Source organism: Paraconexibacter sp., assembly GCF_059438195.1.
This window is the reverse complement of record NZ_JBLKKY010000002.1, coordinates 1-112,301: the sequence shown is the minus strand read 5'-3', so window position 1 is coordinate 112,301 and position 112,301 is coordinate 1. Positions and strand designations below refer to the sequence as shown.

General features: G+C 74.4%; 107 protein-coding genes and 1 pseudogene (1 of these 108 running past the window's edge). 39 read left to right on the top strand and 69 right to left on the bottom strand.

Features of this window, described 5'->3' with window-relative positions; all coding sequences use genetic code 11:
* Both ACME2J_RS01270 and ACME2J_RS01265 read right to left on the bottom strand, forming a co-directional pair.
* Nucleotides 1-970, bottom strand: the 5' portion of a protein-coding gene (locus ACME2J_RS01270; protein WP_495543044.1) for an NAD(P)H-dependent glycerol-3-phosphate dehydrogenase. Its footprint begins 161 nt before the window's first position; the window shows 970 of its 1,131 coding nt (coding positions 1-970); its start codon is at nt 968-970; its stop codon lies off the left edge, out of view.
* 18 nt (nt 971-988) lie between these two features.
* Entirely contained in the window at nt 989-2,002 is a 1,014-nt protein-coding gene (locus tag ACME2J_RS01265) for a glycerate kinase (RefSeq protein WP_495543043.1), read from the bottom strand.
* Between the two features lie 119 nt (nt 2,003-2,121).
* Between ACME2J_RS01265 and ACME2J_RS01260 the strand changes: the two genes are divergently transcribed.
* Nucleotides 2,122-3,006 (top strand): PDDEXK family nuclease, encoded by an 885-nt coding sequence (locus tag ACME2J_RS01260; protein WP_495543042.1) that lies wholly within the window; start codon nt 2,122-2,124, stop codon nt 3,004-3,006.
* A gap of 45 nt (nt 3,007-3,051) precedes the next feature.
* On the opposite strand, the gene ACME2J_RS01255 is transcribed toward ACME2J_RS01260, so the two are convergent.
* The 4 genes from ACME2J_RS01255 to ACME2J_RS01240 all read right to left on the bottom strand — a co-directional run bounded on the left by ACME2J_RS01255 (nt 3,052) and on the right by ACME2J_RS01240 (nt 7,722).
* Nucleotides 3,052-4,623 (bottom strand): MFS transporter, encoded by a 1,572-nt coding sequence (locus ACME2J_RS01255; protein ID WP_495543083.1) that lies wholly within the window; start codon nt 4,621-4,623, stop codon nt 3,052-3,054.
* 103 nt (nt 4,624-4,726) lie between these two features.
* A complete protein-coding gene (locus tag ACME2J_RS01250) occupies nt 4,727-5,731 on the bottom strand; it encodes an ATP-dependent DNA ligase (RefSeq protein WP_495543041.1) in 1,005 nt (334 codons plus the stop codon).
* Between the two features lie 51 nt (nt 5,732-5,782).
* Nucleotides 5,783-6,283: a PaaI family thioesterase gene (locus ACME2J_RS01245; protein WP_495543040.1), complete on the bottom strand. Its 501-nt coding sequence runs from the start codon at nt 6,281-6,283 to the stop codon at nt 5,783-5,785.
* Entirely contained in the window at nt 6,283-7,722 is a 1,440-nt protein-coding gene (locus ACME2J_RS01240) for an MFS transporter (protein WP_495543039.1), read from the bottom strand. Before ACME2J_RS01240 ends, ACME2J_RS01245 begins: the two co-directional genes overlap by 1 nt.
* A gap of 67 nt (nt 7,723-7,789) precedes the next feature.
* Here ACME2J_RS01240 and ACME2J_RS01235 point away from each other — a divergent pair, with 67 nt between their 5' ends.
* Both ACME2J_RS01235 and ACME2J_RS01230 read left to right on the top strand, forming a co-directional pair.
* Nucleotides 7,790-8,275: a winged helix-turn-helix transcriptional regulator gene (locus ACME2J_RS01235; protein WP_495543038.1), complete on the top strand. Its 486-nt coding sequence runs from the start codon at nt 7,790-7,792 to the stop codon at nt 8,273-8,275.
* A gap of 71 nt (nt 8,276-8,346) precedes the next feature.
* Nucleotides 8,347-10,110: a S1 family serine peptidase gene (locus ACME2J_RS01230; RefSeq protein WP_495543037.1), complete on the top strand. Its 1,764-nt coding sequence runs from the start codon at nt 8,347-8,349 to the stop codon at nt 10,108-10,110.
* Between the two features lie 39 nt (nt 10,111-10,149).
* On the opposite strand, the gene ACME2J_RS01225 is transcribed toward ACME2J_RS01230, so the two are convergent.
* From ACME2J_RS01225 to ACME2J_RS01210, 4 genes are all read right to left on the bottom strand, one after another.
* The gene (locus ACME2J_RS01225; protein ID WP_495543036.1) at nt 10,150-10,947 is read right to left on the bottom strand and encodes an SDR family NAD(P)-dependent oxidoreductase; all 798 of its coding nucleotides are present in this window, start codon (nt 10,945-10,947) and stop codon (nt 10,150-10,152) included.
* A gap of 9 nt (nt 10,948-10,956) precedes the next feature.
* Complete coding sequence (locus tag ACME2J_RS01220; protein WP_495543035.1) at nt 10,957-13,032, bottom strand: glycosyltransferase; 2,076 nt, start codon at nt 13,030-13,032, stop codon at nt 10,957-10,959.
* Entirely contained in the window at nt 13,029-15,161 is a 2,133-nt protein-coding gene (locus ACME2J_RS01215) for a glycosyltransferase family 2 protein (RefSeq protein ID WP_495543034.1), read from the bottom strand. Before ACME2J_RS01215 ends, ACME2J_RS01220 begins: the two co-directional genes overlap by 4 nt.
* Nucleotides 15,162-15,227: 66 nt before the next feature.
* Entirely contained in the window at nt 15,228-15,989 is a 762-nt protein-coding gene (locus ACME2J_RS01210; protein WP_495543033.1) for a hypothetical protein, read from the bottom strand.
* 122 nt (nt 15,990-16,111) lie between these two features.
* On the opposite strand from ACME2J_RS01210, the gene ACME2J_RS01205 reads away from it, so the two are divergent.
* Nucleotides 16,112-16,399 carry a hypothetical protein gene (locus tag ACME2J_RS01205; RefSeq protein WP_495543032.1) on the top strand — a complete coding sequence of 96 codons (288 nt, stop codon included), beginning with the start codon at nt 16,112-16,114 and terminating at the stop codon, nt 16,397-16,399.
* Between the two features lie 6 nt (nt 16,400-16,405).
* Here the strand turns inward: ACME2J_RS01205 and ACME2J_RS01200 are convergent, their stop codons facing one another.
* From ACME2J_RS01200 to ACME2J_RS01185, 4 genes are all read right to left on the bottom strand, one after another.
* On the bottom strand, nt 16,406-16,900 hold the full coding sequence (locus tag ACME2J_RS01200) for a DUF2269 family protein (protein ID WP_495543031.1): 495 nt from the start codon (nt 16,898-16,900) through the stop codon (nt 16,406-16,408).
* 55 nt (nt 16,901-16,955) lie between these two features.
* Nucleotides 16,956-18,200 carry an MFS transporter gene (locus ACME2J_RS01195; protein ID WP_495543030.1) on the bottom strand — a complete coding sequence of 415 codons (1,245 nt, stop codon included), beginning with the start codon at nt 18,198-18,200 and terminating at the stop codon, nt 16,956-16,958.
* A 4-nt stretch (nt 18,201-18,204) separates the two neighbouring features.
* The gene (locus tag ACME2J_RS01190) at nt 18,205-19,833 is read right to left on the bottom strand and encodes an acyl-CoA mutase large subunit family protein (protein ID WP_495543029.1); all 1,629 of its coding nucleotides are present in this window, start codon (nt 19,831-19,833) and stop codon (nt 18,205-18,207) included.
* Nucleotides 19,834-19,940: 107 nt separating this feature from the next.
* Nucleotides 19,941-20,579, bottom strand: a complete 639-nt coding sequence (locus ACME2J_RS01185; RefSeq protein ID WP_495543028.1) for a class I SAM-dependent methyltransferase — start codon at nt 20,577-20,579, stop codon at nt 19,941-19,943.
* Nucleotides 20,580-20,616: 37 nt separating this feature from the next.
* On the opposite strand from ACME2J_RS01185, the gene ACME2J_RS01180 reads away from it, so the two are divergent.
* Complete coding sequence (locus ACME2J_RS01180) at nt 20,617-21,279, top strand: molybdenum cofactor biosynthesis protein (protein ID WP_495543027.1); 663 nt, start codon at nt 20,617-20,619, stop codon at nt 21,277-21,279.
* Here the strand turns inward: ACME2J_RS01180 and ACME2J_RS01175 are convergent.
* Complete coding sequence (locus tag ACME2J_RS01175; RefSeq protein WP_495543026.1) at nt 21,179-21,826, bottom strand: GNAT family N-acetyltransferase; 648 nt, start codon at nt 21,824-21,826, stop codon at nt 21,179-21,181. The two genes, ACME2J_RS01180 and ACME2J_RS01175, sit on opposite strands and share 101 nt — an antisense overlap.
* Nucleotides 21,827-21,858: 32 nt before the next feature.
* A complete protein-coding gene (locus ACME2J_RS01170) occupies nt 21,859-22,398 on the bottom strand; it encodes a ferritin (protein WP_495543025.1) in 540 nt (179 codons plus the stop codon).
* A 95-nt stretch (nt 22,399-22,493) separates the two neighbouring features.
* On the opposite strand from ACME2J_RS01170, the gene ACME2J_RS01165 reads away from it, so the two are divergent.
* From ACME2J_RS01165 to ACME2J_RS01150, 4 genes are all read left to right on the top strand, one after another.
* Nucleotides 22,494-22,697: a hypothetical protein gene (locus ACME2J_RS01165; protein WP_495543024.1), complete on the top strand. Its 204-nt coding sequence runs from the start codon at nt 22,494-22,496 to the stop codon at nt 22,695-22,697.
* Nucleotides 22,698-22,723: 26 nt separating this feature from the next.
* Complete coding sequence (locus tag ACME2J_RS01160) at nt 22,724-23,671, top strand: UDP-glucuronic acid decarboxylase family protein (RefSeq protein ID WP_495543023.1); 948 nt, start codon at nt 22,724-22,726, stop codon at nt 23,669-23,671.
* A gap of 75 nt (nt 23,672-23,746) precedes the next feature.
* Entirely contained in the window at nt 23,747-25,279 is a 1,533-nt protein-coding gene (locus ACME2J_RS01155; protein ID WP_495543022.1) for a sugar transferase, read from the top strand.
* Nucleotides 25,280-25,292: 13 nt separating this feature from the next.
* Nucleotides 25,293-26,348, top strand: coding sequence for an endo-1,4-beta-xylanase (locus ACME2J_RS01150; protein ID WP_495543021.1), 1,056 nt, complete (start codon nt 25,293-25,295; stop codon nt 26,346-26,348).
* Here the strand turns inward: ACME2J_RS01150 and rpiA are convergent.
* Nucleotides 26,338-27,033, bottom strand: a complete 696-nt coding sequence (rpiA, locus tag ACME2J_RS01145; RefSeq protein ID WP_495543020.1) for a ribose 5-phosphate isomerase A — start codon at nt 27,031-27,033, stop codon at nt 26,338-26,340. The genes ACME2J_RS01150 and rpiA overlap by 11 nt on opposite strands.
* Here rpiA and ACME2J_RS01140 point away from each other — a divergent pair.
* From ACME2J_RS01140 to ACME2J_RS01125, 4 genes are read left to right on the top strand one after another with little or no spacing between them, the layout of a single operon-like run.
* A complete protein-coding gene (locus ACME2J_RS01140) occupies nt 27,032-27,808 on the top strand; it encodes an ABC transporter permease (RefSeq protein ID WP_495543019.1) in 777 nt (258 codons plus the stop codon). The genes rpiA and ACME2J_RS01140 overlap by 2 nt on opposite strands.
* Nucleotides 27,805-28,593: an ABC transporter ATP-binding protein gene (locus ACME2J_RS01135; RefSeq protein WP_495543018.1), complete on the top strand. Its 789-nt coding sequence runs from the start codon at nt 27,805-27,807 to the stop codon at nt 28,591-28,593. The genes ACME2J_RS01140 and ACME2J_RS01135 overlap by 4 nt, the downstream gene beginning before the upstream one ends.
* On the top strand, nt 28,590-28,970 hold the full coding sequence (locus ACME2J_RS01130) for a hypothetical protein (RefSeq protein WP_495543017.1): 381 nt from the start codon (nt 28,590-28,592) through the stop codon (nt 28,968-28,970). Before ACME2J_RS01135 ends, ACME2J_RS01130 begins: the two co-directional genes overlap by 4 nt.
* On the top strand, nt 28,967-30,046 hold the full coding sequence (locus tag ACME2J_RS01125) for a glycosyltransferase (RefSeq protein ID WP_495543016.1): 1,080 nt from the start codon (nt 28,967-28,969) through the stop codon (nt 30,044-30,046). Before ACME2J_RS01130 ends, ACME2J_RS01125 begins: the two co-directional genes overlap by 4 nt.
* Here the strand turns inward: ACME2J_RS01125 and ACME2J_RS01120 are convergent.
* A complete protein-coding gene (locus ACME2J_RS01120) occupies nt 30,030-30,254 on the bottom strand; it encodes a hypothetical protein (protein WP_495543015.1) in 225 nt (74 codons plus the stop codon). The genes ACME2J_RS01125 and ACME2J_RS01120 overlap by 17 nt on opposite strands.
* 24 nt (nt 30,255-30,278) lie before the next feature.
* On the opposite strand from ACME2J_RS01120, the gene ACME2J_RS01115 reads away from it, so the two are divergent.
* Complete coding sequence (locus ACME2J_RS01115) at nt 30,279-31,292, top strand: N-acetylglucosamine kinase (RefSeq protein ID WP_495543014.1); 1,014 nt, start codon at nt 30,279-30,281, stop codon at nt 31,290-31,292.
* Nucleotides 31,293-31,347: 55 nt separating this feature from the next.
* Here ACME2J_RS01115 and ACME2J_RS01110 read toward each other — a convergent pair whose 3' ends face one another.
* From ACME2J_RS01110 to ACME2J_RS01095, 4 genes are read right to left on the bottom strand one after another with little or no spacing between them, the layout of a single operon-like run.
* On the bottom strand, nt 31,348-31,770 hold the full coding sequence (locus ACME2J_RS01110) for a VOC family protein (RefSeq protein WP_495543013.1): 423 nt from the start codon (nt 31,768-31,770) through the stop codon (nt 31,348-31,350).
* 50 nt (nt 31,771-31,820) lie between these two features.
* Entirely contained in the window at nt 31,821-32,630 is an 810-nt protein-coding gene (locus ACME2J_RS01105) for a carbohydrate kinase family protein (protein ID WP_495543012.1), read from the bottom strand.
* 4 nt (nt 32,631-32,634) lie between these two features.
* On the bottom strand, nt 32,635-34,671 hold the full coding sequence (locus ACME2J_RS01100; protein ID WP_495543011.1) for a hypothetical protein: 2,037 nt from the start codon (nt 34,669-34,671) through the stop codon (nt 32,635-32,637).
* Nucleotides 34,587-35,414 (bottom strand): WecB/TagA/CpsF family glycosyltransferase, encoded by an 828-nt coding sequence (locus ACME2J_RS01095; protein ID WP_495543010.1) that lies wholly within the window; start codon nt 35,412-35,414, stop codon nt 34,587-34,589. Before ACME2J_RS01095 ends, ACME2J_RS01100 begins: the two co-directional genes overlap by 85 nt.
* Before the next feature lie 133 nt (nt 35,415-35,547).
* Between ACME2J_RS01095 and ACME2J_RS01090 the strand changes: the two genes are divergently transcribed.
* Together ACME2J_RS01090 and ACME2J_RS01085 are read left to right on the top strand one after the other, a co-directional pair.
* On the top strand, nt 35,548-36,585 hold the full coding sequence (locus ACME2J_RS01090) for a glycosyltransferase family 4 protein (RefSeq protein ID WP_495543009.1): 1,038 nt from the start codon (nt 35,548-35,550) through the stop codon (nt 36,583-36,585).
* The gene (locus ACME2J_RS01085; RefSeq protein ID WP_495543008.1) at nt 36,582-37,541 is read left to right on the top strand and encodes a glycosyltransferase family 2 protein; all 960 of its coding nucleotides are present in this window, start codon (nt 36,582-36,584) and stop codon (nt 37,539-37,541) included. The genes ACME2J_RS01090 and ACME2J_RS01085 overlap by 4 nt, the downstream gene beginning before the upstream one ends.
* Nucleotides 37,542-37,545: 4 nt before the next feature.
* Here the strand turns inward: ACME2J_RS01085 and ACME2J_RS01080 are convergent, their stop codons facing one another.
* A complete protein-coding gene (locus ACME2J_RS01080; protein WP_495543007.1) occupies nt 37,546-38,415 on the bottom strand; it encodes a glycosyltransferase family 4 protein in 870 nt (289 codons plus the stop codon).
* Nucleotides 38,416-38,477: 62 nt separating this feature from the next.
* A complete protein-coding gene (locus ACME2J_RS01075; RefSeq protein WP_495543006.1) occupies nt 38,478-39,545 on the bottom strand; it encodes a glycosyltransferase family 4 protein in 1,068 nt (355 codons plus the stop codon).
* Nucleotides 39,546-39,626: 81 nt separating this feature from the next.
* On the opposite strand from ACME2J_RS01075, the gene ACME2J_RS01070 reads away from it, so the two are divergent.
* From ACME2J_RS01070 to ACME2J_RS01060, 3 genes are read left to right on the top strand one after another with little or no spacing between them, the layout of a single operon-like run.
* On the top strand, nt 39,627-40,244 hold the full coding sequence (locus ACME2J_RS01070; RefSeq protein WP_495543005.1) for a class I SAM-dependent methyltransferase: 618 nt from the start codon (nt 39,627-39,629) through the stop codon (nt 40,242-40,244).
* A 10-nt stretch (nt 40,245-40,254) separates the two neighbouring features.
* Entirely contained in the window at nt 40,255-41,301 is a 1,047-nt protein-coding gene (locus ACME2J_RS01065; RefSeq protein WP_495543004.1) for a glycosyltransferase family 4 protein, read from the top strand.
* The gene (locus ACME2J_RS01060; RefSeq protein WP_495543003.1) at nt 41,298-42,494 is read left to right on the top strand and encodes a glycosyltransferase; all 1,197 of its coding nucleotides are present in this window, start codon (nt 41,298-41,300) and stop codon (nt 42,492-42,494) included. Before ACME2J_RS01065 ends, ACME2J_RS01060 begins: the two co-directional genes overlap by 4 nt.
* Nucleotides 42,495-42,786: 292 nt before the next feature.
* Here the strand turns inward: ACME2J_RS01060 and ACME2J_RS01055 are convergent, their stop codons facing one another.
* From ACME2J_RS01055 to ACME2J_RS01030, 6 genes are all read right to left on the bottom strand, one after another.
* On the bottom strand, nt 42,787-44,445 hold the full coding sequence (locus tag ACME2J_RS01055; protein ID WP_495543002.1) for a hypothetical protein: 1,659 nt from the start codon (nt 44,443-44,445) through the stop codon (nt 42,787-42,789).
* The gene (locus ACME2J_RS01050; protein ID WP_495543001.1) at nt 44,442-46,649 is read right to left on the bottom strand and encodes an O-antigen ligase family protein; all 2,208 of its coding nucleotides are present in this window, start codon (nt 46,647-46,649) and stop codon (nt 44,442-44,444) included. The genes ACME2J_RS01055 and ACME2J_RS01050 overlap by 4 nt, the downstream gene beginning before the upstream one ends.
* On the bottom strand, nt 46,627-47,229 hold the full coding sequence (locus ACME2J_RS01045; protein ID WP_495543000.1) for a hypothetical protein: 603 nt from the start codon (nt 47,227-47,229) through the stop codon (nt 46,627-46,629). Before ACME2J_RS01045 ends, ACME2J_RS01050 begins: the two co-directional genes overlap by 23 nt.
* A gap of 89 nt (nt 47,230-47,318) precedes the next feature.
* Complete coding sequence (locus tag ACME2J_RS01040) at nt 47,319-48,392, bottom strand: glycosyltransferase family 4 protein (protein ID WP_495542999.1); 1,074 nt, start codon at nt 48,390-48,392, stop codon at nt 47,319-47,321.
* Nucleotides 48,389-49,588 (bottom strand): glycosyltransferase, encoded by a 1,200-nt coding sequence (locus ACME2J_RS01035; RefSeq protein WP_495542998.1) that lies wholly within the window; start codon nt 49,586-49,588, stop codon nt 48,389-48,391. Before ACME2J_RS01035 ends, ACME2J_RS01040 begins: the two co-directional genes overlap by 4 nt.
* Nucleotides 49,585-51,306, bottom strand: coding sequence for a glycosyltransferase family 2 protein (locus ACME2J_RS01030; protein WP_495542997.1), 1,722 nt, complete (start codon nt 51,304-51,306; stop codon nt 49,585-49,587). The genes ACME2J_RS01035 and ACME2J_RS01030 overlap by 4 nt, the downstream gene beginning before the upstream one ends.
* A 66-nt stretch (nt 51,307-51,372) precedes the next feature.
* Here ACME2J_RS01030 and ACME2J_RS01025 point away from each other — a divergent pair, with 66 nt between their 5' ends.
* Complete coding sequence (locus tag ACME2J_RS01025; protein ID WP_495542996.1) at nt 51,373-52,530, top strand: glycosyltransferase family 4 protein; 1,158 nt, start codon at nt 51,373-51,375, stop codon at nt 52,528-52,530.
* A 183-nt stretch (nt 52,531-52,713) separates the two neighbouring features.
* Entirely contained in the window at nt 52,714-53,697 is a 984-nt protein-coding gene (gene galE / locus ACME2J_RS01020; protein ID WP_495542995.1) for a UDP-glucose 4-epimerase GalE, read from the top strand.
* Between the two features lie 5 nt (nt 53,698-53,702).
* Here galE and ACME2J_RS01015 read toward each other — a convergent pair whose 3' ends face one another.
* From ACME2J_RS01015 to ACME2J_RS01000, 4 genes are all read right to left on the bottom strand, one after another.
* Nucleotides 53,703-54,647 carry a hypothetical protein gene (locus ACME2J_RS01015; RefSeq protein WP_495542994.1) on the bottom strand — a complete coding sequence of 315 codons (945 nt, stop codon included), beginning with the start codon at nt 54,645-54,647 and terminating at the stop codon, nt 53,703-53,705.
* Between the two features lie 214 nt (nt 54,648-54,861).
* On the bottom strand, nt 54,862-55,836 hold the full coding sequence (locus ACME2J_RS01010) for an NAD-dependent epimerase/dehydratase family protein (protein WP_495542993.1): 975 nt from the start codon (nt 55,834-55,836) through the stop codon (nt 54,862-54,864).
* A 20-nt stretch (nt 55,837-55,856) separates the two neighbouring features.
* Nucleotides 55,857-57,116: a nucleotide sugar dehydrogenase gene (locus ACME2J_RS01005; RefSeq protein ID WP_495542992.1), complete on the bottom strand. Its 1,260-nt coding sequence runs from the start codon at nt 57,114-57,116 to the stop codon at nt 55,857-55,859.
* A 26-nt stretch (nt 57,117-57,142) separates the two neighbouring features.
* Nucleotides 57,143-58,000, bottom strand: coding sequence for a WecB/TagA/CpsF family glycosyltransferase (locus ACME2J_RS01000; RefSeq protein WP_495542991.1), 858 nt, complete (start codon nt 57,998-58,000; stop codon nt 57,143-57,145).
* A gap of 191 nt (nt 58,001-58,191) precedes the next feature.
* Between ACME2J_RS01000 and ACME2J_RS00995 the strand changes: the two genes are divergently transcribed.
* Nucleotides 58,192-59,160, top strand: coding sequence for a GDP-mannose 4,6-dehydratase (locus tag ACME2J_RS00995; protein ID WP_495542990.1), 969 nt, complete (start codon nt 58,192-58,194; stop codon nt 59,158-59,160).
* A 57-nt stretch (nt 59,161-59,217) separates the two neighbouring features.
* Here the strand turns inward: ACME2J_RS00995 and ACME2J_RS00990 are convergent, their stop codons facing one another.
* The 3 genes from ACME2J_RS00990 to gmd all read right to left on the bottom strand — a co-directional run bounded on the left by ACME2J_RS00990 (nt 59,218) and on the right by gmd (nt 62,389).
* A complete protein-coding gene (locus ACME2J_RS00990; RefSeq protein WP_495542989.1) occupies nt 59,218-60,249 on the bottom strand; it encodes a hypothetical protein in 1,032 nt (343 codons plus the stop codon).
* Nucleotides 60,250-60,405: 156 nt separating this feature from the next.
* Nucleotides 60,406-61,332 carry a hypothetical protein gene (locus tag ACME2J_RS00985; protein ID WP_495542988.1) on the bottom strand — a complete coding sequence of 309 codons (927 nt, stop codon included), beginning with the start codon at nt 61,330-61,332 and terminating at the stop codon, nt 60,406-60,408.
* 88 nt (nt 61,333-61,420) lie between these two features.
* Nucleotides 61,421-62,389, bottom strand: a complete 969-nt coding sequence (gene gmd / locus ACME2J_RS00980; RefSeq protein ID WP_495542987.1) for a GDP-mannose 4,6-dehydratase — start codon at nt 62,387-62,389, stop codon at nt 61,421-61,423.
* Between the two features lie 148 nt (nt 62,390-62,537).
* Between gmd and ACME2J_RS00975 the strand changes: the two genes are divergently transcribed.
* Both ACME2J_RS00975 and ACME2J_RS00970 read left to right on the top strand, forming a co-directional pair.
* On the top strand, nt 62,538-63,302 hold the full coding sequence (locus ACME2J_RS00975; RefSeq protein ID WP_495542986.1) for a glycosyltransferase family 2 protein: 765 nt from the start codon (nt 62,538-62,540) through the stop codon (nt 63,300-63,302).
* Nucleotides 63,303-63,305: 3 nt separating this feature from the next.
* The gene (locus ACME2J_RS00970; protein WP_495542985.1) at nt 63,306-63,749 is read left to right on the top strand and encodes a DUF2304 domain-containing protein; all 444 of its coding nucleotides are present in this window, start codon (nt 63,306-63,308) and stop codon (nt 63,747-63,749) included.
* Nucleotides 63,750-63,805: 56 nt separating this feature from the next.
* Here ACME2J_RS00970 and ACME2J_RS00965 read toward each other — a convergent pair whose 3' ends face one another.
* From ACME2J_RS00965 to ACME2J_RS00955, 3 genes are read right to left on the bottom strand one after another with little or no spacing between them, the layout of a single operon-like run.
* Nucleotides 63,806-64,594: a hypothetical protein gene (locus ACME2J_RS00965; protein ID WP_495542984.1), complete on the bottom strand. Its 789-nt coding sequence runs from the start codon at nt 64,592-64,594 to the stop codon at nt 63,806-63,808.
* Nucleotides 64,587-67,586 (bottom strand): DUF2142 domain-containing protein, encoded by a 3,000-nt coding sequence (locus ACME2J_RS00960; RefSeq protein ID WP_495542983.1) that lies wholly within the window; start codon nt 67,584-67,586, stop codon nt 64,587-64,589. Before ACME2J_RS00960 ends, ACME2J_RS00965 begins: the two co-directional genes overlap by 8 nt.
* Nucleotides 67,583-68,551, bottom strand: a complete 969-nt coding sequence (locus tag ACME2J_RS00955; RefSeq protein WP_495542982.1) for a glycosyltransferase family 4 protein — start codon at nt 68,549-68,551, stop codon at nt 67,583-67,585. Before ACME2J_RS00955 ends, ACME2J_RS00960 begins: the two co-directional genes overlap by 4 nt.
* A gap of 61 nt (nt 68,552-68,612) precedes the next feature.
* Between ACME2J_RS00955 and ACME2J_RS00950 the strand changes: the two genes are divergently transcribed.
* Both ACME2J_RS00950 and ACME2J_RS00945 read left to right on the top strand, forming a co-directional pair.
* The gene (locus tag ACME2J_RS00950; RefSeq protein WP_495542981.1) at nt 68,613-69,353 is read left to right on the top strand and encodes a class I SAM-dependent methyltransferase; all 741 of its coding nucleotides are present in this window, start codon (nt 68,613-68,615) and stop codon (nt 69,351-69,353) included.
* A 347-nt stretch (nt 69,354-69,700) separates the two neighbouring features.
* Nucleotides 69,701-69,856: pseudogene (locus ACME2J_RS00945) on the top strand (DapH/DapD/GlmU-related protein); the annotation flags it as partial.
* 168 nt (nt 69,857-70,024) lie between these two features.
* On the opposite strand, the gene ACME2J_RS00940 reads toward ACME2J_RS00945, so the two are convergent.
* Both ACME2J_RS00940 and ACME2J_RS00935 read right to left on the bottom strand, forming a co-directional pair.
* Nucleotides 70,025-71,242, bottom strand: coding sequence for a glycosyltransferase family 4 protein (locus ACME2J_RS00940; protein WP_495542980.1), 1,218 nt, complete (start codon nt 71,240-71,242; stop codon nt 70,025-70,027).
* Nucleotides 71,239-72,240 carry a glycosyltransferase family 2 protein gene (locus ACME2J_RS00935; protein ID WP_495542979.1) on the bottom strand — a complete coding sequence of 334 codons (1,002 nt, stop codon included), beginning with the start codon at nt 72,238-72,240 and terminating at the stop codon, nt 71,239-71,241. The genes ACME2J_RS00940 and ACME2J_RS00935 overlap by 4 nt, the downstream gene beginning before the upstream one ends.
* A gap of 81 nt (nt 72,241-72,321) precedes the next feature.
* On the opposite strand from ACME2J_RS00935, the gene ACME2J_RS00930 reads away from it, so the two are divergent.
* Together ACME2J_RS00930 and ACME2J_RS00925 are read left to right on the top strand one after the other, a co-directional pair.
* Nucleotides 72,322-73,071, top strand: coding sequence for an FkbM family methyltransferase (locus ACME2J_RS00930; protein ID WP_495542978.1), 750 nt, complete (start codon nt 72,322-72,324; stop codon nt 73,069-73,071).
* A gap of 15 nt (nt 73,072-73,086) precedes the next feature.
* The gene (locus tag ACME2J_RS00925; protein ID WP_495542977.1) at nt 73,087-74,238 is read left to right on the top strand and encodes a glycosyltransferase family 4 protein; all 1,152 of its coding nucleotides are present in this window, start codon (nt 73,087-73,089) and stop codon (nt 74,236-74,238) included.
* A gap of 11 nt (nt 74,239-74,249) precedes the next feature.
* On the opposite strand, the gene ACME2J_RS00920 is transcribed toward ACME2J_RS00925, so the two are convergent.
* From ACME2J_RS00920 to ACME2J_RS00895, 6 genes are all read right to left on the bottom strand, one after another.
* On the bottom strand, nt 74,250-76,184 hold the full coding sequence (locus ACME2J_RS00920) for a hypothetical protein (RefSeq protein ID WP_495542976.1): 1,935 nt from the start codon (nt 76,182-76,184) through the stop codon (nt 74,250-74,252).
* A complete protein-coding gene (locus ACME2J_RS00915; RefSeq protein ID WP_495542975.1) occupies nt 76,181-77,482 on the bottom strand; it encodes a S8 family serine peptidase in 1,302 nt (433 codons plus the stop codon). The genes ACME2J_RS00920 and ACME2J_RS00915 overlap by 4 nt, the downstream gene beginning before the upstream one ends.
* The gene (locus tag ACME2J_RS00910; protein WP_495542974.1) at nt 77,483-79,504 is read right to left on the bottom strand and encodes a hypothetical protein; all 2,022 of its coding nucleotides are present in this window, start codon (nt 79,502-79,504) and stop codon (nt 77,483-77,485) included.
* A 176-nt stretch (nt 79,505-79,680) separates the two neighbouring features.
* Complete coding sequence (locus ACME2J_RS00905; RefSeq protein WP_495542973.1) at nt 79,681-81,003, bottom strand: sigma-70 RNA polymerase sigma factor region 4 domain-containing protein; 1,323 nt, start codon at nt 81,001-81,003, stop codon at nt 79,681-79,683.
* A 279-nt stretch (nt 81,004-81,282) separates the two neighbouring features.
* A complete protein-coding gene (locus ACME2J_RS00900) occupies nt 81,283-82,461 on the bottom strand; it encodes a glycosyltransferase family 4 protein (RefSeq protein ID WP_495542972.1) in 1,179 nt (392 codons plus the stop codon).
* Nucleotides 82,458-83,129 carry a class I SAM-dependent methyltransferase gene (locus ACME2J_RS00895; RefSeq protein ID WP_495542971.1) on the bottom strand — a complete coding sequence of 224 codons (672 nt, stop codon included), beginning with the start codon at nt 83,127-83,129 and terminating at the stop codon, nt 82,458-82,460. Before ACME2J_RS00895 ends, ACME2J_RS00900 begins: the two co-directional genes overlap by 4 nt.
* Nucleotides 83,130-83,181: 52 nt before the next feature.
* Here ACME2J_RS00895 and ACME2J_RS00890 point away from each other — a divergent pair, with 52 nt between their 5' ends.
* On the top strand, nt 83,182-83,457 hold the full coding sequence (locus ACME2J_RS00890) for a type II toxin-antitoxin system Phd/YefM family antitoxin (protein ID WP_495542970.1): 276 nt from the start codon (nt 83,182-83,184) through the stop codon (nt 83,455-83,457).
* Nucleotides 83,454-83,864, top strand: coding sequence for a type II toxin-antitoxin system VapC family toxin (locus ACME2J_RS00885; protein ID WP_495542969.1), 411 nt, complete (start codon nt 83,454-83,456; stop codon nt 83,862-83,864). Before ACME2J_RS00890 ends, ACME2J_RS00885 begins: the two co-directional genes overlap by 4 nt.
* Here ACME2J_RS00885 and ACME2J_RS00880 read toward each other — a convergent pair.
* The 6 genes from ACME2J_RS00880 to ACME2J_RS00855 are packed head-to-tail and all read right to left on the bottom strand — an operon-like array spanning nt 83,850 to nt 87,615.
* On the bottom strand, nt 83,850-84,245 hold the full coding sequence (locus ACME2J_RS00880) for a PIN domain-containing protein (RefSeq protein ID WP_495542968.1): 396 nt from the start codon (nt 84,243-84,245) through the stop codon (nt 83,850-83,852). The genes ACME2J_RS00885 and ACME2J_RS00880 overlap by 15 nt on opposite strands.
* Nucleotides 84,242-84,541 carry a hypothetical protein gene (locus ACME2J_RS00875; protein WP_495542967.1) on the bottom strand — a complete coding sequence of 100 codons (300 nt, stop codon included), beginning with the start codon at nt 84,539-84,541 and terminating at the stop codon, nt 84,242-84,244. The genes ACME2J_RS00880 and ACME2J_RS00875 overlap by 4 nt, the downstream gene beginning before the upstream one ends.
* 26 nt (nt 84,542-84,567) lie before the next feature.
* Entirely contained in the window at nt 84,568-86,769 is a 2,202-nt protein-coding gene (locus tag ACME2J_RS00870; protein ID WP_495542966.1) for a rhamnosyltransferase WsaF family glycosyltransferase, read from the bottom strand.
* Complete coding sequence (locus ACME2J_RS00865) at nt 86,769-87,047, bottom strand: hypothetical protein (RefSeq protein ID WP_495542965.1); 279 nt, start codon at nt 87,045-87,047, stop codon at nt 86,769-86,771. Before ACME2J_RS00865 ends, ACME2J_RS00870 begins: the two co-directional genes overlap by 1 nt.
* Nucleotides 87,048-87,064: 17 nt before the next feature.
* Complete coding sequence (locus tag ACME2J_RS00860) at nt 87,065-87,370, bottom strand: type II toxin-antitoxin system PemK/MazF family toxin (RefSeq protein WP_495542964.1); 306 nt, start codon at nt 87,368-87,370, stop codon at nt 87,065-87,067.
* Nucleotides 87,367-87,615, bottom strand: a complete 249-nt coding sequence (locus ACME2J_RS00855) for a ribbon-helix-helix domain-containing protein (RefSeq protein WP_495542963.1) — start codon at nt 87,613-87,615, stop codon at nt 87,367-87,369. The genes ACME2J_RS00860 and ACME2J_RS00855 overlap by 4 nt, the downstream gene beginning before the upstream one ends.
* A 74-nt stretch (nt 87,616-87,689) precedes the next feature.
* On the opposite strand from ACME2J_RS00855, the gene rfbC reads away from it, so the two are divergent.
* Nucleotides 87,690-88,256 carry a dTDP-4-dehydrorhamnose 3,5-epimerase gene (gene rfbC, locus ACME2J_RS00850; RefSeq protein WP_495542962.1) on the top strand — a complete coding sequence of 189 codons (567 nt, stop codon included), beginning with the start codon at nt 87,690-87,692 and terminating at the stop codon, nt 88,254-88,256.
* 8 nt (nt 88,257-88,264) lie between these two features.
* Here the strand turns inward: rfbC and ACME2J_RS00845 are convergent, their stop codons facing one another.
* Both ACME2J_RS00845 and ACME2J_RS00840 read right to left on the bottom strand, forming a co-directional pair.
* A complete protein-coding gene (locus ACME2J_RS00845; protein ID WP_495542961.1) occupies nt 88,265-89,125 on the bottom strand; it encodes an ABC transporter permease in 861 nt (286 codons plus the stop codon).
* Nucleotides 89,125-90,375, bottom strand: coding sequence for an ABC transporter ATP-binding protein (locus ACME2J_RS00840; protein WP_495542960.1), 1,251 nt, complete (start codon nt 90,373-90,375; stop codon nt 89,125-89,127). Before ACME2J_RS00840 ends, ACME2J_RS00845 begins: the two co-directional genes overlap by 1 nt.
* 66 nt (nt 90,376-90,441) lie before the next feature.
* Here ACME2J_RS00840 and ACME2J_RS00835 point away from each other — a divergent pair, with 66 nt between their 5' ends.
* Genes ACME2J_RS00835 through ACME2J_RS00820 form a run of 4 tightly spaced genes read left to right on the top strand, consistent with a single transcriptional unit; the run spans nt 90,442 to nt 97,250 of the window.
* Complete coding sequence (locus ACME2J_RS00835; protein WP_495542959.1) at nt 90,442-91,536, top strand: class I SAM-dependent methyltransferase; 1,095 nt, start codon at nt 90,442-90,444, stop codon at nt 91,534-91,536.
* Nucleotides 91,533-93,899 (top strand): glycosyltransferase, encoded by a 2,367-nt coding sequence (locus ACME2J_RS00830; protein ID WP_495542958.1) that lies wholly within the window; start codon nt 91,533-91,535, stop codon nt 93,897-93,899. Before ACME2J_RS00835 ends, ACME2J_RS00830 begins: the two co-directional genes overlap by 4 nt.
* A 16-nt stretch (nt 93,900-93,915) precedes the next feature.
* Nucleotides 93,916-96,096 carry a glycosyltransferase family 2 protein gene (locus ACME2J_RS00825; protein ID WP_495542957.1) on the top strand — a complete coding sequence of 727 codons (2,181 nt, stop codon included), beginning with the start codon at nt 93,916-93,918 and terminating at the stop codon, nt 96,094-96,096.
* Nucleotides 96,093-97,250, top strand: coding sequence for a glycosyltransferase family 4 protein (locus ACME2J_RS00820; RefSeq protein WP_495542956.1), 1,158 nt, complete (start codon nt 96,093-96,095; stop codon nt 97,248-97,250). Before ACME2J_RS00825 ends, ACME2J_RS00820 begins: the two co-directional genes overlap by 4 nt.
* A 2-nt stretch (nt 97,251-97,252) precedes the next feature.
* Here the strand turns inward: ACME2J_RS00820 and ACME2J_RS00815 are convergent, their stop codons facing one another.
* The 12 genes from ACME2J_RS00815 to ACME2J_RS00760 are packed head-to-tail and all read right to left on the bottom strand — an operon-like array spanning nt 97,253 to nt 108,503.
* On the bottom strand, nt 97,253-97,660 hold the full coding sequence (locus tag ACME2J_RS00815) for a hypothetical protein (protein ID WP_495542955.1): 408 nt from the start codon (nt 97,658-97,660) through the stop codon (nt 97,253-97,255).
* Nucleotides 97,657-99,432, bottom strand: coding sequence for a hypothetical protein (locus ACME2J_RS00810; RefSeq protein ID WP_495542954.1), 1,776 nt, complete (start codon nt 99,430-99,432; stop codon nt 97,657-97,659). Before ACME2J_RS00810 ends, ACME2J_RS00815 begins: the two co-directional genes overlap by 4 nt.
* Nucleotides 99,422-101,179: a hypothetical protein gene (locus ACME2J_RS00805; protein WP_495542953.1), complete on the bottom strand. Its 1,758-nt coding sequence runs from the start codon at nt 101,177-101,179 to the stop codon at nt 99,422-99,424. The genes ACME2J_RS00810 and ACME2J_RS00805 overlap by 11 nt, the downstream gene beginning before the upstream one ends.
* Entirely contained in the window at nt 101,152-101,778 is a 627-nt protein-coding gene (locus tag ACME2J_RS00800) for a class I SAM-dependent methyltransferase (protein WP_495542952.1), read from the bottom strand. The genes ACME2J_RS00805 and ACME2J_RS00800 overlap by 28 nt, the downstream gene beginning before the upstream one ends.
* The gene (rffA, locus tag ACME2J_RS00795) at nt 101,771-102,934 is read right to left on the bottom strand and encodes a dTDP-4-amino-4,6-dideoxygalactose transaminase (RefSeq protein ID WP_495542951.1); all 1,164 of its coding nucleotides are present in this window, start codon (nt 102,932-102,934) and stop codon (nt 101,771-101,773) included. The genes ACME2J_RS00800 and rffA overlap by 8 nt, the downstream gene beginning before the upstream one ends.
* Nucleotides 102,934-103,305: a DMT family transporter gene (locus tag ACME2J_RS00790; protein ID WP_495542950.1), complete on the bottom strand. Its 372-nt coding sequence runs from the start codon at nt 103,303-103,305 to the stop codon at nt 102,934-102,936. The genes rffA and ACME2J_RS00790 overlap by 1 nt, the downstream gene beginning before the upstream one ends.
* A complete protein-coding gene (locus tag ACME2J_RS00785; protein ID WP_495542949.1) occupies nt 103,302-104,216 on the bottom strand; it encodes a glycoside hydrolase family protein in 915 nt (304 codons plus the stop codon). The genes ACME2J_RS00790 and ACME2J_RS00785 overlap by 4 nt, the downstream gene beginning before the upstream one ends.
* A 10-nt stretch (nt 104,217-104,226) precedes the next feature.
* Nucleotides 104,227-104,886 carry an acetyltransferase gene (locus ACME2J_RS00780; RefSeq protein WP_495542948.1) on the bottom strand — a complete coding sequence of 220 codons (660 nt, stop codon included), beginning with the start codon at nt 104,884-104,886 and terminating at the stop codon, nt 104,227-104,229.
* Entirely contained in the window at nt 104,883-105,548 is a 666-nt protein-coding gene (locus ACME2J_RS00775; RefSeq protein WP_495542947.1) for a methyltransferase, read from the bottom strand. Before ACME2J_RS00775 ends, ACME2J_RS00780 begins: the two co-directional genes overlap by 4 nt.
* Nucleotides 105,545-106,249, bottom strand: a complete 705-nt coding sequence (locus tag ACME2J_RS00770) for a WbqC family protein (protein ID WP_495542946.1) — start codon at nt 106,247-106,249, stop codon at nt 105,545-105,547. The genes ACME2J_RS00775 and ACME2J_RS00770 overlap by 4 nt, the downstream gene beginning before the upstream one ends.
* Nucleotides 106,246-107,304, bottom strand: coding sequence for a glycosyltransferase family 2 protein (locus ACME2J_RS00765; RefSeq protein ID WP_495542945.1), 1,059 nt, complete (start codon nt 107,302-107,304; stop codon nt 106,246-106,248). Before ACME2J_RS00765 ends, ACME2J_RS00770 begins: the two co-directional genes overlap by 4 nt.
* A complete protein-coding gene (locus tag ACME2J_RS00760) occupies nt 107,301-108,503 on the bottom strand; it encodes a CapA family protein (protein ID WP_495542944.1) in 1,203 nt (400 codons plus the stop codon). Before ACME2J_RS00760 ends, ACME2J_RS00765 begins: the two co-directional genes overlap by 4 nt.
* Nucleotides 108,504-108,537: 34 nt before the next feature.
* Between ACME2J_RS00760 and ACME2J_RS00755 the strand changes: the two genes are divergently transcribed.
* From ACME2J_RS00755 to ACME2J_RS00740, 4 genes are read left to right on the top strand one after another with little or no spacing between them, the layout of a single operon-like run.
* Nucleotides 108,538-109,938 (top strand): MFS transporter, encoded by a 1,401-nt coding sequence (locus tag ACME2J_RS00755; RefSeq protein ID WP_495542943.1) that lies wholly within the window; start codon nt 108,538-108,540, stop codon nt 109,936-109,938.
* Between the two features lie 29 nt (nt 109,939-109,967).
* The gene (locus tag ACME2J_RS00750; RefSeq protein ID WP_495542942.1) at nt 109,968-110,210 is read left to right on the top strand and encodes a type II toxin-antitoxin system Phd/YefM family antitoxin; all 243 of its coding nucleotides are present in this window, start codon (nt 109,968-109,970) and stop codon (nt 110,208-110,210) included.
* A complete protein-coding gene (locus ACME2J_RS00745) occupies nt 110,207-110,590 on the top strand; it encodes a PIN domain-containing protein (protein ID WP_495542941.1) in 384 nt (127 codons plus the stop codon). Before ACME2J_RS00750 ends, ACME2J_RS00745 begins: the two co-directional genes overlap by 4 nt.
* A 41-nt stretch (nt 110,591-110,631) precedes the next feature.
* Nucleotides 110,632-111,654, top strand: a complete 1,023-nt coding sequence (locus tag ACME2J_RS00740) for a COX15/CtaA family protein (RefSeq protein ID WP_495542940.1) — start codon at nt 110,632-110,634, stop codon at nt 111,652-111,654.
* A 319-nt stretch (nt 111,655-111,973) separates the two neighbouring features.
* Here ACME2J_RS00740 and ACME2J_RS00735 read toward each other — a convergent pair whose 3' ends face one another.
* Nucleotides 111,974-112,147, bottom strand: coding sequence for a hypothetical protein (locus tag ACME2J_RS00735; protein WP_495542939.1), 174 nt, complete (start codon nt 112,145-112,147; stop codon nt 111,974-111,976).
* Nucleotides 112,148-112,301: the final 154 nt, after the last annotated feature.

Sequence of the window (112,301 nt, the reverse complement as noted above, 5' to 3'; positions counted from 1 at the left end):
CGGCGATGAGGTCGGAGAGCCCGCGGGTGACGGGCGCCTCGACGCCCGCGCGCTCGAGCGCGTGCGCGAGCAGCGGCACGGACTCCAGCGACTCGACGGCCTGCCCGATCCGGGCCGGGATCTCGGCGGTCGGGACGCCCTCGCCGAGCAGCTCGCCGGCGCGGCGGTTGCGCGACTGCGGCGCGAGCGCGGTCGCGACGAGGTCACCCGTCCCGGCGAGGCCGATCATCGACTCGGGGCGGGCGCCGTGCGCCTCGGCGAACCGCCAGACCTCGGCGAAGATGTGCCCGGCCGCGGCGCCGGCGGCGTTGAGGCCCTGACGCTCGGTCGCGCCGGCGGCGAGCGCTGCGGCGTTCTTCGCCGCCCCCGCGAGCTCGACCCCGATCGGGTCGTTCGACTGCTCGCAGACGACGCCGGCGCGCATGAACGTCTCGCTCAGGGTGCGCGCGAGCTCCTCGTCGGTCGCCGCCGCGACGAGGCCGGCGCCCTCGGAGACCATCTCGCGGGCGTGGGCCGGGCCTCCGATGCACGCGACGCGGCTCGCGCCGAAGGTGCGGGCGAGCAGCGCCGTCGGCGGGGTCCCGTCCGGGGGCACGAGGCCCTTCGCGAGCGAGACGATCGACGCTCGCGGCGAGAGGCCGGCGGCGCTCAGCCCGGCGATGACGGCGTCGAGCCCGCGGGACGGGACGCCGAGGAACACGAGCTCCGCGCGGGAGAGCCCGTCGCCGACGTGGCCGATGCGCAGCTCGCGCGGCAGCTCGACCCCCGGGAGGTAGACGGTGTTCTCGCGGTCCTCGTTGAGGCGGCGGGCCTGGTCCTCGGTGCGGGCCTGGAGCGTCGTGCGGAAGCCGCCGCGCGCGAGGAGGACGGCGACGGCCGTTCCGAAGGAGCCCGCGCCGATGACGACGGCGCGTCGGCCGAGCGGTGCGGGGATGATCGCGGGGAGCTGAGGGCGGGGGCGGTCGGCCACGGGGCTCGGCGAGGGTACTCAGAGGTGCGCGGCGATGGCGGCTCCCGCCGCCTCGATCTCCGCGAGCGACGAGGCCTCGACCACCGCCTGGAGATCGAGGACCCGGACGTCGAAGGCGCTGATCGCACGCTCCCCGACGACCGCGTGGCAGGGGACGCCGGCCTGGCGGGCGCGGTAGGCGAGCTCGCCGGAGGCCTTCCCCTCGAGCGTCGTCGCGTCGAGCCGGCCCTCGCCGACGACGACGGCGCGCGCGGCGCGCATCCGCGCATCGGTGCCGAGCGCGTCGAGGACGAAGGAGGCGCCCGGCTCGACCCGGGCGCCGAGCGCCGCGTGGAGCCCGCCGGCGAGCCCGCCGGCGGCGCCGCCCCCGCGGACCGGGCGCGGATCGGCGGGCAGCGTCTGCGCGAAGCCGTCGAGCCGCGACTCGAGCCGGGCGACGGTCTCGGCGTCGGCGCCCTTCTGCGGCCCGAAGACGCGGGCGGCGCGGTCGTAGGTGGTGCGCACGTCGGCGAGGACGACGAGCGCCGCGCCGCGCAGCCCTCCGTGCTCCTCGATCGCGGCGATCGCGCCGGCGCCGCCGTCGGTCGTCGCCGAGCCGCCCGCGCAGAGGAGGACGACCTCGGCGCCGGCCTCGACGGCGGCGGCGACGAGGTCCCCCGTCCCGGCGCTCGAGGCCGCCCACGCGGTCTCGGGCCCGCGCTCGTGCGGCGCGATCCGCGACCAGCCGCTCGCCGCGGCGACCTCGACGATCGCGGTCCCTCCGTCCTCGACGAGCGCGAACGCCGCGTCGACCTCGCGGCCGAGCGGGTCGCGGGCGCGCGCGCCGACGGTCTCTCCGCCGAGCGCGAGCAGCAGCGTCGCCATCGTCCCCTCCCCGCCGTCGGCGATCGGGCAGAGGTCGGGAGGCGGCCCGACGCCGGCGGACTCCAGCCCGCGCCCGATCGCGGCGGCGACCTCCGCGGCGGAGTGCGTCCCCTTGAAGCTGTCGGGCGCGACGAGGACGGGCCGGTCCCACGGGTCGGCGGCAGGCACGGCCACGCAGGATGCCGACTTCACCGCCGAACCGGATTCCTGCGGCGTCATAGCACCACAGAAATCCGGTTCGGCCCTCAGGGGGGGAGAACAATCCGCCCGCCGGCCTCCTTGTGGGCATGAACGCAGCCGAACGACTCGCGGAGCAGCAGGAGGGGCTCGTCGCCCACTGGCAGCTCGTCGCGCTGGGATGGACACGGGACGCGATCACGTGGTGGGCGCGCGACCTGCGGCGACCCTTCGACGGGGTCTACCTCACCGGACGAGGACCGCTGACCCAGCGCCAGCGATGGCGCGCTGCGACGCTCACGGCGCCTCGAACCGTCCTCGCGTTCGCGAGTGCCGCAGCGGCGCACGAGCTGCGCGTCGATCCGAGGCATGCCGTCACGGTCGTGCGGCCAGGCGTGGACGGGCCCGAGCAGTTCGGCGAGCTGCACGTCTCCTACTCGAAGACGCTCGTGGGCAACGTCGTCGACGTCGACGGTCTCCCCGTGACGAGCGTCGAGCGCACGATCATCGACCTCTGGCCTCACCTGTGGTCACCGCAGGCGCGCGAGCGGATGGCCCGAGAGGCGCTCCGTCTCGAGAAGACGACCGCGAACACTCTCCTGCTCGTCGCCGGTCGCCATCGAGGGCGTCGGGGCGTCGCTTCGCTGAAGGACTTCGTGCGGCGCTTCTCGGACCTTCCCTTCGCGGACTGCAAGTCGGACGCAGAGGCCTACGCGCTCACGGTGCTCGAGGACGCAGGCGTCCCGAGGCCGAGGGTGAACGAGTACTTCGCGGAAGAGGAGGCGGACCTCTGCTGGCCCGACCTCATGCGCATCATCGAGCTGGACGGACCGCAGTACCACCGTCTGACCGACGAGGACATCCGCAAGACACGCGCGTGGGAGGCGGCCGGCTTTCGGGTCGACCGCCTCCCGACCCCGACGCTCTACCTCGACCCGAGTTCCTTGCTCCGCCTCGCCCCCGACGGCTCGAACCGGATTCCTGCGGCGTCATAGCACCGCAGGAATCCGGTTCGGCCGCCCCCCGGGGGGGGGCCCGGCTCACCCCGACGCCGGGGGGCGCGGTGGGGCGCGGGGGGTCGCGCGGCGGCGGGGGCCCGGCTTCACCGCCGGGAGGCGCTCGCGGAGGACGACGGCCATCGGGGCCGTCATCACCGAGATCGGCATCTCGCCCGTCTGGTCGGGGAGCGGCGTGCCGAGCCCGACGACCGCGACGAGCGCCGAGCCGAGGAGGAGGCTGCCCGCGACGAGCATGACGACCTGGAAGCTGCTCTCGGACGCCGTCTCGACGCGCGCGATCTGGGTCGTCGAGAAGCCCTCGCGCTCCAGGCGGACCGGCGCGGCGAAGACCCGGTCGCCCACCTCGCTGCGCGCCTCGGCGCTCACCCGCTCGCGCGCGAGCGCGTCGTCGAAGGCGACGGAGGACACGAGCCCGAGCCCCGCGATGGCGACGATCGCCGCGAGCCGCGAGATCGACGAGTTCACGCCCGTCGCGATCGCCGCCCGCCGCAGCTCGACGGTGTCGACCACGGCCGCCATGAGCGGGCCCGCCGCCGCCCCGATGCCGAGCCCGGCGGCCGCGGCAAGGACGATGATCGCCGCCACCGACGCCTCCGTGAGCCCGAGGAGGAGGAGCGCGGCGCCGCCCACGGAGCAGCCGGTCGTCACCGCGACGCGCGGGCCGCCGAAGCGCGTGAGCCAGGCGCCGAAGGGCGCCCCGACGACGAGCGCCGCCGCGAACGGCAGCATCGCGAGCCCCGCCTCGATGGGGCTGAGCCGCTCCGCCTGCTGGAGGTAGACCGCGACGAAGTAGAGCGCGGCGAAGAGCCCCCCGTAGACCGTCGCGGTGAGGAGGTTCGCGACCCGGAACATCTTGTGGGTGAACATGATCCGCGGGATGAGCGGCTCGTCCGCCGTCATCTCCCGCACCGCGAAGCCCGCGAACCCGACGAGCGCCGCGACGGCGGGCACGAGGACGGCGGCGTCCCCGAGGCCCGCCGTGCGTCCCTGGCCGAGCGCGAGGCCGGTGCCCGTCACGGCGAGGACGAGGAACGCCGCCCCGGGCCACTCGGGGGAGTGCGCGCTCTCGTCCCGCGACTCGGGTACGCCCCACCGCGCGAGGACGAGCGCGCCGGCGGTGAGGGTCGCGCTCACCCAGAAGATCCAGCGCCACCCCGGCCCCCCGGCGAGGAGGCCGCCGAAGACGGGGCCCGCCGCGCTCGCCGCGCCGATGCACGCCGTCCACAGCGCGATGATCCGCTGACGCTCCTTGCGGCCCCGCGCGGCCGCCGCGAGCATCGCGAGGGATGCCGGCAGGACGAGGCCGACGGCGGCGCCCTGGATCGCCCGGCCGGTGATGAGCACCCCGGCGTCCTGCGCGACGGCGCAGACGAGCGAGCCGACCACGAACACCCCGCCGCCGAGCACGAACGCGAACCGCCGGCCGATCCGGTCGGCGATCGCGCCGCCCGCCGGGAGCACCGCGATGGGGGCGAGGAGGTAGGCCTGGACCACCCACCCCTGGGCGTCGGGGAGGAGGCGCAGCTCCCGCTGGATCGACGGCAGCGCGACCGTGATGACGGTCCCGTCGAAGAGGACGAGCGCCGAGCCGATCGTCGCGGCGAAGAGCGCGGGCCAGATGTGGCGGGCGAGGACGATCTCGCCGATCGTCCCACATCACGTGTCGCGCGAAACCTCCGCGGCGCGCGCAGGCGTCTCACGCCTCGAGCTGGTCGACGAGGCACTCGCCCGGTGACTTGTCGTCGCGCCAGCGCTGCACCTTCGTCCCGTGCCGGATGCGCCCGTCGGAGGCGTGGTCGTAGGTCACCTCGACGACGAGCTCCGGGCGCAGTGCGATCCACTCGAGCTCCTCGTCCGGCCGCCACCGCGACGGGTCGCCCATCCCGCGGTCGCCCGTCTCGTACGGCGCGAGCCGCTCGACGAGCGCGCGCTTCTCCTTCGCGCTGAAGCCCGACGAGTGGCCGACGACCCGCAGCGTCCCGTCCGGCTCGTAGAGGCCGAGGATGATCGAGCCGACGGTGCCCTCGGCCTTCCCCGGGCGCCAGCCGACGACGACCGCGTCGAGGGTCCGGACGCGCTTGATCTTCGCCATCCCGTCGCGCTTGCCGGGGAGGTACGGCGCCCCCGTCGCCTTCGCGATGACCCCCTCGGCCTCGTGCAGCCAGCGCTCCGCGTCGGCCGCCGCCCGCGCCACCGGCGTGAGCGAGAAGGGGTGCCCGTCGCGGGCCGGGTCGTGCTGGTCCACCCACGCCTCGAGCCGCGCCCGCCGCTCGGCGTACGGCGACTCGAGCAGGACCTCGTCGCCGTCGCAGAGGAGGTCGAAGGCGACGAAGCGCGCCGGCGTCTCGACCGCCAGCCGCGCGACCCGCGATGCCGCGGGGTGGATCCGCTGGGAGAGGGCGTCGAAGGTGAGGCCGCCCTCCACCTCCGCGCTGTCGACGACGAGCTCCCCGTCGAGGACGGCCCGCAGTCCCTCAGGGAACGTCACCTCGGGGAAGTAGCGGTGCAGCGGCTTGCCGCCCCGCGACTGGATGTAGGCCTCGACCGCGTCGTCGCCCTCCCCGGCGCCGCCGAGGAAGACGATCGCGCGGAAGCCGTCCCACTTCGGCTCGTACCACCAGCCCTCCGCCTCGTCCGGCAGCGTCTTGCGCGGGCGGGCGAGCTGCGGCGGCAGCGGCGGCTGGAGTGGGAGGGTCGGCATCGCACGCCGACCCTACCCACGTCAGCCCGCGCTCTCGCGTGCTCGCCGCCGTCAGGGCGACGGGGGTCGCAGGAGGAGGCAGGTCGTCGTCGCGTGGGCGAGGAGCCTCCCGTCCGCCGCCGAGGTGAGCTTCCCCTCCGCCGTGGCGACCGTCCGCCCCGCATGGAGGACGGTCCCCTCCGCGAGCAGCTCCCCCGCGTCGGCCGGGATCCCGCGCACGTAGTTGATCTTCAGCTCGAGCGTCGTGTAGCCGACCCCGGCCGGGAGCGTCGTGTGGACCGCGCACCCGACGCACGAGTCGAGCATCGTCGCGATCATCCCGCCGTGCACGGCGCCGAGCGGGTTGAGCATCCACCCGGCCGTGTCGGCGGCGAAGACGATCCGCCCCTCCTCGACGAGCGGCAGCGAGAAGTCGAGGAGCGCGCCGATCGGCGGCCGCGGCAGCTCGCCGGCGGCGATGCCCCGCCAGATCTCGAGCCCGCTCATCCGCAGGCCCGCGGTGATCGTCTCGGTCGGGTCCTCCCAGGTGAAGGCGTGCGAGCCGGCGCCCATCATGCGACCACCTCCGCCGCCGCGGGAGAGATGCTGCCGGTCGTCGCGGGACGCGCCGCAGCGGCGGGGGCCGCGAGGGGCCCGACCGCGTGGAGCGCCGCGGCCGAGGCGAGGGCAGCCCCGAGCATGAGCGCCCACACCCCGTCGAAGGCGCCCGGCCCGTCCGGCGTCCCGAGAAGCGGGACGAGGAGGGCGACGCCGAGCGCCGTCCCGAGCTGACGCCCCATCGTGAGGAGCGCCGCCCCGGTCGCGAACCGCGTCGGGGGCAGCGAGGCGGCGGCGGCCGAGGTGAGCGCCGGGTTGACGAGTCCGACGCCGAGGCCGCCGACGATCATGCCCGGGAGGAAGCCGCCGGCGTACGAGGCGCCCTCGCCGAGCCCGACGAGCCACCAGGCCGCGCCCGCCGCGAAGAGGAGCGCTCCGGCCGCGCCCGCGGCGTGCGGACCGATGCGTGCGCCGAGTCGCGCCCCGGGCACGCTCGCGAGCGCCGCGACGACGGGGCCGGGCGCGAGCATGAGCCCGGCGTCGAGGACGTCCTCGCCGCGCACGGCGGTGAGGTAGAGCACCGCGCCGAGCAGCATCGCCGCGAAGGCGACGAAGAAGAGCGCCGCGGCGGCGACCGCGAGCCGGAACGAGCGCACCCCGACGAGCGCGGGCTCGAGGATCGGAGCGGGATGGCGGCGGGAGCGGTCCGCGACGACCACGAGCAGCAGCGCGCCGGCGGCGGCGAGGCCGAGCGTCCGCGCCCCCGTCCACCCCCAGTCCTCGGCGCTCACGATCGCGGCGACCACCGCGCCGGTGCCGAGCGCGAGCGCGACGGCACCGAGGACGTCGGGGCGCCGCGTCTCGGGGTCGCGGACCTCGCGCAGGATGCGCCGCGCGGCGACGAGCGCGACGAGTCCGACGGGCACGTTGACGAGGAAGACCCACTGCCATCCGAGGCCGACGAGGAGACCGCCGACCGGCGGGCCGGCCGCGGCGGCCACCCCGCCCGACGCCGCCCAGACGCCGATGGCGACGGGCCGCTGCTCCGCGGGGAACTCGGGGAGGAGGAGTCCCAGGGAGGTCGGCACGAGGAGCGCGGCCCCGGCCGCCTGGAGGACGCGCGCGGCGACGAGCGCCTCGACCGAGGTCGCGAGGGCGCAGAGGGCGCTCGCGAGGGTGAAGACCGCGAGGCCGAGGAGGAAGCCGCGGCGGCGGCCGACGGCGTCCGCCCACCGGCCTGCCGGGACGAGCAGGGCGGCGAACACGATCGCGTAGGCGCTGAGCACCCACGAGAGCCCGGAGAGGCTCGCGCCGCCGAGATCCTCCCGGATGTCCGGGAAGGCGACGTTGACGATGAAGAGGTCGAGACTCGAGACGAAGATCCCGACGCAGACGACGACGAGGACCTGCCATCGGCGGTCGACGCGTCCTGAGGCGAGGCTTGTGAGTTTCATGATGAAACGCACTCTACGTCAGTCAGTTGCGTGATGCAACCAACTCGCGCTACCCTGGGTGGCAGAGATGCTGCGCAGCGACTACGAGGGACAGACCTGCTCGATCGCCCGGACCCTGGAGATCGTCGGCGAGCGGTGGACGATGCTCGTCCTCCGCGACGTCTTCCTCGGGCTCCGCCGCTTCGACGAGATCCAGTCCGACCTCGGCATCGCCCGCAACACGCTGAGCTCGCGCCTCGACAAGCTCGTCGCCGCCGGCATCCTCGAGCGCCGCCGGTACCAGGAGCGTCCGCCGCGGGACGAGTACCTCCTCACCGAGAAGGGCGTCGACCTGTGGCCGGTCGTCGTCTCGCTCATGCAGTGGGGTGACCGCTACGCGCCGACGGACGCCGGCCCACCCGTCGTCCTGCGCCATCGCGACTGCGGAGGCGAGCTCACCGGCCACCGCACGTGCGCGACGTGCGGCGAGCCGCTCGGCCCGCGCGACGCCGTCGCCGAGGTCGGCCCCGGAGCCGCCCCCGACCATCCGCTGCGCCGCCGCGCACGCGCCTGAGGGCGTCCCGGAGCCGCGGCTGCGCGCCCTGTCGGCGCGCGAGCACCGGCGGTTTGACTAGGGTCTTCCCGATGCGAGCTGTCTCAGGGAGGGCTGCGCGCGCGATCTTCGTCGCGCTCGCGAGCGCCGTCACGACCGCTGCCGCTGCGCCGGCGGCGATCGCGGAGACCGCGTCTCCGCGCATCATCGGGGGGGTGCCGACGAGTGCCGCGACCGTCCCGTGGCAGGTCGCTCTGCTCTCGGCCGGCATCGGGCCGGACCGCACCCGGGCCTTCTGCGGCGGCGCGATCATCGACACGACGCGCGTCGCGACCGCCGCCCACTGCACCTACGACGGCGACGGGCCGCTCGAGCCCTCCGAGATCGAGGTCCTCGTCGGCGCGACGAACCTCGGCAACGGCACGACCGTCGCCGACGACGGCACCGAGATCGCCGTGACGCAGATCACGCGCGATCCGCGCAACACGGCCGCGGCGCCCTTCTCGCACGACTACGCCGTCCTCACGCTCGCGACCCCGCTCGCGTTCAACGACGAGATCAAGCCGATCGAGCTCGCGACGCCGGAGGAGGCGTCGCTCTGGGACGGCGACGGCGGGGACATCGCCGTCGTGAGCGGCTGGGGCAGCACGACGCCGCAGGACGGCGCGCCACTGCTCCCGATCCTCACGCCGCCCCCGAGCTTCCCCACGGAGCTGCGCGCGGTCTCCGTCGACGTCTACACGGACGCGACGTGCGCCGCCGTCTACGGCGCGATCGACACGAGCGAGACGATCTGCGCCGGCGCGCCCGAGGGCAACCGCGACGCCTGCCAGGGCGACTCCGGCGGTCCGCTCGCCGCGGTCTCCGACGGCGTCCCGATCCTCATCGGGCTCGTGAGCTTCGGCGCCGGCTGCGGTGACCCGCGGTTCCCCGGCGCGTACGCCGAGGTCGCCCCGCAGCGCGGCTTCTTCAAGCCGGACGCCGGCGCCGTGCTCCGCAACTTCATCCCGCCGGTGCTCGGTCTCGACGCCGCCCGCAACCGCATCGGCTGCGTCCCCGGCGGCTGGACGAGCGCCCCGGCGTTCCGCTACCGCTTCACGCGCAGCGACGGCGTGACGCTGCAGGACTCGCAGAGCGCGACCTACAAGCTGAACGCCGCGGACGCGGAGAAGTCCATCACCTGCACGGTCACCGCGGTGAACGCCGCGGGGGCGAAGAACCGCACGACGGCGGCGCTGAAGATCCCGTCGTCGGCGATCGCCGAGCTCGTCGCCAAGAACCCGGCGAAGCTCCGCGTGCGCCGCAACCGCATCGACGACGGCCGGCTCGACATGCTCGTCGAGATCACGAAGCGCGCGGCCGGCGACACGCTCTCCTTCGAGCTCGAGGCCGGTGGCGAGCGCTTCCGCTTCACGGCGAAGGTGCCCGCCGACGGCGTCCTCAAGATCGACCGCAAGCTGCCGTCGAAGATGCGCGACCAGACGAGCGGGATCGTCGAGATCGACTACGCCGGCAACACGAGGGTGCGTCCCGACGACGTCCGCCTCCGCGCCGCTCGCGTGAAGGCGAACCTCGAGCGTCGCACGGCCCGGCTGCGGGGCGGCCGGCTCGAGGTCGGCGGGACGATCAGCGACGACGCCCGCGGCATCGTGCGCATCCGCTACGGCTACGACGACGCCGACGGCGCGGTGAAGTTCATCAACTACCGCGCGCGGATCCGGGACGGCCGCTGGTCGATCGACGAGCGGCTCACGGGCGCGGCCGCCGAGGGCGGCCAGCTCTCGATCCAGTTCACGGGCTACCTGCCCGAGCGGATGCGCGGCGAGCAGACCGCGAAGCAGGTCGGCGGAGGCTGAGAGAGCCTCGTGGAGAGCCCCTCACCGTGAGGGGCTCTCTCAGTCCCTGCGCGGCGCGGCGCTCGCGCCGCGCAGGCGACGGAGCATCGTGTCGGCGAGCCGGGGCGACACGCCGTTCGCGACGCGCAGGAGGCGCACGATCGGCGGGTGGGACAGGTCGCGGGCGTCGCTCTCGACCGCCGCGACGATCTTCTCCGCCATCTCGGTGGCCGGGGCGGCGTCGGGGCCGCCGCGGTACCAGTCCGGCATGCGGTCCTTCTCGTGGTCGTGCAGCGACGTCGCGATCTCGCCGGGGTAGACGGTCGTGAGCGAGACGCCGGTGCCCGCCAGCTCGTGACGCAGGGCCTCGGCGAACATGCGCTGCGCCGCCTTCGTCGCGCCGTAGACGGCCGCCTGCGGGAACGAGCGCAGGCCGGCCCCCGAGCTGACGACGACGATGTGCCCGCCCCCGGCGCCGAGGAGGTGCGGGAGGCCGTGGTGCACGAGGTGGAGCGTCCCGTACCAGTTGATGTCGGTCATGCGCCGCATCTCGTCGAGGGACTGGTCCCGGAAGGGGCCGTAGTGCGTGACGCCGGCGTTCGCGACGAGGAGGTCGATCCCGCCGGCGCGGTCGACGAACGCCTCGACCGCGTTCCGCACGCTCTCCGCGTCGGCGACGTCGCACGGCAGCGGGACGTGGTCGCCGGGCAGCGACGTCGCGAGCGCGTCGAGCTCGTCCGCCGAGCGGGCGGCGAGGCCCACGGTGGCGCCGCGTCCGGCGAGCGTCGTCGCGAGCTCGCGGCCGATGCCGCGCGAGGCGCCGGTGATGAGCGCCCTCGTCCCCTCTGAGATCTCCATGGGCGAACGCTAGTCGTCCGGCTGGCGGAGCGGGGCCACGTGGAGCGGGGTGCGACCGCGGCGACCGGCCCGCTCGACGATCCCGAGGGCGCGCAGGCAGTACAGCGTGCGCTGGGCGAGCGTCCGGTCGCAGCGCAGCAGCTCGGCGACGTCGCGGGTGCTGAACGGGTCGCTCGGCAGCGCGGGCAGCGCCCGCAGCACGTCGCGCGGGCTCTCCAGCACGACGCGGTCCAGGATCGCGACGAGGCGGCGCTCCCCTGCCTCACGGGTACGCCGGCGGGCGTTCGCCGGTCGCGGCGGGCGAGGCGTGCGCACCTCGGGACCGAGGAGGTGGTCGCCGCGGAGAGCGTCGGCGGTGACGAGCAGGACGTGGTGGGCGGCCCCCGGCGCAGGACGCCGTCGCGGCGCCGGCGGCCGGCCCCGCCCGCGGACGAGCGGGTCCGCCCAGCCGACCCACGCGTGCGAGGCGTCGTCGGCCTCCGTCGCGAGGACGATCTCGGCCGCCCCGGAGAGCTCCACCTCGACCGCGACCCAGCCGTCCGGCTCGTCCCGGCGCCCGTCGAGGACGCGGTCGGCGAGCCACGTGACCTCGCCCCCCGCGACCGCCGTCGTCCCGACCCGGAAGGTGACCGGACCGCCGATGCGTCCGAGCACGGCGTTCGTCACGCCGGCCGCCGTCTCGAGCCGCCCGTCGCTCGCCCACGCGGGAAGCCTGAACCGCACGGCGCTCGGAGGGTGCTGGAAGAGCCCGGCGCGGCTGTCGGCGCCGACGTGCAGCTGGCGGGGCTCGACGTGCTGCGGCCCCGGCGCGTCGATCGCCGCGGAGCCGAGGAGGTCGACGAGGTGGAGGGTCGCCGTCATGCGACCGCCTCCTCCCAGATCGCGCGGGGTCGCGGCGTACGTCTCCTCGGCCGTCGGCTGCGCTCGGCCCGGGCCCCGGCGGCGCTCCGCGGCCACCGCCGCGAACGCCCGACCCCAGCCCGCGACGTCCTCGGGGTCGATGGTGAAGCCGTCGACCCCGTCGCGGACCTGCTCGGAGAGGCTCCCGATCCGGCTCACGAGGACCGGGAGGCCGATGTGGAGCGCCTCCTTCACGACGAGCGGGTCGTTCTCGTACCAGCGCGCCGGGAGGACGAGCGCGTCGGCGTCGGCGTAGACCTCACCGAGTCGGGCCCGCGGCACGGGGTCCGCGATCCGGATCCGCGGGTCGGCAGCGGCAGCGGCGCGCAGGTTCGCGACGTAGTCGGCGTCGGCCCCCGGGGCACCGACGAGGACGAGCTCCGCGTCGATGTCGGGGCGGGCCCGCAGCGCCGCGACGGCGATGTCCTGGCCCTTGTGCGGGACGAGGTGCGCGACGCACACCAGGCGCGCGCGCGACCCGGGGCGCGGCGCGACGTCGAGCCCGTCCGTCTCGATGCCGTGGGGGAGGACGCGCATCCGCGCCGGGTCGTGACCGTGGGCGAGGTGGACGTCCCGCTGGAAGCGGGAGAGCGCGACGACGCTCGTCGCTGCGTCGAGCGCCCGGCGCAGCCGGGCGGGCCGGGCGGCGAGGACGGCGCGGGCGGCCCGCGTCGGCGCGACGCCGTGGAGGTCGGCGACGCACTCCAGGCACGCGTCGGGGTCCGTCGGCCCGGCGCACGTCGCGCCGTCGGGGCGCAGGAGCGTGTGACGCGGGCAGAGGAACCAGAAGTCCGTGAGCGTGACGACGGACGGGATGCCGAGCGTCTGGCAGGACTCGATCGCCGAGGCGCCGAGGCGGAGGCCGTGCGTGACGTGCACGAGATCGGGCGGGTCCTCCGCGAGGAGACGGGCGACGCGCGCCCCCGTCTCGGGGTCGTCGTGCTCCCAGCCGACGACGCTCGGCGCGGCCGAGAGGTTCCGCGAGATCCGGCGGACGCGGACGCCCTCGACCTGCTCGTCGCTCGTCGTCCACGACGCGGGATCCGCCGACGGATCCTCCCGACCGGCGATGACGACGACGTCGTCCCCGTCGCGCAGCGCGCGTCGCGCGAGGCCCGCGGTGTAGAGCTCGGTCCCCCCGACCTCGTGCGGACCGTATTGGTGGACGAGGAACGCGATCCTCATCGTCCGGCCCCTCCGACGAGCCGACGCCGGAGGTCCTGCAACGCGCGCGCGAGCCGCCACGCCCGCGTGCCGGCGAGCTCGTCGAGCCGCTGCTCGGCCGCGACGGCGCGGTCACCGGCGGCGAGCGCCTCCCGGCGCAGCGCGTCGGCCCGATCCCGCTCCGCGTCGCGCTCCCCCCACCGGGCGTGCATCGCCTGCTGCGCGAGCGCTTCGCCCACGCCGGCGAGCTCGCGGTCGTGACGCAGCCCCTCGGCGGCCGCGCGGAGCCGCTCGAGCTCGCTCTCGAGCCACTCGACCCTCGCCGCGGCGGTGCGCGCCGCCGGGCCCGCTGCGTGTCGTCGCCTGGCCGCCGGCGAGGCGGGCGACCACGGCGACTCTCGGGAGAAGAGCGACGGCGCCTCGCCGCGGGACGGGCACGGGGGATCGATCTCGCGCAGCGGGTCGAGCGCTGGGTGCGCGACCGGCTCGCCGGTCTCGAGGAACGGGCCCCAGCGCTGCATGAAGCGCTCGCGGTCGCCCGGCCCGGGGCTCGACCCGCGCGTCGCTCCCTCGTGGTGGACGAGGCGCGCCTCCGGCGTCGAGACGGTGCGCACACCGTGCTCGGCGAGCCGCATCGCGACGTCGACGTCGCTGAACTCGAGGACGAGCGCCGGGTCGTAGCCGCCGACGGCCGTGAACGACTCGCTGCGCACGAGCGTGCAGGCGCCCGTGACCGCGGGCGGGTTGGTCGCCGTCCTGGACGCGCCGCCGGGGAGCGCGTCGGCCGGCCAGGCGCACCCGAGGTTGTCGATGCGGATGGGATGCGTGACGACCCCGGTGTGCTGGAGGAGCCCGCCGGGGTAGGTGAGATGTGCGCCGACGAGGCCGACGCCGGGCCGGTGCAGCCACGCCCGCATCCGCTCGAGCCACGCGTCGTCGGTGGCGACGACGTCGTCGTTGAGGAAGAGGAGCTCGCTGCCGCGGGCCGCCCGGGCACCCGCGTTGCAGGCGGCCGAGTAGTTGAACGGCCTGTCCTGCGGGACGCGGACGACGGGCGCGGCGAGGCGGTCGAGCGCCGCGGCGACGTCCGCCGGGGGGTCGCCGTCGGCCACGAGGACGATCTCGAGCGGCGTGTGCGCGGCGGCGGGCGCGAGGCTCTCGAGGCAGTCGGCGACGTGCTCGTCCGCGAAGCGGGTGCAGATGACGACGCTCACGCACCGCTCGACCCCGGGCGCGTCGGGCGCCGTCGCGAGCGGAGCCCCGCGGTCGGCGGCCGGCGCGGTCCGGATGAAGAGGGACCGGGGCACGTGGACGACGCGAGCGCGGCGCACGTCGAGTCCGAGGAGGAGCTCGCGGAGGTCCGCCGGCCCCTCCTCCGCGGCGAGCGCGGCGGCGGCCGCGTCCCGACCGACGAGCGCGAGGGGACCCGCGTAGGGCGTCTGGAGGAGGAGGTCGGGCGACCACGTCGGCTTGAGGCGCACGGGGGCGTCGCCCGGCGCGGGGTCGGCGAGCTCGTCGTCCCCGTAGACGACGTCCGGGTGGGCGTGGTCGACGACGGCGCGACGCAGCCGGCGCGTCGCGCCGGGGGCGAGGACGCCGGTCTCCTCGACGAGGAGCGCGTACGGGAGCCGCGACCGGACGAGAGCCCGGAGCGCATCGGGCAGCCGGGCCTCGGAGCCGGGGGGCGGCCGCCATCTCTCGTCGCCGTCCCGGAGGCCCGCACGCAGCGCGACGTCGGTCGCCGGGTCCCGAGCGGCCGGGCCGATCGGTGCGATGAGGAGCGGGACATCGGCGGGCGGGGCGCACTCGTCGGGGAGCCCGGGGTCGGCGCACGCCCGCAGCGGCGCGTACACGGCGGCCGGGTCGACGACGACGGTGCGGGACTCGCGGGCGACCTCCGTCCCGGCGACGCGAGCGCGGACCGTGAGGACGTGCTCGCCCGGCGTCCAGGTCGTCAGGTCGACGATCGCGGCGATCTGATGGGTCCATGGGGCCACCGCGGGGCCGGTGAGCCGCCGGACGAGCGCTCGGGCGACGGCGTGGCCGTCGGCGAGGACGTCGATCTCCGGAGTCGCCTCGGCGGTGATGAGCGCGCGCACGGCGAGGACACGGGCGGCGTGCTCACGGTCCTCCGTCCACAGGTGGAGCACCGCGCCACTCTATCCCGAGCCCGCGGCGCGGAGGCGGCGCGGGCTCCGTCGCCGCCCCGCCGTCGATCAGCTCCGCGAGAAGGGGCGGTGGTGCGCGGCGCCGAGGTCGTCGAGGACCGCGGCGAGGATCTCCTCGGCGCGCTCGCCGGTGAGCGGCTCTCGCGCGGTCGTCTCGGCCGCCTCGGCCTCCTCGGCGGCGGGCTCGGAGGGGGTCTCGGCCTCCGAGGGCGTCACGGCGACGCCCGCGGGCTCCAGCTCCTCGGGCACCTCGACGGCGGCGGGCTCCTCGGCGGCGATGGGCTCCTCGGCCGGCCGGGGCGCGGGCTCCGGCTCGCCCTCGACGGCCTCCTCGACGACCGGCGCGACGTCGGCGGGCTTCGGGCGCCGGCCGAACAGCCGGGCGAAGAAGCCCGGGCGCGAGCGCGGCGGCTCGGGGGCCGGGGCGGCACGGGGCGCGGGCTCGGGCGTGGGCTCCGGCTTCGCCGGCTCCTGCGCCTCGGGCTCGTCCCACGGCGCCGCCTCGGCCTCCGGTGCGGCCGCCTCGTCCTCCGCCGCCGGCGCCTCGGGCTCCGCCTCGCCGGCCGGCTCCTCGACGTCGACGGTCGCCGCGGCCGGCTCGGCCGGCTGCGTCGGCGTCGCCGTGAGCGTCACCTTCGTCCCCCACCCGCTCGACTCGATCTCGACCGTGCCGCATGCGCGGTCGCCCTCCCAGGCGACGGTCGTCTCGGGGTCCGTCCGGGTGATGCGGATCTCGCCGAACTCACCGAGATGGCGGGCGAGGGCGGTGACGTCGCTCAGCTCGGCCCACAGCTCGGGCGGGCTCTTCACGAGTGTTCGGCGAACGGTGGCATCGGGCATCGCGACAAGAAGTTCCACCGACCTGCTGAACTTCCTCCCGGTTGCGGTCTTTTACGGATCCTGGTCCGGGACTTGCGCGTATGAGCATTCACATGCGAAGGACGATCGGCATCGCTCTCGCCGTCTGCGCGGCGGTCGCTGCGACTCTCGCCTCGGGGTCGTACGTCATCGGCTGCGTCGTGCTCGGCACCGCGGTCGAGGTCGGCGTCATCTGGGCGGCGTTCCGCGAGCCGGTCGCCGAGGGGGCCCGGCGCGACGACGACGAGGACGAGGGCGGCGGCGGCTGGCGCATGCCCGACCATCCGCCGGACCCGTGGCCGCCGATGTCGCCGGCCGCGAGGGACGCCTCCCACGGGGAGCGCGTCCTCACGCCGGCGTAGGGCCTCTCAGGTGTAGCCGCCCGGCTTCGCGACCATGAGGAAGACCGCGAGGGCGACGAGCGCGGCGGCGACGAGCCCGACCGTCCGCACGCGCGCGTACAGCGACTCGTACTCGGCGCTGAACTCCACCGTCGAGCCCGCGGCCGTCGCGATGTCCTTCTGGGCGAGCTCGGCGAGCCGGCGCTCCTGCGGCGAGAAGAAGGCGCCGCCGAGCCCGAAGAGGACGATGAGGATCGCCATCGGGCCGCTCACCCACGAGCGGTCCCACAGCTCGGCGTCGGTCGCGAGGTAGATGCCGGCGACGAGCACGACGACCATCCCCGGGGTGATCACCTTCTTGCCGATCTCGTCCTGGGCGAGATGGAGGGCCGCCATCGCATGGGGCTGGCGGCGCTTCACGAACTCGATGAGGACCGGGTAGACGAAGGTGATGCCGAACGCGACGACGACGCCGAGGACGTGCACGGCGACGACGACGTCGTAGAACCGGATCGCGAGCATGGGCGGGAAGCCTAGAGCGCAGCGGGCCCGGGCGGAACATCCTCCGCCGAGGGGCTCAGGCGGCGGCGCCCTCGACCACGGGCTCCGCGGGCGCGCGTCGGCGCTCGGCGAGGAGCACCGGCAGAAGCGCGAGGGCGAGCAGGCCGCCGGCGAGCGAGAGCGCGGCGTAGCTCGCGGAGGCGACGACGACGCCGCTCGCCATCCCTCCCCCCGCGCCGGAGAGAGCGACCCCGAGGTCGACCGTCCCCTGGGTCCGGGCACGCCGGGCGAGCGGGACGGCGTCGGTGACGAGCGCGGTGCCGCCGAGCAGCGCGAAGTTCCAGCCGAGGCCGAGGAGCGCGAGGGCGACGGTGAGGAGCGCCATCGACTCGGGCGGCGCCGACGCGGCGAGGATGCCGGCGAGGACCAGCGTCATGCCCCCTGCGGCGATGACCGGCCGGCGGCCGAGGCGGTCGAGGAGCTGCCCGGTGAGCGGCGAGGGGAGGAACATCGCGGCGATGTGGATCGAGATGACGATCCCCGCGTCGCCGATGCTGTGCCCGTGGTCGCGCATGTGGACGGGCGTCATCGTCATCACCGCGACCATGACGAGCTGGGCGAGGATCATCGCGGCCGCCGCGAGGCGCACCGTCGCGTCGGGGCCGGCCGGCGGCTCCGGCGCGCGGTCCCCGGCCTCGGCCCCTGGGGCGTCGAGCTCGCGGGCGACGAGAAGGGGGTCCGGCCGCAGGAGGACGACGACGGTGAGCGCGGCGAGCGCGTAGGCCGCGGACGCGAGCATGAAGGGGCCGGCGAGCTCGCGGACGCCGACGGCCTCGGCGATCGACCCCGTCGGCTCGACGAGGTTCGGCCCGACGACGGCCCCGAGCGTCGTCGCGACGAGGACCGTGCTCACGGCTCTCCCGCGCCGGTCGGGCGGGGCGAGGTCCGCTCCCGCGTACCGCGCCTGGAGGTTCGTCGCGATCCCGGAGCCGTAGAGGAAGAGCGACGGGAAGAGGAGCGCGACCGAGTCCACGGCGGCGGCGAGGACGACCCCCGCCCCGCCGAGCGCGCCGACCGCGTAGCCGGCCGCGAGCCCCGGTCGCCGCCCCGCGCGCTCGGACAGGCGACCGACGCCGATCGCCGCCCCGGCCGAGCCGAGCGTGAAGAGCGCGGCGGGAAGGCCGGCCGACCCCGTCGAGCCGATCATGTCCTCGGCGAGGAGGGCGCCGACCGTCACCCCCGCCGCGAGTCCCGCGCCGGCGAGGACCTGCGAGGCGAGGAGGACCCGCATCGTCCTCCGATGCAGGGCCTCTGTCGTCATCGGCTCAGAACGTCGGCGTGTACTTGCCGAAGACGTCCTGCATCGCGCCGCACACCTCGCCCATCGAGGCTCGGTCGCGCAGCGCGTTCTTGATGTGCGGCAGCAGGTTGTCGGTGCCGCGGGCCGCCTCGCGGAGCTGCTCGAGGCGCTGCTCGACGGCCTGCTGGTCGCGGTTCGCCTTGAACTCCTTGAGCCGGTCGACCTGCGCCTTCTCGGAGGCCGGGTCGACGCGGAGGAGGTCCGGCACCTCGAGCTCCTCCTCGACGAAGCGGTTGACGCCGACGACGACGTCCTGCTCGAGGCGGTAGCGCTCCTGGTAGCCCCAGGCGGACTCGTCGATCTCGCCGGTGATGAACTCGATCGCGTTCACCGACCCCCCGAGCTCGTCGACCTTGTGGATGAGGTCGTAGGCGCGGGTCTCGATCTCGGCCGTGAGCGCCTCGACGAAGTAGCTGCCGGCGAACGGGTCGACGGTGTCGGTGGCCCCGGACTCGTGGCCGATGATCTGCTGGGTGCGCAGAGCGGTCTTCGCAGCCGTCTCCGACGGGAGCGCGAGCGCCTCGTCGAAGCCGTTGGTGTGAAGCGACTGCGTGCCGCCGCACACCGCGGCGAAGCCCTGGAGCGCGACGCGGACGATGTTGTTCACCGGCTGCTGCGCGGTGAGGGTGACGCCACCGGTCTGCGTGTGGAACCGCAGCATCATCGACTTCGGGTTCTCGGCGCCGAAGCGCTCCTTCATGATCGTCGCCCACATCCGCCGGGCGGCGCGGAACTTCGCGACCTCCTGGAAGACGTTGTTGTGGCCGTTGAAGAAGAAGGCGAGACGCGGGGCGAAGTCGTCGACCTTGAGCCCGGCGTCGACGGCGGCCTGCACGTAGGCGATGCCGCTGCAGAGCGTGAACGCGACCTCCTGGACGGCCGAGCAGCCCTTCTCGCGGAAGTGGTAGCCCGAGATGGACACCGTGTTCCACTTCGGGATGTTGTCCTTGCAGTAGGCGAACAGGTCCGTCGTGAGCCGCATCGTCGGCTTCGGCGGGTAGATGTAGTTGCCGCGGGCGATGTACTCCTTGAGCACGTCGTTCTGCGTCGTCCCGCGGAGCTTCTCGCTCGGGACGCCCTGCTCCTCGCCGACGAGCTCGTAGAGGCAGAGGAGGACCGAGGCCGGCGCGTTGATCGTCATCGAGGTCGAGACCTCGTCGAGCGGGATCTGGTCGAACGCGAGGCGCATGTCGTCGATCGTGTCGATGGCGACGCCGGTGCGCCCGACCTCGCCGAGGCAGCGCGGGTTGTCGGAGTCGAGGCCGAGCTGGGTCGGCAGGTCGAAGGCCATCGAGAGGCCGGTGCCGCCGCGCGAGAGGAGGTAGCGGTAGCGCTCGTTGGACTCCTTCGCGCTCGCGTACCCCGCGTACTGGCGCATCGTCCAGAGCTGCTTGCGGTACATCTCCTTGTGCACGCCGCGCGTGTACGGGTACGAGCCGGGCTCGCCGAGGCGCTCCTCGAGGTCCGCGGGGATGTCGTCCGCCGTGTAGAGCGGCTCGATCTCGATGCCCGAATCGGTGAAGTGCCGCGGGTCGTCCTTGCCGACGATCGGGGCGACGGTCAGCCGGTCTTCGCGCTCAGGAGATGTGGCCATGCGGACAGCCTACGCGCGAGCGCGCGAGAGCGACGTGCCAGCCCCGGTGCGGGTCCCCGACGCGGTGAGTGTGGATCTGCCCGGCCGACAGCCGGGCAGATCCACACTCACGCCCCGGGGGCGGTGCGGCGGGCGACGAGCGTCGTGTGGAACGGCGTGCGGTGCTCCTCCGTCACCCGCAGGCCGACCGCTCCGACCATCGCGCGCAGGGCGCTCGGCGTGATCGCCCAGTACCAGTTGACGTAGCCGCGGGCGGGGTCGAACGGCTCGGTGTGGGTCGGGTGGATCCCGGGGGCGGGTGCGAAGACGCAGACGTTGCGCCGGCCGAGGCGCTCGGGGATCGTCTCGCTCGCGAGGAGGAGCGTCTCGCCGGTCACCGAGGCGAGCCGCTCGAGCGTGAGGAGCGGGTGCGGGGCGTGGTAGAGGACGCCGCTGCACCACACGACGTCGTGCGTGCCCAGCCCGGCGAGCGCGACCTCGTCGTGGAGGTCGCCCTGGACGAAGCGGACCTTCGAGTCGCGGCGTGCGTGCTCGGCCTGGTACTCGGCCGTCTCGCCCATGACGTCCATGCCGCTCACCTCGCGGGCGCCCGCCTCCTCGGCGGCGAAGGCGATCGCGCCGTCGACCGACCACATGCAGCCGATGTCGGCGAACGAGCGCCCGCGGGCGTGGCGCTCGACGAGCTCCTCGCGGGGCGGGGTCGCGCGCGAGAGCCGGGCGCGCAGGCGGGCGGGGACGAGCGGCATCGCCGGGAGGGTACGGACCCGCGGTAGCCTCGGTCCCGTGCACGTGACGGTGAAGCTCTACGCGGGCCTGCGCGAGGCGGCCGGCACCGACGAGATCGACCTCGAGCTGCCCGAGGGCGCGCGTGTGCGCGACGCCCTCGCGGCGATCGACCACCTCGCTCCGCCCGGGATGTGCCTCGTGCTCGCGGTGAACCGCCGGTACGCCGCGGAGGAGGAGTCCCTCTCACCCGGCGACGAGCTCGCGGTCGTCCCGCCGGTGAGCGGCGGCGCCGACGCCGTCCACGTCGCGGTGCGCGAGGAGCCGCTGTCGCTCGACGCGATCGCCGCGCGGGTCGCCGATCCGCGCGCCGGCGCCGTCGTCACGTTCGACGGCCGCACGCGCGACGTCCCGTTCCTCGACTACGAGGGCTACGTCGAGATGGCCCAGGACGTGCTGCGCGAGATCGCCCAGGAGGCCGTGGACCGGCACGGTCTCTGCGCGGCCGCGGTCGAGCATCGCGTCGGCAGGGTCGCGCTCGGCGAGCCGTCCGTGCTCGTCGCGGCGAGCGCGCCGCACCGCCCGGAGGCCTTCGCGGGCGCACGCGAGATCATCGACGCGCTCAAGGAGCGTGCTCCCTTCTGGAAGAAGGAGGAGGGGGCGTGGAAGCACGAGTCGACGCCGCCGGTGCAGCGGCGAGACGCTCCCGCAGCCGGTCCCTGACCGCCGGCCACTCGTCGTCGATGATCGAGTACCAGGCGGTGTCGCGGACGCCCACGCCCGGGATGATCCGGTGCTTGCGATGGATCCCCTCGAACGTCGCGCCGAGCGCGAGCATCGCGCCGCGCGACCGCGCGTTGCGCTCGTGCGTCTTGAGCTCGACGCGCAGGCACCTGAGCGCGTCGAAGGCGTGTCCGAGCATGAGGAGCTTGGCCTCGACGTTCGCGCCGGTGCCCCACGCGAGCGGTGAGAGGAAGGTCCAGCCGATCTCGACGCCGCGGTCGGCGGGGCGGAGCGTGAGATAGCGCGTCGACCCGATCGCGACGTCGTCCGCCCGCCGGACGGTCGCGAAGGGAGCCTCGGTCCCCGCGGCGCGCGCGTCGAGCGCTCCGCCGAGCCACGCGTCGAAGGCCTCGCGGCTCGCGGGGCGCTCGGCCACCCATCGCCACACCTCGGGGTCGCGGGAGGCGTCGAAGAGGTCGCCGAAGTGCCGCTCGGCGAGGGGCTCGAGGCGCACGATCGTCCCCTCGAGCGTGGGATCGAGGGGCACAGGCCATGCGTGGCCTGCCGACCCCTCGGGCACTACAGCGCCCCGCCCGCCGCGGCCGGCGCCATCGGGTCGTCGCCCTCGGCCCCGGGGCTCTCGCGGGCGAGCCACTCCTCGGCGCGCAGCGGATCGTCGGCCTTCTGCGCGCGCTCGACGATCGCGAGGAGGTCGTTCATCGAGGCGACCTCCTCGACCTGCTCCTTGATGAACCACTGCATGAACTGCTCGCTGGAGTAGTCGCCGTGCTCGCGGGCGACCGAGGCGAGGGCGCCGATCTGGTCGGTCACGCGCTTCTCCTGCTCGAGCGCCGTGCGGACCGGCTCGATGATGTCGCTGAAGTCGTTGCGAGGGCCCGCGACGGCCGGGATGCGGACCTCGGCGTCGGCGTCGAGGAGGTACTGCACCATCATCATCGCGTGGTTGCGCTCCTCGACGGCCTGGGCGTAGAAGAACGCGGCGAGCCGGGGAAGCGTCTGGGCGTCGTAGTGGACGGCGACTGCGACGTACTGCTGCGAGGCGGCGAACTCGTTGGCGATCTGCTCGTTGAGCTTGTCGACGAAGGGGGCGGCTGGCATCCCCACATCGTAGGACCGCCCCCGGTCGTCGTCATTCCTGTTAGGTTGCCCGAAGGCAATCCCGACCGGTGTGGTACGGGTTGCTGCGGACGATCATGGCGAAGACCCTCACCACCGGCACCACCGTCAAGGCGAAGAAGCGCTGCTGCAAGGACAAGCCGCGGTGCAAGAAGTGCCCGGTCGTCTGCAAGCGGCTCGAGAAGGCGGGATACCTCGAGCGCGAGGGCGCCCGGCGCTACGTCGTCGTCGAGATCGTCCCGAAGTCGGCCCTCAAGGCCGCCCGCGCCCGTGGCAAGTAGCGCCCGCGGGTAGGCTCCCGCGCCATATGGCCACCTGCCTCGTCACCGGGGGCGCCGGGTTCCTCGGCTCCCATCTCTGCGATGAGCTCCTCCGCCGGGGGAACCGCGTCATCTGCGTCGACAACCTCGAGACCGGCTCGCTCAAGAACATCGAGCACATCCGGTCCGCCGACTTCGTCTTCCGGCAGGTCGACATCATCGAGCCCTACCGGAGCGACGAGCCCGTCGACTTCGTCTACCACCTCGCCTCGCCCGCGTCGCCGATCGACTACCTCCGCCTCCCGCTCCACACGCTGAAGGTCGGCTCGTACGGGACCCACCACTCCCTCGGGCTCGCGAAGCGACATCGCGCGCGCTTCCTCATCGCCTCGACCTCCGAGGTCTACGGTGACCCGCAGGTGCACCCGCAGGCCGAGGACTACTGGGGCCACGTCAACCCGATCGGACCCCGCGGCGTCTACGACGAGGCGAAGCGCTACGCCGAGGCCCTCACGATGGCCTACCACAACCAGCAGGGCGTGGACACGGCGATCATGCGGATCTTCAACACCTACGGGAGCCGCATGCGGGCCTTCGACGGCCGCGCGATCCCCACGTTCCTGCGCCAGGCGCTCCTCGATCGCCCGATCACCGTCTTCGGCGACGGCAGCCAGACGCGGTCCTTCTGCTACGTGAGCGACCTCATCGACGGGATGATCCGCCTCGCCGAGAGCGGTGAGCACTTCCCCGTAAACATCGGCAATCCCGACGAGTTCACGCTCCTCGAGCTCGCCCAGACCGTCGTCGAGGTCACCGGGTCGAAGTCCGAGATCGTCTTCGAGGCGCTTCCCACCGACGACCCGAAGCAGCGCCGCCCCGACATCACGCGCGCGCAGGAGCTGCTCGGCTGGAAGCCCACGATCGGGCTCCGGGAAGGCCTCGAGAGGACCCTCGCCGACGCCGGTCGAGACGCTCTCATCGGCACCGCGCGCTGATATCCGGCGCGCGTCGCAGCGCGAGACGCCGGAACATCTGGCAGGGTTGCGGCGTTGGAAACCGGGAAGATGCGCATGTCGACACGGGCTCCGGATACCCGGCGGGAGGACCCGCCCGCCCAGCCGGCGACCACTGAGGTCGCCGGTCCGCTGCCCCTGCCCGAGCGCGACGTGCGCTCCAAGCGCCCGCCGGCGCTCCGCTTCCTGCTCCGGCTCGACACCCTGCGGCGCGTCGCCCGGGTCGTCTCGCTCCTGTGGCTCGACCTCGTCGGGATCACCGCGGCGATCTTCACGGCGCTCTCGATCAAGTACGTCGCCCGCGACGCGTTCGAGCTCGAGGTCGTGCTCGACCAGACGCACGACTACGCGACCTTCGCCTACCTCATCACCGCGCTCCTCTTCGCGCGATCGGACATGTACGCGAACCGCGCGAGCCGACCGGGGCTCACGCGCATCGTCGCCTCGCTCTTCCAGGTGACGGTCGTCGCGCTCATCTTCTCGCTCGCCAACGGGAAGACGTTCTCGAGCTACTACATCTTCTACGGCTCCCTCGCGTTCGCGATCGCGTACGTCAGCCTCCTGCGGTTCTCCTACGAGCGTCTCACCGGGGTCCTCCTGCGCGCGGCCGGCTACGAGCGCCGCGCGATCCTCGTCGGCACCGGGCACCACATCGAGCAGGTGGCGCACGCGCTGAAGGCGGGGGACAGCGGCGGCCTCCACCTCGTCGGCTTCATCTCGCTCACTCCGCGCCCCGACAACGGCCTGCCGTCCCTCGGCTCGCTCGACGACCTCGACGACGTCATCGCCGAGCACCGGGTCCACGAGGTCATCATCGCCGACCCCGACTTCCCGCAGCAGCAGGCGGTGGAGCTCGTCGACCGCTGTCATCAGGGCGGCGTCCGCGTGCGGGTCGCGCCGTCGACGATGGAGATCCTCATCCACCGCGCGGAGTTCGTGCCCGGGCAGTCCGTCCCGCTCTTCGAGCTCACGCCCCCGGTCTTCGAGGGCATCGACTTCGCCGTGAAGCGGACGTTCGACGTCGTCGTGAGCGCCCTGCTCATCCTCTTCCTCTCGCCCGTCCTCATCGCCTCGGCGCTCGCCGTGCGACTCACGTCGAGGGGGCCGATCGTCTACCGCTCGATGCGCCCGGGGATCGGCGGCCAGCCGTTCGCGTGTCTCAAGTTCCGCACGATGTACCGCGACGCCGACGAGATGCAGGCGCTTCTCGAGGAGCACAACGAAGCGGGCGGCGCGATCTTCAAGATCCGGGACGACCCGAGGGTCACGCGCGTCGGGCGCTTCCTGCGGAGCTTCAGCCTCGACGAGCTCCCGCAGCTCTTCAACGTCCTGCGCGGCGACATGTCGCTCGTCGGGCCGCGACCGCTCCCCCAGCGCGACTTCGACCGCCTCGAGGACTGGCACCGCAAGCGGTACCTCGTGCTTCCGGGTATCACGGGGCTGTGGCAGGTCTCCGGGCGCTCCGACCTCGATTTCGACGATCTCGTGCGGCTCGACTTCCTCTACCTCGAGCGCTGGTCCGTCTTCCTCGATCTCACGATCCTCGTGAAGACGATCCCGGCCGTGCTCACGCGCAACGGGTCGTACTGAGGGCCGGCGACTCGTGACGCGCCGCCGGCTCGTGGCAGTCGGGCTCATCGGCGCCATCGTCGTCGCCGTCTTCGTGGTCGCGGTCGTCGTGCGGGAGCGGCAGGTCGGCGGCGAGCCGAACGCGCCGGTGCCGCTGCAGGAGAAGGCGCCGTTCGACATCGGCACGGCGGTCCCGTTCCCCGCTCTCGACGGCTACTCGGGCTATCGCGAGGAGCTCGCTCGCGAGTTCTCGTCCGTGACGCCGGAGAACGCGATGAAGTGGGGTGTCCTCGAGCCCGAGCGCGGCGAGTACGACTGGTCGCCGGCGGACGCGATCGTCGACTTCGCCGCCGACCGGGGCATGGGCGTCCGCGGGCACACGCTCCTGTGGCACAACCAGCTCCCTCGGTGGCTGACCGGGCGCGACTGGGAGCGGGCGGAGCTCCGCGAGGTCCTCCGCTCGCACATCCGCACGGTGATGGAGCGCTACCGGGGCCGCGTCGCCGAGTGGGACGTCCTCAACGAGATCGTCGCCGACGACGGGTCGGGACTCCGCGAGTCGCTGTGGTCGGACGTCCTCGGCGAGGCCTTCCCGGCCGATGCGCTGCGGTGGGCGCGCGAGGCCGACCCGGACGCCGAGCTCTACATCAACGAGATCGCCGCGGAGGCCCCCGGCCCGAAGGCCGATGCCTACTTCGGGCTCGTCCGGGACCTCCTGGGCGCGGGCGCCCCGCTCGACGGTGTCGGCTTCCAGGCGCACTTCAACCTCGACGGGGTCCCCGAGGGATTCGAGGACAACCTCCGTCGGTTCGCCGAGCTCGGCGTGGAGGTGCGCATCACCGAGCTCGACGTCGCGCTCCCGCTCCCGGTGACGGAGGAGAAGCTCGCCGCCCAGGCCGACATCTACGCCGAGGTCGCCCGTATCTGCCGCCGCGTGGAGGGGTGCGGCGGCATCACGGTGTGGGGCTTCACCGACCGCTTCTCGTGGATCCCCGCGACGCAGCCGGGCTTCGGGGCGGCGACGCTGCTCGACGACGACCTCGATCCGAAGCCGGCCTACCGCGCGTTCGCCGCGGCGCTCAGCGACTGAGCCGCTCGACGTCCCCGTCGTCGCGGCCGAGCAGCGCCTCCGCGGCGAGGCCGAGGAAGAGCCCGTGGTCGACGACGCCCGGCGTCGTGAGGAGCTGCTGGTGCAGGAGCGACAGCGACGCCTCGGCGGGGATCTCGGCATCGACGACGAGGTGGCCGTCAGCGGTGATGAAGGGGTTGCCGTCGTCCTCGAGGCGCAGCTCCGGATCGCCGACGAGGTGCGCGAGCCGGCGCACCGTCGTGGCGGCCCCGAAGCGGACGACCTCGACCGGCAGCCGCCGGGTCTCCCCGACCCGGCCGACGAGCTTGGTGTGCTCGGCGACGACGACGAACCGGCGTCCTGCGCAGACGACGAGCCGCTCGCGCAGCATGGCCCCGCCGCCGCCCTTGAGCAGCTCGAGGTCCGCCGTGAGCTCGTCGGCCCCGTCGAGCACGAGGTCGAGCGCGGTGTCGGCCATGAGCGGCAGGACGGTGAGGCCGGCCGCCTCGGCCGCCTGCTCGGTGCGATCCGAGGCGCACACGCAGACGACGGTCGCGGCCTCGGCCCCGAGCCGCGCTCCGATCGCCTCGGCGGTGGCCCACACCGCCCGACCGGACCCGAGCCCGAGCTGCATCCCGGGCGCGACGAGCTCGGCGGCGGCGCGGGCGGCCGCCCGCCGCGCGAGGGTGGGAGAATCAGGGCACATGGGGGAGTTCGCCCGCTACCGGTACCTCTTCGAGCAGATGGTCCGGCGAGAGCTGCGTCAGAAGTACCAGGGCAGCGCCCTGGGCGTCGCGTGGTACATCGTCAACCCGCTCGTCCTCATGGGGGCGTACTACCTCATGTTCGGCGTCGTCTTCCAGGTCGCCGAGCACGACGACTACCCGCTCTTCCTCATGGTCGGCCTCGTCGTGTGGATCTTCTTCAGCCAGGCGCTCCTCGCCTCGGCGCCGTCGCTCCTCGACCAGGGCGCCCTCATCCGCAAGGCGCCCTTCCCCCGCGAGACGATCCCCGGTGCCGTCGTGACCGTCCAGATGGTCACGTTCGTCGTCGTCCTCGCGCTCGTCGGGCTCGTCACGCTGGCGCTGCGGGGGACGGTCGACGTCGCGCTGCTCCTCCTCCCGCTCGTCCTCGTCGCCCTCTACGTCTTCGTCCTGGGCCTCGCGCTCGCGGTGAGCGTCCTGCACGCCCACTTCCGCGACGTCGCGCCGATCCTCAGCGCGATCCTCCTGCCCTGGTTCTTCCTCTCCCCGATCTTCTTCGAGCCGTCCGACATCACCGAGAAGGAGGCGGCGCGCTTCGCGATGGAGTGGGTGAACCCGGTCGCGCCGTTCATCAGCGCCGTGCGCGACGTCCTCTACGCCGGGTCGGTCCCGGACGCCGGCGTGCTCCTCTACGTCGTCGTCGCCGCCGGTGTCGCCCTCCTCGCCGGGCGCGTGCTGTTCGCCCGGATGCAGCGCGAGCTGGCGGTGATCGTGTGACCCTGCGGCCCGGCGAGATCGTCCTCGAGCACGCGACCCGGTCCTTCAGCGTGCGCGCCGACCGCGGCCGCACGCTGAAGGAGCTGCTGCTCGGCCGTGCGCGGGCCGCCGACCGCCTCGGTCCGGGCGTCGTCCGGGCGCTCGACGACGTGTCGCTGCGCATCTCGCCCGGCGAGACCGTCGGCATCGTCGGGCGCAACGGCGCGGGGAAGTCGTCGACGCTCCGCGTCCTGGCCGGCATCGTCCCGGTCGACTCGGGCCGGGTCGAGCTCGGCGGCGACGTCGTCTCGCTCCTCGAGCTCGCCGCCGGCTTCGGCCGCGACTTCACCGGCCGCGAGAACGTCCTGCTCGGCGGCGCGCTCTACGGGATGAGCCGGGAGCAGATCGAGTCGCGGCTCGACGAGATCCTCGCCTTCAGCGAGCTCGGCGAGTTCGTCGACGTTCCCGTGAAGACGTACTCCTCGGGCATGTACGTCCGGCTCGGCTTCGCGATCGCCGTCCACCTCGAGGCGGACATCCTCCTCATCGACGAGGTGCTCGCGGTCGGCGACGAGGCCTTCCAGCGCAAGTGCGAGGAGCGCATCGCGCGCCAGGTGGCGGGCGGCGCGACGCTCGTCCTCGTGAGCCACGACGCCGCCCTCGTCGAGCGGACCTGCGAGCGCCTCGTCATCCTCGACGGCGGCAAGGTCGTGTTCGACGGTCCGGTCGCCGACGGGATGCCGCTCTACCACGAGATGATGGCGACGCCGGACGCCCCCGCCCACCACCGGGTGGTCGCTCCGTGAGGCCCGAGGACGCGCTCGAGGCCGCTCGGGAGCGCGCCGCCGCCGCCCGCGCCGCCGGCGCGTACGCCGACGACCTCTCGGGGTTCGCGATCGAGCCGACCGACCGGGTGAGCACCGAGACGCTCATGGAGTGGGCGGTCATCGAGCCCGACGAGGACCTCATGCGCTCGACGCGGCGGCTCGGCGCGCCGATCACGTGGGTCAAGCGCCTCCTGCTCCGCGGCCTGCAGCAGCACTTCAACGAGCTCACCTCGCAGGAGTCGCGCTTCCACATGCACCTCCTCGTCCACGTCGCCGAGCTCGAGGACCGCGTCGCGCGGCTCGAGGAGGAGCTCGCGCAGGCGCGGGGCGAGCGCGGGCCCGAGGCGGACGGGTGAGGGTCCACCAGGTCCTCAGCGGCGCCGGCCCGGTCGACGCGGTGACGACGCAGGCCCGCGTGTTCCGCGACCTCTTCCGCTCCTGGGGGTGGAGCGGCGACATCTTCGCCGCGCACATCGATCCGCGCGTCGCGAAGGAGGTCGAGCCGCTGCGCGCGCTCGAGGGCGCGCTGCGGCCCGACGACATCGTCCTCGTCCACTTCTCGGCCTACGCGCCGCGCCTGCGCCGCGTCCTCGACCTCCCGAACCCGACGCTCCTCATCAGCCACAACGTCACGCCGGCGCGGTGGTTCTGGGACTACGAGCCGACGGTCGCGGTCCACTGCGCGCTGGGGCGGGCGCAACTTCCCGAGTACGCGGCGCGCGCGGACGTCGTCGCGGGCGTGAGCGCGTACAACGCCGCCGAGCTCGGCAGCGACGTCGTCCTGCCGATCCTCTTCGACCCGACGCCCCTCGGCGCGGGCGGCACGGCGCGCGGCAGCCATGGGGGGGAGGGGGTGGGTGGGCTCGAGCTCCTCTTCGTCGGCCGGCTCGCCCCGCACAAGCGCCAGGACGAGCTCATCCGGCTCCTCGCGCTCCTGCGGCGCCACCGGCTCCCGGGGGCGCGCCTGCGCCTCGTCGGCGAGCCGCTCAACCCCAACTACCTCGACGCGCTCCGCGGCCTCGCCGACGACCTCTGCCCGGGCGCCGTGACCTTCGAGAGCGGGCTCTCGGTCGACGAGCTCGCCGACCGCTACCGCTCCGCCGACGCCTTCGTCTGCCTCAGCGAGCACGAGGGCTTCTGCATCCCGCTCCTCGAGGCCTTCCACGTCGGCGTGCCGGTCGTCGCGCGGCCGATCGGCGGGATCCCGGAGGTCGCCGGCGACGCGGCGCTGCTCGTCCCGGACCGCGACCTCGTGGTCGTCGCCGAGCTCGTCGCGCTCGCGTGCGAGGACGCCGAGCTGCGGGCCGAGCTGCAGCGGCGTGGCGCCGCGCGCGTCGGGGCGTTCGACCGCGACGCGACGGCGAGCGCGCTGCGCGGCGCGATCGAGCGGACCGCCGCGGCGGGGCGCGCGGGCGCTACGGCAGGGGCGTGAGCTCGAGCCGCGGGCCGGTCCACGGCCCGCCGTCGAGGTAGAAGTGCCCGGTGCGCCGGTGGAGCCCGAAGGAGAGCGTCTCGCCCCCATCGGTCGCGACCTCGACCTTCGGCCCGTCGACGCGGACGATCGTCACGTCCTCGACGTGGGCGAGGTGATGGACGCGGGCGGGGGCTCCTGGCGTGGGGAGAACGCGTGAGGCGGCCACTCGAGAAGGGTAGGGTGTCCTGGCGTGAGCGGTGTCGCCGGCGTCGTCCTCCAGCTTCCTGACGCGCTCGCGCGCCGCGTCCACGACGGCCCGCGGGACGGCGTCGTCGTCGGCGTCGACGGCGGGGCGACGAAGACCTTCGCGGCGGGGCTCGACCTCGCGACCGGTGCGGTGACGGTCGGCCGCGCGGGACCGGCGAACCCGGACGCGATCGGTCTCGGGACGGCCGTCGACGCGCTCGCCGAGGGCGTCGCGGAGGCATGCGGAGGCCGCGGCGACGTCCGTGCGGTCGTCATCGCCGGCGCGGGCACCGACAGCGTCACCCTCGGGGCGGCCGCGACCGGGCGGATCCCGGGGTCGATCTTCGTCAACGACGTCGTCGCCGCATGGGCAGCCGTCGCGAACGGCGACCCGGCGATCGCGATGATCGCGGGGACGGGCTCGAACTGCCTCGGCGTCGACGGGCGCCACCGGGGGTTCCGCGCGGGGGGATGGGGGCACGTCTTCGGGGACGAGGGCTCGGGATGGTGGCTCGGCCGGGAGGCGGTCACCGCGATCCTCCACGCGCTCGACGGCCGCGGACCCGCGACGGCGCTCACCGAAGCCCTCTGCGAGGAGCTCGGCGCCCCCGACGCGGGCGCCGCGGCGATCGAGCTGTACGCGCGGGGCACCCCGAAGCACGACGTGGCCCGCCTCGCCATCCACGTCTCGGACTGCGCCGCGGCCGGGGACGCGGTCGCGACCGGACTCCTGCGCACGGCCGGGGAGCAGCTCGCCCGCCACGTCGTCGCGGTCGCCGACGGCCTCGGCCTCGGCGCGGACGCCGTCCTCCCGGTCGGCCTCACCGGAAGCACCTGGAAGGCCGGCGGCGCCCTGCGCGCGTCCTTCGACGCCGCGGTCGCCGCGCGCCTCCCGCGCGCGGAGCTGCGGCGCTCGGACGACCCGCCGGTCCTCGGCGCGCTCGCGCTCGCGCTCCACGCGACCGGCCGCAGCGACGCGGTCCACACCCTCATCCCCGCCGCCGCCGACCACCTCTGATGCGCCGAACCGGATTCCTCCGTTGCCATGGCCACGGAGGAATCCGGTTCGGCGGTCAGGGGAGGGTGATGGTGCCGTCCGGCGCCATCGTCCAGTGGGGGTTGTAGGCGACCTCCCACGGGTGGCCGTCGGGGTCGACGAAGACGCCGGAGTAGCCGCCCCACTCCGTCGAGGCGCCCTCGCGCGCGATCGAGGCGCCGGCGGCACGCGCCTCGTCGAGGACGCGGTCGACCGCGGTGGGCGAGCCCACGTTGTGCGCGAGCGTGATGCCGCCCCAGCCGCCCCCGTCGGAGGTGCCGCTGTCGGCGGCGAGCTCCTCGCGCGACCAGAGGGCGACCACCATGCCGCCGCTCTGGAAGAACGCGACGCCCTGCGCATCGACGTCGTTGGCCGGCGTCCACCCGAGCCGCCCGTAGAACGCGACGGCGCGCTCGAGATCGGCGACGCCGAGGGTGATGAGGCTGACCCGCTGCTCCATCCCACACACCATGCCAGCTCCGGGCCTCGTCCCCGCGCCGGATCCGGCGGTCAGGCGAGGAGGGCGTGGATGCGGGGGAGGAGGTCGCCGACCGCCTCGTGGGCCGCGGCGACCGCCTCCGGCGGCTCCGCGCCCGCGGCGATCTCGAGAGCCGCGACGGTCGCGAAGACGTCGCCCGCCCCGGTGTCGTCGATGAGGCCGACGGGCGTCGGCGCGACGACCTCCGCGCCGCCCGGCCACCGGACCGTCGCCGGCCGGTGGCCGTCGGTGACGATGAGCGCTCCGCCCTGCGCGACGGCGCGCTCGCCGAGGTCGCGGATCCACGCGAGCTCCGCGGCCCCGAGGACGACGACGACGGGGCGGTCGAGGCTCGCCGCCCAAGCGGGGTCGACGAGCCGGGGGTGGACCTCGCCGCCCCCGTCCGGCCACTCGCGGATGAGGCCCTGGGGCGTCAGGACGACGACCGCGTCGTCCGGGCAGCAGGCGAGCCATCCCGGCTCGAGCTCGGCGGCGACGGGACCGAGATGGACGACGCCGCCGTCGGCGGCGAGATCGCGCGGCGGCACGGGGGGCGCCACGGTCGCGACGGTCTGCTCGCGGGCGCGGTCGGTCCCGCGGTTCGTGAACGAGGTCGTCGTCGCCGCAGCCGTGCGGAGCAGCTCGACCGGGACGTCGATCCCGTCCTCCGCCGCCGCGCTCGCGGGGACGAGCGCCTCGATGTCGTCGGCCGCGCACGTCACGATCTGCGCCGGGACGGCGCGCAGCGCAGCGGCGAGGGCGCCGTAGACGACGGACCCTCCCGCACGGCGCCGGTCGTCGCCGAGGTGATCGACGGTGACGTGCCCGACCCCGACGTACACCGGTCTAGACCGTCACGCGCTCGATCGTCTGCACCATCTCGCGCGAGCAGTTCTCGCGGCCCGGCAGGCCCGGGCGCGCCCGCCACAGCGTGTAGGCCTGCAGCTCCATGAGCGGAGCGCCGACCGCGTCCGCCGGCCGGCGCGCGCCCGACGAGGTGAGGATGAGATCCGCCTTGCGCGACCTCCGCACGTGCGGGTAGCTCGTGTTCAGCAGCGGCCGTCGCGAGCACAGCGGCTGCCCGTGGAGCCAGAAGGCCGTCCAGTTCTGCTGCTGCGGGTCGATGTCGAGCCGGATCGAGACGCCGGCCGGGACCGCGGCGTCGACGTCGCGCAGCGCGAGGACGTGCTTCGGGAGCTGGTCGAACGTGTTGCCGAGCTCCTTGTTCGCCGAGCCGAAGGCGCTCGAGAAGAGGACGAGCGCCGCGACCGGGCCCACCCAGCGCTGCCGCGCGCGGGCGAGGCCGACGACCGCGATGGTGAGAGCGAGCGGCGCGACGAAGGCGAGGAGCTTGAAGTGGAAGTAGTAGCCGTACTCCCGCGCCCGGAACCAGGCGGCGAACACGATCGCGAACGCGATGACCCCGAGGAACCCGTTGCGCAGGCCGCGCGGCTGGTCGCGGACGCAGAGCCACACCCCCCAGGCGAGCACGGGCGCGGTGGCGACGAGGAACCACGTCGAGTCCATGCCGAGGAACCACGCCTCCGGGAAGTACCCGAGGAGGTCGCCGCCCCAGTTCTTCAGCGTCACCGTCGGGTCGAAGACGACGTTCGACGCGCTCACGGCCTTCTCGACGACGCCGCGGACGGGGACGAGCGCGACGAGCGCGGCCGGGACGAGCCAGAGGAGCGACTTCGGGCCGCGCCACAGCCACCGCAGCGCGGGGCCGACGCGCCGGCGCTCCGGCCAGAGGAGGATGACGAGCGGGATCGCCGGGATCGGCAGCGCCAGCGGATAGGCGAACGCCAGCACGGCGGTGAACGCGGCGAGGAGCACGAGTCCGCCGCGGGTCCGCTCCTTCACGGCCCACCAGGCGAGGACGAACGCGAACGGCATCGCGAAGAAGCCCCACGTCTGGTTGAAGTACGGGTGCATCACGGTGTGGAGCACCATCCGGTCGAGCCCGACGAGGCCCATCGCGACGAGCGAGACCCATCTCGGCGCGCCGAGCACCTCCCGGCAGAGGAGGTGGAAGCCGAGCGCGCTCAACCCCAGCAGGACGGCCGCGAGCGCCGAGATCGTCTGGAAGACCTCGAGGCCGGCGAGCGTCGCGGTCGCCCCGAGCGCGTAGTAGATCGGCTGCTTCGAGCGCCACACGAGCGGGACGCGGTCGACGGGCTCCTCCGGCGCGATCGCGGTCGGATGGTGGTTCTGGAGGAACATCGCGGTGCCGACCGCGAGGTGCGCGTCCTGGCCCTGGCCGCCGACGGTCGCGAACCCGGCCCGGAAGAGCGGGATGAGCGCGACGCAGCAGAGGAGGAGCGCGATCCACGCCGGCCACGCCGCGGCGCGGAGCGCGAGTCGCGTCGCCGGACGCTCCGGCGGGCGGCCGTGACGGCGCTCGCGCAGCACCGCGACGACGCCGAGCGCGACGCCGCCCGCGAGGACGATCGCGAGGTTGAGCTCGAACGGGACGTAGGCGAACCCGAGCGCGGTCATCGCGAGCGCGCACACGCACGCGCCCACCGGCAGCACCCAGAGGAGCTCGCGCTCGCGCAGCCCCGCGGGGAGGAGGAGACGGGTCGCCCCGAAGCCGCAGACCGCGAAGAGGACGACCGCGGCGAGGATCGCCCGCGCGAGGTCCGGGACGGCGCCGCGCCCGACGACGCCCGCCGCGTCGGCGAGGTTGAGCGCGCCGAGGCCCGCGAGGACGGCGAGGGCCGGCGACGCCCAGCGCCGGGCGCCCGCAGGGACCCACCCCGGGAGATGGGGGGCGACGGCGCGGCTCGCGTCGGCGCTCAGCGGGACGCCTGCTGCCGCGCCCGCGCCTGGAACATGACGCGGCTCACGAACTGCGGGTTCCCCAGCAGGTAGCGACGCCACATCCGCTGCGGCTCGATCGCCAGTCGGAAGATCCATTCGAACCCATTGTCCGACAACCAGGCCGGCGCGCGCGGCGTCCGGCCGGAGACGTAGTCGAAGAGCGCGCCGACCGTCCAGAGGACGTCGGTGTCGATGCGGTCGGCGTGCCGCTCGACCCACATCTCCTGCTTCGGCGAGCCCATCCCGACGAGCACGATGTCGGGGCGCTTCGCGTTGATGTCCTCGATGACCCGATCGTCGTGGGGCGAGCCGGGCTCGAAGTAGCCGTGGTGGGAACCGACGATCCGCAGGCCCGGGTACCAGCGCCGGAGCCGCCGGCTCGCCTCCGCCGCGACCCCCGGCTCGGACCCGAGGAGGTAGAGCGACTGGCCGGCGCTCTCGCAGAGCGACGCGAGGCCCCACACCCAGTCCGCGCCGGTCATGCGGTGCGGGATCTCCGTCTCGAGCGCCTTCGCCGCGAGCCGGACGCCGTACCCGTCGCAGTAGACGAGGTCCGCCGACTCGAGGGCCGAGCGCAGGCCGGGTATCTCCTGCGACTGGTTGAGGACGTGCGCGTTGACGTACATGACGCGCCGCGGGCCGGACCCGTCGCCGACCCAGCCGGTGATCCGGCGCAGGAGCTGCGCGGGCTCGGCGAGGTCGACGGGGATCTCGAAGATCCGCGAGCTCGCGGCCGGCTCCTCCTCTGGGAGCGCGGGCGCCGCGAGCGCGGCGCCTCGTGCGTCGTCGATGACCGTCGTCACTTGGGTTCCTCCCTGCCCGGGCCGCCCCTCACCGGAGGGCATCGTACGCGCCGCGCGGGACGACGGCAACGTACAACCTCCCGCCCGGGGGACGCGCTCTCCCCCGAACGGGCTCGCGTAGGCTCTCCGCGCGATGCGCACCGTCGTCCTCGACGCCCGCGACGCGCACGGGACGCCGCTGCGTGGCTGGGGCCGCCACGTCCTCGAGCTCGAGCGCCACCTCCCCGCCGCGCTCTCTCCGGACCTCGCGCTCCACGCCGTGCGGGAGGGGGGCCCCGGCCCCGAGATCGCCTTCGAGCAGGTCGGCCTCCCGCGGATGCTGCGGCGGATGGGCGCCGCGCTCGTCCACGCGCCCAACTGCTTCCTCCCGCTGCGGCGGCCCTGCCCCGGGGTCGTGACGATCCACGACCTCGCCTTCGAGGCCCATCCGGACGACTTCGCGAGGACGACGGGCGCGAAGTACCGCTGGGTGACCCGCCGGGCCGCGCGCTCCGCCGAGGCCGTCATCTGCGTGAGCGCGTTCACGGCCGACGACGTCGCCGGGCGCTACGGCGTCGACCGCGCGCGGATCCACGTCGTCCCGAACGCCCCGTCCCTCCCGGACGGCGACCTTCCCGCGGGCACCGGGGTGGCCGGGCTCGGCGGCGACGACCGGCCGTATCTCCTCGCGATCGGCGACGTCCGCGCGAAGAAGAACCTCGGCCGCCTCGTCGAGGCGTGGGACGCGCTGCGCCGCGACCCCGCCCACGGCGACCTGCGGCTCGTCCTCGCGGGCACGGGCGGCGAGGACGGGGCGGGCGCCGCTCTCGCCGCGCGGGGCGCGGAGCTCTGCGGCTACGTCGACGACGCGGCGCTCGACGCGCTCCTGCGCGGCGCCGCGGCGCTCGTCCACCCGTCGCTCTACGAGGGCTTCGGCCTCGTCGTCGTCGAGGCGATGGCACGCGGCGTCCCGGTCGTCTGCGCCGACGCCACGGCGCTGCCGGAGACGGCGGGGGGCGCGGCGGTGCTCGTCGACCCCCTGGACGCCGACGCGATCGCCGCCGGGATCGCCGACGCCCTCGGCCGGCGGGACGCGCTCGCGGACGCGGGCCGGCGCCGGGCCGCCGCGTTCTCCTGGGCGGCGACCGCCCGGGCGACGGCCGACGTCTACCGCGGGGTGCTCGCCGCGTGAGGCCTCGCACGACGATCCTCGTCCTCAGCGTCGACGAGGCGCACCGGCTCGAGCACTCGCTCCCGGCGGCGCTCGCCCAGCCCGACGCGGAGGTCGTCGTCATCGACAACGCGTGCACGGATGCGACGCGGGCGCTGTCCGAGCAGCTCGGGGCGCGGGTCGTCCCGCTCGCCGAGCGCCGGAGCTACGCCGCCGCGGTCAACGCCGGGATCACGGCGACGGAGGGGGACGCCGTGCTCCTGCTCAACGCCGACTGCGTCCTGGCCCCCGACTTCCTCGCGGTCGCCCGGCCCGCCCTCGACGCCCCCGGCGTGGGGTCCGTCGCACCGCGGCTCGTCCGTGCGACGGGGATGACGGAGGCCGACCGTCTCGAGGTCCTCGACACCGCCGGGATGCGCGTCGACCGCCGGAGGAAGAACAACCTCGTCGGCCACGGCGACCCGGTCGGCGCGCGGGCGCGCCCCGGGCCGTGCTTCGGCGGCGACGGGGCGTGCGTCCTCTACCGCCGGGAGGTCCTCGACGCCTGCGCGGTGGGCTCGGAGGTCCTCGACGAGGACCTGGCGCTGTGGGCCTCGGACGTCGACCTCGCCTGGCGGGCCCAGCTCCTGGGCTGGACCTGCCGCTACGAGCCCCGGGCCGTCGCGTGGCACGTCCGCTTCTACTCGCCGACGACGCGCGCCGCCCTGTCCCCGGCGCACCGCACGCTGCAGTTCCGCAACCGCCTCCTCATGATCGCGAAGAACGCGACCGCCGCCGATCTCCTGCGCGACCTCCCGCGCCTCCTCGCCTACGAGATCCTCGCGCTCGGCTTCGCGCTCCTCCGCGAGCGCCATCTGCTCCGCGGGTACGTCGAGGCGGCCCGGCTGCTCCCGCAGGCACGCCGCCGTCGTCGCGCGTCGCGCGGTCGCTGGGTCGCCCGGCCCCCGTTCGGGCTCGAGCCCCCGCGCACCGGGTGAGGGCCTACAGCCCGGCGGCGACCGCGTCCGCGTAGACCGCCCACGTCGCGCGGGCCGCGTCCTCCCACGACCACGGCGGCGGTGAGGGGGCGGGGCGCGCCGCGGACTCCCCGGCCGCGAGGAGCCCGGGGATGTCGTCGGTCGCGACGAACGTCGCACGGTCCCCGAGGACCTCGCGGAGCGCGGGGACGTCGCACACCGCGACCGGGGTGCCGCACGCGAGCGCCTCGACGGGCGGGAGGCCGAAGCCCTCGTCGTCGGAGGGGAAGACGAGCGCGGTCGCCGCCGTGTAGATCGCGGCGAGCTCGTCGTCGCTCACGTGCCCGGTGAGCAGGACGCCGGGCTCCTCGGTGAGCTTGTCGGCCCACTCCCGGGCCCGGCCGACGAGGACGAGCGGCAGCTCGCGCGGCGCGCGCACGAGCTCGGTGACGCGCTTGCGCGGGTCGGGATGCTCGAGTCCGCCCACCCACACGAGGTACTCGTCGGGAAGGGAGAAGCGCTCGCGCGCGGCGGCCACCTCGTCGGCGTCCCGGGGACGCATCGAGGGCGCCGGGGCCTCGGCGACGACGACGATCTGCGCGTCGTCGACGTCGAGCCGCTCGCAGACGTCGTCGGCGACCGCGCGCGTCGGGCAGATGATGCGGGTCGCGCGCTGGACGGCGAGATAGCGCAGCCGGAAGCGGACGCCCGTCCGGAGGTACTCGCTGCGTCGCTTGAGCGGGATGACGTCGTGGAGGGTGACGACCTGCGGGACGCCGGGTCGCAGGGCGACGCCGTCGATCCAGGGCGAGTGGTAGACGTCGGCGCGCCGGGGACGGTGCGTCTCCACGATCTCGTCGTCCTCGCCGGCGGTGGTCCCCAGCGCCTCTCGCATGCAGCGGACGTAGCGTCCGATCCCGCGCGGGTCCCCTGCCGCGCGAGCGTCGAACGCGAGCCTCATGCCCGGACCCGGGCGGCGTCGACGAGCGGGCGGAGGAGCTCCTCGACCCGGTCGGCGTAGGCGTCGGCGCCGAAGCGGCGCGCGGCGTCGCGCGCGGCGGCTCCCAGGGTCTCCCGGCGGTCGAGGACGTGCAGGACCGCCTCCGCGAGGGCCTCCGGCGAGGAAGGCTCGACGAGGGCGCCGGTGACGCCGTCGTCGACGACCTCGGGGAGGCCGCCGACCCTCGTCGCGACGACCGGGACGCCGACGGCCATCGCCTCCGAGAGCACGGTGCCGAACGGCTCCTGATGCGACGGGGCGACGAGGACGTCGAGATGCGCCATGACGGCGGGGGCGTCGTCGACCCAGGGCAGATGCTCGACATCCTGGGACGCACGCACGCGCCGAAGATACTCGGGGTCGGTCTCGTAGGGGTCGTCTCCGATGAGGACGACCCGCGCGCCCGGGCGTCGGGCGCGGATGAGGGGCGCCGCCTCGACGAGGTCGAGGACGCCCTTGCGCGGCTCGATGCGGCCGACGAAGCCGACGACCGGGCCCTCCTCGCCGGCGGGACCGCGCGCCGGCCACGGGGCGGGCGCCTGTCCCGGGTCGAGCTCGACGGGGCAGTAGACGACCTGCGCGTCGAGACCCTCGAGCCGCTCCGCGACGGCCTCCGAGTCGGCGAGGACGAGGTCGGCGCGGGCCCAGTGCCGCGGGACGCGGTCGACGACGTCGTGGACGTGGAGGACGGTCGGGTGGCCGCGGAGCGCCGGCAGGAGGCGGCCGCAGACTCCCGAGTTGAGGTAGACGACGTCGTGCTCGCGGGCGAGGCGCCAGGCGCGCGGCCAGGACGCGACGGCGCGCGCGCCCTCGCCGCCCCCGAGCCCTCCGACGTCGAGGCCCGCCCACTCGTGACCGGCGTGGGCGAGCGGCCCGTCGCCCGGCGAGGTGAGCGTGATCTGCCAGCCGCGCTCGCGGAGCCGCTGCGAGAGCCGCAGGAGGCCCACCTCGGCGCCGCCGGGCGCGTCGACCGCGTTGACGCCGAGGAGGCGTGGGGGCGCGTCGCCGGTGACGGTCGTCGCCATGCGGCGAGGGTACGCCACCCGACGCGCCGTCGCCGCGCCCTCGACGCCCGGCCGCGTCGCGGGCTCGCGTAGCCTCCGCGCATGGACGCGCTCCGCGAGGCGGTCTGGCACGGGGTCCCCGCCGATGCGCTCCCCGAGCGCTTCGCCGTCCGCCGGGACTTCCTGCTCGCCCAGGTGCCCGCCGGCGGCCAGGTCCTCGACCTCGGCTGCGGGGACGGCAGGTTCGCCGTCGCCCTCGCCGAGGCGGGTGCGCGCGTCGTCGCCGTCGACGTGAGCGCCGAGGCGGTGCGCCGCGCCCGCGAGCGGATCGACGGGCGTCCCGACGTCGCCGTCCTGCTCGCCCAGGAGGGCGCGCCGCTGCCGCTCGACGAGGACGCGGTGGACCTCGTGTGGGCCGGCGAGACGCTCGAGCACGTCGTCGACCCGGTCGCGCTCCTCGCCGAGGTCCGGCGCGTCCTGCGGTGGGGTGGCGTGCTCGCGCTCACCACGCCCTACCATGGCCGCGTGTCCACGGTCCTCCTCGGCCTCCGCGCCGCCGCGTTCGACCGGCACTTCGACCCGCGCGCCGACCATCTGCGCTTCTTCTCGAAGCGGACGCTGCGCGCCGTCCTCTCCGACGCCGGCTTCTCCGAGGTGGACGTCCGCCCGGCGGGCGGCGTCCCGCTCCTGCGCGCCGCCTTCCACGTCCTCGCGTCTTGACCCGAGCCGGATGCGCGTCCTCGTCGACACCACGTTCGCCCTCCGCGGCCCCTCCGGGACCGGGGTCTACGTCGACCATCTCGTCCGGGCGCTCGACGACGCGGGCGTCGACGTCGTCGAGGCGGCGAACACCTCCCGGCGGGCGCCGGCCGGCGGCGGGTGGCGGAGCGTCGTCAACCTCCTCGCCGACGAGCTCTGGACGAAGGTCGAGCTGCCGCGGCGCGCTCGCGAGGTGCAGGCCGACGTCGTGCACCACCCGCTGCCCGCGTGGAGCCCGCTCGGCCGCACGCCGCAGGTCGTCACCGTGCACGACCTCGCGTTCGAGCGGCTCCCCGAGGCGTTCGACCCCCGCTTCCGCCGGTGGGCGCACCACGCCCATCGCGCCGCCGCCCGCCGCGCGCAGGCCGTCATCGCGGTCTCCGAGACGACCGCCCGGGACGTCCGCGCGCGCTGGGGGGTGCCGGAGGACCGCGTCGTCGTCGCCCGGCACGGGCCTGGCCAGGAGCCGGACGCGACGCGGCCCCGCGAGGACGCGCCGCGGCACCTCCTCTACGTCGGCGACGACGAGCCGCGGAAGAACCTCGGCCTCCTCCTCGCAGCGCACCGGCTCTACGCCGAGGCGGAGCCCGAGGCGCTCCCCCTCGTGCTCGCCGGCACCGCGCGCGTCGCCCAGCCGGGCGTCGACGTCGTCGAGCGCCCCGACGCCGAGGAGCTCACGCGTCTCTTCGCCGGAGCGGCCGCGCTCGTCCATCCGTCGCGGCACGAGGGCTTCGGCCTCACGCCGCTGGAGGCGATGAGCGCGGGGGTGCCGGTCGTCGCGGCGTGCGCCCCGGGCATCACCGAGGTCGTGGGAGACGCCGCGATCCTCGTCGATCCCTACGAGGACGCGCGTGCGCTCGCCTCGACGCTCGGCCGCGTCGCGACCGACGAGCGCCTGCGCCGGGACCTCAGCGAGCGCGGCCGGCGGCGGGCAGCGGAGTTCTCGTGGGCACGCAGCGCGCGCGAACACGTCAGGGCCTATACCCTCGCGATCGAGGTCGGAGTGCACGGACGATGAGAGTGGCCATCCTGGGGACGCGGGGCATCCCCGCGTCGTACAGCGGATTCGAGACCGCCGCGGAGCAGCTCGCCTCGCGGCTCACCGAGCGCGGCCACGAGGTCGTCGTCTACTGCCGCCCGCACGTCGTCGACCGGCGCCTCACCGAGTGGAAGGGCGCGCGCCTCGTCCACCTGCCGACGCTGCGCAACAAGTACCTCGACACCTTCACGCACACGTTCCTGTCGAGCGTCCACGCGGCGCGCACGCTGCGGCCCGACGTCGCCCTCTTCTTCATCGCCGGCAACAGCCCGATGTGCCTCGTCACGCGTTGGGCGGGCATCCCGACGGTCATCAACGTCGACGGGCTCGACTCCGACCGCTCGAAGTGGCCGTCGACCGCGAAGCGGTACCTGCGCTTCGCCGAGCGCAACGCCCCGCGGTGGGCGGATCGGGCCCTCACCGACTCGCACGCGGTCGCCGACATCTTCGAGCAGCGCTACGGGCGCCGGATCGGCGTCGTCCCCTACGGCGTCGACGACCCCGGCCACGACGGCACCGAGACGCTCGAGCGCCTCGGCCTCGAGCCGCGGCGCTACGTCCTCTTCGTCGGCCGGCTGGAGCCGGAGAACAACCCGCACGTCCTGGTGGACGCGTTCGCGCGCATCTCGTCGGAGCGGGCACGCGACATGAAGCTCGTCGTCGTCGGCGGCGCGCCGTACGCCGACGAGTACATCACCCAGGTCCACCGCAAGGGCGACCCGCGCGTCGTCTTCCCCGGCTACGTGTTCGGGCGCGGCTACTGGGAGCTGCAGCGGCACGCCTACGTCTTCTGCGCGCCGACCGAGGTCGGGGGGACGCACCCCGTCATCCTCGAGGCGCTCGCCGCCGGCAACTGCGTCATCGTCAACGACCACGCGCCGAACGTCGAGACCGTCGGGGACGCGGGGCTCACGTTCTCGGGCAGCCGCGGCGTCGAGTCGCTCGCCGAGCGCCTCACGGAGGCGTTCGACAACCCCGAGATGGTCGCCCGCTACCGGGAGCGCGCCCTCGAGCGCGCGCGGCGCTACTCCTGGGACGCGGTGACCGACGAGTACGAGGCTCTCCTCCACGAGGTCGCCGCCGCGGGCGGTCCCGGTCCGCTGCCGGACGCGCTCGTGGACAAGGACGCCCCGGCGCCCGTCGTCGCCGAGCCGGCGGGCGAGCTGGGCTGAACCCGGCCCCGCGCGCCGCGCGGCGCGGCGCGCGGCGCGCGGGGGCGCCTCGAACGTCGATCCTCACCCCCGGCGGTGCTCGAACGTCGATCCTCACCCCGGCCGAGGGGTGCTCGAACGTCGATCTTCACCCCCGCGGGGCTCGAACGTCGAGGAGCACCCCCGGGAGGGGGTCCTCATCGACGTTCGACCCGGGAGGGGGTGCTCATCGACGTCGGACCCAGCAGGGGGGGTCCTCATCGACGTTCGACCCGGGCTCGGGGCCGCGCGGCGGCCCCGAGCGCCCCGTCGCCTACTTCGACCGCACCGAGAACCGCGCGTGGCGGCTGCGGACGGTCTCGCCCTGCTGGTCCTTCCAGACGAGGCGGACGTGGCCGGACCGGCGGACCTTGACCTTCGTCTCGAAGTAGCCCTTGCGGCGCTTCACGGTGACGCGCTTCACGCGGCGCCACTTCGCGCCCTTGCGGCGGTCGCGCACCTGGATGTCGACCTTCGTGCGCTCCCCCTCGGTCGCGGCCCGGACGAGGCCCCACACTCGCAGGCGGCTGCCGCGGCGGACGCGGTCGCGCGGCAGGTAGACGGGCAGCCGGTACGCGTCGTAGGCCGGCTTGCGCTTCCCCTCGAAGGAGACGAGGCCGGTCTGGAAGGTCGAGCCGAACGCCTCGCGCCGGGTCGTCGCCTCGATCGGCCGGTCGTCGGCGAGGAGGAACTGGGCGTGGGCCCGCACCGTCGAGTCGCGCGCGGTGCGGTACTCCGCCTCGTTGAGGTACGCGGCCTGCTTCGAGCGCGACACGCCGGTCGGATCGGGCGGGTCGGTCTGGTAGCCGTACTCGGTGATGAAGAGCGGGACGTACTTCCGCCCCTTCGGGATCTTCTGACCGTGCCGCTTGAAGACGCGCCGCAGGAGCTGGTGCATCTCGTCGAGGTTCGCGATCGTGAAGAAGTCGTCGTCCTTCGGGTCCTTGCCGGGCGCGAAGGTGAGCTCGTACGGGTGGTGCGCCCACCCGCTCACGGCGAACAGGTTCGGATGCGCGGCGACGAACGCCTCGGCGGCCTCCTGGCGCGACTTCCCGCCCGGGCACTGGCGGACCTCCGCGGCGGTGCCGCGGTACGGGCGCAGCTTGCTGTCGAGGCAGTAGAGCTGGCGGATGAAGCGCCCGGGCTTCAGCGAGCGCGTCTGCCCGCGGACGTTGAGCCCCTTCGGCGCGGTCTCGCCGATGAGGATCGAGTCGGAGCCGTGGCCCGTCTCGCGCAGCGCCGCGACGCCCTTGTCGACGAGGGCGCGATAGAGGTAGGGCGCCGCCTCGATCTGGTCCTCGCCGTCGGGCGAGGGCACCCACTGCGGGGTCAGCCAGCCGGCCTGGTTGGGCTCGTTCCAGATCGACCAGTCGTCGACGCGCGGGACCGCCGGCGGGGCGGGGCTGATGCCCGGCTGGACGTAGGAGCCGTCGAAGCGACGGCCGACCGCCTTCACGAAGAGGCCGAACTCGTCGGCGTTCGGCATGAACGTCGGCTCGATGTCCTCGCGGTCGGGCACGCCGGTCGCCCACTTCGGCGCCGGGCTCGTGATGCTGAACGCGACGTTGATGCCGCGTGCCTTCGCGAGCCGGACGACCGTGTCGTAGCGGTCCCACGCCCCGGTCGAGTACTGGTTCGGGTCGGTGGCGTCGAAGCCCGGCTTCTCCCGCTGGCCGGGGGACGGCGCGACGGTCGCCCAGAACACGCTCACGCGGATCCGGTCGACGCCGAGGCGCGTGAGCTCGTCGAGCGTGGCCGCGACCTGGTCGGGCGGGCTGAAGATGAGCTTGTTGTCGTCCTGGAACGTCGACTCCTGGACGAGGCTCGCGGAGGCCGGGGACGGCGCGGCGGCGAGGCCGGCGCAGCTCGCGGCGACCGCGAGCAGGGCGAGGCGACGCCGCGCACGGGCGCGGGGCGGGGCGGTGCGGATCACGGCTGTTCGGGACCTGTCGTCTCGGGGGCGGGGGTCGGTGCGGCGGGTGCCGGCGTCGCGCTCGGCGCGGGCGCGCCCGCGCCGGCGAGGCGGCGCTGGGCGAGCAGGAAGAGCTCGGTGCCCCGGCCCGATCGCGGGTCGAGGTAGAGCGCGGGGCCGAGGAAGCTCAGGGCACGGCGCGGATCGTCGACCGCGGTGAGATTGAACTCCGCGAGCCGGATCCACGGCGCGGCGTTGGACGGCTGCAGTCGCACTGCCTCCTCCAACGCATCGCGCGCGGCGTCCTTGCGGCCCGCGGCGAGTTCGACCGCGCCGAGATCGAACAGCGGCTCCACGGAGAGCGGATTCCGGTCGATCGCGGCGCGGGCCTTCTCACGCGCCTCGTCGAACCGCTGCTCGTCGAGCAGCTCGAGGGCGGCGCGGCTCGCGGCCGCGCTCCGCTGAGGCTGCCAGGTCTGCCACGCCGCGACGAGCGCGAGGAGGACGACGCCGATCGCGGCGGCGAGCCGGCGCCGGTCGCGGGCGCCCTCGCGGACGCGCTGCGCGACCGACGGGGCTGACGGGGCGGCGACATCGTGCGACGAGACCCCGGGAGCGGAACCCAGCGGCCCACGTCCCGCCACCCAGCCCGCGCAGAGGAGCGCGAGGATCGCGAGGCCGGGGACGAACCACGTGAAGTCGAGGAACGAGTGGACCCCGAAGACGACGGCGATCGACGCGAGGGTGAACAGGCCGACGCGCTCGGCGTCGAACTGCTCCCGGGTGAAGCCGCGGTGGAGGCCGAGCGTCCGCCTCGCGGCGAGGAGCCAGGCGATGAGCGCCGCGAGGCTCGCACCGAGACCGAGGAGGCCGAGGTCCGCTGCGGTCTGCGGCACGTAGCCGTGCGCGTGGCGGACCGCGAGGTCGTCGTTGCGGAAACGCGGACGCACGGTCGCGTACCCGCCCGCGCCGACGCCCTTCCACGGCGCCTCGTCGAAGATCTTGAAGCCCTGGTCCCAGTACCGCGCGCGGACGCTGCCGACGGCGGTGAGGCGGCCGGGGTCGTTGGCCGGGAGCCTCGCGTCGGGATCGGTGAGCTTCGTGACGCTGTCGCTGATCGTGCCGCCGAGGCCCCTGTCGCTCCCGAGGAGGGCGCCGGCCACGACGAAGGGGACGAGCGAGAGCGCGACGAGGACGGCCGTCCCCGCCGTCCGGCGCTCCTGCGGCCGCAGCGGCCGACGCGCGGCGAAGAAGAGCGAGGCGAGGCCCGCGACGGTGAGCAGCCCGACGAGGACGAGGACGGCGAGTCCGAGCTGGTGGCCGGCCGTCTCGCGGACGGCCAGGGGGACGTCGTCCTCGGTGAGGGCGTCCTGGGCGAACGCCCAGATCGCGACGAGCCCCGAGAGGACCCCGGCGATGCCGAGCGCCGCGACGGCGCGGAGCCGCAGCGGCACGCAGAGGAGGAAGAGCGCCGCGCCGATCCCCGCCGCGGCGAGCGAGCCGCGGGAGTACGCCAGCAGCATCGCGAGGAGGAGGATCCCGAGCGCGGGGTAGGCGAGCGCGCCGAGCGCCTGGTGGCCGTGACGCCGCGAGGCGAGCCAGAGCGCGCCGGGGACGCCGAGGGCGGCCATGAGACCGACGCTGTTCCAGTAGCCGAAGGGCTCGCTGAGGCGCGCGAACGTCTCGTTCTCGGCCGGGAAGATCTTCGAGAGCAGCGCGATCGCCGAGACGACCGTCGCGCACAGCACGGTCGCGCCGATGAGCGCGCCCCAGCGGTGCGGCGCGATGCGCGCGAGCGCGAGTCCGGCGGCGAACGCCGCGAGGTACGTGAACGTCCGGTTGGCCTCGATCCACGCGTCCGACGGGTTGACCGCCCAGAGGATCGACAGCGCGGTGACGACGGCGAGAGCGACGACCGCGAGGGCGGCCGTCGCGCCGTGGAGGCGCTCACCGCGGTGATGGAGGATCGCGGCGGCGACGAGGAGGCCGGCCGCGATCTGCACCGCGATCGCGACCGTCGTGAGGGGGCCGAGTCGGAAGCCGCCGGCCGCGTGGAGGGTGATCGCGACGAGGGCGGCGCCGAGGACGAGGGTCCAGCGCGTCTCCGGCCGCACGGCGGGGAGGCGCTCGCGGACGTCCCCGAGACGGCCCGCGCCTCCGAGGCGTGGCAGCCGCGGCGCGCTCGGCGCCGCGCGGGGCGGCTCAGGCGCGACCGGGGTGGACACGGGACCTCAGGCCGAGCGCGCTGCCGCCGAGGACGCCGAGGCCGAGCAGCGCGAGCATGACGATGAGCGGGGTCGGCATGCCGGAGGTCGACGAGAGGTCGCTGGCCCCGACGTTGCCCGGCTTCACGAGGCGTCCGCCGACGTCGGCGCCGGCGCTTCCGGTGGCCGTCGCGTTCGCGATCGCGCCTCGCTCCTGCGGCGTCGCGTTCGCGAGCGCCTCCTCGGTGACGCTGAGGTCGTCGTTGGCGCCGGCCGGAGGCACGGCGCCGCCGGTCGTCCCGCCGCCGCCACCGGGGCCGGCGGGCGCCGCGCCGCCGCCGCCGGAGTCCGAGCCGCCCGAGCTCGCGCGACCCGCCTGGGCCCGCCGGATGACCTCGCGGCAGTTCGTGTACTCGTCGAGGTCCGTCGGGATGTTCTCGAGGGCGTCGGCGTACTCGGACTGCGAGTACTTGTCGTCGAGGCGCCCGTTGTCGTTGCAGTCGCTGAGGACGTCTTCACCGCTGGCGTGGGCCGCCGTCGCGGGGACGAGGAGCAGCGTGCTGAGCGTGGCGAGCAGGATGCGTCGAAGGAAGTGGCGCATGGCACCCAGAGGGGGGTCGGAGGCACGGATCCGCGCGGACGCGGGGGCGACCCGGTCAAGAAGCCTACCGCAGAGGACGGAATTCCCGCTCAGGCGGCGGCGCAAACTCGCCTCGCGGTGTCGATCGCCGCTGCCATGCCCGCCGCCCACGCGTCGAAGGTGTAGGGACGCACGTCGCGCCGGGCATGGCGGCCGAGCTCCCGCCGGAGCGCGGGCTCGGCGAGCTCGCGGAGCGCGGAGACGAGCGCCGCGGGGTCGCCGGCCGGCACGACGCGGCCGTTGCGGCCGTCGCGCACGAGGCCGCCGGCGGCGGCCCCGACCATGTCGGAGGAGATGACGGGAAGGCCCTGGTGCATCGCTTCGTTGACGACGAGCGCCCACGGTTCGCGGAAGCCGCGCGTCGCGAGCGACGGTACGACCAGAACGTCCGAACCCGCCAGGAAGTTGCGCACCTCGGCCGGATCGGCGGGCCCGTGCGCCGTCGTCGACGGGGGCAGCGCGCGGCCGCCGCGCGCCGATCGCGCCTCCTCGGCGTCGACCCCCACGAGGCGCAGCGCGGCGTCCCCGGGCCGATCGCGCTCCCAGGCGTCGAGGAGGACGCGCAGGCCCTTCGCCGGGTCCGCGCGGCCGACCCAGACCGCCGTGTAGCCGGCCTCGCGCGTCGCGGGGGCGGGGGCCGGGGCCGACCAGAACCCCTGGTCGACGGCCTGCGGGGCGACGTGGATGGCGCGGGCGCCCAGCCGCCGCGCGTGGGCGGCGACGTGCGGACCGTAGACGGCGACCGCCCCGGCGCCCCGGTGGACCGCCCGCATGAGCGGGATCGCGGCGACGTGCGCCGGCGTCCTCAGCGTCGCCCACAGCGCGCTCCAGAGGACGAACGGCGTGCCGCTGCGGCGCGCGCCGGCCCACGCCCCCGGGAGCGCGAGGCGCCCCGCGGTGCCGCAGACGACCGCCGCGTGCTCGCCGGCGGCCGCGAGGCGGCGGATCTCGCCCTGGCGGACGCGACGGTGCGGGACGCCGGGATCCTCGACGCCCTCGGTCGCGTGGTGCGAGCGGCCGCCGAAGAGGGCGAGCTCGAGCGGGACGCGGGCGTGGAGCGCGGCGAACGCGCCCGCCCGCTCGGGCGGCACGTGGTTCGTGACGACGAGGACCGGGGCGGTCACGCGAGGACCGGCTCCCTGTCGAGCGCCTCCTCGTAGGCGGCGACGGTCGCCTCGCCGCAGCGCTCCCAGGTGAACGACGCCGCGACCGTGGCGCGCGCCAGGCGCCCGAGCCGCCCCAGGTCGTCGCGGTCGGCGAAGAGCTCGTCGATCTGGGCGGCGAGGGCCTCGACGTCGCCCGGCGGGACGAGCGCGAGGCCGTCACCGACCGCGGCGATCTCCGCCGGGCCCGGCTCGCCGAGGGACGCGATCGCCGGGACGCCGCCGGCCATCGCCTCGACGTAGGCGACCCCGAAGGCCTCGTCGATCGACGGCATGACGAAGAGGTCGGCGCTGTGGGCGAGCGTCACCGCCTCCTCGTGCGGCTTCTGCCCGACGAGATCGACGCGGTCGCCGAGCCCGAGGGAGTCGGCGAGCGCGCGCAGCGCGTCCCGCTCCGGGCCGTCGCCGACGACGACGTAGCGGAGGTCGGGGTGGCGGTCGCGGAGGAGCCACATCGCGCGGATGACGTCGCCGTGGCGCTTGCGACCGACGAGGTGGGCGACGGTGACGATGGTCGGATGCGCCGGCCGGCGGGGCGTCGTGGGAGGGACGTCCGCTCCGAGCCGCACGACGCGGACGCGATCCTCGGGTGCGCCGGCCTTCTCGGCGGCGCGCGCGGTCCCGAAGGAGTTCGCGAGGACGAGGCGTGCGTGGCGGAAGGCGGCGGCGACCTGGTCCGCGCCCCGGGAGCCGTGGAAGCGCGGGGCGGTGAAGTAGACGTCGCCGCCGTGGACGGAGACGACGAGCGGGGTGGTCGGCGTCGCGCGCCTCACGGCATCGGCGGCCGGGACGGCGTTGTGGGCGTGGACGAGGTCGAACGGGAACTCGGCGGCGACCCGTGTGAGCGCGCGTCGCAGGGGCGGCGCGGCCCAGCGTCCCCAGGTCCCGTAGCTGCGCTGGCGCGGCGGGCTCACGAACGGGACGTAGCGGACGCGGAGGCCGTCGAGGACGAGCTCGCGGGGGTGGCGCCACAGGTCGAGCGTCGCGAGCGGGAGCCGCGCCCGCGGCGTCGCGGCGGGCGGCACGACGCGATGGAGGACGAGCACCTCGACCTCGGCCCCGGCGGCGCGCGCCGCGAGCGCCTGACGGTGGGCCCATATCCCGAGGACCGGGTCGTTCTCGCGCGGATAGAACTCCGCGACGACGAGGACCCTCACGTCGATCCGCCGGTCCCGGGGCCGCGCTCGTAGCGATGCTCGGACAGCGTGCGGACCTCGTCGCGGCGCACGTAGGGGCGTGCGGCGAGGAACGCGCGGGCCTCGGCGACCGCCTCCTCGCGGGGGTAGGTGTCGGCGACCGAACGCAGCGTGTGCCCCACGGGGACGGCGTCCACGATCCCGATCGGCCATCCGTTCGCGCGGGCGAGCGCGCTCCAGTGCGCGTCGAGGCCCCAGCCCATCCGGACGTCGGGGAAGGGGAGGAGCGCGCCGAAGGTGTCGCGGTGGAACGCGGTGACGGGGCCGATCTCGGCGAACGTCGTCTCGCGCCAGTCGGCCCGCCCGTCGCGGCGGCGCGTGATCTCCCAGGCGGCGTGGGACGCGAGGCGCTGCGCCGGCTGCGCGATCCGCAGGCCGCCGGCCTCGCAGCAGAGGAGGAGGACGTCGAGGAAGCCGGCGGGGAGGTCGACGTCGTCGTCGACGACGACGAGCCAGTCGAAGCGGTCGATCGGCGCCTCACGCAGGAGCGCGTTGAGGTTCTCGAACTTGCCGGCACCCGCGCTCACCCGCGTGCGGACCTCGACGTCGTGGTGCGAGCGGGCGAGCTCGGCGTGCGTGTGCGCCATCGTCGTCGGCTGGTCGGGGCTCTCGACCCCGATCGCGAGGACGCGGCGGACCGGCCGGCGCAGGGCCTCCTCGCGCAGCTCGCGGCGCCGCCGTGCCGTGCGCCGGTCGAGGCGCGCGTCGGCGAGGCGACGCAGGACCGCCCGGCGCCCGCCGACGACGCCGCTCGTCCCAGCGAGGAAGTCCTCGGCGCCGCCGGCGGGCGGCGCGTCGTGGCGGGGGTGGAGCTCGGCGAGCGCCTCGCGCACCCGTCCGGCGCTGTGCGCGGCGAGGACGGGCCCGTTCATGCAGGCGCGGCGCGGGCCGTGCGCGAGGCAGCCGGCCAGGACGCGGAGCTCGGCGCGCAGCGACGGGTTCGTGCGCTTGAAGACGTCGAACCGCCGGCTGGCGCGCCCTCGCCGGAAGGCGAACCGGCAGAGCTCCCGCAGCCGGGCGTCGTCGCCCGCCCGGCGGTGGTCGAGCCCGGCGCCCGGGACGTACCGGATGCGGCCGCCGGCGGCACGCAGCCGGTCCTGCCACTCCTGCTCGTCCCCGGCGTTCTCGAGGTGGCCGCCCTCGTCGAAGCGGCCGGCGCGCGCGAACGCGCTGCGGCGGATCGCCATGTTCGCGCCCCACGCGTGCGGGACGTCGCGCTCGGCGGGGCCGTGGTCGGTCGTCGTGATCGGCGCGTTCTCCCGGCCGCACATGCGGAAGGCGTGGCCCTCGAAGCGGGCGCGGATCGGGCCCGTCAGCACGCCGACCTCGTCGGGGAGCGCGGCGGCGGCGTCGAGGAGCGCGGCGAGCCAGCCGTCGTCGACGCGGACGTCGTCGTCGACGAACACGACGAGCTCCGCGGGCGCGGTGACCTCGACGCCGAGGTTGCGGGCCGCGTTGAGGCCTCCCGGAGGAGGCGTGGGGACGTACCGGGCGCCGTGCCGTGAGGCCGCCTCGCGCGTGCCGGGATCCGTCCCGTCGTCGACGACGACGATCTCGGCGCCGACGGCGTCGGCCTGCGGACGCAGCGAGGCGAGCGCGACGTCGAGGTAGCCGGGGCGCCCGACGGTGGGGATGACGATCGCGGCGCTCGGCCGGGCGGGTGCGGGAGGCGGCGGCATGCGGGCGTGCGGGATTCTCCCGCACGAGGGGTCTCGTCCGTCCGCGCCCTACGCTTCGCGCTGCGGATGATCCTCTTCCTCCATCACCGCTATCGGGTCCGCGGCGGCGAGGAGCGCGCGGTCGACGACCTCGCCTGGCTCGTCGCGAGCCACCTCGGCGAGCCCGTCCGGCGCGTCGAACGCGACTCGGGCGCGACGACCCGACCCGCGGCCGCGGTCGGCCTTCTCCGGGGTGGCCTGCGCCCGGGCGACGTCGAGCGCGCGGTCCGCGAGACCGGCGCCCGGATCGTCCACGCGCACAACCTCAACCCCACCTACGGGTGGCGGGCGCTCGCCGCGGCGCGGCGCGCGGGCGCGAAGGTCGTCCTCCACCTCCACAACTACCGGCTCGTCTGCGCCGTCGCGGTCGGCGTGGACCCGTCGGGGCGCGACTGCGTCCGCTGCCACGGTCGCGACACCCGGCCCGGCGTGCGCCTGCGCTGCCGCGGCTCCCGCGAGGAGGCGGTCCTCTACGCGACCTCCCTCGCGGCGTGGTCCGCCCGCATCGTTCGCGAGGCGGACGCCGTCGTCGTCCCGAGCGAGAGCGCGCTCGAGCGCCTGAGGACGATGGGCGCGCCCCTCGGCGAGGTGCCCGTCCACGTCGTCGGCCACGTCGTCCGCGATGCCGACCCCGAGGCGCACGGCGCCGCCGCGCGCGCCGCCGACGCGGCGCGGTCGCGGCCGGACGGCCCCGCGCTCGTCGTCTCGCGCCTCGCGGCCGAGAAGGGCGTCGAGGTCGCGATCGACGCGTGCCGCGCCGCGGGCGTGCCGCTCGTCGTCGCCGGCGACGGCCCGCTCGCGAGCGAGCTCGCCCAGCGCGCCGTCGGCGCCGACGTCACCTTCACCGGTCACGTCGACGGCGCCGCCCTCCGCCGCCTGCGCGCCGAGGCCTCCGTCGCGCTCGTCCCCACGCGCGCTCACGAGACGTTCGGTCTCTCCGCCCTCGAGGCGATGGCGGCGGGCGTCCCCGTCGTCGCCAGCGCGACCGGTGCCCTTCGCGAGCTCGCCGGAGACATCACCCTCGTGCGACCCGGCCGCCCCGGCGAGCTCGCCGAGGCGATCGCGGCCGTCCGCGCCGACCCCAGCGCCCCCGCCCGCGCGCTCGCGGCGGCCCGCGTCCGAGCGGCCCCGCAGGTCGTCGCGCCGGCCCTGCGCGCCGTGTACGAGTCCGTCGACCCGCGCTGACCGGGCCGCGGGACCGCTCTCGCGGCGAGAGCTCAACGGGCCGCGGGGACCGCTCTCGCGGCGAGAACTCAACACCGGTTCCCATGCGGCACGCGATGAGTTCTCGGTGCCGGGGAGGCCCGGGTCACCGTCTCGCGGGCGCGGATCGGCTGCGGACGTGCCGCCGCGCCTAGACTCTCCGCCGTGACCTGGCTGCTCACCGGCGGGGCGGGCTACATCGGCTCGCACATGGCTCTCGCATTCCAGGAGGCGGGGATGGACGTCGTCGTCCTCGACGACCTCTCCACGGGCTATCGCGACTTCGTCCCGGACGGCGTCTCGTTCGTCGAGGGCTCGTGCGGCGACCCCGACGCCGTCTCGGCGGCCCTCGACCACGGCGTCACGGGCGTCGTCCATCTCGCGGGCTGGAAGTACGCCGGCGTCTCCGTCGACCGTCCGCTCCACTTCTACCGCCAGAACGTCACGGGGATGCAGAGCCTCCTCGAGGGCGTCGTCGAGCGCGGCATCGACCGCTTCGTCTTCTCCTCCTCGTCGTCGTGCTACGGCACCCCCGACATCGAGGTCGTCACCGAGGACTACGTCGTCGGGCGGCCGGAGAGCCCCTACGGCGAGACGAAGCTCATCAGCGAGTGGCTCCTGCGCGACGTCGCCGGCATCCTCCCCGGCCTGCGACACACGTCGCTGCGGTACTTCAACGTCGTCGGCTCGGGCCCGCCCCACCTCGCCGACCACAGTCCGTACAACCTCTTCCCGCGCTTCCTCAAGCAGCTCGCCGCGGGCGAGCGCCCGACCGTGTGGGGCGACGACTACCCGACACGCGACGGCACGTGCATCCGCGACTACGTGCACGTCGTGGATCTCGCCGACGCCCACGTCATGGCCGCCCGGCGCCTCGACGCGGGCGAGCCGTGCGCGGACATCTACAACGTCGGTCGCGGCGAGGGGCTCACCGTCCTCGAGATCCTCGACGCGATGCGTCGCATCACCGGCATCGACATCGAGCCGGAGATGCATCCCCGCCGCCCCGGCGACCCGACCCGCATCATCGGCAGCGCCCAGCGCCTCGAGCGCGACTTCGGCTGGAAGCCGAAGCGCGGCCTCGACGAGATGGTCTCGAGCGCCTGGGACGCCTGGCAGCACCACCTCGCGAGCGGGATCGAGCGGTAGCCGACTCACGCGGCGACGGCGAGGGCCGGACCGTCGAGCGCCGCGCGGAGGTCAGCGACGACTTCGCCGCGGTACATGGTCAGGTCGTCGCCCGTGAGCCGGAAGACGACCCAGCCCGCCGCCGCGAGGCGACGGTCGCGTCGCCGGTCGCGGTACGGCACGAAGCCCGTCTCGTGGATGGGGAGGAAGTCGAGCTCGACCATCACCCGCTGCGCGCGCCACACGACATCGCACTCGCGCATGTCGCCGCCGCCGATGTCGACGTGGACTCCGCGCTCGTAGGCCGGAAGCCCCGCATCGCGAGCGAGCGTCGCGAACGCCGCCTCCAGCCCGCTCTTCGTCCACCCGCGCGAGCGATCGCGGCGTTCGAGGACGGCGCGGAGCGCCACCGCCCCACGCCGTCCCCGCGACGTCTCGAGGAGGTGGGCGACGCTGCGGTCGTGCAGCCTGCCGCGGATCGCCGCCTCGTTGACGGCGCGGTCGAGCTCGGCCTCGGAGGCGACCGCCGCCAGATGCACGATCGTCGTGAGCAGCGTCGTCGTCGGGACGCCGTCGCGCTGCGTCAGGTCGCGCCTCACGTCGATCTCGTTCTGGTGGATCGCCACCGTGGGCAGGCTCGTCGTCCACCGGGCCGGCGAGATGACGTCGAGCACGGGCGGGCGCGGCAGGAGCCGCCACACGTACGCGGCCGTCCGGTGCGAGACCACCGCGCCCGGACCGCCGACGAGCACGGCCGTCCACAGCTCGCCGTCGGGCGTGCGGTTCACGTGGCCGACGAAGAAGATCCCGCCAGGACGGCGGATGAGGCGGTGGCTCGCCACCGCGCGCCGCACGGCGCCGCGGGTGAAGCCGAGCGCTCGCAGCTGGTCGGCGTGCACGCGGCCGGCCTGCCGGCTCGCGAGCCGCATCACCTCCCGCCAGCGAGCGCGGTGATCGAGGACATCGGGCACGCGCAGGAGCATCGCCCGCGCCGCTGTGACGTCTCAACACGCTCGTGCGGCGATCCGCCGGAGATTCCGCGACGACTTCGCGACGATGACCGTCCTCGCCGGCCGAGAACTCAAGACGTGTCGGAGAGGGGCCGGCTTTGAGTTCTCGCGCCCCCTCGCGCCCTCGCGCGCCCCCGCGCGCCCCCGGCGGCTCCCCGCGTCCCTCGGCAGCCCCCTACACCACGCTTCGCAGCCACTTCACCGTCGCCGCCACGCCGTCCTCGACCGAGATCTGCGCCTCCCACCCGAGGAGGCGCTGCGCCTTCGAGACGTCCGGCCAGCGCCGCACGACGTCGACCGCGAACGTCGGCTCGTGCGACAGCTCGAACTCCTCCGGCGGCAGGCCGCACTGCTCCCAGATGACGCGCGCGATCTCGGCGACCGTCATCTCGCGCGAGGCGCTGACGTTGAAGTCCTCCAACAGGCCCGCCGGAGATGACATCGCGGTGACGATGCCGTCCGCGATGTCGTCGATGTGGGTGAGCGTCCGGGTCTGCGTCCCGTCGCCGAAGATCGGGAGCGGTCCTGTCGGGCGCCCGTCCGGACCCCTCAGCGCGAGGCACTTCTTGATGACGTCGGGGACCATGTGCGCGATCCCCGGCTCGTCCTCGGGCATCTCGCCCGGGCCGTAGGCGTTGAACGGACGGCAGATCGTGTACGGCAGGCCGTGCTCGTCGTGGGCGGCGCGCACGTACACCTCGCCGGTGAGCTTCGAGAACCCGTAGGCCGACCGCGGCACCGGGCACGTCCAGATGTGGTCCTCGGTCGTCGGGTACTCCGTCGCCTGCTCGAAGACCATCGAGCTCGAGACGTAGACGAAGCGCTCGACGCCCACGTCGATCGCGGCCCGCACGACGCCGTTGTAGAGCGCCGCGTTCACCTCCGTGAGCGTGTAAGGGAGCTTGTGGAAGTTCGCGATCCCGCCGACGATCGCGGCGAGGTGGATGACGTGCGAGCAGCCCTCGGTCGCCCTCCGCGCCTCGTCGACGTCGCGCAGGTCGCCCCGATGGACCTCGCACCCCTCGCGCATCCACTGCGGGGACTCGCGCTGGTCGGACACCCGCACCTCGTAGGCGGGGTCGCGGAGGAGGCGCCGGACGACGGCGGCGCCGATGGTCCCGGCTCCGCCGGTGACGAGAACGCGGTTCATGGCGGACGAGAGGGTAGTGGTCAGCGCGCCGGGGAGAGCGCTGCGAGCTCCGCCGCGTAGGCGAAGACCTGGCCCGCGCCCCACATGTTCCACGGGTCCACGACGAGGGCGTCCGGGCTCGCGATCGTCTGGATCGCCCGCAGCGTCTCCGGCGTCCCGAACTCGGGGTGGTTCGTCGCGACGACGACGATGTCGGCCCCGGTGAGCGCGTCCTCGAGGCCCGGCGTCGGCGTCGGCACCCACGGGTCGTGGATCACGACGTCGGCGAGCTCGCGCTCGAGAAGCCGGACGAGCTTGTGCGCGAGCGAGTCGCGCTCGTCGTCGGTCGCCGACTTGAAGGCGAGGCCGAGCACCGCGACCTTGCGCCCGTTCAGCGAGCCGAGGCGCCGCTTCGCCCCCTCGACGAGGAAGAGCGGGACGGACTCGTTGACGCGGGAGGCGGCGAGGAGCATGCCGGGAGCGGTCGACCGCTCCTCGCTGAAGGCGAAGTCCTTGCGCAGGCACGTCCCGGCGGTGAAGCCGGGGAGCTTGATCCCGCCCCGCGGGTAGTCGCGGTTGATGAGGTCGATGACCTCGAAGACGTTCGCGTCGTACTGCTCGCAGTCCATCATGAGCAGGTTCGGCAGCGCGAACTGGGCGTAGCGGAGGATGTTCGTCCAGATCTTCGCGAGCTCGGCCTGGACGGGGCTCGTCTGCTCGATCCGCGCGCCGAAGACGCTGAACAGCTCGCCGACGACCTCCCCGGAGCGCTCGCCGACGCCGCCGATGATGCACGGCAGCGACACGATCTCCTCGAAGAACCGCCCGGCCGCGATCCGCTCCGGCGCGTGGGCGACGAAGACCTCCTCGCCGATCCGGAAGCCGCGGTGCTTCTCGAGGTAGCCGGCGACGAACTCGGTCGTCCGCGGCGCGATCGTCGAGCGCAGCGTGAGCGACTGCCCGGGGCGCAGGTGCGGGAGGAGGTCGTCGAGGACCGCGCGGATGTCGCGCAGGTCGATCTCGATGTGCGAGAAGGACGGCGTCCCGAGCGTGATGACGATGTGGTCGGCCGCGGCGGCGTCCGTCACGCGGTCCGACCAGGAGACGGAGCCCGCCTCGGTGACGCGCGCGAGGACCTCGGGGGCCTGGGGCTCCTCGAAGGGCATGCGGCCCTCGCGGACCGCGGAGAGGATCTCGGGGTCGCGATCGACGCCGAGGACGCGCAGCCCGCGGTCGGCGAACGCGAGCGCGAGCGGGAGACCGACGCGGCCCGTTCCGATGACCGCGACATCGAGCGACATGGCTCGAAGGGTAGTTCAGACGACGGTCAGGAGCCCGTTCGGCGGTCGGTCGCCCACTGGCGGGCGAAGCCCGACACGAAGCGCGGGTTGTACCGCGCGTACCTCCGCCACAAGCGCCTCGGCTCGCGCGTGAGGCGGTACGCCCACTCCATCCCGACCGACTGCATCCAGTTCGGCGCCTGCGGGACGAGGCCGGCGTGGAAGTCGAACGCGGCGCCGACGCCGACGAGGACCGGCGCGTCGAGCTTCTCGCGCATCGCGGCCATCCACTTCTCCTGCTTCGGGACGCCGATGCCGACCCACACGACGTCCGCGCCGGACCGGTTGATCTCCTCGGCGACGCCGTCCTGCTCCTCGGGCGTCAGCTCGCGGAACGGCGGGCTGTAGCCGCCGACGATCTTCAGGCCGGGGTACCGGCGGCGGAGGTTGAGCGCGAGCTGGACGAGCGCGCCCTGGTTGCGACCGCCGTAGAGGAACATCCGCGTGCCGGTCTGCGCCGAGCGCTCGCAGTAGCGGGCCATGAGCTCGGGGCCGTAGACGCGCGAGGAGAGGTGGTGTCCGAGCGCGTTCATCGCCCACACGAGCGGCTGGCCGTCGGGGACCGTGAGGGAGGAGCCGAGGACCGCCTCGCGGAGCGCCGGGTCCTCCTGGCAGACCATGACGGTGTGGACCGCCGCGACGCAGACGTAGCCGCGCTCGTCGGCGGCGATCGTCGCGTCCATCCACTCCATCGTGCGCTCGTAGTCGGTGAGCGCGAGCGGCACGCCGAGGACGTCGACCCCGGGCGGGGGCACGGCGGCCTGCTCGTCTGCGACGAGGCTGAGGGCGGGCGACTCGTCGGCTTGCGTCGGTTCTGGGAGCGTCACGATGGGGTCGGGGCTCATGGGGAAAGCCCCTCCTTCCGGAGTGAGGGTACGTCACGTCAACGCGCGGGACCGCAAGAAGTCGCGCATTCGTCCTGCTCCGCGCGATCCTGCGTGCCCTCTCGGACGAGGATGTAAACCCACGAGAGCGCGGATCGTTGCGCATTCCGGCGGAAGGCGGGTCCTCGTCGCGCCCGGTACGGTCCCGGCGGATGGCCGGCCGCCGCGCGCTCATCACCGGGATCACGGGCCAGGACGGCTCCTACCTCGCCGAGCATCTCCTCGGGACCGGCACGTCCGTGGTCGGGCTCGTGCGCAGGCGTGGCGGCGCTCCCGCGAACCTCGCCGCGGTCGAGGACCGCATCACCCTCGTCGAGGCCGACCTCCTCGATCCCGCGTCGCTGCGGGCGGCCGTGCTCGACGTCCGGCCCGACGAGCTCTACCACCTCGCCGCGCCGACGTTCGTGCCCGCCTCGTGGGACGACCCGACCGAGACGGTCGCCGCGATCGTCGGCGGGACCACGACGCTCGTCGCAGCGGCGCGCGAGGCCGATCCGGACATGCGCGTCTACGTCGCGACGTCGAGCGAGATCTTCGGCGACGCCGGCGTGTCCCCGCAGACCGAGGACGCCCCGACGCGCCCCTGGAGCCCGTACGGCGTCGCGAAGCTCGCCGCCCACCAGCTCGTCGGCCTCCTGCGCGAGCGCCACGGCCAGCACCTCAGCGCCGGCATCACCTACAACCACGAGTCACCCCGACGGCCGGAGCGGTTCGTGACCCGCAAGATCACCCGCGGCGCCGCGGCGATCGCGCTCGGCATCGAGGACGAGCTGCGACTCGGGTCGCTCGACGCGATCCGCGACTGGAGCGACGCCCGCGACGTCGTGCGCGGCGCCGTCCTCGCGGTCCGGCACGACGAGCCGGGCGACTACATCTTCGCGAGCGGCGTCGGTCGCACGATCCGCGACTTCGTCGACGCCGCGTTCGCCCGCGCGGGCGTCGATCCGGAGGGCCGCGTCGTCGTCGACGAGCGCTTCGTCCGCCCGCCGGAGCCGACAGCCCCCGTCGGCGACCCCTCCCGTGCGCGCGCCGTCCTCGGCTGGACGCCCGAGAGGTCGTTCGAGGACCTCGTCGCCGAGATGGTCGACGCGGACCTCGCGGATCTTCGCGGACGGGGCTGAACGACGGCGGCCCGGCCGCCGCGGCGGCCGGGCCGTGACCGTCGTCGTGTGGTGCGCCTACGGCGCCGCGACCGTGCGGACTCCGAACTCCTCGAAGTCGTGGACGGTGCCGCCGATCTGCAGGCCGTCGACCGCACCCTGGAAGTGCGAGTCGCGGCCCTTCGCCACCTGGACCGCGTGGATCGTCGCGCCCGCGCCGGCACCGGCGACGGCCTGCGCCAGGGTGCAGTTGCTCGCGGAGTTCGCGCAGCCGGAGGCGGCGCCCTCGGCTCCGGTGTAGTACCAGTAGCCGTCGGCGTCGACGCTGCCGTCGAGCTTCACCCACTTGTTGCGGTCGCCTGCCGTCGGTGCCCGCGGCACGAAGACGAGCGAGCTGTAGTCGTCCGACGGCGAGAGGTTCGCGTCGACCTCGATCGTGATGTTCGGGAACGACGTCGGCGTGTCCATCCCGAGGTTCACCCAGAACGACGCCGCCGTGAGGTCCGTCAGCGGGGTGCCGTAGAAGTCGACCTCGTTGCCGTAGGCGACCTTCTCCTGGGTGTTCGCGGGGCTGCTCTCGCCGTAGCCGACCGTGAGGTTGAGGCTGCCTGTGCCGAACGGCACGGGCGGGTCCTGGTTCGGCGGGCCGTCGGCGATGTTCTGCAGCGTGCCGGCCGGGCCGCTGCGCAGCTGGGCGACGGGCGAGCCGTACGTGTTGCGGTTGACGACGCCCCAGTTGCCGCTCGAGGCGACGGGACCGGCCGGTCCGGCGGGACCCTGCGGCCCGGGTGCTCCTTGCACGCCCTGCGCGCCCTGCGCTCCCTGCGCGCCCTGCGGGCCGGTCGCGCCCGGCGTGCCCGGTGCGCCCGGGGTGCCCGGAATGGGGACCGGAACCGACTGGGCCCCGACGGACCCGGAGTCATCCCCGCCGTCGGCGCCCTTGCGGATGAGCTTCTGCGTGCCCTCGGAGAGCCGGCTCATCGTGATCGACTCGGGCTTGATGTCGCGGTTGAGGACGCTCTCGTCCTTGATGTCCTTGCTCGTGATGAGCGTCGCGGCGGTCGCCGTCCCCGCGCATGCGGCGACGAGCGCGACGATCGCGACGATCATCGACGACGAAGGACGGCGCCCCGCGCGCCTGACTGGACCCATGGTGGGACCTCCCCTGTGAAAGCGCGACCCCCTGCCGCGCTTGGAACGGCGCGACACTACAGGCGGCGCATCTCCCCCGCCGGGTGTCTCAGGCGATGGCGCGCTGACGTGGTGTCAGTTTCCGACGGCGATGACGGTGATGTCGCCGGCCTCGAACTCCGCTGCGCCGGTCGCTACGCAGTGAAGTCCGACCTGATGCGTCCCCGCCGGCACGACGAGCGCGCCGGTGGCCGCGACCGGCTGCCGCTCGTCGCTCCCGAGGTCCAGCCGGATGTCCTGGCTCATCCGGTCGCCTGCGAAGAACGTCGGAGGCACCTCCCTCACGAGCCAGCAGTTGACGGTCGCGCCGCCGAACTCGGCGATGACCCTGCCGGTCGCGTTCGCGACGAGCCGACTCGCGACGCCCGTCGTGATGGTCGTGCGGACGACGGCGCTGTCCGAGACGGTGTTGCTCCCCTGGATCGCGATGACGCTCGTCCTGGCCGCACTCGCGGAGGCGGTCGGGCCTGCCGGACCCTGGGGTCCCTGCGCACCCGCCGGCCCCTGCGGGCCCACCGGCCCCGGCAGGCCGCGGAGCTGCGCCGCGTCGAGGCCGTCGACCTTGTCGGCGTTGAGGTTCGCGACGAGCCCGGTGTTGTCGTCGACGCTGAACGGCACGTTCCCGTCGGTGACGAAGGCCGCCGCCGGCCCGTTCTCCAGGTTGACGTGCCGCGTGCACTCGGCGGCGTCGCGGCGGCAGCCGTAGACCGCGGCGAGCCCCGAGCCCTTGTTCGACTGCCGGGTCGCGGCGCCCGAGTGGTCGGCGATGATCTGCGTCTCGCGGGTCGCGGTGCCGTTGCGCTGCCCCTCGCGCAGCGCGTCGCCCGTCGCCGCGACGCCGAAGGGAGCCGCGAGCAGGCCGACGCCGACGGCGGCGAGGACCGCGGGACGCAGGCGCCCGTCCGCGCGGCGCAGCCGCCGGCCCGGGCGCGGTCGGTCCGGAGAAGAAGCGACCTCCTCCCAGTCGAGGAACGCCGGGTGATCGTCGCGATCGTGAGACACGAGGCACTCTCCTTCGGGGGATCCGGGGGCGCGCCGCCCTGGGGGCGACGCTATCCGATCCGCGACCCCCGCGGAGGGCCTCGCGGCGCTACTGCGCGAGCAGCTCGAGATCCGCCCGCGTCATGAGCCGGATGAGCTCTTCGAAGCTCGTCTTCGGCTTCCAGCCGAGGTCGCGCTCGGCCTTCGAGTAGTCGCCGATGAGGAGGTCGACCTCGGCGGGCCGCACGAACTGCGGGTCGATGACGACGTGCTTCTCCCAGTCGCCGATCCCGGCCTCGTCGAAGGCGATCTCGACGCACCGGCGGACCGTGTGCGTCTCGTTCGTCGCGATGACGTAGTCCTCGGCCTTGTCCTGCTGGAGCATCAGCCACATCGCCTCGACGTAGTCCTTGGCGTAGCCCCAGTCGCGCTGGGCGTCGAGGTTGCCGAGCGCGAGCTCCTTGCGGAGACCGTGCTTGATCGCCGCCGCGTGCCACGTGATCTTGCGCGTGACGAACTCGAGGCCGCGACGGGGCGACTCGTGGTTGAAGAGGATCCCGCTCGTCGCGTGCAGCCCGTAGGACTCGCGGTAGTTGACGGTGATGTGGTGGCCGTAGACCTTCGCGACGCCGTACGGCGAACGCGGGTAGAACGGGGTCTCCTCCGTCTGCGGCACCTCGAGGACCTTCCCGAACATCTCGCTGCTCGACGCCTGGTAGAAGCGGGCTTCCGGGCAGGTCTCGCGCATCGCCTCGAGCATGCGGGTGACCCCGACGCCGGTGAACTCGGCGGTGAGCGTGGGCTGGACCCACGACACCGCGACGAAGCTCATCGCGGCGAGGTTGTAGATCTCCTCGGGCCGGCACGCCTTGAGGCAGTCGACGAGCGAGCGCTGATCGAGCAGATCGCCCTGGTGGAAGGTGATCCGGTCCTTGATGTGCTCGATCCGCTCCATCTTCTCGGTCGAGGCGCGACGCACCATGCCGTGCACGTCGTAGCCCTGCTCGAGGAGGAGCTCCGCGAGATAGCTGCCGTCCTGGCCGGTGATGCCGGTGATGAGCGCGGTCTTCTGAGCCATGGGCGCAGGACTCTCCCACATCCGTCCGCGGGATCGTCGCCTCGGCGCTGGACGTGCCGATGTGTGACCGACGGCCCCGGGCGGCATACTTCCTGCAGGGACGCTCGTCGGCGCGCGCCCGCAACTCTCCTGCGCCGGGGCCGTTCCAATGACCGTGAAGAGGCTTCTCGCCATCGTCCCCGCGTACAACGAGTCCGGCGCGATCGCGTCGACCGTCGCCGACCTGCGCGAGCACGCGCCGGACTTCGACGTCGTCGTCGTCGACGACGGCTCGAGCGACGACACGGCGAACATCGCGCGCGGTGCGGGCGCGCACGTGCTCGAGCTGCCGTTCAACCTCGGCATCGGCGGGGCCGTGCAGGCGGGCTACATCTACGCCCGCGACCACGACTACGACGTCGCCGTGCAGGTCGACGGCGACGGCCAGCACGATCCCCGCGAGCTCTCCGTCCTCCTCACGCACCTGCGCGAGAACCGCGGGCTCAACATGGTGACGGGCTCGCGCTTCCACGACGACTGCGACGGCGACGGCTACCGCTCGTCGGCCTCCCGACGCCTCGGCATCAAGATCTTCGGCTTCGTCCTCTCGCGCGTCACCGGCCGGCCGGTCACGGACCCGACGAGCGGCTTCCGCATGTGCGACCGCCGGGCGATCGAGCTGTTCGCGCGCGACTACCCGCACGACTATCCCGAGGTCGAGGCGGTCCTCATGCTCCACGCGCACCGCCTCAACGGGGACGAGGTCCCCGTGCGGATGCGCGCCCGCACGACGGGCGTCTCGTCGATCAACGCCTCGAAGTCCGTCCTCTACATGGTGAAGGTCCTCCTCGCGATCTTCGTCGGCCTCCTCCGCGAGCGGCCGAACGTCGAGGCCGGCGATCCGGCCGCGGTCGCCGCCGAACGCGGCGTCTAGCCCATGGACACGCGGCTCCAGGTCATCGCGATCGTCGTCAGCGCGGGGATCTTCCTCCTCGTCTTCGAGCTCGTCCGCCGCCGGCGCCTCCTCGAGCGCTACGCGCTCCTCTGGCTCGTCGCCGCGGCGGTCCTCCTCGGCCTCTCGGTGTGGACCGGCGCGCTCGACCAGCTCGCGCGGGCGATCGGGGTCTCGTACGGCCCGTCCGTCCTCTTCGCGGTCGCGCTCGGCTTCGGGTTCATCCTGATGCTGCACTTCTCGCTCGTCATCAGCCGGCTCTCGGATCAGAACAAGGTGCTCGCGCAGCACCTCGCGATCCTCCAGCGCCGCCTCGAGGCGATGGCCGAGCACGCCGACGACGCGGAGGTCGACGAGGCGGCCGCCGTCCACGTCGAGGACCGCCTCGGCGACGCGCAGGACGCCGTCACGCCCCGCTCCCACCGGTGAGTGTGGATTCACCCGGCTGAGAGCCAGGTGGATTCACACTCAGCCCTCTCGTCGCCTCACCAGCCGGTGTTGCGGGGCGGCGCGGAGCCTCCCGGCGCCGCGGCGCCGGCGTCCTCGGGACGCGTCGGCGACCGCTCGGCCGCGCCGACCGCGGCGACGAGGGCCGCCCCAGCCGCGCCGAGGAGGCCGAGGACGAGCGTGAGGTAGAGCCAGGCGGGGAGCAGCGGGGCCGAGCGGAACAGCCGCATCCGCTCGCCCATGTCCCCGATGAGCGAGAGGTAGGACCGCTCCTCGCGGTGGAGCTCGAGCGCGAGGTCGGCGCCGACGAGCGCGGCGTCCTCGTCCCCGGCCGCCGGGTCGAGCGCACCCGGCTCGGAGGGGGCCACCGCGCGCGTCGGGGCGGCGGCGACGTCCGGTGCGCCGTAGATCGCCAGGTCCGTCGTGCCCTCGTTGCGCAGGCAGATCGTCATGCCGCCGCGGACGCGGGCCTCGTCCTCGAGCCGGATCGTCTGGCCCTCGCGCTCGGTGATGTCGGGGTAGCCGCCCGGCAGCAGGCCCTCGGCGAGGACGTCGCCGCCGGGCGTGCGGACGAGCGCGCGGACCGGCGGGCCCTCGCGCTGCTCGAAGGTGCCGAGGACGAGGTCGATCTCGTCGAAGCGGACGCCTTCGGGGCCCGAGATGTCGACCTGGCAGACGGAGAAGCCGGGGGAGACGCTCGTCACGGGTCCCGCGACCGGCACGCCGAGCGTGAAGGCGAGCGTCGTCCCGTTGGTGAGCCCCAGCACCGCGACGACGGCGAGCCCGATCGCGAGGACGGTCGCGGTGACGCTCTTCGCGCTACGCATAGAACCGGACCGTCACGAGGGTCATCGAGTAGACGGAGAGGGCGACGAGCACGCCGAGCAGGGCCGCGACGACCCGGGCCCGGAAGGCCGGCGGGACGAACATGACGGCACGGGCGAGGGCGAGACCCGCGAGCGGCATGAGCGGGAGGAGGTAGCGGCCCTGCATGAAGTTGCCCGCGCCGCTCTTGATCTGGCGGTAGTCCGTGTAGTGCAGGCCGGCGACGAGGGCGAGCGCGGCGGCGGCGAGGAACGCGACGACCGCGAGGTCTGAGCGCGAGCGGTCGCGCCAGGCGCCGGCGAGGGCGAGCGCGACGACGCCGAGCGTGAGGAGCGCGAGGACGATGTAGAGGCCGTTGGCGAACATGACCTCGAGCCACCCGAAGGCGCCGGTCGCGCCCTTGAAGAAGATGTCGTAGGCGGGGAGGTTCGGCGCGAAGTCCTTGAAGTCCGTCTGGAACGGCAGTCGCGGCAGGTAGTACTGCCAGACGTAGGACAGGAACTCGGTCGGGCTGAACGTGTACGTCGTCGCGCCCGTGACGTCGCTGATCTGCGCGCTCACCGCGCGACCCGTCGCCCGCGTCCAGACGACGTAGGCGCCGAGCGTCGCGCCGATGCCCGCGAGCGCGGCGAGGCTCGGGCGCAGGCCGATGCGCCGCGGGTCGTGGAGGACGCCCCATCGCCAGAGCGCGACCGCGAGCGCGAGGAGCGAGGCGGGGATGAGCGCGTACGAGGTCGCCTTCACGACGCACGCGAGGCCGACGACCGCGAAGAGGGCCGCCGCGCCGCGGACGCTCGGCCCGTGCTTCACGAGCCGCACCCCGAGCCACAGCGCGAGCGACCAGGTGGCGAAGAGCGCGCTGTCCGGGTTCACCGACGCGGAGATGAAGCCGATCATCGGCGCCAGGCCGACGAGGCCGGCGGTGACGAGCTGGAGCTGGCGGTCGCGGCGGAACACCTCGCCCGCGAGCAGCCACGCGCCGACGACCGTCCCGATGAGCCACAGCAGCGACGTGAGCCGCATGAGCTCGAGCCGCGTGAAGATGCTGGCGCCCGACGAGACGAGATAGGCGGGAGCCTCGACGAGGTAGTAGATCGGCGGGTTGCTCGACGCCGGGTTCGGGCCGCCGCCGTCGGCCGCGGCGTCGTCCGGGAGGGCGTCCGAGTCGTCCTCCCAGGCCCGGAAGCGCTCCTCGCTCCAGGTCATCTTCACCTCGGGCTGCGCCGCCGCCTGGTCGGCGTTGGAGCCCAGCGGGCCGGCGGCGAGCACCTGCTCCGTCGCGAACGCCGGCTTCCCGAGCTCGCCGGGCAGCCCCCCGGTCTCGGCGAGGTGCTGGACGTAGCCGAAGTGCGAGTTCTCGTCCGGCGTCTGCCAAGCCGGGGTGATGAGGGTCCACGCGACCCCGAGCAGGAGCACGGCGGCGAGGAGCGCGGCGAGCGGGCGCGGCGTCCGGCGTGGGAGGGAGCGGAGCGACACGGAAGGTTCGGGCGGCGGCTCGGGCGCAGTCATCGGCGCGCCCCCGCCTGCGGGCGCTGGGACGCTACCAGCGCCCCCCAGCGCGACGCTGCGCAGCGTCTGCAGCATGAGGCGGCCGCTGGCGAGCGCCGCGACGACGAGGAGCGCGACGGCGCCGACCGCGGGCGGCGCGATGTCCGCGGCGACGGCCTCGCTCGCCCCGACGCACGCCGCCGCGCACAGCGCGAGCACGACGGCGAGCCGCGCCCCGCTCGCGCTCATCCGCGCGACCGCGACGAGGCCGAGCGCGGTCACGAGCGCCTCGCTCCCCCAGCTGATGCGCGCGCTCGCGGGCGCGCCGTAGGGCAGCGTGAACGCGACGTTCGCGGCGAGGTTCGCGACGAGCACGAGGAGCGTGAAGCGCAGGTAGCGCCGGCCGAGGTCCGCCGAGACGTAGACGTAGGCGAGGACGATCGACGGGAAGATGATCGCGCCGACCGGCGCGAGGAGCTGCAGGTCGCCGGCCGCGTCGGCGAGGTTCTCACCGCCGACGGCGCGCGTGAACGGCTCCGAAACGAGGAGGAGCCCCGCGGCGACGACGAGCCCGACGCCCATCGCCACGCGGACGAGGTCGTGGGCGACGCGGTCCTTCAGCAGGGTCTCCGACGTCTGCGCGACGCGCAGCGCGAGGATCGGCAGGAGCGCGCCGGCGACGATCCCGGCGGCGACGATCGTCTGCTCGATGACCTGGAAGGCGAGGAGGAAGGGCGCGACCTCGTCCGAGTCGGCCGTCGCGTTGAGGAAGACGACGAAGGAGCGCGTGTAGGCGGCGAGGAGGAGGAGCGCGATGGCGAGCGGCGCGATCTCGACGAGCGTCGAGCGCACCCGCGGGCCCATCTCGCCGGGCACGTCGCGGGCGCGCGACGGCGTGATGCGCAGCTCGCGGCGCATGAGCAGGGCGAGGACGCACGTCGGTCCGAGGAAGCCGACGAGGCCGAGGACCTCGATCGGGGCGTCGAGGGCGGCGGCGATCCCGAGGAGCGCGAGGCCGCCGGTCGCGGTGATCGCCTCGAGCGCGGTTTGACGATGGAGGCGATGGTCGAGCTGCAGCCACGGCGTCGCGTTGAGGACGAGCGCGCGCGGGATCACCTGGCCGCCGAGGACGACGCCGAGGAGGAGGACGTCGGTCCCCCGCAGCGCGATCGTCAGGCCGACGATGACGAGCAGCGCGGCGGCGCCCGCGGCGAGGCGGACGGGCACCATCGCCTGCGGGGAGGGCGCCTGCTCGGGGTGCTGCGCGAGACGGCGCAGGATGACCGGCGAGATGCCGGGGTCGAGGGAGAAGGCGACGAACGCGTAGAGCGTGAGGACGGTCGCCCAGTCGGCGTAGGACTCGACGCCGACGGTCCGCGCGACGATGGCCGTCGAGCCGAGGACCGCGAGGAGGCCGACCGCGCGGCCCGCGACCTGCGCGACGATCGTCGTCGACGTCGAGCGGGCGTCGAGGCGAGGGGGCGCGACCGGAGCGGGCGCGCTCACCGCGCGAGCCCTCGGTAGAGCTCGTCGAGCTGCGCGGCGACGTCGTCCCAGGTCGGGATCGCGGGCGTCGCGCCGGCGGCGTGCGGGAGCCCGGCGAGGGCGCCGCGCAAGCCGTCGTCCTCGACGATCCGGACGTGCTCGGGGTGGCGCGACGCGAGCTCCTCGTTGCCCGGGAGCCGGCTCACGACGACCGGCGTCCCCACCGAGAGCGCCTCGAGGAGCGCGAGCGACTGGCCCTCCGCCTTCGAGAGGTGGACGAGCGCGCGGGCCCCGCGCAGGAGCGCACGCACCGCACCGGGGTCGTGGACCTCGCCGAGCCACGTCGCGCCCGTGTCGGCGATCGCGCGCTCGAAGTCCGCCCGCTCGTCGGGCGGCCCGTCGAAGCCCCCGGCGACGACGACGTTCTCGCCGGCGAGCGCCCGGACGGTGTCGGCCTGTCGCTTGCGCGCGCTCACCGTGCCGAGGAGGAGCAGGTAGGGGTCGTCGGGCGTCCCGGCGGGCGGCCGGGTCGCCTCGACGGGCGTGACGCCGTTGGGGACGACCTCGACGCGGCGGGCGCCGAGGGCGGTGAGGAGCGCGGCCTCGTGACCGGTGAGCGCGATCGCGAGGTCGGCGCGGCGGAGCGCGTCGGCGCGCATCCGCGGGCCGAACGACGCGAGCGGCAGCCGCGCGGCGAGCCGCTCGCGGCGCTCGCGACCCGGCGGGACGACGAGGACGGGCGAGATGACGAGGGGCGCGGGGTTGCGCCGCCAGTGCGTGAGGTGCTGGCAGACGTCGGGCTCGGCGCCGAACGCGTGGAGGACGTCGAACGGCCGCGGCTCGGGCTCGCGGGCGACGTGGAGGACCTCGACGCCGCGTCGCTCGAGCGCGGCCGCGGTCTCGCGGATCTGCACCTCGAGGCCGCCGCCCCCGAGGCTGGGCGGGACGCCGCCGAGCACGGCGATGCGAGGACCGGCGGACGGCACGGCGACGAGGGTACCGACGAACCGGGCCGCATCGCCCGTCGGCGGGCGGCATGCTGTGGGCGTGCTTCCCCCGTCCGTGCAGGCCTTCGTCGCTCAGTCGCCGATCCAGCGCGGCCCGATCGCGCGGGCCGTCGCCGACGCGGCGGCGCGTCTCCCGGCCGGTGCGCGGGTCCTCGACGCGGGGGCGGGCGACGCCCCGTACGCGCCCCTCCTCACCCACTGCGAGCACGTCACGCAGGACTGGCCGGGGAGCGTCCACGAGGGCTCGAAGGCCGCCGACGTCCTCGCCGACCTCCACGCGCTGCCGCTCGAGGACGCTTCGTTCGACGCGGTGCTCTGCACGGAGGTCCTCGAGCACGTCGCCGAGCCGGAGCGCGCGCTCGGCGAGATCGCCCGGGTGCTGAAGCCCGGTGGGCGGGTCCTCGTCACCGTCCCGTTCGTCACCGAGCTGCACGAGGAGCCGCACGACCACTACCGCTACACGTCGTGGGGGCTGCGAGGCCTCCTCGGCCGGGCCGGCTTCACCGACGTGGAGGTGGTGCCGACCACCGGCTGGTTCTCGACGGTCGCGCAGCTGCTGCGACACGAGCGCGTCGCGACCTCGCCCGATGACGGGCGCGGCGACCCCGGGCTCGGCGGGCGGCTCGTCGGCACCGCGATGCTCGCGCTCGGCGAGCTGCTGCGACGCGTCTCCCCGTGGCTCGACCGGCATCTCGACCGCCGCTGGGCGCTCCCGCTCGGCTGGATCGCCCGTGCGCGCCTGCCCGAGTCTTCGGGTGCGGGCGAGGGGAGCGCCTCGTGAGCGCGCTGCGCCGCCTCGCGGTCCGCTGGCTGCCGGGGCCGGACTGGATCCTCACGCACCTCGTCGCGCGCGTCCCGCTCGCCGCGCCGCGGATGGCGCTCTACCGCCTCTTCAGGATGACGCTCGTCGATCCCGCGACCTCCTGCCTCATGCTGAACGTCGACGTCGTCTACGCGCACCGCATCACGATCGGCCGCCGCTCGATCGTCGGGCCGCGCTGCCATCTCGACGCCCGCGGCGGCATCACGCTGGGCGACGACGTCAACGTGAGCGGCTACACGCGGTTCATGACCGCGAAGCACGAGGTGCAGGACCCCGACTTCACCGCGTCCTTCGCGCCGATCACCGTCGGCGACCGCGTGTGGTTCGGCCTCGGCGCGACCGTGCTCGGCGGCGTGACGATCGGCGAGGGCGCGGTCGTGAGCGCGGGCGCCGTCGTCACGAAGGACGTCGAGCCCTACACGATCGTCGGCGGCGTCCCCGCCCGCAAGATCGGCGAGCGCACGCGGGACCTGCGCTACGAGCTCGGCTACCGGCCGAACTGGGCGTAGGGGGCAGGGCGCGGGGCGCGGCTCGAACGTCGATCTTCACCCCTCCCCGGGGGTGCTCATCGACGTTCGACCCCGCCGGGGGTGCTCATCGACGTTCGAGGGTGCGCCTGCGGCGTCTCGTCAGCGCTCGACGAGGGACCGCAGGGTCGCCTCGAACGTCCCGCCGATCGCGTCCCAGTCGTAGGTCGACTCGGCGAGCGCGCGGCCGGCGGCGCCGATGCGCGCGGCGAGCGCGTCGTCGGTGAGAGCGCGGACGACGGTGTCGGCGAACGCGCCCGGCTCGTCGGCGAGGAGGACGTCGTCGCCGTCGGTCACCTCGACGCCCTCGGCGCCCATCGTCGTGCTCACGAGCGGCAGCCCGGTCGCGAGGGCCTCGAGGACCTTGAGGCGCGTCCCGCCGCCCGAGCGCATCGGGCACAGGACGACGCGCGCCCGCCGGTACACCTCGCCGATGTCGTCGACGAAGCCGAGGTAGTCGACGCCCGGGGCGGGACGCTCGACGAGATCGGCCGGCGCGTCGCGGCCGACCGCGAGCAGCTGCGCGTCGGGAAGCCGCTCGCGGACGCGCGGCCAGAGGTCGCTCACGAGCCACCGCAGCGCCTCGGCGTTCGGCGGGTAGGCGTAGGAGCCGGCGAAGACGGCGACGGGCGGCCCTGAGGGCTCCGAGGTCGGGACGTCGGCGACCGTGACCCCGTTGGGGACGACGGTCGTCGGCGTGTCGGTGAGCCGGGCGATCGACTCCGCGTCGTGGCGGCTCATCGCGAAGAGGTGGTCCCAGCGCGCGAGGTGCTCGCGGTCGTGGGCGTCGAAGCGCCGCGCCTCGCGCTGCAGCAGACGGCGCACCGGCGCGCGCGTCTCCGCCTCGGCGCGGTGGTCGTAGTAGCGGCCGGAGACGTTCTGCAGCGTGAGCGTGCGCGGGATGCCCGCCGGGAGGTCGAGCCACCAGCGCGCCGCCCAGTCGTGGTCGACGTTGATGACGTCGGGGATCCCGCGCGCCGCGGCCGCCTCGCGCAGCACGGGCTCGAGCGTGCGCCAGAAGACCTCGACCTGCCAGGCGAGCAGCGGGAGTCGCGCCGCGTCGGGCAGGAGCGACGGGTGTCGCGCGATCGTCTCGGCGGTCTCGCGGATGCGGCTCGCCGGCCGGTCGACGGCGTGGAGCGCGATGCCCGCGCGGTCGAGGGACGCGCGGCCGTCCTGCTGGCTCGGGTGGACGGGTGAGACGACGGTCACCTCGTGGCCGCGCCGGGCGAGCGACTCGAGGAGCTTGAACTGGCGCGTCGAGCCGCCCGACCCGCCGGGGAAGAACGGCAGCTCCGGCGTGACCTGGAAGACCTTCATCGCAGGAGCATCATCCCGGCGGTCCAGTACGCGCGCTGGGCGGCCTCGGCGCCGGGGATCGCCGTCGCCGCGCCGAGGTGCGGGGAGTCGAGCGAGGTCGTGAGGGACTGCGCGAACGTCCGCGGCGAGATGGCCCGCGTGCGCTGGACGACGCGACGGCGCCGCAGGATCTGCGGCAGCTCGCGCAGCACCGCGCGCTGCGAGCGGAGCTTCGGGCCCAGCCATCCGCCGCGCCAGGCGACGAGGAGCAGCGCGATCTCGAAGGCGAGGAGGCCGGGCGCTGCGAGCGCGAGGACGCTCGCCGGATAGTCGGAGAGGATCGTCCACCAGCGGTTGCGCTCGAGGTGGAACCACTTGTAGTCGCCCTTGGTGAACGAGTAGCCGTGGGTGACGACCGCGCTCGGCACGACCCCGATCTCGTGGCCGGCGAGGCGCAGGCGCAGCGAGACGTCGAGGTCCTCGCCGTACATGAAGTAGCGGTCGTCGAACCCGCCGACGGACTCCCACAGGTCGCGGCGGACGACGAGCGCGGCGCCCGAGCCGAAGCCGACCGTGCGCTCGATCGGGTCGACGGCGCTCAGCGGGGCGTCGAGCCCGCCCGACCAGCCGAAGCCCAGCCAGTGGACGAGGTTGCCCGACGTGTTGACGTGCGCGTCGTCGTCGAGGGCGACGAGCGCCTGCCAGGCGCCCCAGCTCGGGTGGCGGTCCGCGGCGCTCCGCAGCGCGTCGAGGCAGCCGGGCTGCGGCACCGCGTCGGGGTTGAGGAGCAGGAGGAGGTCGGTGCGCGCCTGTCGCGCCGCGATGTTGCAGCCGGTCGCGAAGCCGACGTTGCTCCCCGCCTCGATGACCGTCGCCTCCGGCGCGGTCGCGCGCGCGGCGGCAGCGCTGTCGTCGCGCGAGCCGCTGTCGACGATGACGAGCGCGTCGCGCGGGCCGAGCTCGCGGGTGACGTGCGGGAGCGTCTCGCGCAGGTCGTCGGCGCAGTCGTGGATGACCATGCAGACGGTGATCGCGGGGCTGTCGGCCGGGGCGGGCAGGCCGCGGACGGTAGTCGATCGCCGCTAGCCTGGGACCGACCGATGGCGCTCTCCGGCAAGACGATCTCGCGCGTCGCCGCGTTCGCGGACCGCACCGGCGTCGGCGAGTACGCCCGCGCCGCGCATCGCGTCGTGAGCCCGCTCGCGCGCCGCAACGCCCGCGACGATCAGCACCTGCGGCTCCTCCTCGCGCACTCGCTCGCGGTCGACGCGAACTGCGTCGACGTCGGCGCGCACTCCGGTGACGTCCTCGAGGAGATCCTCCGCGTCGCGCCCGAGGGCCACCACGTCGCGATCGAGCCGCTCCCCGCCCAGGCCGAGGATCTCCGCCGCCGCTTCCCGCAGGTCGACGTCCATCACGCCGCGCTCGCCGCCGAGCCGGGGACCGCGACGTTCACGGTCGTCACGTCGAACCCGCAGCTCAGCGGCCTCAGCGACCGCGGGTTCGCGGGCGAGGACACCGAGACGATCGAGGTGCCCGTCGAGCGCCTCGACGACATCGTCGATCCGGCGCGGCCGGTGTCGCTGCTCAAGGTCGACGTCGAGGGCGCCGAGCTCGGCGTCTTCCAGGGCGGCCTCGAGATGCTGCGCCGCGACCGCCCGACCGTCGTCTTCGAGCACGGCGTCGGCGGCAGCGACCACTTCGGCGTCACCTCCGGCGACGTCCACGACCTCCTCGTCGGCGAGGTCGGCCTGCGGATCTTCGACATCGACGGCGGCGGCCCGTACTCGCGCGCCGAGTTCGCCGCGCTCTTCACCGAGCCGATCTGGTTCTTCGTCGCCCACCGCTAGGGGTAGGGAGACCGTATGGAAGGTCCGCGTCACATCGGCCTCAACTGCCTCTACCTCGTCCCGGGCGAGGTCGGCGGCAGCGAGATCTACGCCCGCGAGCTCGTCGCCGCCCTCGGTCACGCGCGGCCCGACTGGCAGTTCACGGTCTTCTGCGGCGTCGAGGCGGCGCCGTCGCTCGAGGGCGCCGGCTGGCCGCACAACGTCGACGTCGCGCCGCTCGCCTTCAAGGCGCGCATCAAGCCGCTGCGGATCGCCGCCGAGATGACCGCGCTGCCGCGCGCGGCGCGCAAGGCGGGCGTCGATCTCCTCCACTCGCTCGGCACGACCGCGCCGATCCACGCCGGCGTCCCGAGCGTCGTCACGATCCTCGACCTCATCTACGAGGCGTTCCCCGACACGTTCCCCAAGCCCGCGCTCATGGGCCTGCGGGCGGTCGTCGGCCCGGCCGCCCGCCGCGCCGACCGCGTCATCACGATCAGCGAGGCGGTGAAGCGCGACGTCGTCGACAAGCTCGGCGTCCCCGCCGAGCGCGTCGACGCCGTCCTCCTCGGCCGCGGCATGCGCGACGAGCCCGCGCCGACCGACGAGACGATCCTCCGCGAGCGCCTGCGCATCGGCGACGGCCGCGTCGTCCTCTGCGTCTCGGCCGCCCTCGTCCACAAGAACCTGCCGCGCCTCCTCGAGGCGTTCGCCTCCCTCTCCCGCGCGCCGGGCTTCGAGGACACGAAGCTCGTCCTCGTCGGCCACGCCGGCCTCGAGCAGGACCGCCTGCGCCACCGCGTGAGCGACCTCGACCTCCGCGAGCGCGTCGTCATGACCGGCTGGATCGAGGCCGCCGAGCTCGAGGGCCTCTACCGCATGGCCGCCTGCTGCGCCTACCCGTCGCTCTACGAGGGCTTCGGCATGCCGGTCCTCGAGGCGATGGTCCGCGGCGTCCCGCTCGCCTGCTCGAACGCGACCTCGCTCCCCGAGGTCGCCGGCGACGCCGCCGTCCTCTTCGACCCCTACGACACCGAGGCGATCCGCGCCGCGATCGAGCGCATCCTCGCCGACGACCACCTCGCCGCGAAGCTCCGCGAGGACGGCCGCGCCCGCGCCGCCGAGTTCACCTGGGAGCGCTGCGCCGAGGGCGTCGTCGAGGTGTACGAGCGGGTGCTGGGCGGCTGAGCGACGGCTGCCTATCGGCGGCGCGTCACCCGCTGGCTCCGCGTCACCGCGCGGAAGTCGCCGTGCGACGTGACCCGCGCGCGCACGGTCGCCCGCGACGCGCGGCGCAGGATCGGCCCGAGCCGCAGGCGCGCCGACCAGGCGCCGGTCCTGCGGTCGAACCGCACCGACATCGGCCGCGTGAACGTCCGGCCCGACCGACCGCGTGCCGCCGGCACGACGAGCCGCGTGCTGATCCGCAGCCGCGACCGGTCGATGCGCGCGTCGACGCGGCCCCGGGCGACGATCGTCCGTGTGCCGCGACGGGCCCGCACGATGCGCAGCCGCGGCGACCGGGAACGGGTGGTCGCCGACGCGTCCGCGGTGTCGCCGGTCGAGCCGCTCGGTGGCGCAGGCGGGGTCGCGGGCGCGGGCCCCGCGGGCGGGGCGGCGCCCGCCGGGGGAGCGGTCGGCGTCGGCTCCGGGTGGTGGAGGACGACGCTCGCCGGCGGGCCGGTCGTCCCCGTCGCGTCGACGGCACGCACGGTCGCCGTCCAGCGCCCGGGCGTCGGCGTCCACACCGGCGTGAGCCGCTGGTCGCCGAGGTCCTTCGTCTCGCAGCGGCCGGCGGGGTCGCACACGTCGAGGAGGTAGTGCTCGGGCGACGTCGCCTGGGCGTCCGCCCTCCACCCGACCTGCCACGACGTCGGCCCGCCGCTCGCGCCCAGCCCGTCGACCGCGGGCGGTGCGACGGTGTCGGCGAGGAGTCGCAGCTCCGCGACGCGTGTCGCATCGACGTTGCCGGCCGCGTCGCGCAGCCACACCCGCAGCCGGTGGGCTCCGTCGTCGGGGAGCTCGACCGCGAGCTCCTCTCCGGGTGCGGTGGTCCGCGTCGGCGTGCAGGTGCCCGTCACCTCCGCGCAGGTCGTCGAGAGGACGGCGGCGATCGGCGCCGCCTCGTCAGCGGCGGGCGTCACCGCGACGGAGAAGTCTCGCGCCGCCTGCCACGTCCCGGGACTCGGCGCTGCGACGAGCGACGGGGCCGGCGGCGGGGTGTTGTCGACGCGCAGCGTGCGGGTGATCGTCGCGCTCTCGCCGCCGGCGTCGCGCGCACGGACCTCGACGTTCCGCTCTCCGTCGGGCAGCAGCGACGTCGCGAGGGTGAGCGTGGGCGAGGCGGAGAGCGGGCAGGGGACCGGGCGCGTCGCGTCGCACGCGAACGTCGCGCTCGCCCGTGTCGCCGAGCCCTCGCGGAGCTCGACGGCCAGGAGGCCGCCGCCGGCGTCGGAGGCCGTCACCGGCACAGTCACCTCGCCGCGCACCCAGCCGTCCGGCGTCTCGGCGCCGACGCGCGGCGGCGTCGGATCGGCGAGGGTCACCGTCGCGCTGTAGAGCGAGGCCCAGCCCTCGTGGAGGAACGCGCCCCCTCCGCACTCCTCTCCCGGGTAGAGCGCGGTGCAGGCGAGCTCGAAGCGCACCGAGGCGGCGGACAGCCCGCCGATGTCCTTGAGGAAGCCGGGGTAGGGATTGCCGAACGAGCAGAAGGAGCGGTTGAGAGGGCAGCGCTCGCCGGGGACGGGCGTGCCGGCGACGACGAGGCGCGGGTCCCAGTTGCCGCCGCGCCGTCCCCCGTAGCGGCGGTAGCGCAGCCGCGTGATCGTCGTGCCCGCCGGGGCCGTGAACTGCCAGCCGCCGCGGGTGCCGTCGGGTGCGCTCGTCGAGAGGCCGAGGACGTCGGCGGCCCAGAGGCCGTCCTCGATCGCCGCCGTCGACTCGCTCGGCGAGCCGGCCTGGGCGGGGCACTCGTCGCCGACCGCGATGTAGAGGTACTGGGTCGAGAAGTACGACCACGCGTTGTTCGCCTCGCCGGGGGCGCCCGTGCAGGCGACGACGTCGTAGCTGCCGGCCGCCGCGTCCTGCGCGAGGGCGAGCGCGAGCGCGACGGCGAGGAGGGCGATGCGCCTCATCGCGACCTCACCCTCAGCGTCGCGCGGGGGCCGGTCGCCGGAGCGACGTAGCGCAGGCGGACGCGGGCGGGGCGGCGGCCCCGGACGCTGAAGCGCCGGGCGCGGTGGCGGGTCCTGCGGTAGGTGGTCATCGTGCTCGTGCGGGTCCGCCGGCGGCGCTGGTGCTCGACCTCGACGACGCCTCCGGCCGGGCGGTTGAGAAGTGTGACGCGCAGCCGGCCGCCGCGGAAGCGCACCCGTGCCCGCGGGCGAGCGACGCGTCGCCGCGGATCGGCGTGGGCGCCGGCCGGCGAGGGGCCGGCGGCGGCCGGCACGAGCGCCGGTGGCGCGGCGGCGGGCGCGGCCGGGGGCGGGAGGCGGATCGCCGCGGAGGCGAGCAGCGTGGCGACGTCGAGGACGCCGTCGGGGCGCCGGGCGCCGAGGAGGAGGCGCTCGAGGTCGTCGCGGCCGAGCTCGGGGCGGTAGGCGGCGACCGCGGCGGCGAGCGCGCTCACCTGCGCGGTCGCCGCGCTCGTCCCCGCGAGGGCGTCGGCCGTCGGGGCGAGGCCGTGCGGGGTCGCCGCGTCGAGTCCGCAGCCGGGGGCGGCGATCGCTCCGGGATGGGAGAACGCGCACGGCCCGCCTGCCGAGTCCGCCGCTGCGACCGGGAGGACGCCGGTGCGGTTGGCATAGCCGCCGATCGCCGCAGGGAGGTTGCCGGCCGCCGCGACGACGAGGATGCCCCGGTCGCGGAGGGAAACGATGGAGTTCTCGATCTCGATGATCGCCGGATCGCCCTCCTCGATCGCCTGCCCGCCGATCGAGAGCGAGACGACGCGGATGTCGTCGAGCGTCGCGCGTTCGCGGCACGCCCTCAGCCCACGATCGACGTCCCCGCCCCGGAAGACGTCCGGCGAGGCGTCACGCGTCGCGCGGATGCTCGTGATCCGGACCGCGCCGTTCCCGGCGGCACCGATTGTGCCGACCCCGTTTCCGCCGAGCGCGGTCGCGAGCATCGCCATCGACGTGCCGTGCCCAGCGTGCGAGACGTCGTCGGGGGTCTCCCCGTCGATGCCCTCGCGATGGCCGACGAAGGGGGCGATGTCGGCGTTCGGCGTGACCCCGGTGTCGACGAGGCAGAGGCCGGCCGGTCGCGCGGGAGGCGGCGCGAACGGCAGCCAGTCGTTCGCCATCGCGACGTGCTGACGGGTCGGCCACGGCGACTCCGCGGCGCGCGCCTCCGTGGCGAGCAGGCCGCAGGCCGCCGCGACGACCACGAGGGTCGCCACGACGGCGTGGGGGCGGCGGGCTCGCTGCATCTACCCGACGCGCACCGTGCTGCGGCGCGTGCTGCTCGTGCCCACCGCGAACGGATAGGAGTCCGTGGGGAGCGTCCGGGCTCGGAACCGGTACCGGCCGACTGAGCGCGCCCCGAAGCGGTACCGCACCCGGAAGCGGCCCTTGCGATCGACGCGCAGCGTCGTGATCGAGCGCCACGCACCGCGGTAGTGGACCTGGAACTCGACGAGCTTCTCCCGCGTGTTGGTGCGGCCGCCGTGCAGCCGGCCGCGGAAGAGGACCGAGCCGCCGCGCCGCAGCTTGCGCCGCGTCGCGCGGAAGGAGACGAGGGCCTTCACCTTCTGCGTCGCCGTCACCGTCGCCGAGTTGACGCCGTCCGTCGCCCGGATGACGACCGTGCGGCTCGGACCGCGCGGGACCCTCACCCGCCAGCTGCCGTCGATGGCGCTCACGGTCCGGCTGAGCTCGCGCGTGCGCTTCCCGACCGTCTCGGTCGCGACGACCGGGATCCCCGCGAGCGGCGCGCCCGTCGCGCTCGTGAGCCGGCCCTTCAGCGTGAAGCTCGACTTCCGCCAGCTCGAGCGGCGGCGCACCTGCTCCGAGGAGTCGCGACCGAGGCGCAGCACCGGGACCACGGTCGCGGGCGCCGCGGCCGGGGCGCTCGCCGCGACCGGCGGGGAGGCCGGCGCGGACTGCGGCACAGGACGCGGGAACGTCGCATCGAACGGGGCCTCGTCACGCGTGTCCGGCGTGCCGTCGTTGTCGTCGTCGGCGTCGGCGCAGTTCGGGATGCCGTCGCCGTCGTGGTCCTGCGCCGGGCCGGTGCCCCTGCCGGTCGGGATCTCGGGGCACGCGGGTTCCGGAGCGGGAGCCGGCGCGCCGGCCGGCGCCGGCTCGACGATCGCCCCGTCGGCGAACGGCCCCGACGTGGTCGCGCTGATGCGCGTCGTCGTGCCGCCCTCGTCGGTCGCCGTCACCTCGCAGAGGACCTTCTTCCCGACGTCGCCGTCGACCGGCGTGTAGGACGAGTCGGTCGCCCCGTCGATCGGCACGGCACCAGAGCCGTCCGGATTGCTCCGATACCACCGGTGCGCCACCTGCGGCGTCTGGCCGGTGAGCCCGGAGATCGCACAGGCGAGGCGCTCACCCACGCGCGCCGCACGGCCGAGCACCTCCGGGCCGGAGAACGTCGGCGGGAGGTTGTCCACGAGGATCGGCCAGGTCGCCGTCTGCGCCGCGTTGACGTCGGTCGCGTCGGTCACCCGCACCGCGACCGTGTGGTGGCCGTCGGGGAGCGTCGCCGTGTCGAACGCGATCGTCTCGCTCACGTTCGGCTTGCAGGGCGCCTTCACCGTGAAGGGCAGGGTGCACGCGCCGCCGTTCTTGTCGATCTCCACCGCCGGACGCGCGGCCCCGTCGATGATGAGGGCGCGCCGGAACACGCCGCCGCCGGCGTCGCTCGCCCCGATGACGAGCTCGCGGTGCCGCGCCGTCGTCGTCTCCGACGTGAGCGAGCCGCTGCGCTCGGTGATGACCGGGTCGTGGACGTCCTCGAGGCTCACCCGGATGCCGCGCAGCGCCGCGTTCACGGAACCCGCCGGACAGCCGTTCGCGCCGGTGCAGACGACGCGGAACGCGACGCTCTGCGCCCGGCCGGCGTCGTAGGCGGCGGGCCCGTCGGCGACCGCGCAGCCGCCGAGCTGGACGCACTGCTCGACGACGCGGCCGTCCGCGAGCAGCTGCGCATAGGAGTCGCCGTAGCCGGCCGCGTGCGACGGCCCGGCCTGGAGGAGGCGACGGCTCGCGGCGAGCCCGTCGATCGACGTGTGGGGCGGGGCCGAGAACGTCCACGATGCCGCGTCGCCGGCGACGTGCGCGTGGTTCTCGTCGAGGCTTGCGACGAGCATCCCGCCCGACGCGCAGCCGTCCGCCACCGAGACGTAGGTGCCCGCGTACGACGGCGTCCAGCCGGCGACACCGGGCTGCATCCCGTTGCACTGCTCGACCGCGTAGAGCGCGCCGTGCGACGGGGCGGCACCCACGCCCAGGACCCCTGTCGCGACCGCGGCCGCCACCGCGGCGACACGTCCTCCTCGCCCCACCCGAATCCTCCAGCCTTCCGTGTGCATCGTCGTCTCCTGTCCGTGCGCCGGTCCGTTCGGCGCGTCCTGCCCCTTGTTGAGTGCGACCAGTCGCCGGCTGCGGAAAACGTGGTGGCTCACGGGAGGAACTCCTCGCCCCCGCCCCTGCCGCCGGTCGGCGGCGCATCCGCCGGCCCGAGGTCGGCCGGCGCGGGAGGCGCGCTCGCGACGGGGGCGGTCGGCGCCGCTGCCTGCGGCGCGGACGTGCTCGCCCGAGGCGCCGGGGCGCGGCTCGGGGCAGGAGGCGGGACCACCTCGCCGAGTGCGGCGACCTCGCGTCGCGGCGCGGGCTTCGACGTCGCACGCGGCGGCGCCGGCGGACGTCGCTTCGCCGTCGTGCGCGGCCGCTGGGGCGGCGTCGTCGGCGAGGTCTCGCGAGGAGGCGTCGAGGGCGGCCTCGCGGCCGGAGCCGCCGCCCGCTCGGCCATCCTCGGGCTTCGAGCGGGGCGCTCCTCCGGCGCGAGCGCCGCCGTCCCCGCCCCCGCGACCGCGACCGTGCCGAGGACCGCGACGCCGACCTTCGTCGTCACCGCCGCGCTGCCTCCGCCGAGCGCGGCGAGGGTCCCGGTGACGACCTCGACGCGACCGCCGCCTCCGAGCCCGGGCAGGAGATCGAGCATGCGGTCGAGGACGCCCGCCGACTCTCCCGCGCTCACCGCGACGACAGGCACGGGAAGGACCGCCCCCGCGAGGCGGCCCGACCCGCGGACGAGGCGCGCGTGGCCCCGGCGGCAGGCGGGACAGGCGTCGAGATGGGCCCGCGCCCGACGCAGGGTGCCCTCGTCGTCCGCGCCGGCGACGGCCCGGGCGATGTCCGCCCTCCGGCGGCCGCACCACACGCCATCGGCGTGGAGGGACGCGAAGAGCTCGAGCTTGCGGTCGGCGGCGTCGAGCGCCTGCTCGACCGCGTGGCGGCTCACGCCGAGCCGCGTCGCAGTCTCGCTCACCGAGAGGTCCTCGCCGGTGACGAGCCGCCATGCCGCCGCCTCGCGCGGCGCGAGAGCGGCGAGGAAGTCCTCGACGATCGCGAGCATCTGCGCGCCCGCGACGCGGTCTTCGACGCCGGGCGCGTCGTCGTCGACGAGCAGGTCGAGCAGCCCGGGGTCGGGCTCGGGCCCGCGTCGCCGGCGGCGCCGGAAGCGGTCGAGCGCGCGCATCTCCATGCCCCGCCAGATCGACGCGTCGACGTGGTCGGGGGACTCGTAGCGCTCGTGGCGTCGCACGACGATCTCCGACGTCTCGTCGAAGAGGTCATCGACCTCGTGTGGAGGGAGCCCTGCGAAGCGCGGGTGGGCCCGCGCCGTCGCGATCATCCGCTCGCGTGCGGCGACGACCATCGTCGCGATCTCGTCGGCGCTGAACGCCGAGCCCGTGCTCCCGTGCGCGGGCGTCACTGCCATCGATGCGTCCCTGCTCCTTCGCCCGCCTCCCCCGAGGCGGGTCCGCTGACCGAGCGGGCGATGGTAGGGAGCGCGGGAAAGCGGTGCAAGGGATCCTGCAGGCGTCTCGTCACGTCCTCCATGAGGCTGGACGCATCCGGGTTCTCCCCCCGCGTGTCCGTCGGGACCGCTCTCCCGCGGCGTCGCGGCGTCGCGTCGCGAGGCGCTCAGCGATCACCGGACCGCTGGACGACGACCTCGGCGCGACGGATGTGCCGAGGCGCCCGTCCAGCGGCAGGTTCAGCCCGCCGCGACGCCCCGCAGTGCCGCCCGCAGCCCCTGCTCGACCTGCGCGCTCGCGCCGTCCCACGTCCGCCCGGCGACGAGCTCGACGCCCGCTCGCGAGCGGTCGGCGCGCTCGACGATGTCGTCGAGGAGGCGCTCGACGGCGTCGGCGATCGAGAGCGGGTCGACGCCGGCGAGGACGATCGGGCCGTCGTCGCCGAACGTCGTGCGCATCGAGTCGGTCGCGAGGTCGACGACGGAGAGGCCGCAGGCGAGCATCTCGGTCGGGACGAGCGACGGGTTCGTGAGCGAGAGGACGAGGCCGACGGTCGCGCTCGCGTAGGCGTGGGCGAGCTTGTCGGGCGCCATGACGCCGAGGTGGCGGTGGGGGAACGGCGTCTGCAGCTCGCGGCCGTCGCCGAAGAGCGCGATCTCGACCTGCGGCCGGCGGCGGTGCAGCTCCTCGAGCGCGAGGACGCCGAGGGGGACCGCGCGGCGCGGCGTGCTCGCGCGGGCATAGAAGAGGACGAGGTCGTCGCGGCGGTGGGTCGGCAGCGGGTGGTAGCTGGCGTGGTCGACGCCGAGGTCGAACGACGAGACGCTCGCGCCGTGCTCGCGGGCGACGAGGTCGGCGAGCCACGGCGAGGCGCAGATCGCGTGGAGGCCCTGGCGGTAGGTCCACTGCGCCCACTCGCGCTCGATCGAGGTCGCGTAGAACTCGGGCTCGTGGTCCTGGACGAGGTAGGCGCGGGCCTTCGCGCCCTCGAGCCGCAGGACCGCGGGCACGGTCTGCCAGCCGGTCGCGACGACGACGTCCGCGCCGGGGAACGCGTCGCGGCGCAGGCGGCGCATCGGCGCCTCCATCGGCCCGAAGAACTCGCGGAACTGCGACTGCAGGTCGGCGTCGGTCGCGCCGTCGTGCAGGCCCTCCTCGTCGATGAGCCAGAGGCCGATCGCGTGTCCCCGCGCCTCGAGGCCGCGGACGAGGTCGGTGATCGTCTTGTGGCCGCCCGAGCCGCGGCGGAACTGGGGGACGACGACCGCGACGTCGAGCCGGTCGGCCTCGGCGCGGTCGGCGGCGCTGGGCGCGAGGTCCGCCGCGCCGCTGCGCAGCGCCGCGAGCATCGCGGGCGGCATCCGCAGCGGCCGCGGTCCGCGGTCGCCGCCCCGCATCCGGCGGGGGATCGGGCTCATCGGTCGGCGACGGCGAGCAGCTGGCGGTAGCGCATGACCGTCCCGAAGACGCGCGAGATCGCGTCGAAGACGGGCCGCGGGAGGCGCGGGAAGAGCTTGTCGTTGTGGTAGGGCTGCAGGTAGGTGAAGGCGCGCACCTCGCGGGGGCGGAAGCCCGCCTCCTGCAGGAGGTTCGAGAAGAGCTGCGGCGTCCACGTGAAGAGGTGGTGGTCCGGGTTCTGCGGGTCGACCTTGCGCTGCGTGCGCCAGTCGTCGATCGGCAGGCCCATGACGAGCGTCCCGCCCGGCTTGAGGATGCGGTGCAGCTCCTTCAGCTCGGCGAACGGGTCGAGCGAGTGCTCGAGCGCGTGGTTCGACACGACGACGTCCGCGTGGGCGTCGGCGATCTCGGCCGGCGAGGGGACGGTCGTGATCCCGATCTCCTGCGCGACGCGCCGCGCGGCCGGGTTGGGCTCGATGCCGAGCTTGTCGCCCGCCTCGAGGACCTTCAGCAGCCAGCCGGTGCCGCAGCCGAAGTCGACGACCGCGTCGGTCGGGCGGATGTGCGGCTGGAAGCGCGGGGCGGCGATCCGGGCGGCCGTCTCGGCGCCGGAGAGCTGGTAGGCGAAGTACTCCTCGCCGGCCTCGGACGTGTACTGGTCGGAGACCGTCGAGCCGGGGTCGGGCATGCGGGGGAGGATAGGCGGGGCGGGTGAGGACCATTGTGCTACGGTGACGCACATGCGAACGGTCGGCGTGCGTGAGCTGCGTCAGAACCTCTCCCGCTATCTCGTCGAGGTGAAGCAGGGCGAGACGTTCGCCGTCACGGAGCGCGGCCGCGAGGTCGCCAGGCTCTCGCCGTCGGGGCCGACGGACTCTCCGCTCGGGCGGCTCGCCGCCGGGCGCGGCGCGACGCTGCCGTCTGCGGACCTGCTCGAGGTGACCGAGAACGCGCGTCCCGCCGGTGGGCCGGCGTCCGGGGAGATCCTCGACGAGATCCGCGACGATCGCCCGTGAGCGGCCTCGCGTACCTCGACACGTCGGCGTTCATCAAGCTTCCGCTCGCCGAACCGCCCCACGCCGAGCTGCGTGAGGCGCTCCGGGAGTATGCCGGATATGTCGCGAGCGAACTGCTCGTCACCGAGGCGACCCGTGTCGGGCTCCGTCACGAGGCGCCCGTGCGCGCGGCGATCGAGGACGCGCTGCGCGGCATCGCGACGCTGCCCATCGACAGCGCGGTCCTCCGCCAGGCCGGCGCCCTTCCGCCGACGGGGATGCGCACGCTCGACGCGATCCATCTCGCGACGGCGCTCTCGGTCCGTGACGACATCGACGCCGTCGTCACCTACGACGTCCGGCTCGCGGAGGCGGCGCGGGCGCAGGGTCTGACGGTGGAGTCGCCGGGCGCCTCAGACTCCGGGTGAACGGACCTCGAGCCCTGCGCGATGTCCGGCGGCGGCCTGGTCGCGATCGTAGGTGTACAGGGCGACATCCGACACCGGCAGGGTCGCCGCGGTCGCGATGTGGATCGCGTCGAGAGCCCGCTGCGGCGGCGTCCACTCGGAGGTCGCGCGGGTGCGGACCTCGGGCGAGAACGTGATGACGTCGATGCGCGCGAGGAGCTGGGCGGCTCTCGCGACGCCGTCGCGCAGCGGTGCCCGTCGCGCGACGCACATCAGCTCGACTTCGAGGATCTCGCTCGATCGGATCTCTCGCAGCTCGGCGAGGAGGCGCGCGGACTGCGGCTCGGCGGTGACGAGCTTCACCGCGGCGGAAGCATCGAGGTAGGCGAGCGGCGCGCTCACCGCTCGCCGCGGACCCATTCGAGGGCCCGCGTGCCCTCGTCGTTCACCGGGCCGTCGAGCAGGGCGTCGGCCCAGGGAAGGTCGCGTGCGGCGGTGTGCGCGGGACGGACGCCTGGTCGCGCGAGGAGGTCGCGGCGGGCGCGCTCCTCGGTGGCGAGGTGCCGAGCGCCCTCGAGAGCGAGCGCGCGCAGTCGCCCGGCGTCGCTCGTCTGCGGAAGCGCGTCGCGGGCGCGATCCAGGGCGGCGGCGAGTTCCGCGTCGCAGGTGACGTTGATGCGTCGGTGACGCGTTGGCACACCGGAAGTGTAACCCCGCGCCGGGGTCAGCCCGTCGCCTGTGCCGCCGCCAGCCGCAGCCGCATCGCCTCGCGCAGGCCCGCCTCGACCTGGCTCGCCGCGAGGTCCCACGTGCGGCCGCGGACGAACTCGAGGCCGGCCGCCGACCGGCGCTCCCACTCCTCACGATCGGTGAGGAGACGCTCGATCGCGTCGGCGAGCGCGATCGGGTCGAACGCGCTGAGCGCGACCGGGCCGTCGTCGCCGAAGACGCCCTCGGCGCTGATGCCCGCGAGGTCGACGCAGGGCAGCCCGCAGGCGAGCATCTCCTGCGGGATGAGCGAGTAGTTCGTGAGCGAGAGGACGAGGCCGACCGTGGCCTGCGCGTAGACCGCGGCGAGCTCGTGCGGGTCGCGGACGCCGAGGTGCTCGTAGTCGACGGGGACGTCGATCTCCTTCGTCCCGCCGAAGCTGATGACCCGCAGGTCGTGCCCGCGGTCGCGCAGCTCCTGGAGCGCGAGGAGGGCGAGCGGGACGGCGCGCCGCGGCGTCTCGCTGCGGCCGTAGAGGACGATCGTGCGCGGCTCGCGCTCGACGTCGAGCGGGCGGTAGACGTCGTGGTCGACGCCGAACTCGAAGAGCGACGTCGTGCCGCCGTAGCGGTCGCGGACGATGTCCTGCAGCCACGGCGAGCCGCAGATCGCGTGCATCCCGAGGCCGTAGGTCGTCTCGGCCCACCGCGCCTCGACCGACGTCGCGTAGAACTCGGACTCGTGGTCGTGGACGAGGTAGGCCCGCGCGCGACAGTCCGGCAGGAGCATCACCGGGTACGCGGTCTGCCAGCCCGTCGCGACCGCGACGTCGGCGCCGTGCCAGTCGCCGAAGCCGCGGTGGACGGGCCCCTCGATCGGCGCGAACCACTCGCGGATGTCGCGGCGCACGCGCGCCCCTCGCTCGTGGGCGCGGTGGCCGTGCTCGTCGTGGATCCAGTAGGAGACCGAGTGCCCGAGCCGCTCGAGTCGGCTCATGACCTGGAAGATCGAGTTGTGCCCGCCGGACCCGCGGTCGAACGGCGGGATGACGCACGCGATGTGGAGCGGCCGGTCGGCGTCCTGGCCGGAGAGCGGGGGCACGAGCGGTGCCGCGCCCTCCTTCGCGAAGCGACGCACGGAGTCGTAGACGAGCGGGCCGGTCGCGGCGGGGATCGGCTTGCCGGTCGGCACCGACGGGACCGCGGGCGTCGTCGAGTCGGCCGTCGCGCGCTCGGCGGCGACCGGCCCGGGGTCCGCGGCGCCGACCGTCCCCTCGAGCGAGATCGCCCGCTGGACCGGTGCGGGGAGCGAGTGCGCGCGCGAGCCGAGCGCCCCGAACAGCTTGCGCGACGAGTGGTGGACGGCGGACCGGGCCGTCCAGCGGGCGAGGTCGCCGCGGCCGTAGTCGTGCGCGCGCATCCACGCGCGGTCGCCGGCGACGAGGTCGCGGACCGTGCGGACGGTCGACCGGCCGCCGACGTGCTCGACGTGGCCGATCGTCTCGCGCAGCCCGCGGTACTCGTCGAAGTAGCGGCGCGCGAAGGCGACCGGCGGGTAGTCGTGGGCGTGGAGGACCGCCATCCGCGGGTGGTAGGCCTTCGCCCATCCCGCCTCGAGCATCGCCCGTGCGAACCCCTGGTCCTCCGAGTAGGGGACGTCGGGGAAGCGCACCTGCTCCCAGCAGTCGCGCCGGTAGGCGGCGTTGACGTTCGAGAGGAAGGGCTCGCCGCCCTTGCGCTGGACGGCGGGGCCGCCGTCGGGGCCGGGCGGGTCGGCGTGCCCGGCGAAGAACGCGTCGAGCTCGCGGGCGATTATCGGCGACGTGTCGGGGCGCGCCCGGTGCGGGCCGTAGACGGCGCCGACGTCGTCGCCGAGGTCGAAGGCCTCGAGCATCGCGGCGAGCCAGCTGGGCTCGGGCGTCGCGTCCTGGGTGAGGTAGGCGACGACGTCGCCGCCGGTCTCCTCGGCGCCGAGGTTGCGCGTCCGCCCGTGGCCGAAGGTCGCCGGGTCGATCTCGAGGACGCGGACGCCGTCGGCCGCGCGCGAGCGGGCGATCGCCACGCTGTCGTCGGCCGAGCCGGAGTCGATGACGAGGACGTCGAGCGCGATCCCGTCGCAGGCCGGGTCGTCGCGCTGCGCCAAGACGGCGTCGAGCAGCTCGGGCAGGTAGCGGGCGCCGTCCTTCACGGGGACGACGACGGAGACGCTGCGGGGCATCAGCGCGTCCCGCGCAGCTTGCGCACCGCGATGCGGACGGCGCGGACGGCGTTGCGCAGGGACCGCACGGCCTCGAGGGCGGGGACGGCGCCGGGCTTCGCCATCAGCCGGTCGAGGTCGAGCTGCCAGCGCTCGAGCCAGTAGAGCTTCTCCTGCGAGCGGGCGACGAGCGCGTTCGTCGCCGCGTCGCGGCGGGTGAGCTCGTCCTCGAGCTCGGCGACGCGGGCGCGCAGCGCGGCGATCTCCTCGTCGCGGGTGTCGGTCTGCTCGGCGGCCACGAGGGCGAGGGTATCCGTCAGCAGTCGGCGAGTGCGTCGAGCGCGCGGCAGATGCGGCGGTGGTCGGCGAGTCGACCGAGGCGCGACGTGAGGAAGCTCCGGCGGATCGGCTGGATGTTGTCGACAGTCGCGACACAGGCGACGGGGAGGCCCTCCGTCTCGCCGAGCGGGACCTCGGTCGGAATGTCGCGGACGGTGCGCGTCACCGGTGCGACGACGATCCACGTGAGCACGGGGATCGCGTCGCTCCGCGTGACGACGAGCACGGGCCGGCGCTTGTCCTCCGCCTCCGCCCACCAGACGTCGCCTTGCAGGGGCGTCACCACGGCTCGTCGGCGATCATCGCGCGGGTCGCCTCGTCCGCCCACCCGATCTCGTTCGGGGACTGGGGCAGGCGGCGGTATCCGTCCACGATCGCGGCGCCCGTGCGCGCGCGTCGCTCTGCGTCGATGAGCAGCTCGAGGCCGCGCCGGACTCCGTCTGAGCGACTGTCGAGGCGACCCTCGGCGACGAGCTCGTCGACCCGACGGGCGAGCTCGTCCGGGAGGCGGACCACGACCTGTGCCATGCATCGAGCATAGCGCGACGCATTGCAGGTCTCCACCGGTCTCGGACCTGCTCTCTGGCACCCTTCTCGGCGCCATGCGCTTCTCCGTCATCCCGACCCGCCTCGTCGGCCCGCTCCTCATCGAGCCGAAGGTCTTCCCCGACGAGCGCGGGTTCTTCTGCGAGACCTACCGCGAGAACGAGCTCGCCGAGCTCGGCGTCGCCGACCGCTTCGTGCAGGACAACCACTCCCGGTCGGCCTACGGGGTCGTCCGCGGCATGCACTTCCAGATCGGCGCCGGCGCCGCCAAGCTCGTCCGCTGCGGCCGGGGGACGATCGTCGACGTCGTCGTCGACCTGCGCCGCTCTTCGCCCACCTATGGCGAGTGGGAGGCGCACGAGCTCTCGGACGAGACGATGCGCACGCTCTACGTCCCCGTCGGCTTCGGCCACGGCTTCTGCGTGACGAGCGAGATCGCCGACGTCCTCTACAAGCAGTCGAACTACTACTCCGGCGACGTCGAGCGCGGGATCTCCTTCCTCGACCCCGCGATCGGCATCGAGTGGCCGATCCCGGAGAGCGACCGCATCTTCAGCGACCGCGACGCGAACGCCGCGACGCTCGCCGAGTTCGCCGCGAGCGGCGAGCTGCCGGACTGGTAGCCGGGCGCCTAGAGGTTCTCGGCGATCCGCGGACTCGCGCGGCGGAAGACGACGACGCCGGCGACGAAGGCGACCGCGACGATCCCGCCCGGGATGAGGAGCATCTCCGGCCCGCCGAGGATCGTCGACGCGGTGGGCGCCGTCGGGTCGACGATCGCGTGCCGGATCTGCGCGAAGCACGCCGACAGCGGGTTGTAGAGGAACTCCGACCGCCACTCCTCGGGGACGAGCGTCGCGACGTAGAGCGTCGAGGAGGCGTAGAAGAGGATCTGGGTGACGACTTCCCAGATCGGCTGCACGTCGCGGTAGCGGACGTAGAGGGTCGAGAGGAGCATCCCGAGCCCCGTCGCGAAGATCGTGATGATGAGGATGACGAGCGGCAGCTGGAGCCAGCTCACGTCCGGGTAGATGCCGTTCCCGAACGCGAAGATGAGGACGGCGATGAGCGTCGTGCCGAGGTTGAGGAGCCCGGTGAGCGCGACGCTCAGCGGGATGACGATCGGCTCGAAGTGCATCTTCCGCAGCAGGTTCTCGCGGAAGACGAGCGCCTGGACCGACGATGTCGTCACCTCGGCGAAGAACTGGAAGAGGACGATCGCGAAGAGGATGTAGACCCCGTAGTTCTTCACGTTCTCGTCGAGCCCGATGATCTGGGTGAAGACGACGTAGATGACGCCGAAGAAGGCGAACGGGCGGATGAGGGTCCACAGGACGCCGAGCATCGACCCGTAGAACCGCAGGCGCCAGTCGGTGATCGCGAGCGTCCACGTGAGGTTCGCGATGCGGCGCAGCTCGGCGCCGCGGCCCTGCGGGAGATCGAAGTCCTCGTGGTCGTCGAGGAGGCGCTCGTCGCGCTCGGCGAGGGTCATCAGCGCTCGACCGCCACGGTGTTCGGGATGTCGACGACCGCGCCGGTCGCCCGCGTCGCGTGGACGTAGAGCGACGTGAGGTCCTCGCGGAGGTCCATCGCGTTCGCGCCGGAGCCGGGCCGCGCGACGGACGGCGTGAGCTTGTAGTGCGACGGGGCGAGCCAATTCGCGAGCGAGAAGCGCACCGTCACCTCCTCGCCGGAGGCGAAGGAGCCGGTCGAGCCGACGCCCGCCCACTCCGTCGTCGAGGCGAACGCGGTGTGTCCCGCCTCGTTGCGGAGCGTCACGCCGACGATCGGATCGGCGATGTCGGCGTAGAACTTCACGCGGACGCAGATGTCCATCGGGTTCGTCTGCGCGAGCTGCGTGACGGGCTCGCCGGCCGACTCGAACCACGCGTCGAGGATCTCGCACTCCGCCTGGTCGCCGTAGCGACCCGACTCGGTCACCTCGTGCGTGAGCCGGCCGAAGTTGAGCTCGTTGTACTCACGGGCGATCTCGCGCGGCTCGCCGATGTGGAGGATCTCGCCGCGCTCGAGGAGCATCGCCCGATCGCAGAAGCGCTCGGTCGCCGCCATGTCGTGCGTGACGAAGACGATCGTCTTGCCCTCCTTGCGCAGGCGCGTGAACTCCTCGAAGCACTTCTGCTGGAAGGCGGCGTCGCCGACGGCGAGCACCTCGTCGACGAGGAGGATCGGCGCGTCCACCTGGATCGCGGTCGCGAACCCGAGCCGCACCGACATGCCCGACGAGTAGTTCTTGAGCTTGAGGTCGACGAACTCCTCGAGCTCGGCGAACTCGATGACCTGGTCGAACGCGCGCTTCGCCTCGCGCCGGCTGAGGCCCATCATCACCGCGTTGATGACGACGTTGTCGCGGGCCGTGAGGTCCGGGTTGAAGCCGACCCCCAGCTCGATGAACGGCGAGAGGCGACCGTGGACGTCGATGTGACCGCTGTCGGGCTTGTAGATCCCGGCGAGGCACTTGAGCAGCGTGCTCTTCCCGGACCCGTTGCGGCCGACGATCCCGAAGAACTCGCCGCGGCGGACCGTGAGGCTCACGTCTTGGAGCGCGTGGAACTCGTCGTAGGTCGTCGAGCGCCACGGGTGGAGCACCCGCTCCTTGAGCGTGTGGTACTGCTGGTGGGGGAGCCGGAACGTCTTGCGCACGTGGTCGACCTCGACCGCGGGGGGCGCCGCGTCGAGTGCCGCCCGTCGAGCGCGTTCCGGATGCTCAGCGAGCCGCGTCACGCCGAGACACGGTAGCCGTTGCCTGCCGATATCGTGGCGCCCGCACCCGACGAAGGACGTGAACGAATGTCCGTGCTGAGGCGCCTGGGCAGGGCGGTCAACCTCCCGATCCGGCGCATCCTCGACCACCGCTTCCATGACATCGCCCACCGGGTGCAGCTCACGCGAGGCGACGTCGCGGAGGTCGACGAGCACGTCGGACGCCTCGACGCGCACCTCGACGGGGTCGTCGCGAAGGTCGACCAGCGCCTCCAGGAGTCGCTCGCCCTGCAGGTGGAGAGCCTCGCGCTCGTCGGCCAGGAGCTGCGGACGGCGACCGATGAGGTCTCCTCGATCACGGCGGACGTCTCGTCGGTCGCCACCGGCGTCGCGCAGATCCGGGAGCACCTCACGCAGCTCACCCGGGACGAGCACCACCGCTACTACGTGGAGCGCCTCGCGCAGCTCAGCGGCACCGGGCAGCTCGACGATCTCGACCAGGACGCAGCCGACCTCGTCAACTACGCCCTCAGCCATCGCGGCTACTCCGCCCAGGCGGGTCTCTGGCTGAACCCCCCGGTCGTCGTCAACCACCGCAAGGGCGCCGTCGAGGTCTCGACCGTCAACGAGCGCATCGTCGAGGTGCCGTTCGCGATGCGCGCGCTCGCCCCGCTGAACCCGGGCGCGCGCGTCCTCGACTTCGGAAGCTCCGAGAGCACCGTGGCGCTCTCGCTCGCCTCGCTCGGCTTCGAGGTGACGGCGCTGGACCTCTCGCGCTACCCGTTCACGCACCCGAACCTCACCGCCGTGCGGTCCGCGCTCGAGAGCTGGGAGTGCGCGCCCGGCGCCTTCGACGGAGCACTCGTCATCTCGACGGTCGAGCACGTCGGGCTCGGCTGGTACGGCGAGGACCCCAGCAGCTACGACGACGTGCAGGCGATGGCGCGCATCCGCGCGCTGGTGCGCCCCGGCGGCGTCGTCGTCCTCACCGTCCCCTACGGCACGGCAGAGGTCACCGAGGTGCAGCGCGTGTACGACCGCGAGGGCGTCGACCGGCTCCTCGAGGGCCTCGAGGTCACCGAGAGGATCGTCGTGGAGGAGACGGGCGGACGCTGGGTGCCGGCGGAGGAGTCGACCGCGCACGCCGTCGCGCTCGTGAGCGCCCGCGTCCCGGACGCATGACCCTTCCCGGCGGCGCGGTCTGGCTCGACGCCCAAGGGGCGCAGAACCGCACGCACTTCGATCGCGGGATCCCGCGGTACGTGCGTGACCACGCCCTCGCCCTCACGCGGGTGGCGCCCGAGGCCCTCGCCGCCGTCGGACTCAACCCGGACCTCCCGCTCACCGCGAACTTCCAGCCGTTCGTCGGCTCGGGAGTCCTGCGCTGGGAGGGAGACGCGCGACCCGGGACGGTCCCGCGGATCTTCCACGCCATGTCGCCGTTCGAGCTGCAGACGCCGCTCGACGTCATCTGGCCGCAGTGGGCGCGCGGGACGGACGTCCGCACGGCGGTGACGCTCTACGACCTCATCCCGCTCGTCTTCCCCGACCACTACCTGCGCGCGCCGGAGATGCGGGCGCGCTACGAGGCTCGGGCCGAGTTCGTGCGCACGGTCGACCGCATCTTCGCGATCTCGCAGACGACCGCCGACGACGCCGTGCGGCTCCTCGGCGTCCCGGAGAGCCGCGTGACGGTCATCGACGCGGGCGTCACCGAGCACTTCGCGGAGGCCTTCGCCGACGCCGAGGAGGCACGGCACGTCATCGAGGCGTGCTTCCCCGAGATCCGCGGCGCGGGCACGTTCATGCTCTACGTCGCGGGCATCGAGTTCCGCAAGAACCTCGACCGGCTCATCGAGGCGCACGGCCGCACGTCCGAGGGCTTCCGGGACGCCCATCAGCTCGTCATCACGTGCCGGATGCGCGAGGTCGACGAGGAGCACCTCCGCGGCGTCGCGCGGCGCGCGGGCCTGCGCGACTCGGATCTCGTCCTCACGAACTACGTCACCGACACGGAGCTCGCCGCGCTCTACGCGACCTGCCGGCTCTTCGTCTTCGCGTCGTTCTACGAGGGGTCCGGCCTCCCCATCCTCGAGGCGATGTCCTGCGGCGCGCCCGTCGCGGCGTCCTCGACCTCGACGTCGCCGGAGATCCTCGGCGATCTCGAGGCGACGTTCGATCCCTACGAGCCGGACGACATGGCGCGCGTCCTCGAGCGCACCGCGAGCGACGACGAGGCTCTCGCGCGGCTGCGCGAGCGCTCGGCGCGGCGCGTCGGCGAGTACAGCTGGAAGCGCACCGCCGAGGAGACCGTCGAGGGGTACGAGGCCATGCTGCGTGGCGAGGGCCGCCGGCGCGCGCGGAAGCGGACGAGGATCGGGCTCCACACCCCGTGGCCGCCCGAGCGGTCGGGGATCGCGATGTACAACCGCAGGCTCGTCGCGGAGCTCGCCGAGCACGTCGACGTCGACGTCGTCGTCTCCGGCCCTGCCGACGGCTTCGAGCAGCCCGACCTGCCGGGCGTGCGCTACCTGCCCGCCCTTTCCGACGGACGCGTCGACGGGATCCGCGTCCACGACCGCGTCGTCTACTGCATGGGGAACTCGCACTTCCACCACGCGATCTACGCGGCGCTGCTGCGCCGCCCCGGCATCGTCGTCGCGCACGACGTCCGCCTCGGAGGGTTCTTCTCCACCTACGTCGAGAAGGAGCACCCCGAGGACCCGGACCTGAGGCTCGTCCACCGCTACGAGGACCAGTACGGCGGCCGCCTCGGCCTCGACCTCTACGCGCACCGCCCCGACCCGTGGCAGCAGTCCGACCTCGGCGTCTACCTCACCCAGGAGATGCAGCGTCACGCGGAGAGGGTCCTCGTGCACTCGCGCTACGCCGCCGACCTGATGCGTCTCGACGCCGTTCCCGAGCCACCCGCGCCGGTGAGCGTCGTCCCGTTCGCGTTCCCCGACGTGGGGCCCGCGACGGAGCGGCCGCTCGACCCCGAGGGCGGGACCGTCGTGAGCTTCGGGATCGTCTCCGAGGTGAAGATGTGGGACGTCCTGGTCGAGGCGCTCCTCCACGTCCGCCGTCGTCGTCCGCACGCGCGGCTCGTCTTCGCGGGCGGGGCGCCCGAGGACGAGCTGGCGCGACTCCGCGCCCGCGCCGAGGAGCTGGGCGTCGCCGACGCGGTCGACGTCCTGGGGCACGTCGACGACGAGACCTACCGCCGCCATCTCGTGACCGCGAACGTCGCGGTGCAGCTGCGCCGCATCCAGAACGGCGAGGCCTCCGCGGCGGTCGCCGATGCGCTCGCCGCCGGTGCGCCCACCGTCGTCACCGCCGAGGGCTGGGCGACCGAGCTGCCCGACGACGCCGTCGTGAAGGTCCCGCTCGACCTCAGCTCCCCCGTCCTCGCGGGCGCGATCCTCTCGGTCCTCGACGACCCGCAGCGGGCCGCGGCGATCGGCGAGGCGGCGCGGACCCTCGCCGCGGGCTCGAGCTTCTCCCGCGTCGCCGAGGCGTACCTCGAGATCCTCGGGGTCGGCTGAGGGCGAGGACGAGGACGTGGCCGCCGACGATCGCGAGCACGACGCGGACGAGGAGCGCCTCGCGCTCCGGCTCCGGGTCGAGCGCCTCGAGCGCGAGCTGGAGGTCGCGAACGTCGCGCTCGGCCAGCGGACGGCGCTCCTCGACGTCCTCGGCGGCTCTCGGCTCTGGCGGGGGGTCGCTCGGGCGCGGCGGTGGCGCGAGATCGTCTCGCCGGCGGCCGCGGTCGCCGCCGGCCATGACGCGGGGCTCGCGGCGGGGGTCGCGCGCATGCCGCTCGCCGGGCTCCTCGCCGAGGCGGGCGCGGACGCGGAGTGGCGGGACGAGATCGACGTCGCCGGGGTCGTGCTCCCCGGCGTCCTCGCCGATCCCCCGGCCACGCTCAGCTGGCGGATCGACGCGACGGGGTCGCGCGTCGCCGTCCGGACGTTCGCGGCGCTGCGCCCCGGAGCGTGGCTGCACAACCGCGGCGGCGTCCGCTTCCGGCTGACGGCGCGCGAGACCTCCGGCGCGGTCCGCGCGGAGACGGCCGTCGACGTCCACCCGGCGGGGAGGCCGGCGGACCGCCGCTGGATCCCGCTCACGCTCGACCTCGGGGACGACGCGGGCGCGGTCGTCGTCGAGCTGGCGACCGACGTCCCCGGGGACGCGGATCCGTCGTTCTCCTGGGCGGCCTGGGGGGATCCCGTCCTCCTCGTCGCCGAGCCGGGCGTCGCCCCGGACGCCCTCCCGAGCCGCGCCGCGGCGCTGCGGGCGGCGGTGCGCGGGCGGTCGCGCGGGACGGAGACTGCGACCTCGGAGCGGGTCGCCGCGGAGGCGGCGCCGGCCGTCTCGCTGCTCATGCCGGTCCACGATCCCGACCCGGGCCTGCTGCGCGCGACGCTCGACTCCGTGCGCGCGCAGACCGACGGCACCTGGCAGCTCTGCGTCGCCGACGACGGGTCCCAGGACCCGGCGGTCCGCGAGCTGCTGCGCGAGGCGGCCGGCGACCCGCGGATCGTCGTCGACCGCAGCGAGGAGGCCGGCGGCATCTCGGCCGCGACCGGCCGTGCCCTCGCGCTCGCGACCGGCGAGCACGTCGCGACGCTCGATCACGACGACCTCCTCGCGCCCGACGCGATCGCCGCGGTGCGCGCCGAGCTCGCCCGGCGCCCCGACGTCGACGTCCTCTACAGCGACAACGACAAGGTCGAGGGGGCGGGGACGCGCTTCGCCCCCGCCCTCAAGCCGGGCTGGGCCCCCGACTACCTGCGCTCGTGCATGTACACGCTGCATCTCGGCGTGTACCGGCGTGCCCTCGTCGAGGAGGTCGGCGGCTGGCGGTCGGCGCTCGACGGCGCGCAGGACCACGACCTCGTGCTGCGCCTCTCGGAGCGCACGGACCGCATCGCGCACGTCCCGCGCACCCTCTACTCGTGGCGCGCGCACTCCGGCTCCGCGTCTCTCGACGCCGCCGCGAAGGACGTCGCGTTCGACCGCGGCGCGCAGGCGGTCGCCGAGCACCTCGCGCGCTGCGGCGTCGACGCGACCGCCGAGAGGCTCCCGGTCCCTGGGCGCTACCGCGTCGTCCACCCGCGGGGGAGCGAGCGCGTCGCCGTCGTCCGCGTCGACGGGCACGGCGAACTCCGGGAGCGGGCCGGGGACGCGGACGTCGTCGTCCTCACGGCACTCGACGCCGAGCCGGTCGCGGAGGCCTGGGAGGCGGAGCTGTGCGGCCCGCTGCGGGAGCCGGGGGTCGGCGCCGTCGCGCCCGTCGTCGTGGACGCCGCGGGCCGCGTGGTCGAGGCCGGACGCGCCCTGATCGCCGGACTGCCCCTCCCCGTGCACCCGGGGGCGCCGGTGACCGGGGACGAGGTCCCCGACGAGCTCACGATGGTGACGAACCGCTCCGCCGCGGGCGGCGTCGTCGCCGTCCGCGCCGCGGACCTCGAGGCGCTCGGCGAGCTCGACGCGCTCGCCCTCGTCCGCCTCACGGCGGCGCTCACGGCGCGCGGCGCGCGGCTCCTCGTCACGCCGCACGCGCCGTGGCGGGTCGCTGGGGCGGCGCCACCCGCGGACGTCGCCGCCCTGCGGCGCTTCGCCGCCGCGCACGCGGGCCGCCGCGACCCGCTCTACAGCCCGCGGCTCTGGCAGGACCGCGCCGCGCACGTCGTCCCCCGGGCGCTCACCGGCCGGCTCCTGGCGGACGTCGCGACGTGAGCGCCCCCGGGGTGAACGTGGTGGGCTACCTCCGCTCGGAGTCGGGGGTGGGACAGGCCGCGCGTGCGGTCGTCGCGGGTCTCGACGCCGCGGGCGTCCCGCTGCTGCCCGTCCACCCGCCCGACGTGCCGCCGTCGCGTCAGGGCGTCGCCTTCGCGACCGTGCCGCCCGAGCGGGCGGTGTTCCCGACGCATCTCCTCGCGATCACCGCCTTCGAGACGCCGGGATTCGCGGAGCGGGTCGGCCCGCGGTTCTTCGCCGACCGTCGCACCATCGGGCTGTGGTGGTGGGAGGTCGACGTCTTCCCCGAGATCATGCACCCGGGGTTCGACCACGTCGACGAGGTCTGGGCCGGCTCCGAGCACATCGCCGCGGCGATCCGGCCGGTCGCGGGCGAGACGCCGGTCCGCACGGTCCGCGTGCCCGTCCACGCGCCGAGGGCGAGCGGGCGGACCCGGGCCGGCCTCGGCCTGCCCGACGGCCCGCTCTTCCTCCTCGTCTTCGGCTACTACTCGAGCGTCGTGCGCAAGAACCCCGCCGGCGCGATCGAGGCGTTCACGCAGGCGTTCGCCCCCGGTGAGGCGTCGCTCGTCGTGAAGTGCATCGACCACGAGGCGCATCCCGCCGAGCACGCCGCGCTCGAGGCGCTCGCGGCCCGCCACCCGGACGTCCACCTGCGGCCCGGCTACCTCGACGCCGCCGAGATGGACGACCTCCTCGTCCATGCCGACGCCGTCGTCTCGCTGCACCGCGCCGAGGGCTTCGGCTTCACGCCCGCCGAGGCGATGGCCGCCGGCAAGCCGGTCGTCGCGAGCGGGTACTCCGGCAACCTCGACTACATGACCGCCGAGAACGCCTTCCTCGTCGGCGGGAGGCTCGTCCCGATCGGGGACGACGGCGCGCCCTATCCCGCCGACGGTCGCTGGTGGGACCCGGACCTCGACGAGGCGGCGGCGCACATGCGGCGCATCGTCGAGGACCCGGCCGAGGCGCAGCGCCGCGGCGAGCGCGCGGCGCGCGACATGGCCGAGCGCTACTCGGCGGCCGAGACCGGCGCGACGATGCGCGACGCGCTCGAGGCCGCGGGGGCATCGGCGCGGGCCCCGCTCGCGGCACGCTGGCGCGCGCGCCGGCTGCGCGCCACCCGTCGCTGAGGTCAGCCCGGGGGCGCCGGCGCCGGCACCGGCACGCCGAGCGGAGGCACCTCGATCCCCCACACGCTGCCGACGCGGGAGAGATCGACCGTCGCGCCGTCGTCGAGGACGGCGACCGCCTCGTTCGCGAACCTCTCGCGGCGCACGTCGGTGACGGATCGGACGGCGACGCCGTCGCCGATCTCGGCGTCGACCGCGGCCTCGCAGCTGCCGGCACCGCCGCTCGCCCGGATGAAGGCGTCGCGCTGCGTCGGAGTGAGGAGCTCGCACACGCGGCTCTCGTCGCCCGCGGCGCGGGCATCGAGATAGTGCCGCGCGAGGAGTTCGACCGCCGCGTCGTTGTCGTCCTCGTAGCCGCAGCCGGCGACGAGGAGCACCGCTGCGCCGACGGCGAGAGCAAGTCGCCTCACGATCCGCCTCCGGGCCGGCCGAGCGCGACGTGGACGTAGTGGACGCGCCCGCCGGCCCACTCGCCGCGCCCGATGACGCGTGGAGCGACGCCCGCCGTGCGCATCGGCGCGACCGCGGCCGCCGCCTTCCCCGGCGTCTCTGCGACGACGACGACCTCCGCGGTCGTCGGCTGGCGCAGCATGCGGAGGTCCGCCGGGCTCGGCTCGCCGATCGGGTTCTGCGCGAACGGGTCCTGGACGCCGCCGCCCTGGTGAGGAAGGGCCGACCAGCCGATGAAGAGCGGCTCGGTGGCGAAGTCGCTGAGGAGGAGGACCTGGCCGTCGGGCTCGCCGCGAGACACGAGGTCCATGAGCTCCTCGGAGGCGCCGTACAGCGCGACCTCGTCGGAGCCCGAAGCGGCGAAGTCGCCCGTGTTCGCGACCCCCGCCTTGCCCGCCGGCGTGAGCTCCCACATCATCACGAGGCCTGCGAGCAGCCCCGCGGCGACCGTCGACCGCGTGGCGCGAGTCGCCGTCGCGACGACGGGGACGGCGACCGTGACGATCAGGAGCACGACGAGCAGTGCCGTGCTCGTGCGCACCTCGTCGTAGAAGGAGACCGCGTCGTCCGCGGCGAGGCGGATGGCGAGGCCGGTCGCCGCCGACGCGGCGACCATCGCGACCGCGACACGGGCTCCGGAGGACCCCTCGTCGCGCCGCGTCCACTCATGGGCGAGCAGGCCGAGCCCGAGGACGATCGTCACCGCGGTCCCGCTGTAGGCCCACCACGTCTCGATCACCGAGGACGTCATGAGCCAGCGGTACGTCCACAGGGTGCCCGTGTAGACGATCGCCGCCTGCGCGACCCGGGCGGGGACGTCGGTGCCGAGGATGCGCCCGCGCATCGTGATGACCAGGGCGAGGATGACGACGACGGGCGCGTAGATCCGCGGCTCGTTGCGCAGCCACTCGGAGGCGGGGACCTGGAACGGCGCGGCGCGGCGCTCGTTGTCGTCGAGGAAGTTCAGCGTGGGCTCGACGAGATCGGCGGGCGAGAGTCCGCCGAGCTGGACGACGTAGAGCAGCCAGCCGCCAGCGAAGACGGCGACGGCGCCGGCGGCGGCCGCGGCCGCGCGGCGCAGGAGCTCGACGACCTCCGGCCGGCCGCCGCGCAGGGCGGCGACCGCCTCCGGCAGAGCGATCGCGACGACGACGGGGAAGGCGACGGCGTTCGCGAACATCGCGATCGAGACGAGGCCGCCGGCGGCGGCCGCGGACCCGAGGCGCGCGCGTCGGGAGGTCCCGAGATGCCACGCGGCGATCGCGGCGATGCTCGCCGGGATCATCACGTAGGTCGTGTAGTCCCAGAGCACGCCGCGCAGGTAGAACGGCGTGAGCGCGACGAGGAGGACCGTCCCCGCCGCGACGGGCCGGGACGCGAACCGCCGGAAGAGTGCGTACACCGCGACGCCCGTCGCCACGAGGATCGCGTAGCGAAGGACGAGGTATCCGCCGACGGGCCCGAGGAGCGCGGACGACCACTCGATGGGAAGGATCGCGGGGAAGCGGACGCCGTAGTACGAGAAGCCGAAGTTCTCGATGAGCGTCCCGAGCTGCCACCCGTGACCCGAGTAGAACCACGCGTCCGGATGCGAGAGCTGGTTGACGAGCGGCGCCCGGAGGGCGGCGACCGCCACCAAGGGCGCGAGGAGGACCGCGACGAGCCCGAGGCGATCGGTGAGGAGGCCCGCGAGCCGCGAGCGCGGCTCACGCGGCCGCGCGTCACCGGGCATCGGCGCCCTCGCCGGGCTTTCGCGTCACCCGCACGAGGTCGTAGCGCAGCTCGCCGTCGGCGAGCGCGCCCGCGCGCACCCGCTCGCCGCGCGCGCCGGCCCGGGCGAGCGCCCTCCGCGCCGCCGCGATCTGCGCCGCCTGCGGCGCGAGCACGAGCACGTGCGTCACGGCGGGCGCCTGCAGGCGCGCGACGCCGAGCGGGGTCACCGCGGAGACGGGCTCCGGCACGCCGACGACGTTGAGCGTCTGCCCGTAGTGGATGAGGTCGATCCACGCGACCTGCGTGATCGGGGCGTTCCCGGGATACCAGAGCAGGATCTCCTCGCCGGGCCGCTCGTTGTCGCGGATGAGCTCCGCGACCTCCTTCGCCGCCGGGTAGGCGTCCCACTCGAGCGACGCGTCGTCGCTGAAGATGCCGGTCTCGCCGCGCGCGTCGAGCGTCGTCGGCGCGTAGAGGAAGACCTGGACGATGACGAGGGCGCCGACGGCGGCGGCGAGCCCGGCCGTCGCCTGCCGGCGCACCGCGACGACCGCGGCGAGGACGAGCCCCGCCCCGAGGACGAGGAAGCTCGCGCCGTCGCCGGTCATCCAGTCGTAGGCGTCGAGGGCAGCGCCCTCGCCGAGCCGGATGACGAGCGCCGTCGCGACCGCCCCGCCGACGAGCCAGGCGACGCGCCGGCGGGCGTCCGCCGCGCCCTCGGCGAGCGCCGAGAGGAGCACGCCGGCGGCCGGGACCATGAAGATCGCGACGACGTTGAACGCCCACCAGGTCTCGAGCACCGACGAGGTGACGCCGAAGCGGTAGAGCCACAGCAGGGCGGTGAAGCCGAGGAGGCACTGCGCGACGCGCGCGCGGATCGTCGTCGAGAGGGTCTCGCGCCCGAGCGCCGCCGCGGTCGCGATGCCGAGGAGCACCGGCGCCCACAGTCGCGGCTCGTTGTCGATCCAGGCGCTCACCGGGAGCTGGTACTGCGCCGAGTTCTCCTCGTTGTTGGAGAGGAAGTCGATGGTCGGGCGCAGGAGGTCGTCGGGGCCGAGTCCGCCGAGGACCACGAGGTAGCCCAGGTAGCCGACGACGAAGGTGCCCGCGCCGCAGCCGAGCCCGACGAGCGTGCGGCGGGCGAGAAGCGAGACGGCGCCGTCGCGGCGGCGGACCGCGGCGACGGCCTCGACCGCGAAGAGGACGAAGAGGGCGAGGCCCATGATCGCGTTCGCGAACACCGCGATCGAGAGCGCGACGCCCGCCGGGATCGTCCATCGCGCGGGCCGGTCGTCCGCCCAGAACCAGAGCGCGAGCCCGGTGACGCCGGCCGAGACGACGACGAAGCTCGTGTAGTCCCACAGGAGCATGCGCGTCCAGAACGCGTTGACGAAGAGCAGGACGACCGCGCCGAGCGCGACCGGCGCCGACGCGAAGCGGCGCGCGAGCGCGTAGACCGCCGCCGCGCTCACGACGGCGAGCACGTAGCGCAGGACGACGTAGCCGAGCTGGGCGCCGAAGACCTTGTCGAAGATCCCGATCGAGAGGATCGGCGGGAAGCGGACGGCGAAGTAGTTCCAGCCGTAGACGTCGAAGTGGTGCTTGGGCGTCCAGGCGTAGCCGCTGTAGAACCAGGCGTCGGCGAACTCGAGCTGGTTGATGAGCGGGAGCCGGAGCGCGAGGACCGTGACGATCGGCCCTAGGAGGAGGACCGCGAGGACCGGCCGCGGGACGGCGCTCAGCCGGAGGTCGCGTGGCCGGTGCATTCGAGGATGCAGTGGGTGAACGGGATGCGCAGGAGGTCGCCGCGGACGTGGACCTCCACGTCGGCGAAGGACGAGCGCGCGAGGTCGGCGTAGCCCTCGGGACCGAGGACGTGCTCGCCGCGGTCCCGCGAGATGACGGCGCGGGCGGCCCGCGACTGCTCGGGCGCGAACACCGGGTCGACCGTGACGCAGCGGCCCTCGGGCTTCAGCGCCCGCGCCGCCGAGGCGAAGAGCCCGCGGCAGCCGTCGGCGTCGATGTGGTGCAGCACGCCGAAGACGATGACGAGGTCGAAGTCGCTCCCGACGTCGAAGTCGGTCGCGTCGCCGGCGATGTACTCGCCGCGGCCGGGGTAGCGCTCCCGCGCGTTCGCGATGTAGGCCTCGCTGTGGTCGATCCCGACGTAGTCGACGTCGCCGAGGTACGGGAGCAGCTCGGCGGGTCCGCAGCCGAGATCGAGGACCTTGTCGCCCGGACGGGGGCGCACGTACTCCCGCACGAGCGTCGTGCGGCTGCGCTGCGCGCCGACCGCGTCGGACCACAGCGAGTAGATCCGCGGCAGCGAGAGCGCGGAGCGGATGCCGGTCGTCGTCTCACCCATGGCGGTCGAGGCTCCTGTGCACGACGTCGACGACCCGCTCGGTGTGCGCCTCGGTCATGCCGACCCAGAGCGGGAGCCGCAGGAGGCGGGCGCTCACGTCGTCGGTGACGGGCAGCTCGTCGGCGCCGGTGCGGCCGAAGCGCTGGCCGGCCGGCGCGCTGTGGAGCGGCACGTAGTGGAAGACGGCGGCGATGCCCTCCTCGCGGAGGCTGTCGAGCATCGCGTCACGCATGTCCGCGGTCGGCATGAGGAGGTAGTAGAGGTGCGCGTTGTGGGTCGCGGCGGCGGGCACGATCGGGCGGCGCAGCCGCCCCTCGGCCTCGAGGTCGGCGAAGCCCGCGTGGTAACGGTCCCAGATCGCGAGGCGGCGCGCCGTGATGTCGCGCGCCTCCTCGAGCTGCGCCCAGAGGAAGGCGGCACCGAGCTCGGAGAGGACGAACGAGGAGCCGATGTCGACCCACGAGTACTTGTCGACCTGCCCGCGGAAGAACGCCCGGCGGTTCGTGCCCTTCTCGTGGATGATCTCCGCCCGCTCGACGAGCGCCGGGTCGTTGATGATGAGCGCGCCGCCCTCGCCGCTGATGACGTTCTTCGTCTCGTGGAAGCTGAGCGCGCCGAGCTCGCCGAAGGTGCCGAGCGCCCGGCCCTCGAGCGTCGAGCCCAGCCCTTGCGCGGCGTCCTCCATCACGAGGAGATCGCGTCGGTCGGCGAGCGCGCAGATCTCCGTCATCGCCGAGCCGACGCCCGCGTAGTGGACGGGGGCGATCGCGCGAGTGCGGTCGGTGAGCGCCGACTCGACGAGCGCCTCGTCGATGTTGAGCGTGTCCGGGCGGACGTCGACGAAGACCGGCGTCGCGCCACGAAGCACGACGGCCGTCGCGGTCGACGTGAAGGTGAAGGACGGCACGATGACCTCGTCGCCCGGCCCGAGGTCGGCGAGGATCGCGGCCATCTCGAGCGCGCCCGTGCACGAGTGCGTGAGGAGGACCCGCGCGGCCCCCAGCTCGCGCTCGAGCTGCGTCGTGCAGCGCTCCGCGAACGGGCCGTTGCCCGAGAGCATGGCGCCCTCGATCGCCTCCTGGACGTAGGCGAGCTCGCGGCCGGTGACGTAGGGCTGGTTGAACGGGACGCCCTGCGCGTCGTGCGCGCCGCCCACTACCCGCGGCTCCCCAGGACGAGCCCCGCGACGATGAGGAACGCGCCGACCAGCTTGAGGGCGGTGATCGACTCGTCGAAGAAGATGCCGCTGAGGACGAGGACGATGATGAACGAGGCCGCGATGAACGGATAGGCCTTCGACAGCTCGAGGTGGCTGAGGGCGGCGATCCACGCGGCGGCGGCGACGCCCGTCGCCGCGAGCGACGTGAGCATCCACGGGTTCGTGATGAGCCCGAAGAGGTAGTCGAGGCGCTCGCTCGTCGAGCCGGGGAACACGCCGGCCTTCGAGGTCTGCCACTTCACGATCATCTGCCCGTAGGCCGTGCACACGACCGTGATCGCGACGTAGAGGTAGGCGGTGTCGATCATCGGTCGTCTTCCCAGCGGGCGAGGCCGATGCCGGTCGCTCCGTAGTCGTTGCCGTTGTAGAGCATCCAGCGCGAGCCGGCGTGGTCGAAGACGCATCCGTACTCGACCGAGCGCGACTCCCAGCCGTCGCCGGTCGCCTGCAGACCGCCGGCGCCCTCGACACGATCCCACGTCCGGCCGTCCGGCGACTCCGCGAGGGCGATGCGGTAGGCGTCGCCGCGGACCGAGAACCACATCCGGTACGCGTCGGGGTCCCGGACGACGCTCGGCCGCGCGATCGCGTACTCGGTCTCGTCGGCGAAGTCGATGCACACGTCGCCGGTGAGCGTCCAGTCGATCCCGTCGTCGGAGACCGCGTGCTCGATCCGGTAGTAGTGCTTGGGGCCGTCGGGCGTCTGCTCCCAGCGCACGCCGTTGGTGTGCCACAGCCGCCACACGTCGCCCTCGATCGCCACCCACGGGGACGTGGCGAGGTACGGGTGGTGACGGGTGCGGCCGACGACCGGCCCGTCCGAGGCGCGGGTGAACGTCGCGCCGCCGTCCGTCGAGATCGCGAGGCCGATGTAGGTCGCGAACGGGACGGTCCGGCCGAGCGCCCAGCCGATGTAGTAGAGGAAGAGGTCGCCCTCGTGCTCGACGATCGACGCGCCCATCGCCCCGCTGTCGTCGAAGCCGCCGAGCGGGCCCGGGCGGACGACCGGATCGGGGCGCGGCGCGAAGCGCGTGCGGCCATCGGCGTCGAGCTCGAGCTCGCCGACCCCGGTGACGCTGCGGCCGTCCGCGTCACGCGAGGAGAAGTACATCTCGAGGCCGCCGCTCGTCGCGCGGACGAACGGCACCATCGCGTGCGAGACCGCCCAGTCGCCGATGGCGAGCGAGTCGACGACCCGCCCGATGCGCTGCCAGCCCACGACGCGCCGCCTAGAAGTTGACGTCCCAGCTCTTCAGCTTGTAGGGCTTCGTGCCCGGCACGCTGAGGACGTCGCCCTCCTCGGTGTCGCGCGAGACGACCGCGCCGGCGCCGATGATGCACTTCGGCGCGACCGAGACCCCGTCGTGGAACGTCGCGTTGACGCCGACGAAGACGTTGTCCTGGATGCGGCAGTTGCCCGAGACGACGGCGTGCGAGGCGATGAAGACGTTGTTCTCGATCGTCGTGTCGTGGCCGATGTGGTTGCCGCTCCACAGCACGCAGTTGTTGCCGATCGACACCCCGGGCTGCACGACGTTCGCCTCGAAGATGAACGTGTTCTCGCCGATCGGGAGGTCCGGCCAGACCATCGCCTTCGAGCACACGTAGGTGACGAACTCGTAGCCGGCGGCCTTGCACTCCTCGTAGATCTTCTGGCGGACCTGGTTGACCTTCGAGAACCCCGCGGCCACGAGCATCTTCACCTCGCCGGGCCCGTGCTGCTCGCCGAGCTCCTCGTAGGGGAGGATCGGCAGGCCGTTCAGCTCCTTCGCGTCGACGTAGTCGCCGTGGGCCGTGAACGCCACGACCTCGTGCTCGGAATCCAGGTCGAGGTAGTGATGGGCGACCCGGCCGTAATCGCCGATGCCGAAGATGATGACCTTGCTCACGCTTCGCTCCGTTTCTGGTTCGCGGGGGGACGTCCGTCGGTGCGGACGAGAAGGGTGAACTCGTAGAGCCCGTAGTCGTGCACGAGGCGCACGTCGCGCGAGTGCGCGCGCAGGCAGTGGTCGAGCAGCGCCGCCGGGTCGGCGTAGTGGAGGTCGGGCCGCATGCGGTCGGCGTCTGCGTGTCCGGTGAGCGCGTTGAAGGCGAAGCCCTTGTCGCTCACGACGGCGAGCCGGTCGATCGTCGCGAGGACGTACTCCCGCCAGCGCTCCTCGCGCACGTCGAGCCGCACGTTGAAGATGCCGCTCGCGATCGTGTAGTCGGCGCTGCCGATCTCGGTCTCGTCGGCGGTGAAGCGCACGCCCTCGGAGCCGCCGTGGATGCGCCGGGCCTCCTCGACCATCGTCTCGGAGACGTCGTAGCCGACGTAGGTGAAGGACGGGAACCGCTGCCGCAGGACGTCGACGAGAGCGCCGTAGCCGCAGCCCCAGTCGATGATCGAGAACGGCTCGCCCGGCTCCCGCACGACGGCGAGCAGCTCGTCGAAGCGGACCGACTGACTCTCCTCGCCGTTCCAGTCGACCCCGCGCGGCGTCGTGCCGAACTCCCGGACCCGACCCGTGTAGTACGCCTCGACGGGGGCGATGACGTCCTCGTCGCTCACGCGCGCGCCCCGGCGGCGGGAAGGACGAGGTCGCGGGCGCCGTCGCCGGCGTTGAGGAGGACGTCGAGGACGCTCACCTGCGGGTCGAACGGCGGATGGACCTGCTCGTAGTCCGGGAACGGCCCGTACTCGTGCCAGGCGACCGTCATCCCCTTCTCGTGGAAGCGCTCCTCCTCGAGGTACGACTTCGCCGCCGGCCCCGACACGTACTCCGTCGCGCCCGCGCTCGTGCAGATGCCGAGGAGGCGGTCGGTCTTCGTCCCCTGGGCGCCGTGGTCGCGAGACCACGTGATCGGCGTCGTGATGCCGAGGCGCTCGCAGATGCGCGTGAGGAAGTGGTGGTTGACGTCGCTGAGCATCTCGGACGGGACGGTCTCGTAGAGCTCGCGGACGAAGTCCCCCGCCTCGCCGAAGCCGGCGGCCTTCGCGTAGTTCTGGCGGATCTTCTGCCAGTGGGCGTCGGGCCAGGCCGGGTCGGCGACGCGGGTCTCCTGGATCGCCTGCTCGTACTTGCCCTTCACGTCGACGGCGATCGTGAGCCACTGGGCGCCCTGTGGCGTCTTGATCTTGTTGCGGTTGCGCCAGTCACGGCGCGTGTACTGGGCGTCGTCGAGCAGCACGAACTCGTCGACCGAGTCGATGAGCTCGAAGTAGCCGCGCCACGGGACGTAGTTCGACTGGACGATCGCGACGCGCTTCACGGCGTCGGGCCCTCCTCGCCCGACGCGGCGACCATGTGCCGGCGCTCGACGACGGGATCCTCCTCGTCGTCGGGCGCGCCGACGCGGCTCTGGACGACGTAGAGCGGCCTGCCCTTCACCTGCTCGAAGATCTTCCCGACGTAGAGCCCCGTCACCCCGAGGCTGGTGAGGATCGCGCCGCCGACGATGAGGATGAGGACGGCGAGGCTCGTGAAGCCGGGCAGCGGCCGGTCGACGAAGTACAGCCCGACGAACAGCGCGGCGAGGACGCCCCCGAGCGCGGCGAACATGAGGCCGACGTACATGCTCCAGCGCAGCAGCTTCGTCGTCTGGAAGAACATCCCGTCGATCGCGACCTTCATGAGCTTCGAGAAGGTGTACGACGAGCGACCCGACTCGCGGTGCGAGTACTCGAGGTCGAGCACGGCGCGGTCGAAGCCGAGCCAGTGGACGATGAGCATGTACTGCCGGTCGCGGTCGCCGAGCGAGAGGAAGGCGTCGACGACGGTCCGCGACAGGAGGCTCATCGTCGAGTACTCGGTGTCGATCTCGGTGTCGAGCAGCTTGTTGCGGAGCTTGAAGTAGGCGCGCGTGAGGAACTGCCGGGTGCGCGACTGGTTGCGCTTGTCGCGACGCGTCAGGACGATCTCCGAGCCCGCTCGACCCTTCTCGAGGAGCTGCGGGATGACCTCCGGTGGCTCCTGGAGGTCGCAGTCCATGACGACGACCCACTCGCCCCGCGCCTCGGTGAGGCCGGCCGTGATCGCGGCGTGCTGACCGAAGTTGCGGCTGAGGCGGATCGCGCGGATCCGGGGGTCGCGCGTCGCGACCTCGGCGAGCCAGGCCCAGGCGCCGTCGGGGCTGGCGTCGTCGACGAGGACGGCCTCCCAAGAGGGGACCGTCGCGTCGAGCGACTCGTGCAGCCGGCGAACGAGGGCCTCGAGGCAGTCGACGCAGCCGTAGACGGGGACGACGACGCTGAGGACGGGACCGGCCGGCCGCGGGGATGGGGGATCCTCGTGGCTGCGGATCGTCGGATCGTACTGGGGATTCACCGCAGGAGCGGGCGGGACGCGACGATGCGCGCGGGTCGGAAGCGGTCGCGGACGACGCGACCCCTCGCGAGGTCGACCTCGAGGATGCCGGTGGTCGAGGTCCCCGGCGAGACCGCCGAGAACACGAAGTTGCCGAGGCTGTAGGCGACGAGACGGCCCTTCCGCGGCCGGCGGATCGGCTGGAGGACGTGCGGGTGATGCCCGAGGACGGCGGTCGCGCCGGCGTCGATCGCGAGGCGGGCGAGCGACCGCTGCTGCGCGGACTCCCGGCGGTCCTTCTCGATGCCCCAGTGGAAGCTCGCGACGACGACGTCGGCCTCCCGGCGGGCGCGGCGGATGCTCGCCCGCACGCGGCCGGGGAACGCCCAGGCGCTGCCCGGCCGGTCGCCGACGGCGCGGAAGTCGAAGGGGAGGATGTTCCCGAACGCGACGAAGGCGACCTTCAGGCCGAGCGCCTCGACGACCTGGTGGCGATAGGCCGCTGCCTCGGTCGCGCCCGCGCCGACGGGTGTCATCCCGTAGCGCCGGGTCGCGCGCAGGGTGTCGAGGAGCGCGGTCCGTCCGTAGTCGCCGGAGTGGTTGTTCGCGAGGCTGAGGACGTCGAGGCCGCCGCGGCGGGCGGCCGCACGCAGGGACGACGGGCGGCCGCGGAAGGTGAACGTCTTCGCGATGGCGGAGCCGCGCAGGCTCACGGCGCACTCGAGGTTGCCGACGGCGATGTCGGCGGCCCGCAGCCGCCGTCCGACGCTCGTCCACGGGTAGCCCGTGCCGTGGCGGGCGATCATCGCGCCCGGGCCGTCGCCGAGGTTGATGTCGCCGACGGCGGCGAGGCGGAGCGGCCGGACGTCGATGCGCACGCTCCGCGAGATCCGGCCGTCGGCGGTCTCGGCCCGCAGGCGCAGCTCGCCGGCCTCGTCCGGGGCGCGGAACACCGTGGCCTGCCCGACCTCGGTGATCGGCTCCCCGCGGTTCACCCAGTCGCCGTCCCGGCGCTGCTGGATGCGGATGGGGCGCGGCATGTCCTCCGTGCGGACGACGACGCGGCCGCCGGGCGCGACCTCGTCGTCTGCGAGGACCCGCGCGTCCTCGACGACCGGGGAGGGCACCGGGGCGGGGGCGGCGGGCACGGGCGTCTGCGCCGAGGCCGGCGATGACGCGGCGGCGGCGAGGAGGACGAGCGCGAGCGACACGCGACGCACGGGCCGGATCCTCGCAGGCGCGAGACTGTCGCGTGTGACCGCGTCCCCGGCCGCCTCACCGCGTCTCGCGCTCGTCGCGTGCATCCTCGGCTCGGCGGTCGTCTTCATCGACACGACGGTCGTCAACGTCGCGCTCCCGGCGATCCGCGACGACCTCGACGCGGGGCTCTCCGGCCAGCAGTGGGTCGTCGAGGCCTATCTCCTGCTGCTGTCGTCGTTCGTCCTCGCGGGCGGGGCGCTCGGGGACGTGCTCGGGCGGCGGCGGGTCTTCGAGTGGGGCATCACGGGGTTCCTCGCGACGAGCCTCCTCTGCGCCGTCGCGCCCACCGTCGAGACGCTCGTCGCGGCTCGGGCGCTGCAGGGCCTCGCAGGAGCCCTGCTCGTGCCGAGCACCCTCGCGATCATCACCGAGACGCATCCCGATCCCGTCGAGCGCGCGAAGGCGATCGGCGCGTGGACGGCGGGGACGAGCGCGGCGATCGCGATCGGGCCGCCGGTCGGGGGGCTGCTCGTGGACGCCGTCTCGTGGCGCCTCGTCTTCGCGATCAACGTGCCGATCCTCGCGGTGACGCTGTGGCTCGCGATCCGGCACGTCCCCGACCTCGCGCCGCCCGCGGGCGAGGAAGGGCGGGTCGACTGGGTCGGCGGGCTGCTCGCCGCGGGCGGGCTCGGCGCCGTCGTCTTCGGGCTCATCGAGCAGCCGGACGAGGGGTGGGGAGCGCCGCTCGTCGCCGGCCCGCTCGTCGCGGGGGCGGCGCTGCTCGCCGCGTTCCTGTGGTGGGAGCGCACGACGCCGGCGCCGATGGTGCCGCTCGGGATGTTCCGCGTCCGCGACTTCTCGGTCGCGAACGCGGCGACGCTCACGGTCTACGCGGGGCTCGGGTCGGCGACGTTCTTCGTGGCGATCTTCCTGCAGCAGGTCTCGGGCTACACGGCGACGGAGGGCGGGCTCGCGCTCGTGCCGATCACGGTCTGCCTCGTGCTCTTCTCGCGGGCCTGGGGCGGGCTCGCGCAGCGCCTCGGCCCGCGACCGTTCATGACCGCGGGACCGCTGGTCATGGCCGTCGGCCTCCTGCTCTTCACGCGCGTCGACGACACCGCCCGCTACGCGGCCGAGGTGCTCCCGGCCGCGGCCGTCTTCGGGCTCGGGCTGTCGATGACCGTCGCCCCGCTCACCGCGACGGTCCTCGCGGCCGTCGAGGACCGCCGGGCGGGGGTCGCCTCCGGCATCAACAACGCGATCGCGCGGGTCGCCGGCCTGCTCGCGATCGCGGCGGTCGGCGCCGTCGTCGCCGGCCGGCTCGGGGAGTCGTCGTTCACCGACGCGGAGGTCGGGGCCGCCGTCGACGCCTTCCACGCGGGGATGATCGTGAGCGCCGCGCTCGTCGCGGCGGGCGGGGTGACGAGCCTCGTGGGGCTGTCGCGGCGGGCGTGAGGGCGTAGAACATGTGCTACGGTCGGCAGGTGTCCGACGACGTCTCCGTCCGCGAGCTGCGCAACCACACGGCCGACGTCCTGCGGAGGGTCGAGGCCGGCGAGCGCCTTCGAGTGACGGTCGACCGCCGGCCCGTCGCCGAGCTCGCCCCGCTCCCCTCGCGCCGCACGTGGGTGCCGCGGGCGCGGGTGATCGAGGGGCTCACGCAGGCCGACACAGGGCTGGGCGCAGAGCTCGCGGACGCGCTGCCGGACACCGTCGACGAGGTGTGAGGGGACTCCTCGACACCTCGGTGTTCATCGCGGGTGAGCAGGGGCGGCGGCTCGACGTCGCCGCGCTGCCCGACGAGGCGGCGATCTCGGTCGTCACGCTCGCCGAGCTCGAGCTCGGCATCCACATGGCGACCGACGAGGCCACGAGAGCCGTGCGCCTGCGCACGCTCGACGCTCTGCGGACGACGTACGTGGCGCTGCCGGCCGACGAGGCCGTCGCATCCGCCTTCGCAGAGCTCGTCGCGGTCGCACGCCGCCAGGGTGGACGCCCGCGGATCCAGGACGCCTGGATCGCCGCGACGGCACGCGCCCACGGCGTGCCGGTCTTCACGCAGGACGCCGACTTCGACGACCTCGAGGTCGACGTCGTCCGGGTCTGAGGCCGGGCGTGGGCGGCAGGCGCGCCGACGACGGGCGCGCGGTGGCACACTGTCTCGTCGTGAAGCAGCGCCTCGAAGGGTTCCGTCAGCGCCACCCGGTGAGCGCCGACCTCCACCGCAAGATGGCGTGGGCCGCTCTCGGCGTTCTCACGCTCATCGTCTTCACCGGTGCGGCCGTCCGGCTCACCGGCTCGGGTCTCGGGTGCCCGACGTGGCCGAAGTGCACCGACGAGTCGCTCGTCACCGAGCAGCTCGGCACGCACGAGGCGATCGAGTTCGGCAACCGGCTCGCGACGTTCTTCGTCGGGGTTCCGGCCGTTCTCGCCTTCCTCTTCGCGTGGCTGCGGCGGCCGTTCCGCAAGGACCTTCTCGTCCTCTCGGGCATCGTCGCGGCGACCGTCCCGGCGCAGGCGGTGCTCGGCGGCATCACCGTCCTCACCGGCCTCAACCCGTACACGGTCATGGGGCACTTCATGCTCTCGATGGTCGCGCTCTTCTTCGCGGTCATGGTCGTGTGGCGCACGGAGCGGGAGCGGCGCGGCGCGCCGGAGCGTCCCCGGCACGGCCGGCGCCTCGTCCTCGCGACGCGGGGCCTCGGGGTCTACGGATTCCTCGTCCTCCTCATGGGGACGGCGTCGACCGCCGCGGGTCCGCATGCGGGCGGCGACGGGACCGGCGACGTCGTCCCGCGTCTCGACTTCAAGGGCGCCGACACGCTCGACTTCGTCATCACCGGCCACGCGCGCGTCGCCGCCGTGTACGGCGTCCTCGTCGTCGCCCTGTGGTGGGTCGCCCGCCGGGCGCGCGCCGACGCGTCCCTCGTCCGGGCGCTCACGTTCGTCGCGCTCGCGATGGCGGTGCAGGGCGTCGTCGGGAACATCCAGTACCACGCCGAGCTGCCCGCCGAGATCGTGTGGGTCCACGTCGCGCTCGCCGCGCTCACGTGGAACGCGATCGTGTGGTCGGTGCTCGCGGCGGGGGTGCCGCGCGAGGAGTCCCTCGCCGAGCCGGTCGCCCCGGTCGCGGAGAGCGACGCGCGCGCGCCGGCGGGCGCGGGCGCCTGAGGGCTCGGGCGCGGGCGCACGCGGGGCGCGAGCGCCATCGCCGTCACCAAGCGGTCGGCGCGAGGGGCGAATCGAACGCGCGTTGATTTGACCCCCTATATGGGAGCGAATCGAACGCGCGTTGATTTCGCGCCCCCCTCGCGCGGGCGCCCTCCCGGTCGCGGCCCGGCGAGAACTCAGATCGGCGCGCTCTGCGGCACGCTTTGAGCTCTCGGCGGGACGGGCGCGCCGGCTGACGCCGACGGCGACGGCGCCCCGGCCCGCGCGCAGCAGCGCCCCGGCGCCGCGCCCCCACCGGCGCTGCCGACGCCCCACGCGCTCAGAACAGCGTGCCGACGACCCGCGGGGCGAACTCCGCGAGGCCGAGGAGGAGGGCTCCGGTCGTCACGCCGAGCGCCGCGGGGAGGGACTTCGCCAGGCGGCGACGGAGTCTCCGGAGGGATCGCTCCCTTCGAGAGAAGGCGCTCGCGTAGATGTGCATGGGCCGGGCCATTCGCATCCCTCTACTTCTGCGAAGTGGACCGTAGGAGGCCTGTCGGACGCAAGGATCGTTCGGGGCCGACCCTGCATCTTGCGGGGTTTTCTCCGCCGCCCACGGCGACGTGCGCTCAGGGCCGGTCAAGCGCGTGGCCGCGGCCGTCGGCGAG

Excerpts from the sequence above, each read along its gene's own strand:
- ACME2J_RS01260 (WP_495543042.1), top strand. The coding sequence starts at position 2,122 with ATGAACGCAGCCGAACGACTCGCGGAGCAGCAGGAGGGGCTCGTCGCC.
- ACME2J_RS01250 (WP_495543041.1), bottom strand. The coding sequence starts at position 5,731 with ATGCCGACCCTCCCACTCCAGCCGCCGCTGCCGCCGCAGCTCGCCCGC.
- ACME2J_RS01245 (WP_495543040.1), bottom strand. The coding sequence starts at position 6,283 with ATGGGCGCCGGCTCGCACGCCTTCACCTGGGAGGACCCGACCGAGACG.
- ACME2J_RS01240 (WP_495543039.1), bottom strand. The coding sequence starts at position 7,722 with ATGAAACTCACAAGCCTCGCCTCAGGACGCGTCGACCGCCGATGGCAG.
- ACME2J_RS01235 (WP_495543038.1), top strand. The coding sequence starts at position 7,790 with ATGCTGCGCAGCGACTACGAGGGACAGACCTGCTCGATCGCCCGGACC.
- ACME2J_RS01230 (WP_495543037.1), top strand. The coding sequence starts at position 8,347 with ATGCGAGCTGTCTCAGGGAGGGCTGCGCGCGCGATCTTCGTCGCGCTC.
- ACME2J_RS01225 (WP_495543036.1), bottom strand. The coding sequence starts at position 10,947 with ATGGAGATCTCAGAGGGGACGAGGGCGCTCATCACCGGCGCCTCGCGC.
- ACME2J_RS01220 (WP_495543035.1), bottom strand. The coding sequence starts at position 13,032 with ATGAGGATCGCGTTCCTCGTCCACCAATACGGTCCGCACGAGGTCGGG.
- ACME2J_RS01205 (WP_495543032.1), top strand. The coding sequence starts at position 16,112 with ATGCGAAGGACGATCGGCATCGCTCTCGCCGTCTGCGCGGCGGTCGCT.
- ACME2J_RS01200 (WP_495543031.1), bottom strand. The coding sequence starts at position 16,900 with ATGCTCGCGATCCGGTTCTACGACGTCGTCGTCGCCGTGCACGTCCTC.
- ACME2J_RS01195 (WP_495543030.1), bottom strand. The coding sequence starts at position 18,200 with ATGACGACAGAGGCCCTGCATCGGAGGACGATGCGGGTCCTCCTCGCC.
- ACME2J_RS01190 (WP_495543029.1), bottom strand. The coding sequence starts at position 19,833 with ATGGCCACATCTCCTGAGCGCGAAGACCGGCTGACCGTCGCCCCGATC.
- ACME2J_RS01185 (WP_495543028.1), bottom strand. The coding sequence starts at position 20,579 with ATGCCGCTCGTCCCCGCCCGCCTGCGCGCCCGGCTCTCGCGCGCGACC.
- ACME2J_RS01170 (WP_495543025.1), bottom strand. The coding sequence starts at position 22,398 with ATGCCAGCCGCCCCCTTCGTCGACAAGCTCAACGAGCAGATCGCCAAC.
- ACME2J_RS01165 (WP_495543024.1), top strand. The coding sequence starts at position 22,494 with ATGGCGAAGACCCTCACCACCGGCACCACCGTCAAGGCGAAGAAGCGC.
- ACME2J_RS01160 (WP_495543023.1), top strand. The coding sequence starts at position 22,724 with ATGGCCACCTGCCTCGTCACCGGGGGCGCCGGGTTCCTCGGCTCCCAT.
- ACME2J_RS01155 (WP_495543022.1), top strand. The coding sequence starts at position 23,747 with ATGTCGACACGGGCTCCGGATACCCGGCGGGAGGACCCGCCCGCCCAG.
- ACME2J_RS01140 (WP_495543019.1), top strand. The coding sequence starts at position 27,032 with ATGGGGGAGTTCGCCCGCTACCGGTACCTCTTCGAGCAGATGGTCCGG.
- rpiA (WP_495543020.1), bottom strand. The coding sequence starts at position 27,033 with ATGTGCCCTGATTCTCCCACCCTCGCGCGGCGGGCGGCCGCCCGCGCC.
- ACME2J_RS01110 (WP_495543013.1), bottom strand. The coding sequence starts at position 31,770 with ATGGAGCAGCGGGTCAGCCTCATCACCCTCGGCGTCGCCGATCTCGAG.
- ACME2J_RS01090 (WP_495543009.1), top strand. The coding sequence starts at position 35,548 with ATGCGCACCGTCGTCCTCGACGCCCGCGACGCGCACGGGACGCCGCTG.
- ACME2J_RS01080 (WP_495543007.1), bottom strand. The coding sequence starts at position 38,415 with ATGCGAGAGGCGCTGGGGACCACCGCCGGCGAGGACGACGAGATCGTG.
- ACME2J_RS01075 (WP_495543006.1), bottom strand. The coding sequence starts at position 39,545 with ATGGCGACGACCGTCACCGGCGACGCGCCCCCACGCCTCCTCGGCGTC.
- ACME2J_RS01070 (WP_495543005.1), top strand. The coding sequence starts at position 39,627 with ATGGACGCGCTCCGCGAGGCGGTCTGGCACGGGGTCCCCGCCGATGCG.
- ACME2J_RS01065 (WP_495543004.1), top strand. The coding sequence starts at position 40,255 with ATGCGCGTCCTCGTCGACACCACGTTCGCCCTCCGCGGCCCCTCCGGG.
- ACME2J_RS01060 (WP_495543003.1), top strand. The coding sequence starts at position 41,298 with ATGAGAGTGGCCATCCTGGGGACGCGGGGCATCCCCGCGTCGTACAGC.
- ACME2J_RS01045 (WP_495543000.1), bottom strand. The coding sequence starts at position 47,229 with ATGCGCCACTTCCTTCGACGCATCCTGCTCGCCACGCTCAGCACGCTG.
- ACME2J_RS01030 (WP_495542997.1), bottom strand. The coding sequence starts at position 51,306 with ATGCCGCCGCCTCCCGCACCCGCCCGGCCGAGCGCCGCGATCGTCATC.
- ACME2J_RS01025 (WP_495542996.1), top strand. The coding sequence starts at position 51,373 with ATGATCCTCTTCCTCCATCACCGCTATCGGGTCCGCGGCGGCGAGGAG.
- ACME2J_RS01010 (WP_495542993.1), bottom strand. The coding sequence starts at position 55,836 with ATGAACCGCGTTCTCGTCACCGGCGGAGCCGGGACCATCGGCGCCGCC.
- ACME2J_RS01005 (WP_495542992.1), bottom strand. The coding sequence starts at position 57,116 with ATGTCGCTCGATGTCGCGGTCATCGGAACGGGCCGCGTCGGTCTCCCG.
- ACME2J_RS01000 (WP_495542991.1), bottom strand. The coding sequence starts at position 58,000 with ATGAGCCCCGACCCCATCGTGACGCTCCCAGAACCGACGCAAGCCGAC.
- ACME2J_RS00995 (WP_495542990.1), top strand. The coding sequence starts at position 58,192 with ATGGCCGGCCGCCGCGCGCTCATCACCGGGATCACGGGCCAGGACGGC.
- ACME2J_RS00990 (WP_495542989.1), bottom strand. The coding sequence starts at position 60,249 with ATGATCGTCGCGATCGTCGCGCTCGTCGCCGCATGCGCGGGGACGGCG.
- gmd (WP_495542987.1), bottom strand. The coding sequence starts at position 62,389 with ATGGCTCAGAAGACCGCGCTCATCACCGGCATCACCGGCCAGGACGGC.
- ACME2J_RS00975 (WP_495542986.1), top strand. The coding sequence starts at position 62,538 with ATGACCGTGAAGAGGCTTCTCGCCATCGTCCCCGCGTACAACGAGTCC.
- ACME2J_RS00970 (WP_495542985.1), top strand. The coding sequence starts at position 63,306 with ATGGACACGCGGCTCCAGGTCATCGCGATCGTCGTCAGCGCGGGGATC.
- ACME2J_RS00965 (WP_495542984.1), bottom strand. The coding sequence starts at position 64,594 with ATGCGTAGCGCGAAGAGCGTCACCGCGACCGTCCTCGCGATCGGGCTC.
- ACME2J_RS00940 (WP_495542980.1), bottom strand. The coding sequence starts at position 71,242 with ATGAAGGTCTTCCAGGTCACGCCGGAGCTGCCGTTCTTCCCCGGCGGG.
- ACME2J_RS00935 (WP_495542979.1), bottom strand. The coding sequence starts at position 72,240 with ATGGTCATCCACGACTGCGCCGACGACCTGCGCGAGACGCTCCCGCAC.
- ACME2J_RS00930 (WP_495542978.1), top strand. The coding sequence starts at position 72,322 with ATGGCGCTCTCCGGCAAGACGATCTCGCGCGTCGCCGCGTTCGCGGAC.
- ACME2J_RS00925 (WP_495542977.1), top strand. The coding sequence starts at position 73,087 with ATGGAAGGTCCGCGTCACATCGGCCTCAACTGCCTCTACCTCGTCCCG.
- ACME2J_RS00920 (WP_495542976.1), bottom strand. The coding sequence starts at position 76,184 with ATGAGGCGCATCGCCCTCCTCGCCGTCGCGCTCGCGCTCGCCCTCGCG.
- ACME2J_RS00915 (WP_495542975.1), bottom strand. The coding sequence starts at position 77,482 with ATGCAGCGAGCCCGCCGCCCCCACGCCGTCGTGGCGACCCTCGTGGTC.
- ACME2J_RS00905 (WP_495542973.1), bottom strand. The coding sequence starts at position 81,003 with ATGGCAGTGACGCCCGCGCACGGGAGCACGGGCTCGGCGTTCAGCGCC.
- ACME2J_RS00900 (WP_495542972.1), bottom strand. The coding sequence starts at position 82,461 with ATGAGCCCGATCCCCCGCCGGATGCGGGGCGGCGACCGCGGACCGCGG.
- ACME2J_RS00895 (WP_495542971.1), bottom strand. The coding sequence starts at position 83,129 with ATGCCCGACCCCGGCTCGACGGTCTCCGACCAGTACACGTCCGAGGCC.
- ACME2J_RS00890 (WP_495542970.1), top strand. The coding sequence starts at position 83,182 with ATGCGAACGGTCGGCGTGCGTGAGCTGCGTCAGAACCTCTCCCGCTAT.
- ACME2J_RS00870 (WP_495542966.1), bottom strand. The coding sequence starts at position 86,769 with ATGCCCCGCAGCGTCTCCGTCGTCGTCCCCGTGAAGGACGGCGCCCGC.
- ACME2J_RS00855 (WP_495542963.1), bottom strand. The coding sequence starts at position 87,615 with ATGGCACAGGTCGTGGTCCGCCTCCCGGACGAGCTCGCCCGTCGGGTC.
- rfbC (WP_495542962.1), top strand. The coding sequence starts at position 87,690 with ATGCGCTTCTCCGTCATCCCGACCCGCCTCGTCGGCCCGCTCCTCATC.
- ACME2J_RS00845 (WP_495542961.1), bottom strand. The coding sequence starts at position 89,125 with ATGACCCTCGCCGAGCGCGACGAGCGCCTCCTCGACGACCACGAGGAC.
- ACME2J_RS00835 (WP_495542959.1), top strand. The coding sequence starts at position 90,442 with ATGTCCGTGCTGAGGCGCCTGGGCAGGGCGGTCAACCTCCCGATCCGG.
- ACME2J_RS00830 (WP_495542958.1), top strand. The coding sequence starts at position 91,533 with ATGACCCTTCCCGGCGGCGCGGTCTGGCTCGACGCCCAAGGGGCGCAG.
- ACME2J_RS00810 (WP_495542954.1), bottom strand. The coding sequence starts at position 99,432 with ATGCCCGGTGACGCGCGGCCGCGTGAGCCGCGCTCGCGGCTCGCGGGC.
- ACME2J_RS00805 (WP_495542953.1), bottom strand. The coding sequence starts at position 101,179 with ATGCACCGGCCACGCGACCTCCGGCTGAGCGCCGTCCCGCGGCCGGTC.
- ACME2J_RS00800 (WP_495542952.1), bottom strand. The coding sequence starts at position 101,778 with ATGGGTGAGACGACGACCGGCATCCGCTCCGCGCTCTCGCTGCCGCGG.
- ACME2J_RS00790 (WP_495542950.1), bottom strand. The coding sequence starts at position 103,305 with ATGATCGACACCGCCTACCTCTACGTCGCGATCACGGTCGTGTGCACG.
- ACME2J_RS00735 (WP_495542939.1), bottom strand. The coding sequence starts at position 112,147 with ATGGCCCGGCCCATGCACATCTACGCGAGCGCCTTCTCTCGAAGGGAG.